This is a genomic window from Streptomyces noursei ATCC 11455 (assembly GCF_001704275.1).
Lineage (GTDB): Bacteria > Actinomycetota > Actinomycetes > Streptomycetales > Streptomycetaceae > Streptomyces > Streptomyces noursei.
Genome location: NZ_CP011533.1, coordinates 114,946 through 228,565, shown reverse-complemented (window position 1 = coordinate 228,565; position 113,620 = coordinate 114,946). Strand labels below are relative to the sequence as shown.

Annotated in this window: 97 protein-coding genes and 27 pseudogenes (1 of these 124 cut by a window edge); 65 read left to right on the top strand and 59 right to left on the bottom strand. The window is 66.1% G+C overall.

All coding sequences use genetic code 11. The features are described from left to right. The 5 genes and pseudogenes from SNOUR_RS01010 to SNOUR_RS01000 all read left to right on the top strand — a co-directional run. Positions 1-216, top strand: a pseudogene (locus SNOUR_RS01010) (transposase); it begins 707 nt to the left of the window's first position. 920 nt (positions 217-1,136) lie between these two features. Continuing rightward, positions 1,137-1,817 (top strand): hypothetical protein, encoded by a 681-nt coding sequence (locus SNOUR_RS45860; protein WP_159425742.1) that lies wholly within the window; start codon positions 1,137-1,139, stop codon positions 1,815-1,817. Between the two features lie 55 nt (positions 1,818-1,872). After that, positions 1,873-2,283: a hypothetical protein gene (locus SNOUR_RS45855; RefSeq protein WP_159425741.1), complete on the top strand. Its 411-nt coding sequence runs from the start codon at positions 1,873-1,875 to the stop codon at positions 2,281-2,283. Between the two features lie 484 nt (positions 2,284-2,767). After that, positions 2,768-3,337, top strand: a complete 570-nt coding sequence (locus SNOUR_RS01005; RefSeq protein WP_079141968.1) for a hypothetical protein — start codon at positions 2,768-2,770, stop codon at positions 3,335-3,337. Positions 3,338-3,596: 259 nt separating this feature from the next. Further along, positions 3,597-3,995: a helix-turn-helix domain-containing protein gene (locus tag SNOUR_RS01000; RefSeq protein WP_067343064.1), complete on the top strand. Its 399-nt coding sequence runs from the start codon at positions 3,597-3,599 to the stop codon at positions 3,993-3,995. 84 nt (positions 3,996-4,079) lie between these two features. Here the strand turns inward: SNOUR_RS01000 and SNOUR_RS00995 are convergent, their stop codons facing one another. The 6 genes and pseudogenes from SNOUR_RS00995 to SNOUR_RS00975 form a co-directional block, all read right to left on the bottom strand. Then, a complete protein-coding gene (locus SNOUR_RS00995; protein WP_312631474.1) occupies positions 4,080-5,663 on the bottom strand; it encodes an ISL3 family transposase in 1,584 nt (527 codons plus the stop codon). A gap of 56 nt (positions 5,664-5,719) precedes the next feature. Continuing rightward, positions 5,720-7,042: pseudogene (locus tag SNOUR_RS00990) on the bottom strand (ISL3 family transposase); the annotation flags it as partial. 78 nt (positions 7,043-7,120) lie between these two features. After that, a pseudogene (locus SNOUR_RS00985) lies at positions 7,121-8,043 on the bottom strand (transposase). A gap of 31 nt (positions 8,044-8,074) precedes the next feature. Beyond that, positions 8,075-8,479, bottom strand: coding sequence for an MFS transporter (locus SNOUR_RS00980; protein ID WP_067343060.1), 405 nt, complete (start codon positions 8,477-8,479; stop codon positions 8,075-8,077). A gap of 15 nt (positions 8,480-8,494) precedes the next feature. Next, positions 8,495-8,626 carry a hypothetical protein gene (locus tag SNOUR_RS47720; RefSeq protein WP_312631527.1) on the bottom strand — a complete coding sequence of 44 codons (132 nt, stop codon included), beginning with the start codon at positions 8,624-8,626 and terminating at the stop codon, positions 8,495-8,497. A 151-nt stretch (positions 8,627-8,777) separates the two neighbouring features. Further along, positions 8,778-9,401 (bottom strand): helix-turn-helix domain-containing protein, encoded by a 624-nt coding sequence (locus SNOUR_RS00975; protein WP_067343058.1) that lies wholly within the window; start codon positions 9,399-9,401, stop codon positions 8,778-8,780. Positions 9,402-9,492: 91 nt separating this feature from the next. Here SNOUR_RS00975 and SNOUR_RS00970 point away from each other — a divergent pair, with 91 nt between their 5' ends. From SNOUR_RS00970 to SNOUR_RS00960, 3 genes are all read left to right on the top strand, one after another. Next, positions 9,493-10,506, top strand: coding sequence for an NAD(P)/FAD-dependent oxidoreductase (locus SNOUR_RS00970; protein ID WP_067357493.1), 1,014 nt, complete (start codon positions 9,493-9,495; stop codon positions 10,504-10,506). Between the two features lie 27 nt (positions 10,507-10,533). Beyond that, positions 10,534-11,985 (top strand): MFS transporter, encoded by a 1,452-nt coding sequence (locus tag SNOUR_RS00965; RefSeq protein ID WP_067343055.1) that lies wholly within the window; start codon positions 10,534-10,536, stop codon positions 11,983-11,985. A gap of 87 nt (positions 11,986-12,072) precedes the next feature. Further along, the gene (locus SNOUR_RS00960; RefSeq protein WP_312631522.1) at positions 12,073-12,663 is read left to right on the top strand and encodes a helix-turn-helix domain-containing protein; all 591 of its coding nucleotides are present in this window, start codon (positions 12,073-12,075) and stop codon (positions 12,661-12,663) included. Here SNOUR_RS00960 and SNOUR_RS00955 read toward each other — a convergent pair. Next, on the bottom strand, positions 12,650-14,149 hold the full coding sequence (locus tag SNOUR_RS00955; RefSeq protein WP_159425740.1) for an ISL3 family transposase: 1,500 nt from the start codon (positions 14,147-14,149) through the stop codon (positions 12,650-12,652). The genes SNOUR_RS00960 and SNOUR_RS00955 overlap by 14 nt on opposite strands. A gap of 145 nt (positions 14,150-14,294) precedes the next feature. Here SNOUR_RS00955 and SNOUR_RS00950 point away from each other — a divergent pair, with 145 nt between their 5' ends. Then, positions 14,295-14,903: an IS630 family transposase gene (locus tag SNOUR_RS00950; protein ID WP_376738485.1), complete on the top strand. Its 609-nt coding sequence runs from the start codon at positions 14,295-14,297 to the stop codon at positions 14,901-14,903. 146 nt (positions 14,904-15,049) lie between these two features. Here SNOUR_RS00950 and SNOUR_RS00945 read toward each other — a convergent pair whose 3' ends face one another. The 3 genes and pseudogenes from SNOUR_RS00945 to SNOUR_RS00935 form a co-directional block, all read right to left on the bottom strand. After that, a complete protein-coding gene (locus SNOUR_RS00945; RefSeq protein WP_067343054.1) occupies positions 15,050-16,285 on the bottom strand; it encodes an IS701 family transposase in 1,236 nt (411 codons plus the stop codon). Between the two features lie 198 nt (positions 16,286-16,483). Next, entirely contained in the window at positions 16,484-17,725 is a 1,242-nt protein-coding gene (locus SNOUR_RS00940) for an IS701 family transposase (protein ID WP_067357486.1), read from the bottom strand. 61 nt (positions 17,726-17,786) lie between these two features. Further along, positions 17,787-18,605 (bottom strand): annotated as a pseudogene (locus SNOUR_RS00935) (IS1380 family transposase); the annotation flags it as partial. 211 nt (positions 18,606-18,816) lie between these two features. Here SNOUR_RS00935 and SNOUR_RS00930 point away from each other — a divergent pair. Further along, positions 18,817-19,621: pseudogene (locus tag SNOUR_RS00930) on the top strand (transposase family protein). Here SNOUR_RS00930 and SNOUR_RS00925 read toward each other — a convergent pair. From SNOUR_RS00925 to SNOUR_RS47710, 4 genes and pseudogenes are all read right to left on the bottom strand, one after another. Beyond that, positions 19,609-20,133: a transposase domain-containing protein gene (locus SNOUR_RS00925; protein ID WP_312631517.1), complete on the bottom strand. Its 525-nt coding sequence runs from the start codon at positions 20,131-20,133 to the stop codon at positions 19,609-19,611. The pseudogene SNOUR_RS00930 and the gene SNOUR_RS00925 overlap by 13 nt on opposite strands. A 338-nt stretch (positions 20,134-20,471) precedes the next feature. Continuing rightward, a pseudogene (locus SNOUR_RS47715) lies at positions 20,472-20,668 on the bottom strand (IS5/IS1182 family transposase); the annotation flags it as partial. 149 nt (positions 20,669-20,817) lie between these two features. Beyond that, positions 20,818-22,095 (bottom strand): MFS transporter, encoded by a 1,278-nt coding sequence (locus SNOUR_RS00920; RefSeq protein ID WP_067343049.1) that lies wholly within the window; start codon positions 22,093-22,095, stop codon positions 20,818-20,820. 266 nt (positions 22,096-22,361) lie between these two features. Continuing rightward, positions 22,362-22,502 (bottom strand): annotated as a pseudogene (locus SNOUR_RS47710) (FAD-dependent oxidoreductase); the annotation flags it as partial. A gap of 160 nt (positions 22,503-22,662) precedes the next feature. Here SNOUR_RS47710 and SNOUR_RS00915 point away from each other — a divergent pair. Then, positions 22,663-23,259: a helix-turn-helix domain-containing protein gene (locus SNOUR_RS00915; protein WP_067343047.1), complete on the top strand. Its 597-nt coding sequence runs from the start codon at positions 22,663-22,665 to the stop codon at positions 23,257-23,259. A gap of 85 nt (positions 23,260-23,344) precedes the next feature. On the opposite strand, the pseudogene SNOUR_RS46940 reads toward SNOUR_RS00915, so the two are convergent. The 3 genes and pseudogenes from SNOUR_RS46940 to SNOUR_RS00905 form a co-directional block, all read right to left on the bottom strand. Continuing rightward, a pseudogene (locus SNOUR_RS46940) lies at positions 23,345-23,601 on the bottom strand (helix-turn-helix domain-containing protein); the annotation flags it as partial. Positions 23,602-23,676: 75 nt separating this feature from the next. Continuing rightward, positions 23,677-24,597 carry a hypothetical protein gene (locus SNOUR_RS00910; protein ID WP_067343045.1) on the bottom strand — a complete coding sequence of 307 codons (921 nt, stop codon included), beginning with the start codon at positions 24,595-24,597 and terminating at the stop codon, positions 23,677-23,679. Between the two features lie 166 nt (positions 24,598-24,763). Next, positions 24,764-25,654: pseudogene (locus SNOUR_RS00905) on the bottom strand (IS701 family transposase); the annotation flags it as partial. A 55-nt stretch (positions 25,655-25,709) separates the two neighbouring features. Here SNOUR_RS00905 and SNOUR_RS00900 point away from each other — a divergent pair. Together SNOUR_RS00900 and SNOUR_RS00890 are read left to right on the top strand one after the other, a co-directional pair. Continuing rightward, positions 25,710-27,395 carry an ISAzo13 family transposase gene (locus SNOUR_RS00900; protein WP_376738484.1) on the top strand — a complete coding sequence of 562 codons (1,686 nt, stop codon included), beginning with the start codon at positions 25,710-25,712 and terminating at the stop codon, positions 27,393-27,395. Next, positions 27,379-28,547, top strand: a protein-coding gene (locus SNOUR_RS00890; protein ID WP_099055619.1) for an IS3 family transposase whose coding sequence is annotated in 2 segments (ribosomal slippage) — positions 27,379-27,631 and positions 27,631-28,547 — 1,170 coding nt in all. Because the reading frame shifts where the segments join, the coding sequence is not laid out codon by codon here. The genes SNOUR_RS00900 and SNOUR_RS00890 overlap by 17 nt, the downstream gene beginning before the upstream one ends. A 160-nt stretch (positions 28,548-28,707) precedes the next feature. Here SNOUR_RS00890 and SNOUR_RS00885 read toward each other — a convergent pair. Continuing rightward, positions 28,708-30,417 (bottom strand): ISAzo13 family transposase, encoded by a 1,710-nt coding sequence (locus SNOUR_RS00885; RefSeq protein ID WP_067343010.1) that lies wholly within the window; start codon positions 30,415-30,417, stop codon positions 28,708-28,710. Positions 30,418-30,538: 121 nt separating this feature from the next. On the opposite strand from SNOUR_RS00885, the gene SNOUR_RS49545 reads away from it, so the two are divergent. Next, positions 30,539-31,623 (top strand): IS630 family transposase gene (locus tag SNOUR_RS49545; RefSeq protein ID WP_446677937.1). Its coding sequence is split into 2 segments (ribosomal slippage): positions 30,539-31,000 and positions 31,003-31,623, totalling 1,083 coding nucleotides; the frame shifts between segments, so codons are not numbered across the junction. On the opposite strand, the pseudogene SNOUR_RS00870 reads toward SNOUR_RS49545, so the two are convergent. The 4 genes and pseudogenes from SNOUR_RS00870 to SNOUR_RS47705 form a co-directional block, all read right to left on the bottom strand. Beyond that, positions 31,604-31,996, bottom strand: a pseudogene (locus SNOUR_RS00870) (transposase); the annotation flags it as partial. The gene SNOUR_RS49545 and the pseudogene SNOUR_RS00870 sit on opposite strands and share 20 nt — an antisense overlap. A gap of 62 nt (positions 31,997-32,058) precedes the next feature. Continuing rightward, the gene (locus tag SNOUR_RS00865; protein ID WP_159425738.1) at positions 32,059-32,436 is read right to left on the bottom strand and encodes a transposase; all 378 of its coding nucleotides are present in this window, start codon (positions 32,434-32,436) and stop codon (positions 32,059-32,061) included. 57 nt (positions 32,437-32,493) lie between these two features. Continuing rightward, positions 32,494-32,880 (bottom strand): transposase domain-containing protein, encoded by a 387-nt coding sequence (locus SNOUR_RS00860; RefSeq protein ID WP_067343034.1) that lies wholly within the window; start codon positions 32,878-32,880, stop codon positions 32,494-32,496. 136 nt (positions 32,881-33,016) lie between these two features. Continuing rightward, positions 33,017-33,232 (bottom strand): annotated as a pseudogene (locus tag SNOUR_RS47705) (helix-turn-helix domain-containing protein); the annotation flags it as partial. 404 nt (positions 33,233-33,636) lie between these two features. On the opposite strand from SNOUR_RS47705, the gene SNOUR_RS00855 reads away from it, so the two are divergent. The 6 genes and pseudogenes from SNOUR_RS00855 to SNOUR_RS00830 all read left to right on the top strand — a co-directional run bounded on the left by SNOUR_RS00855 (position 33,637) and on the right by SNOUR_RS00830 (position 39,944). Beyond that, a complete protein-coding gene (locus tag SNOUR_RS00855; RefSeq protein ID WP_067357482.1) occupies positions 33,637-34,971 on the top strand; it encodes an MFS transporter in 1,335 nt (444 codons plus the stop codon). Between the two features lie 259 nt (positions 34,972-35,230). Continuing rightward, positions 35,231-36,154 (top strand): arylamine N-acetyltransferase family protein, encoded by a 924-nt coding sequence (locus SNOUR_RS00850; protein ID WP_312631507.1) that lies wholly within the window; start codon positions 35,231-35,233, stop codon positions 36,152-36,154. After that, a pseudogene (locus tag SNOUR_RS42085) lies at positions 36,135-36,630 on the top strand (transposase family protein); the annotation flags it as partial. The gene SNOUR_RS00850 and the pseudogene SNOUR_RS42085, both read left to right, overlap by 20 nt. 533 nt (positions 36,631-37,163) lie before the next feature. Next, positions 37,164-37,694, top strand: a complete 531-nt coding sequence (locus tag SNOUR_RS00840; RefSeq protein ID WP_079141959.1) for a transposase family protein — start codon at positions 37,164-37,166, stop codon at positions 37,692-37,694. Positions 37,695-37,927: 233 nt separating this feature from the next. Continuing rightward, complete coding sequence (locus SNOUR_RS00835; protein ID WP_079141957.1) at positions 37,928-39,028, top strand: lipase family alpha/beta hydrolase; 1,101 nt, start codon at positions 37,928-37,930, stop codon at positions 39,026-39,028. 111 nt (positions 39,029-39,139) lie between these two features. After that, positions 39,140-39,944: pseudogene (locus SNOUR_RS00830) on the top strand (transposase family protein). 83 nt (positions 39,945-40,027) lie between these two features. On the opposite strand, the gene SNOUR_RS00825 reads toward SNOUR_RS00830, so the two are convergent. The 3 genes from SNOUR_RS00825 to SNOUR_RS47695 all read right to left on the bottom strand — a co-directional run bounded on the left by SNOUR_RS00825 (position 40,028) and on the right by SNOUR_RS47695 (position 42,545). After that, positions 40,028-41,229, bottom strand: a protein-coding gene (locus SNOUR_RS00825) for an IS3 family transposase (protein ID WP_376738483.1) whose coding sequence is annotated in 2 segments (ribosomal slippage) — positions 40,028-40,944 and positions 40,944-41,229 — 1,203 coding nt in all. Because the reading frame shifts where the segments join, the coding sequence is not laid out codon by codon here. Positions 41,230-41,517: 288 nt separating this feature from the next. Then, positions 41,518-42,213, bottom strand: coding sequence for an ISAs1 family transposase (locus tag SNOUR_RS47700; protein ID WP_312631501.1), 696 nt, complete (start codon positions 42,211-42,213; stop codon positions 41,518-41,520). Further along, positions 42,144-42,545: a transposase family protein gene (locus SNOUR_RS47695; protein WP_312635772.1), complete on the bottom strand. Its 402-nt coding sequence runs from the start codon at positions 42,543-42,545 to the stop codon at positions 42,144-42,146. The genes SNOUR_RS47700 and SNOUR_RS47695 overlap by 70 nt, the downstream gene beginning before the upstream one ends. A gap of 852 nt (positions 42,546-43,397) precedes the next feature. On the opposite strand from SNOUR_RS47695, the gene SNOUR_RS00810 reads away from it, so the two are divergent. The 3 genes from SNOUR_RS00810 to SNOUR_RS00800 all read left to right on the top strand — a co-directional run bounded on the left by SNOUR_RS00810 (position 43,398) and on the right by SNOUR_RS00800 (position 46,366). Next, positions 43,398-44,588 carry an extracellular solute-binding protein gene (locus SNOUR_RS00810; RefSeq protein ID WP_067343022.1) on the top strand — a complete coding sequence of 397 codons (1,191 nt, stop codon included), beginning with the start codon at positions 43,398-43,400 and terminating at the stop codon, positions 44,586-44,588. Positions 44,589-44,666: 78 nt separating this feature from the next. Next, on the top strand, positions 44,667-45,497 hold the full coding sequence (locus SNOUR_RS00805) for a carbohydrate ABC transporter permease (protein WP_312631498.1): 831 nt from the start codon (positions 44,667-44,669) through the stop codon (positions 45,495-45,497). Next, positions 45,494-46,366, top strand: coding sequence for a carbohydrate ABC transporter permease (locus SNOUR_RS00800; protein ID WP_067343018.1), 873 nt, complete (start codon positions 45,494-45,496; stop codon positions 46,364-46,366). The genes SNOUR_RS00805 and SNOUR_RS00800 overlap by 4 nt, the downstream gene beginning before the upstream one ends. Before the next feature lie 7 nt (positions 46,367-46,373). Here SNOUR_RS00800 and SNOUR_RS00795 read toward each other — a convergent pair whose 3' ends face one another. The 4 genes from SNOUR_RS00795 to SNOUR_RS45850 all read right to left on the bottom strand — a co-directional run bounded on the left by SNOUR_RS00795 (position 46,374) and on the right by SNOUR_RS45850 (position 49,655). Beyond that, complete coding sequence (locus SNOUR_RS00795) at positions 46,374-46,772, bottom strand: hypothetical protein (RefSeq protein ID WP_174717826.1); 399 nt, start codon at positions 46,770-46,772, stop codon at positions 46,374-46,376. Next, positions 46,769-47,623 carry an IS5 family transposase gene (locus SNOUR_RS00790; protein ID WP_312631495.1) on the bottom strand — a complete coding sequence of 285 codons (855 nt, stop codon included), beginning with the start codon at positions 47,621-47,623 and terminating at the stop codon, positions 46,769-46,771. The genes SNOUR_RS00795 and SNOUR_RS00790 overlap by 4 nt, the downstream gene beginning before the upstream one ends. A gap of 101 nt (positions 47,624-47,724) precedes the next feature. Continuing rightward, positions 47,725-48,288, bottom strand: a complete 564-nt coding sequence (locus SNOUR_RS00785; RefSeq protein WP_312635770.1) for a transposase family protein — start codon at positions 48,286-48,288, stop codon at positions 47,725-47,727. A 194-nt stretch (positions 48,289-48,482) separates the two neighbouring features. Next, on the bottom strand, positions 48,483-49,655 hold the full coding sequence (locus SNOUR_RS45850; protein WP_159425737.1) for a glycosyltransferase family protein: 1,173 nt from the start codon (positions 49,653-49,655) through the stop codon (positions 48,483-48,485). A gap of 862 nt (positions 49,656-50,517) precedes the next feature. Here SNOUR_RS45850 and SNOUR_RS47690 point away from each other — a divergent pair. Together SNOUR_RS47690 and SNOUR_RS49085 are read left to right on the top strand one after the other, a co-directional pair. Beyond that, positions 50,518-50,643, top strand: a complete 126-nt coding sequence (locus SNOUR_RS47690) for a hypothetical protein (RefSeq protein ID WP_312631493.1) — start codon at positions 50,518-50,520, stop codon at positions 50,641-50,643. Between the two features lie 313 nt (positions 50,644-50,956). Beyond that, positions 50,957-51,193: pseudogene (locus tag SNOUR_RS49085) on the top strand (transposase family protein); the annotation flags it as partial. On the opposite strand, the gene SNOUR_RS49080 reads toward SNOUR_RS49085, so the two are convergent. Together SNOUR_RS49080 and SNOUR_RS00765 are read right to left on the bottom strand one after the other, a co-directional pair. After that, on the bottom strand, positions 51,108-52,082 hold the full coding sequence (locus SNOUR_RS49080; protein ID WP_376738575.1) for an IS630 family transposase: 975 nt from the start codon (positions 52,080-52,082) through the stop codon (positions 51,108-51,110). The pseudogene SNOUR_RS49085 and the gene SNOUR_RS49080 overlap by 86 nt on opposite strands. A 47-nt stretch (positions 52,083-52,129) precedes the next feature. Then, positions 52,130-52,351: a helix-turn-helix domain-containing protein gene (locus SNOUR_RS00765; RefSeq protein WP_067343013.1), complete on the bottom strand. Its 222-nt coding sequence runs from the start codon at positions 52,349-52,351 to the stop codon at positions 52,130-52,132. A 512-nt stretch (positions 52,352-52,863) separates the two neighbouring features. On the opposite strand from SNOUR_RS00765, the gene SNOUR_RS00760 reads away from it, so the two are divergent. Both SNOUR_RS00760 and SNOUR_RS42070 read left to right on the top strand, forming a co-directional pair. After that, positions 52,864-53,403, top strand: coding sequence for an EF-hand domain-containing protein (locus SNOUR_RS00760; protein WP_067343012.1), 540 nt, complete (start codon positions 52,864-52,866; stop codon positions 53,401-53,403). Positions 53,404-53,610: 207 nt separating this feature from the next. Continuing rightward, on the top strand, positions 53,611-53,940 hold the full coding sequence (locus tag SNOUR_RS42070) for a transposase family protein (RefSeq protein ID WP_079141947.1): 330 nt from the start codon (positions 53,611-53,613) through the stop codon (positions 53,938-53,940). Here the strand turns inward: SNOUR_RS42070 and SNOUR_RS00755 are convergent. Beyond that, positions 53,880-54,802, bottom strand: a pseudogene (locus tag SNOUR_RS00755) (transposase). The gene SNOUR_RS42070 and the pseudogene SNOUR_RS00755 overlap by 61 nt on opposite strands. A 128-nt stretch (positions 54,803-54,930) precedes the next feature. On the opposite strand from SNOUR_RS00755, the gene SNOUR_RS00750 reads away from it, so the two are divergent. Next, entirely contained in the window at positions 54,931-56,640 is a 1,710-nt protein-coding gene (locus SNOUR_RS00750) for an ISAzo13 family transposase (RefSeq protein WP_067343010.1), read from the top strand. Positions 56,641-56,886: 246 nt separating this feature from the next. Here SNOUR_RS00750 and SNOUR_RS00745 read toward each other — a convergent pair whose 3' ends face one another. Continuing rightward, positions 56,887-57,696 carry a transposase family protein gene (locus SNOUR_RS00745; protein ID WP_067343008.1) on the bottom strand — a complete coding sequence of 270 codons (810 nt, stop codon included), beginning with the start codon at positions 57,694-57,696 and terminating at the stop codon, positions 56,887-56,889. Positions 57,697-58,623: 927 nt separating this feature from the next. Here SNOUR_RS00745 and SNOUR_RS42065 point away from each other — a divergent pair. The 8 genes and pseudogenes from SNOUR_RS42065 to SNOUR_RS00715 all read left to right on the top strand — a co-directional run bounded on the left by SNOUR_RS42065 (position 58,624) and on the right by SNOUR_RS00715 (position 63,962). Further along, on the top strand, positions 58,624-58,968 hold the full coding sequence (locus tag SNOUR_RS42065; protein WP_099055777.1) for a transglycosylase family protein: 345 nt from the start codon (positions 58,624-58,626) through the stop codon (positions 58,966-58,968). A gap of 38 nt (positions 58,969-59,006) precedes the next feature. After that, the gene (locus SNOUR_RS00740; protein WP_312631485.1) at positions 59,007-59,447 is read left to right on the top strand and encodes a transposase; all 441 of its coding nucleotides are present in this window, start codon (positions 59,007-59,009) and stop codon (positions 59,445-59,447) included. Between the two features lie 198 nt (positions 59,448-59,645). Beyond that, positions 59,646-60,611, top strand: a complete 966-nt coding sequence (locus SNOUR_RS00735; RefSeq protein WP_067343004.1) for an isopenicillin N synthase family dioxygenase — start codon at positions 59,646-59,648, stop codon at positions 60,609-60,611. A gap of 89 nt (positions 60,612-60,700) precedes the next feature. Next, entirely contained in the window at positions 60,701-61,027 is a 327-nt protein-coding gene (locus SNOUR_RS00730) for a transposase (RefSeq protein ID WP_067343002.1), read from the top strand. Positions 61,028-61,164: 137 nt separating this feature from the next. Then, positions 61,165-61,497: an IS3 family transposase gene (locus SNOUR_RS00725; protein WP_079141943.1), complete on the top strand. Its 333-nt coding sequence runs from the start codon at positions 61,165-61,167 to the stop codon at positions 61,495-61,497. A 69-nt stretch (positions 61,498-61,566) separates the two neighbouring features. Further along, entirely contained in the window at positions 61,567-62,346 is a 780-nt protein-coding gene (locus tag SNOUR_RS00720) for a transposase family protein (protein WP_159425735.1), read from the top strand. A 39-nt stretch (positions 62,347-62,385) separates the two neighbouring features. Beyond that, positions 62,386-62,550: pseudogene (locus SNOUR_RS47680) on the top strand (IS3-like element ISPfr13 family transposase); the annotation flags it as partial. A gap of 59 nt (positions 62,551-62,609) precedes the next feature. After that, positions 62,610-63,962 carry an IS30 family transposase gene (locus SNOUR_RS00715; protein ID WP_067342999.1) on the top strand — a complete coding sequence of 451 codons (1,353 nt, stop codon included), beginning with the start codon at positions 62,610-62,612 and terminating at the stop codon, positions 63,960-63,962. Positions 63,963-64,050: 88 nt separating this feature from the next. Here SNOUR_RS00715 and SNOUR_RS00710 read toward each other — a convergent pair. Next, positions 64,051-64,855: pseudogene (locus tag SNOUR_RS00710) on the bottom strand (transposase family protein). A gap of 90 nt (positions 64,856-64,945) precedes the next feature. On the opposite strand from SNOUR_RS00710, the pseudogene SNOUR_RS00705 reads away from it, so the two are divergent. Continuing rightward, positions 64,946-65,176: pseudogene (locus SNOUR_RS00705) on the top strand (integrase core domain-containing protein); the annotation flags it as partial. A gap of 35 nt (positions 65,177-65,211) precedes the next feature. Here SNOUR_RS00705 and SNOUR_RS00700 read toward each other — a convergent pair. The 3 genes and pseudogenes from SNOUR_RS00700 to SNOUR_RS00695 form a co-directional block, all read right to left on the bottom strand. Continuing rightward, positions 65,212-65,592: a transposase gene (locus SNOUR_RS00700; protein ID WP_312631479.1), complete on the bottom strand. Its 381-nt coding sequence runs from the start codon at positions 65,590-65,592 to the stop codon at positions 65,212-65,214. Positions 65,593-65,663: 71 nt separating this feature from the next. Beyond that, positions 65,664-65,834: pseudogene (locus SNOUR_RS44355) on the bottom strand (IS30 family transposase); the annotation flags it as partial. A gap of 52 nt (positions 65,835-65,886) precedes the next feature. Further along, a pseudogene (locus SNOUR_RS00695) lies at positions 65,887-66,426 on the bottom strand (transposase); the annotation flags it as partial. 437 nt (positions 66,427-66,863) lie between these two features. Here SNOUR_RS00695 and SNOUR_RS00690 point away from each other — a divergent pair. The 4 genes from SNOUR_RS00690 to SNOUR_RS00675 all read left to right on the top strand — a co-directional run bounded on the left by SNOUR_RS00690 (position 66,864) and on the right by SNOUR_RS00675 (position 71,952). Next, positions 66,864-67,427 (top strand): DUF4142 domain-containing protein, encoded by a 564-nt coding sequence (locus tag SNOUR_RS00690; RefSeq protein WP_159425733.1) that lies wholly within the window; start codon positions 66,864-66,866, stop codon positions 67,425-67,427. Positions 67,428-67,684: 257 nt separating this feature from the next. Beyond that, positions 67,685-69,373: an ISAzo13 family transposase gene (locus tag SNOUR_RS00685; RefSeq protein ID WP_067342866.1), complete on the top strand. Its 1,689-nt coding sequence runs from the start codon at positions 67,685-67,687 to the stop codon at positions 69,371-69,373. Between the two features lie 38 nt (positions 69,374-69,411). Then, a complete protein-coding gene (locus SNOUR_RS00680) occupies positions 69,412-70,674 on the top strand; it encodes an IS701 family transposase (protein ID WP_376738482.1) in 1,263 nt (420 codons plus the stop codon). Positions 70,675-70,935: 261 nt separating this feature from the next. Then, positions 70,936-71,952, top strand: a complete 1,017-nt coding sequence (locus SNOUR_RS00675; RefSeq protein WP_067342990.1) for a DNA-directed RNA polymerase subunit alpha — start codon at positions 70,936-70,938, stop codon at positions 71,950-71,952. A gap of 402 nt (positions 71,953-72,354) precedes the next feature. On the opposite strand, the gene SNOUR_RS00670 is transcribed toward SNOUR_RS00675, so the two are convergent. From SNOUR_RS00670 to SNOUR_RS49530, 7 genes and pseudogenes are all read right to left on the bottom strand, one after another. Beyond that, the gene (locus SNOUR_RS00670; protein ID WP_067357475.1) at positions 72,355-72,558 is read right to left on the bottom strand and encodes a helix-turn-helix domain-containing protein; all 204 of its coding nucleotides are present in this window, start codon (positions 72,556-72,558) and stop codon (positions 72,355-72,357) included. 213 nt (positions 72,559-72,771) lie between these two features. Beyond that, positions 72,772-72,984, bottom strand: a pseudogene (locus tag SNOUR_RS45840) (hypothetical protein); the annotation flags it as partial. Positions 72,985-73,619: 635 nt separating this feature from the next. Further along, a pseudogene (locus tag SNOUR_RS49540) lies at positions 73,620-73,922 on the bottom strand (transposase); the annotation flags it as partial. Positions 73,923-74,298: 376 nt separating this feature from the next. Further along, a pseudogene (locus SNOUR_RS00660) lies at positions 74,299-74,745 on the bottom strand (helix-turn-helix domain-containing protein); the annotation flags it as partial. Positions 74,746-75,019: 274 nt separating this feature from the next. After that, complete coding sequence (locus SNOUR_RS00655) at positions 75,020-75,358, bottom strand: hypothetical protein (protein WP_376738480.1); 339 nt, start codon at positions 75,356-75,358, stop codon at positions 75,020-75,022. Positions 75,359-75,644: 286 nt separating this feature from the next. Further along, positions 75,645-76,184, bottom strand: coding sequence for a transposase (locus SNOUR_RS49535; RefSeq protein WP_446677946.1), 540 nt, complete (start codon positions 76,182-76,184; stop codon positions 75,645-75,647). 279 nt (positions 76,185-76,463) lie between these two features. Beyond that, positions 76,464-77,228, bottom strand: a pseudogene (locus SNOUR_RS49530) (ISL3 family transposase); the annotation flags it as partial. A gap of 182 nt (positions 77,229-77,410) precedes the next feature. Between SNOUR_RS49530 and istA (SNOUR_RS00645) the strand changes: the two are divergent. The 5 genes from istA (SNOUR_RS00645) (at position 77,411) to istB (SNOUR_RS00630) (ending at position 82,771) form a co-directional block, all read left to right on the top strand. Continuing rightward, positions 77,411-78,949, top strand: a complete 1,539-nt coding sequence (gene istA, locus SNOUR_RS00645; protein ID WP_067342988.1) for an IS21 family transposase — start codon at positions 77,411-77,413, stop codon at positions 78,947-78,949. Further along, positions 78,949-79,740, top strand: a complete 792-nt coding sequence (istB, locus tag SNOUR_RS00640) for an IS21-like element helper ATPase IstB (protein WP_067342987.1) — start codon at positions 78,949-78,951, stop codon at positions 79,738-79,740. Before istA (SNOUR_RS00645) ends, istB (SNOUR_RS00640) begins: the two co-directional genes overlap by 1 nt. Positions 79,741-79,854: 114 nt before the next feature. Continuing rightward, positions 79,855-80,265, top strand: a complete 411-nt coding sequence (locus tag SNOUR_RS45835; RefSeq protein WP_159425732.1) for a hypothetical protein — start codon at positions 79,855-79,857, stop codon at positions 80,263-80,265. 431 nt (positions 80,266-80,696) lie between these two features. Further along, the gene (gene istA, locus SNOUR_RS00635; protein WP_067342985.1) at positions 80,697-81,944 is read left to right on the top strand and encodes an IS21 family transposase; all 1,248 of its coding nucleotides are present in this window, start codon (positions 80,697-80,699) and stop codon (positions 81,942-81,944) included. Further along, on the top strand, positions 81,944-82,771 hold the full coding sequence (gene istB, locus SNOUR_RS00630; protein ID WP_067342984.1) for an IS21-like element helper ATPase IstB: 828 nt from the start codon (positions 81,944-81,946) through the stop codon (positions 82,769-82,771). Before istA (SNOUR_RS00635) ends, istB (SNOUR_RS00630) begins: the two co-directional genes overlap by 1 nt. A 455-nt stretch (positions 82,772-83,226) precedes the next feature. On the opposite strand, the gene SNOUR_RS45830 is transcribed toward istB (SNOUR_RS00630), so the two are convergent. From SNOUR_RS45830 to SNOUR_RS00610, 3 genes are read right to left on the bottom strand one after another with little or no spacing between them, the layout of a single operon-like run. Further along, complete coding sequence (locus tag SNOUR_RS45830) at positions 83,227-84,411, bottom strand: type I-G CRISPR-associated protein, Cas3-extension family (protein ID WP_159425731.1); 1,185 nt, start codon at positions 84,409-84,411, stop codon at positions 83,227-83,229. A 1-nt stretch (position 84,412) separates the two neighbouring features. Next, positions 84,413-84,763: a hypothetical protein gene (locus SNOUR_RS00615; protein WP_067342978.1), complete on the bottom strand. Its 351-nt coding sequence runs from the start codon at positions 84,761-84,763 to the stop codon at positions 84,413-84,415. Next, positions 84,753-85,637, bottom strand: coding sequence for an IS982 family transposase (locus SNOUR_RS00610; RefSeq protein WP_067342910.1), 885 nt, complete (start codon positions 85,635-85,637; stop codon positions 84,753-84,755). Before SNOUR_RS00610 ends, SNOUR_RS00615 begins: the two co-directional genes overlap by 11 nt. Before the next feature lie 139 nt (positions 85,638-85,776). On the opposite strand from SNOUR_RS00610, the pseudogene SNOUR_RS42045 reads away from it, so the two are divergent. Further along, positions 85,777-86,771: pseudogene (locus SNOUR_RS42045) on the top strand (IS5 family transposase). Here the strand turns inward: SNOUR_RS42045 and SNOUR_RS00595 are convergent. The 3 genes from SNOUR_RS00595 to SNOUR_RS00590 all read right to left on the bottom strand — a co-directional run bounded on the left by SNOUR_RS00595 (position 86,705) and on the right by SNOUR_RS00590 (position 89,375). Beyond that, the gene (locus SNOUR_RS00595) at positions 86,705-88,135 is read right to left on the bottom strand and encodes a hypothetical protein (RefSeq protein WP_159425730.1); all 1,431 of its coding nucleotides are present in this window, start codon (positions 88,133-88,135) and stop codon (positions 86,705-86,707) included. The pseudogene SNOUR_RS42045 and the gene SNOUR_RS00595 sit on opposite strands and share 67 nt — an antisense overlap. A gap of 188 nt (positions 88,136-88,323) precedes the next feature. Further along, positions 88,324-88,533, bottom strand: coding sequence for a DUF397 domain-containing protein (locus SNOUR_RS42040; protein ID WP_079141931.1), 210 nt, complete (start codon positions 88,531-88,533; stop codon positions 88,324-88,326). Next, entirely contained in the window at positions 88,530-89,375 is an 846-nt protein-coding gene (locus tag SNOUR_RS00590) for a helix-turn-helix domain-containing protein (RefSeq protein ID WP_079141929.1), read from the bottom strand. Before SNOUR_RS00590 ends, SNOUR_RS42040 begins: the two co-directional genes overlap by 4 nt. A gap of 123 nt (positions 89,376-89,498) precedes the next feature. Between SNOUR_RS00590 and SNOUR_RS00585 the strand changes: the two genes are divergently transcribed. The 8 genes and pseudogenes from SNOUR_RS00585 (at position 89,499) to SNOUR_RS00560 (ending at position 94,520) form a co-directional block, all read left to right on the top strand. Beyond that, the gene (locus SNOUR_RS00585; RefSeq protein ID WP_159425729.1) at positions 89,499-89,975 is read left to right on the top strand and encodes a hypothetical protein; all 477 of its coding nucleotides are present in this window, start codon (positions 89,499-89,501) and stop codon (positions 89,973-89,975) included. A gap of 719 nt (positions 89,976-90,694) precedes the next feature. Then, entirely contained in the window at positions 90,695-90,823 is a 129-nt protein-coding gene (locus SNOUR_RS47675; protein ID WP_312631471.1) for a hypothetical protein, read from the top strand. An 87-nt stretch (positions 90,824-90,910) separates the two neighbouring features. Beyond that, positions 90,911-91,438, top strand: a complete 528-nt coding sequence (locus SNOUR_RS00580) for a class I SAM-dependent methyltransferase (RefSeq protein WP_067342974.1) — start codon at positions 90,911-90,913, stop codon at positions 91,436-91,438. Positions 91,439-91,956: 518 nt separating this feature from the next. Next, positions 91,957-92,145 (top strand): DUF5999 family protein, encoded by a 189-nt coding sequence (locus tag SNOUR_RS00575; RefSeq protein WP_067357464.1) that lies wholly within the window; start codon positions 91,957-91,959, stop codon positions 92,143-92,145. Further along, positions 92,127-92,885: pseudogene (locus SNOUR_RS00570) on the top strand (endonuclease/exonuclease/phosphatase family protein); the annotation flags it as partial. The gene SNOUR_RS00575 and the pseudogene SNOUR_RS00570, both read left to right, overlap by 19 nt. Further along, positions 92,855-93,112, top strand: coding sequence for a DUF5999 family protein (locus SNOUR_RS49070; RefSeq protein ID WP_376738574.1), 258 nt, complete (start codon positions 92,855-92,857; stop codon positions 93,110-93,112). The pseudogene SNOUR_RS00570 and the gene SNOUR_RS49070, both read left to right, overlap by 31 nt. A gap of 94 nt (positions 93,113-93,206) precedes the next feature. Then, positions 93,207-94,130, top strand: a complete 924-nt coding sequence (locus SNOUR_RS00565; RefSeq protein WP_067342970.1) for an endonuclease/exonuclease/phosphatase family protein — start codon at positions 93,207-93,209, stop codon at positions 94,128-94,130. A gap of 144 nt (positions 94,131-94,274) precedes the next feature. Next, on the top strand, positions 94,275-94,520 hold the full coding sequence (locus SNOUR_RS00560) for a hypothetical protein (RefSeq protein ID WP_067342968.1): 246 nt from the start codon (positions 94,275-94,277) through the stop codon (positions 94,518-94,520). Between the two features lie 5 nt (positions 94,521-94,525). Here SNOUR_RS00560 and SNOUR_RS42035 read toward each other — a convergent pair. Then, positions 94,526-95,343, bottom strand: a protein-coding gene (locus SNOUR_RS42035; RefSeq protein ID WP_162494992.1) for an IS5 family transposase whose coding sequence is annotated in 2 segments (ribosomal slippage) — positions 94,526-94,992 and positions 94,992-95,343 — 819 coding nt in all. Because the reading frame shifts where the segments join, the coding sequence is not laid out codon by codon here. A 237-nt stretch (positions 95,344-95,580) separates the two neighbouring features. Between SNOUR_RS42035 and SNOUR_RS00545 the strand changes: the two genes are divergently transcribed. Next, positions 95,581-96,009 (top strand): JmjC domain-containing protein, encoded by a 429-nt coding sequence (locus SNOUR_RS00545; protein WP_067342967.1) that lies wholly within the window; start codon positions 95,581-95,583, stop codon positions 96,007-96,009. Positions 96,010-96,095: 86 nt separating this feature from the next. Here SNOUR_RS00545 and SNOUR_RS42030 read toward each other — a convergent pair whose 3' ends face one another. Next, the gene (locus SNOUR_RS42030; RefSeq protein ID WP_079141923.1) at positions 96,096-96,680 is read right to left on the bottom strand and encodes an ATP-binding cassette domain-containing protein; all 585 of its coding nucleotides are present in this window, start codon (positions 96,678-96,680) and stop codon (positions 96,096-96,098) included. Here SNOUR_RS42030 and SNOUR_RS42025 point away from each other — a divergent pair. Further along, positions 96,679-97,673: pseudogene (locus tag SNOUR_RS42025) on the top strand (IS5 family transposase). The gene SNOUR_RS42030 and the pseudogene SNOUR_RS42025 overlap by 2 nt on opposite strands. On the opposite strand, the gene SNOUR_RS00525 reads toward SNOUR_RS42025, so the two are convergent. The 5 genes from SNOUR_RS00525 to SNOUR_RS45825 form a co-directional block, all read right to left on the bottom strand. Continuing rightward, a complete protein-coding gene (locus tag SNOUR_RS00525) occupies positions 97,607-99,061 on the bottom strand; it encodes an ATP-binding cassette domain-containing protein (protein ID WP_067342961.1) in 1,455 nt (484 codons plus the stop codon). The pseudogene SNOUR_RS42025 and the gene SNOUR_RS00525 overlap by 67 nt on opposite strands. Before the next feature lie 220 nt (positions 99,062-99,281). Next, on the bottom strand, positions 99,282-99,701 hold the full coding sequence (locus SNOUR_RS42020; RefSeq protein WP_079143291.1) for a lasso peptide biosynthesis B2 protein: 420 nt from the start codon (positions 99,699-99,701) through the stop codon (positions 99,282-99,284). Positions 99,702-99,706: 5 nt separating this feature from the next. Further along, positions 99,707-100,003: a hypothetical protein gene (locus tag SNOUR_RS00520; RefSeq protein WP_159425728.1), complete on the bottom strand. Its 297-nt coding sequence runs from the start codon at positions 100,001-100,003 to the stop codon at positions 99,707-99,709. Next, positions 99,997-101,517, bottom strand: coding sequence for an asparagine synthase-related protein (locus SNOUR_RS00515; RefSeq protein WP_312631464.1), 1,521 nt, complete (start codon positions 101,515-101,517; stop codon positions 99,997-99,999). Before SNOUR_RS00515 ends, SNOUR_RS00520 begins: the two co-directional genes overlap by 7 nt. A 327-nt stretch (positions 101,518-101,844) precedes the next feature. After that, a complete protein-coding gene (locus tag SNOUR_RS45825; RefSeq protein ID WP_159425727.1) occupies positions 101,845-102,000 on the bottom strand; it encodes a hypothetical protein in 156 nt (51 codons plus the stop codon). A 238-nt stretch (positions 102,001-102,238) separates the two neighbouring features. On the opposite strand from SNOUR_RS45825, the gene SNOUR_RS00510 reads away from it, so the two are divergent. The 5 genes from SNOUR_RS00510 to SNOUR_RS00490 all read left to right on the top strand — a co-directional run bounded on the left by SNOUR_RS00510 (position 102,239) and on the right by SNOUR_RS00490 (position 109,920). Continuing rightward, positions 102,239-103,690 carry an NsdA family TPR-like regulatory protein gene (locus SNOUR_RS00510; protein WP_067342956.1) on the top strand — a complete coding sequence of 484 codons (1,452 nt, stop codon included), beginning with the start codon at positions 102,239-102,241 and terminating at the stop codon, positions 103,688-103,690. 361 nt (positions 103,691-104,051) lie between these two features. Continuing rightward, positions 104,052-104,708, top strand: coding sequence for a hypothetical protein (locus SNOUR_RS47665; RefSeq protein ID WP_067342954.1), 657 nt, complete (start codon positions 104,052-104,054; stop codon positions 104,706-104,708). Further along, complete coding sequence (locus SNOUR_RS00500) at positions 104,708-106,942, top strand: hypothetical protein (RefSeq protein WP_312631462.1); 2,235 nt, start codon at positions 104,708-104,710, stop codon at positions 106,940-106,942. The genes SNOUR_RS47665 and SNOUR_RS00500 overlap by 1 nt, the downstream gene beginning before the upstream one ends. Then, complete coding sequence (locus tag SNOUR_RS00495) at positions 106,939-107,628, top strand: hypothetical protein (RefSeq protein ID WP_067342952.1); 690 nt, start codon at positions 106,939-106,941, stop codon at positions 107,626-107,628. The genes SNOUR_RS00500 and SNOUR_RS00495 overlap by 4 nt, the downstream gene beginning before the upstream one ends. Before the next feature lie 9 nt (positions 107,629-107,637). Continuing rightward, complete coding sequence (locus SNOUR_RS00490; RefSeq protein ID WP_079141919.1) at positions 107,638-109,920, top strand: DEAD/DEAH box helicase; 2,283 nt, start codon at positions 107,638-107,640, stop codon at positions 109,918-109,920. 207 nt (positions 109,921-110,127) lie between these two features. On the opposite strand, the gene SNOUR_RS49525 is transcribed toward SNOUR_RS00490, so the two are convergent. Further along, positions 110,128-111,206, bottom strand: a protein-coding gene (locus SNOUR_RS49525; RefSeq protein WP_446677936.1) for an IS630 family transposase whose coding sequence is annotated in 2 segments (ribosomal slippage) — positions 110,128-110,705 and positions 110,705-111,206 — 1,080 coding nt in all. Because the reading frame shifts where the segments join, the coding sequence is not laid out codon by codon here. Positions 111,207-111,291: 85 nt separating this feature from the next. Between SNOUR_RS49525 and SNOUR_RS00475 the strand changes: the two genes are divergently transcribed. The 3 genes from SNOUR_RS00475 to SNOUR_RS49065 all read left to right on the top strand — a co-directional run bounded on the left by SNOUR_RS00475 (position 111,292) and on the right by SNOUR_RS49065 (position 113,303). Then, positions 111,292-111,933 carry a hypothetical protein gene (locus SNOUR_RS00475; RefSeq protein ID WP_067342944.1) on the top strand — a complete coding sequence of 214 codons (642 nt, stop codon included), beginning with the start codon at positions 111,292-111,294 and terminating at the stop codon, positions 111,931-111,933. Between the two features lie 505 nt (positions 111,934-112,438). Beyond that, a complete protein-coding gene (locus tag SNOUR_RS45820) occupies positions 112,439-113,002 on the top strand; it encodes a GNAT family N-acetyltransferase (protein WP_159425726.1) in 564 nt (187 codons plus the stop codon). A 79-nt stretch (positions 113,003-113,081) separates the two neighbouring features. Beyond that, the gene (locus tag SNOUR_RS49065; RefSeq protein WP_067342938.1) at positions 113,082-113,303 is read left to right on the top strand and encodes a hypothetical protein; all 222 of its coding nucleotides are present in this window, start codon (positions 113,082-113,084) and stop codon (positions 113,301-113,303) included. Positions 113,304-113,433: 130 nt separating this feature from the next. Here SNOUR_RS49065 and SNOUR_RS45815 read toward each other — a convergent pair whose 3' ends face one another. Further along, complete coding sequence (locus SNOUR_RS45815) at positions 113,434-113,589, bottom strand: hypothetical protein (protein ID WP_159425725.1); 156 nt, start codon at positions 113,587-113,589, stop codon at positions 113,434-113,436. Positions 113,590-113,620 lie beyond the last annotated feature (31 nt).

Sequence of the window (113,620 nt, the reverse complement as noted above, 5' to 3'; positions counted from 1 at the left end):
CCGAAGAGGCCCGGAAAGAGTGCCGATGCCGTGGATATCGCTGCCTGGGAACAGGCACGCAAGACCCAGTCCTCAGCCAGGATCCCCGTCGAGCACGTCAATGCCGAACACAAGGCATGGCGCCCTCTCCAACGCTGGATCGGACGCCGCGAGTACTACGACCAAACCCACCTCGCCATCGCCAGTCTGGTCTCCGACCGCACCGCCATCCGGTAAACACCACCCACCACCCCACCAGACCGGCACCCCCAAACCCCAGTCGCGCACCACGCCGTCAGCTCGGGTGGTTGCCCTTGACCACTGCGATGCAGTAGCGGGCCCCCTCTCCTCCACGAGGAACCGGGAGCGATCAGTCCGAGGCCGCAGCGCATCGAACACAACAACGGTGCCCACGAGTTCCAGCGAAGCACGCGGGGCCGGAACGCGGTGATCTCATCGAGCTTCTTCAGCTCAGCCACCAAATGCGTGATAGCAGAGGGAAGGGGCTGGCTGGTTGAGGACCAAAATCCCGAGATCAGCGCTGAGTCAACTCCCGAGACCCCGCCACCCCTGCGTGACCAAACTGAAGAAGCTCACTGCTCTTGGAGTCAACCAGGCGTTGGGCTATCACCGCCTTCTCACCGTGCAGGACCGCGGCGAGCAGATGGGCCGTGGTTCAAGCGGCAGCGAGCGAGCCGCGCAGGGACTTGCCGCCCACAGCCAGGGCCCGCAGCCCGTCGACAGGTTCGAGCTGACCAGCGAGCCAGTCACCGATAGCCGGGTCCAGGCATCGGCGTCGATCCAGGCCAACGGACGCCCCCTGGACGATCAACGGCTTCAGACACCTCGATCATCCGAAGTCGCGCTTCGTGCATCCACCGGGCCGAACACCCGCGATCTGTGCCACCCTCCTCTCGACAGGCGAGAACGCTTCAACCCTGCCCCTCACCCCAACAAGACCGTTTCGCCTTTTCATGTGATGACACGACTGCCTCATTCCCCATTAACTAGTGGGCATCCCCTTCTCACCCCTTCCCGATGGGGTGTGCAGGGTGAAGGCGCGTTCAAGGACGCGCTCCTCACCAGGCAGTTTTCTATCGGCAGCGCTCATTTTCCAAGCGTTCACATACGTCGCAAGAGTTCATTAGGAGTGGGACGTGTCAATTTCTGGGTTGCCGGTGCGACGCCTCGTACCCGTTGGTGCAACGCTCGCGCTCGCGCTGGCCGGAGCTGTGACAAATGCTCCGGGCGCACAGGCCCTGACAAAAGATCAGATCCTCGCCCAATGTGGATCTGGTATAGCGAAGTGCACATACGAAGACGTCACCAAAGATGGCAAGCAGTACAAAACTAAGCCTCAGCGCGTCTCGGCAATCTATCAAAATTGCCAAAAGTCGGGAGACCTCACATATCAGCTGAAGGCTGATTACACCAACAGTGTCACCACAGGGTTCACCATCGGCGGTAGCGGAGACCTGTCCCTTGGCACCCCCGCAGGCACCCCAGTCGCCCTCGCCGTAAAGGGCGCCATTCAGGGGTCCTACAACAAGACATGGACAGACTCGAAGACCGTGTCGGCACAGCAGACGGTTACAGTCAGCCCCGGGAAGTCTTCCTGGATCGAGGTTTCGGCGATCAAGGACGTTATCACCGGGACTCTAAAGACGAACTACGATGCTGCGGTTGCCGGACACTACCACCACCTGCTCCCAAATCAGAAAATGGCGGTCCCCCCTATCAACGGCGCACCGCAAGACGTCATCACCGTCAAGTCAGGAAAGGCCGACTGCAGCAAGGGAACCGGCACTGCCGATGCGGCACCGGCCGTCGTCTTCTAGAAAAGGGATGGTAGTGACAAAAGAACTCCGCAGGACTCGGCCTTGGCGGCGAGCCATGGCGCTAGGCGCATTGGCTACACTCGCGGCAGCCACCGCCACGCTCAGCACTGGGCCGACCGCCACAGCCGCAGGAAAGTGCGGTAATCCTGGAGTCGGATTCAACAAGGTCAGCTTCTACAATGAAGCTGGCTACGTCGCCCAATACTACCTTGATGGGAACAAGAGCGGGGAGGTGTGGAGAAACGGAAGCAACACCCCTCTTGCCCAGAGCGCCTCCACCGACCTTACCACCCTCGGCCTCAAGGATAACGACAAGATCACAGCACGCGCCAACTGGATTGACCCCTTCGGAAACAAGAAGTGGGTCAAAGGAGGGGCTGAAATAACGTACTGTCAAGGCAGTAACCGGACAGCAAATATAAAAACATGGGGTACCATCTTCGACCCTCAAATCGGCTGGAACTGAGGCTCCCGACTTCCACAACTTGCAGCAGAACGCGTTCGCATTAAACCTCTTTCAGCCCGCCCCTGGCAGGGGTAAAAGGGCTCATCAGGTGGGGTGCAAGGTAACGCGGCAGGGCCCCTCGTCGTTGCCATGGTGACTTCACTCACCACGGCAATGCCCGAGGGGCCCTGTTGATTCCGTACTCTTCCATGCTCGACGTCCCGCACGAGCTGTTCGAGCTCCTGCCGGTGTTGCGACGACTGATTAAGACCAAGGGATGCACCCCCGACCAACTCGTCGCCGATCCTGCGTTCCTTCTGGTCGCGGGGGATCGAGTGCGGGGTGATGAACACCCGCTCGGTGTCGCCTTCGGCGTGGGGCGTCAGGTGATCATAATCCCCTCGCAGTGCACGGACCTGCGTCATACATGCATTTATGTCACTATAATAGGCATGAGATCTTCCATGGCTAGTACGCAGCGCCTCTCAATGGCTAGGAAACCTCCATGAGCGATCCGAATCTCCCCTTCTCCAGTACCGGGGATGCCCCGTTCCCAGGCCCGGGCTCCATGGGCACGATTGCTGATGGCGTCTTCGGCAACATCAGTGTGGATCTGGACACCGAGCACGGGACGCTGGTGGTCGAAGGAGAGCGTATTCCCCGCGTCGAACTCAGCCGACTGCCCGGTGGGACAAACAACGAGTGCGTCCCGATCGGCACGCGCGACGGGTCCGGGCTGTCCATGACCGTCGCCGGCACCCAGGTACGCGTCTCTCCGACCAGAGGGCATCTCACACGGCGTTCCTACCGCGTAGATACGACTTACGGCGGTACCACCTACCGCTTGGTTCCCTGCGGCGATGCCGACAGCAAGCTTCTCAAGAACAGGCGGCACATCGGAGTTTTTACCTCACGCGGCGATGGTTCGGTGGAGGCCAAATGGCAGCCTTCTATGAAGGTGCAACCGCCGGACGCTGCGGTCGGCTACACGTTGGCGGCGGCATTCGGCACAGGGGCCAGATCGTCATTCGAGCTGATCCTCGATGTGCTCGACGCTTTTACACCCGCCAAGTGACAGACGGCTTGGCGCCAGCTGGGCGCAGCTATCTTGCCGGATATGTTCAGCGTCGATGACGCGTCCACGCAGAGTCCGGGATGCCTGTTCACGGAAGTAAAAAGGCTCCGCAAGCAGCTCAAGTCCCTGCCCTGGAGCCTTTTCCATCCGTAGCTCTGGTGGGTGGGGCGGTGCTGCGGTGTTGACATAGGGGAACGGGCGGGGCATCTGCGTGGTTGGGCAGATCACCACAACGAGCCTGACCAGCGGAGATGCCCCGGTGTTCACCTATCCTGCCGCGTGTGACGTGGAGTGGGAACTCCTCGAAATGGTGATGCTGACCCTGGTCGTGTTGGAAGGGGAGCGGCCCTGCAAGCTCGGCTCGTACGACCGCGCTCGGTGCACGCTGGTGTACCTGCGAAAGCACGACACGTTCGAACAGATCGCGGCCGGGTTCGGCATCGGCGTGGCCACCGCCTGGCGCTACGTGCACGACACGATCGAGCGGCTCGCCGTGTTCGCGCCCTCGTTGCTTGAGGCGCTCACCAGCCACCACGCGGACGGCTACGTGCTATGGGACGGTACCGTCGCCGAGACCGACCGGGTGGCTGCCGCAGGCCACTTCTCGGGCAAGGTCCGCCACGAGGGCGTGAACCTCCAGGTCATCACCGCGGAATAACAGCGTGCGCGGATAGGCGGTGTGTGACGGCGGCCTCCGTAAGCGGCTCTGATCAACATTTCGGGATGACCGTGCGTGATCGGCTCACGGTGTGAGCAAAATACGGCGCCGCAGGAGATCGAAGTTGGCCCGTCCATACCCTTGACGTTTGAGGTATTTCACCCGGTTCACGTGGCCCTCGACCATGCCGCTGGAGTAGGGCTGGGTGAGGCCGGCGGTGACGGCGTCGAGGTCCTTGCTGAGGTTGCGGGCGAAACCGCGCAGGGGTGGCAGCTCGCTGCCCTGGGCCGCCTTCATCCAGCGGGGCAGCAGACGGCCGTCGAGGTTCTTCATCATCGCGGCGAACGCCGCGATGTGCCGTCGTAGATCGGCGAGTTCAGGGCAATCGGCCAGGATGCGCTTGAGGCGGAGCTGCTGACCGGAGCTGAGGTTGTCGGGGTGACAGGTGAGCCAGCCGGTGACCTGCCGGACCGTGGGCGCCTCCGACCTCTTCGGGGTCGGCGACTCGGCGGAGCGCAACGGCTCGAGCCAGCGCCGGACACTGCGGCTGCTGCCGCGGTAGCCGCGTTCCTGAATCTCGCGGAACAGGCGCCCGCTGTCAGTGCACCCCTCCTGCCAGCGCATATTGAGGTACTCGGCCCAGGGCTGCAGCATCCGTCGGCTCTGCCGCGGCGGCGAGAGCAGGTCCTCGACGACTGTCGCGTGGGCGTACTTGCGGACTGTCTTGCGGTCCATCCGCAGGGACTTGGCGATCACCTCGATGGCGACGCCCTTGTCGTACATCTCGTGCACCGCCGCGAAGTTGCGGCGTGTGTTCGCGGCCCGCTTGCCCTCGATCGCCGGCGGCTCGGCAGGCCGTTCCACCAGGGCGTCCTGGTTCGCCTCCTCGGCCGGAGTGAGGCAGGAGCGGTGGGCGACGACGCACTTCTCAACCGCCTTGCACAGGTTCTGCCAGAGGTGAAAGCGATCTGCGATCTGGACCGCATCCGGCGCGGCCGTGCGGATCGCCTCCGCGTACGCGCTCGCGCGGTCACGGCACACGATCTCGGCGCCGGGATGTTCTTCGAGCCAGGCGGTGAAGGTCTCGGCGGTGCGGTCGGGCAGGACGTCGACGACGCGGCCGGTCTCGATGTCGATGAGGACGGTGCCGTAGACGTGACCGCGCTTGAGTGCGAAGTCGTCGACGCCCAGTACCCGCGGGCTCCGCTCCGGCGGCTCGGCAGGCAGCCTCCGCACACGGTTGAGTAGGGTGTTCGGGCTGATCGCGCAGTGCAGCAGGGCGGCGAGCCGGGCACCGGCCCGACCGGCCAGGCAGCGTGCGATCGATATCAGCATCGCCTGCTGCAGTTGGCTGCGGCGGCCGTGGCGGAAGGTGAGCCCGTCGACCTGCTCGACGAAGGTTCTGCGCGGGCACGACGACTGCTCGCACCGGAACCGGCGAACCGTCAGATGTATCGTCGTCGCCCGTCCACCGATCGCGACGTCAGCGAGCCGCCGACGATATCGGTCGTGGACTCGCTGTGAGTGCGTCCCGCAGCCTGGGCACTGGGCTGAGCGAGCAGCCGCCGAGGCAGTGATACAGATACATCCACCATCAGCTCGTATGTCCTCGATCGCGACGCTGGCCAGGTGCGGCAGCAGCGTCTTGGCTATGTGATCTCCTAACACACCTGGTCAACAAGGGGGTTGGAGATCAGTTACGCACGGTCATCCCGAAATGTTGATCAGAGCCCCGTAAGGCTCTGAGCAACATTTCGGGATGACCGAGCGTGACCGCTACGGGGTGAGCAACACACGCCGCCGGAGGAGGTCGAAGTTGGCTCGCCCATACCCTGGCGTTTGAGGAATTTGACCCGATTTACATGCCCTTCAACCATGCCGCTGGAGTAGGGCAGGGTCAGGCCGGCGGTCACGGCGTCGAAGTCCTTGTTGAGGTTGCTGGCGAAGCTGTGCAGGGGTGGCAGTTCGCTGCCCTTGGCTGCCTTGATCCAGCGTGACAGGAGGTGGCCGTCGAGGTTCTTCATCATCCTGGCGAAGTCCCCGATATGCCTGCGGAGATCGGCGAGTTCGGGGCAAACAGTCAGGACGCACTTGAGGCGGAGTTGCTGGCCGGAGGCGAAGTTGTCGGGGTGGCGGGTGAGCCAGCTGACGACCTGCCGGACGGTGGGTGCCGCGGACCTCTTGGGTGTAGGGGCCTCGGAGGATCGCAGGGGTTCGAGCCAGCGGCGGACGCTGCGGCTGCTGCCCCGATAGCCGCGTTGCTGGATCTCGCGGAACAGCCGTCCGCTGTCGGTGCAGCCTTCCTGCCAGCGCATGTTGAGGTACTCGGCCCAGGGCTGCAGCATGTTCCGCTTCTGCCGTGGTGGGCGCAACAGGTCCTCGACAGCGGCCGCATGGGCATACTTGCGTACCGTCTTGCGGTCCATTCGCAGCGCCTTCGAGATCACCTCGATGGCGACACCCTTGTCGTACATCTCGTGCACCGCGGCGAAGTTTCGCCGGGTGTTCGCCGCCCGCTTGCCCTCGATGACCGGTGGCCCGGCAGGTGGCTCCGTCACCTCGTCCTGGGCCTCTTCCTCAGGTGGGGTGAGACAGCGGCGATGGGCGACGACGCACTTCTCTACCGTCTTGCAGAGGTTCAGCCAGAGGTGGAAGCGGTCTGCGATCTGGACCGCTTCCGGTGCGGCGGTGCGGACTGCCTCCGCGTAGGCGCTGGCCCGGTCCCGGCAGACGATCTCGGCCCTGGGGTGTTGTTGCAGCCAGGCGGTGAAGGTCTCTGCGGTGCGATCTGGCAGTACGTCCACGGCGCGGCCTGCCTCGATGTCGATGAGGACGGTGCCGTAGACATGACCGCGTTTGAGAGCAAAGTCATCCGCCCCAAGCACCCGCGGACTTCTGTTCGGTGGGTTGGCCGGCAAGGCCCGGACGCGTCTGAGCAGGGTGTTCGGGCTGACCGGGCAGTGCAGCATGCCGGCGAGACGGGAGCCCGCCCGCCCAGCCAGGAGGCGGCCAATCGCCACCAGCATCGCCTGCTGGAGCTGGCTTCGCCGGCCATACCGGAAGCTGACGGCGTGGTGCGCGACTGGGGTTTGGGGGTGCCGGTCTGGTGGGGTGGTGGGTGGTGTTTACCGGATGGCGGTGCGGTCGGAGACCAGACTGGCGATGGCGAGGTGGGTTTGGTCGTAGTACTCGCGGCGTCCGATCCAGCGTTGGAGAGGGCGCCATGCCTTGTGTTCGGCATTGACGTGCTCGACGGGGATCCTGGCTGAGGACTGGGTCTTGCGTGCCTGTTCCCAGGCAGCGATATCCACGGCATCGGCACTCTTTCCGGGCCTCTTCGGTGGTGCGGTCACCTGGTCGGGAAAGTCCTTGGCCAGACCCCGGTACCCGGCGTCGACCTGGGCTTTGACTTGCGGATACCGGGGGAACAGGTCGCCGATCCTTCGGTTTTGAGCGCAGTTTGGTCATGCATGCGGCCTGGGCGAACTGCTCCAGTCCACAGGGTGCGGCCCGCCCCGTCGCTGATCACAGTGGTCTTCTTCGTGTTCTGCTTACGCTTGCCGGAGACGAAGGCCCGGCGTCCGGGCCGGCCGGCCCGGGGACGGCGAACCTGCACTTCGGTCCCGTCGATCCGCAACTCGACACCTGCCGCCGCCGCGTAGGCGAAGACATCGGCCAGGGTCCGCAGCCGCAACCCAGGCTTGCCGGGCACAGCGAATCCGCGGGCGGCGAGCAGCGGCCGGATCTCATGGACGGCACGGGTGACGGTGGAGCGATCGACACCGTAGAAGACGGCAAGGGCTGCGTGCGGGAGCTGGAAGCGCAAGATGACCAGGGTGGTGATCACCCGATCGGTGAAAACCAGCTGATGGTCCGGGCCTCCGCCCTCGGCCCGCACACGCTCGTGACCTCGACGTTCACACAGCCGAGACTCCTCCCGCGCCAGCCACGGTCCCACCAACTCGGTGATGATCTTGCCGAGTTGCCTCCGCGAGATGCCGGTACAGATAGGATGCGAAAAGGCCGTACGGGACAAGGATTGCGTCACAACCTCCCTAACCCGTACGGCCCTCTTCACGTCACGGCCCCAAACTACGATCACTGTCGCGCACCACGCCGCAAGGTGGTGGGGGCGGGACCGTATTCCACGAGCAGCCCCGCTCCCAGCGCCCCGAGCCATTTCCGATAGGTGGGGCGGTGCTGGCCACCAGCTCCCCCAGGCCCTGGCGGCGGGCTGGTCGCAGGTCGACCAGGGCAGCGCTGAGGGGACCTATCGCCGCACCGGTGGCCAGTCCCTGTACGGCACGCGCGGCCAGCAGCCAGCCCACACCATCGGCAGCGATGAACACCACCATGCTCATCGCCTCGACCAACAGGGCCACAATCACCACAGGGCGTCGGCCGACATAGTCCGACACCTTTCCGACGATGAGCAGGGCAAGCAGCAGGGTGAAGACGAAGACGGCGAAGACCACCGTCACCATGCCGGCCGAGAAGCCCTACTGCGCCTGGTAAACCACGTACAGCGGGGAGGGCGCACCGGCTGCGGCCATCACCGCCACCAGCGTCGCCGTGAGGAACCAGAACGATGCCGCGCGGCTAAGTCGGGCACCCATCATCATCGCCACCATCCTCACAGCGGTCGGGATACCGCCAGGAACACGGTGCGCCCCGTGGCGAAACACACGCAAATAGCGTTGCCGATATCGCAACATCCCTGCATGCCGGCGCTTGCATTGCCCGGTGGGGCGAGGGAAGGGCCTGGTCGACTGGCGCTGACGGTCAGATCTCCGCTTGACCTGGGCGGTCAGGAGCGGGCCGCTTGCGAGCGCTTGGCCTGGCACGGACGTGCATGCGTTCGCCTTGGCGCCCAAAGAGGCTGAGGATTTCCACGGGGCCGTCGCCGGTGCTGCCGAACCAATGTGGCAGGCGGGTGTCGAACTCGGCGACTTCGCCCGGGCCTAGAACCAAGTCGTGGTCGGCCAACACCAGGCGCAGGCGTCCGGCCAGCACGTAGAGCCACTCGTAGCCCTCGTGGGTGCACGGATCGGGTGTGTCCCGGTGCGCCGGAATGACGGTCTTGTATGGCTGTAGCGGGCCCGGGTGCTGGGTCAGAGGAAGGACCGTGTTGCCATCCACCTTCTTGGGGGTCAGGCGGATGCGGGGATCGCCCACCTCAGGGGCGCCGACCAGTTCATCCAGGGGAACCTGGTGGGCTTGAGCGATAGGCAGGAGGAGTTCCAGGCTGGGGCGGCGTTGGCCGGATTCCAGCCGGGACAGGGTGCTCTTGGAAATGCCGGTGGCTTCAGACAACGCGGCCAGGGTCACGCTGCGCTCAGTGCGCAACCGCTTGAGGCGAGGGCCGACATCGGCGAGAGCTTGGGCGACGACAGGGGAGTGCTCCATACCTCCATTGCACCGCGCCTGTCCCCGAAACGGCAACAAAAGTTGTCGCTCGTGGGTTCTGGCCGCAGCCTTCGTACCGGAGGTGATCGCCGTGAGCGAGCCAAGGAACGACGCACAACAGGGTGCGAAGAACGACGGGCCAGACGAGTCGGTCTACGACGTGGTGGTGGTCGGCGCCGGGGCGGGTGGTTTGAACGCTGCGCTCGTGCTGGGCCGAGCCCGCCGCCGAGTGGCGGTGGTAGATGCCGGCCAACCCCGCAACGCCCCGGCCAGTCATATGCAGGGTTTCTTGTCCAGGGATGGTATGTCGCCAGCGTCGCTGCTGGCGGTGGGTCGGGACGAGGTGGCCCGGTATGGGGTGAAGCTAATCGAGGGCCGGGTGGACCATATTGCCCAAGGCTTCTTCGTCCACCTGGAGGGCGGACCTGTCCTCAAGGCCCGCCGGGTTCTCGTGGCCACCGGGCTGCGTGACGAATTGCCCAAGATCCCCGGCGTACATGAACGCTGGGGAAAGGACCTGCTGTTCTGCCCGTACTGCCACGGCTACGAAGTACGCGACCAGCCCCTCGGAGTGCTCGGAACCCACCCGAACGCCGTGGAGCACGCACTGCTGCTACGGCAGTGGTCCGACGACGTCGTCTTCTTTCCCCACACCCTGGAAGTGACCGGCCAGGCACGCGAGCAACTGAGGGCCTATGGCGTACGCATCGCCGAGGGCCTGATCAAGCAGCTTGTGGTGGACGAGGACCGGCTACGCGGGGTCGAACTGGCCGAGGGCCACATCGTGCCCCGCAGCGTGGTCTTCCTCTTCCCCCGCATGGTGCCAAACGATGCCCTGCTCACTGACCTCGGATGCGAGAAGAACGAAGGGGGCTGGGTGGTCACCGACACTACCGGCCGTACCAACGTCTTTGGGGTTTGGGCGGTAGGCAACGTTACTGATCCCCGGGCCCAGGTGGTCACCGCAGCCGGGATGGGATCGGCGGCCGCCATTGCCATCAACCACGACCTCCTCCAGGAGGACGTCGAACGGGCCGTCGAGGACCACGACACAGCAGTCGAGAAGTCCCCGGCCTCTACCAGGGCGATCCCCCAACTGCCCTGACCTTGAAGGCCAAGGAGAAACCTCACCATGCCCATAGCGCCCCAAGACAGCATCACCGAACAGCCCCTCTCCACAAGCAATCAGAATGTAGCCACTGGCGTCAGAACCGGGCGCCCGCGCCCGGCCACCGGCCTCGCATTCGCAGTGCTTGCCATCGTCCAAGCGACTCTGATCTTCACCATCACCCTGATCTCGATCCCCCTGCCCGACATCGCACGAGAACTCGACCTCAGCTCAGCGGATCTGGTGCTGATTCAGACGGCGTACGGGCTGCCCTACAGCGGGCTGCTGCTATTCGGCGGGCGACTCGCAGACCGGTACGGTGGGCGGCGGCTGTTCATGGTTGGGCTGTCCCTCTTCGGGCTCGCCTCCGCGACAGCCGCCTTTGCACCCACCTTCGAGGCACTGGTGGCCGTACGCTTCGGACAGGGAGTCGGGGCGGCACTGACTGCGCCCGCGGCGCTGGCGGCCCTGCGCGCGGTCTTCCCTGAGCCGGCCCGCTTCAGCCGGGCGATGGCCACCTGGGGTGGCGTGTCCGTGCTCGGCGCGGCGGTGGGCACCCTCACCTCGGGCGCGGTCACCACCTGGATCTCGTGGCGCTGGATGTTCGCTGTGCCTGTCCTCGTCGCCGCCCTGGCCTTGGCTGTGACCCGGCACCTGCTGCCGGACGGGCCCGCCACAGAGTCCCAGGCCCGCCCTGGTCTGGATCCCGCTGGCGCCGTGCTCGCCACGCTCGGCATCTCCCTCGCCAGCTACGGGCTGATCGTCAGCGAAGACCGCCCCTGGGGCTCGGCTACCGTGCTTGTCCCGCTCGCCATCGGCGCTGTGCTGCTCGGCGCGTTCCTCGCCCTGGAACGTCGCGTCCGCCACCCACTGCTGCCGCCTGGGTTCATCCGCACGCCACACCGCATCGTGGGGCTGGCCGGGGTCATGCTTGCGGCGGCCGGCATTGGCCTGGTAACCGTCCTGCTCGCGCTCTACCTTCAGCAGATTCGCAGTTGGTCGCCGCTGGCGACAGCGGGCGCGTTCCTGCCGTTCACCGTCGCATTGATCGCGACGAATCGTGCGGCGGCAGCGCTGGTTGGCCGGTTCGGGGCGGGCAGGGTAACTGTCGCGGGTCTGGTTATAGGCGCTGTGGGGCTGGCCCTGCTTGCTGGCCTCGACCACGACACCTCCTTTGCCCTTGGCCTGCTGCCTGGTCTGATCCTGTTGCCGGCTGGCACCTCGCTCGTCTTCTCCGGATCGGCCGTCCTTACCACCGCGGACGTACCCGGTCACCAAGCTGGCCTAGCGGGCGGCGTCATGAACACCGCGATGGAGCTGGGCCCCACGGTTGGGCTGGCTGCACTGATGGCGGTAGCGGCCACACAGACCGACGTGGTGGCCGGCTACGCATGGGCCTTCGGCGCGGGTGGTGCCGTCTACCTCGCCGCGGCACTTGTAGCGGTCGCACTGCTCCGCCGAACTCCCTCTAGCTAGTGGCTCGTCACACAGCCTTGGTCGGGTAATCGATGTGCTGGTCGTCGGCGAGCAGACTGTCTCCAAGTCCTGGTCTTGGAGGTGGTTGTGGGACGTCGACCGAGTGTGTTCGTCCGGCCGGTCGCAGTGGACGAGGGCCGGAAGCTGCAGCGGATCAGCCGGAGCGCGAGGGACCCGGTGAAACTCCGCCGGGCGATCGTGGTCCTCATGTCCGCCCAGGGCCAGACGGTCAAGGACATCACGACATTGATGCAGGTCGGAGAGGACTACGTTCGCGAGGTCATCCACGCCTTCAACGAGCGGGGGTTTGACGCGCTGGACCCAAAATGGAGCGGGGGACGTCCCAAGACGATCAGCGATGAGGTGCGTGAGCACATCTGCCTGATCGCCCGGACGTCCCCCACCGACTGGAAGATCACCGCGTTCTCCACCTGGAGCCTTGCCAAGCTCGCCGAGCATCTGGTCAGGCAGAACGTCACCACGTCCATCAGCCGAGAGACCCTGCGTCGGATCCTGCGCGAGGGCAAGGTCTCCTGGAAGACCACCACGACCTGGAAGGCGTCCACCGACCCGGAGTTCATCGCCAAGATGCACCGCGTCCTGGCGTTGTACGACACCCTGATGAGGATCTCTGATTTCGGCTCTGACCGCGCTTGCGTGTTCGTCATGGCTGGGTGAGGACCCGGGTGCGGAGGAGTTTGAAAGAGGCTCGACCGTACATCGTTCGTTTGAGGGTTTTGATCCGGTTCACGTGGCCTTCGACGACGCCGGAACTCCAGGGCAGGGTGAGTCCGGCGGTGACCGCGTCGAGGTCTTGGCGGAGGGAGCCAGCAAAGCTCTGCAAGGGCTTCGGGGCGTCCTGTTCGGCTTGGCGGATCCATTGCATCAGCAAGAATCCGCGCTGGTGGCGGACGAGTTCGGCGAAGGCCCGGGCCAGGTCGCAGGCTCGGGTGATGTCAGGGCAGGCCAGCCGGACGCCGAGCAGTCGTTCTTCCTGGCTGTCGGTGAGTTTGTCGCGCGGCAGCATGATCCATGACGTGATCTTGCGTGGGCTGGGGATGTCGGCGCGGACGGGTTCGGCGGTGCCTGCCCGGAGGGCGGTGAGATGTCTGCGCACGACCTGGCGGCTCCCGCGGTAGCCGCGTTCGCGGATCTCGTGGAACAGGCGGACGCCGCTGACTTGGCCCTGGGTCTCGGTGAAGCGGGCGTTGAGGTATGCCTTGAACGGTTCGAGTACTCCGTTGGGGCGTCGGTCGCGGGCCGAGGCCAGCAGCTGGTCGAGGTCGGTGTCGCGGAAGCGGCGGACGGTCTGGCGGTCGAGGTTCAGGCGGCGGGCGATGGCGCTGATGGTCCAGCCTTTGTCGAGGAGTTGATGGATGTCTTGGTAGCGGTGGCGGGTGCGCTCGATGATCTGGGTGCGGGGCAGCTCGGGCGGTGGCAGCTCCAGTGTCGGCGGTTCGGATGGCTTGTCCCCGGCCTCCTCTTCGGCGTGTTTGCGCAGGCAGGTCCGGTGCTGGTGGCAGGTCTTCTCCACTGCAGCAGAGAGGTTCTGCAACAAGTGCCAACGATCCGCAATTTCCCGGGCGTTGGGGGCGGCTTCCTTGATCGCACGGGTGTAGGCCGTGGCGCGGTCGCGGCAGATGATCTCCGCTCCCGGGTGGTCCTTCAGCCAGGCTGCGAGCGTCTCGGCGGTTCGGTCGGGCAGCACGTCCACGACGCGGCCGGCTTCGGCATCCACCAGGACGGTGCCGTAGGTGCGGCCCTTGCGGAAGGCAAAATCATCGACGCCGAGCACACGCGGCGCCCGTGTCGGCACCGGTGGCGCCTCCAGCAGGCCCAGCAGCCTGGTTCGCCCTGCGGTCAGGCGCAACTGGCGGCATAGCCGCTCACCGGCACGTCCGCCCAGTTCCGTGGCGATCGATTGCAGCCACGTCTTCAGCCCCACGCTCGACCTGCGTCGCCGCTCGGTGAGACCGTCGACCTGTTCGGCGAACGTCTTGCGGGCACAGGACATGCGGTCGCAGAAGTAGCGCCGTACCCGGAGCCGGACCAGCACGCGGCGGGCGCCCAACGGACGCTCTGCGAGGTGTCGTTGATACGAACTGTGCACGCGCCTCGCACGCTGTCGGCAGTCTGGGCAACGGCCCGGCCCACTGGTGGACATCGCTTCAACCACGAGCTCGCCTAAGGATTCGCTGACGCGCTCGACTCGCACATCGGCCCCAGGGAACAGCACATCCTCGATCGCCTTGATCACCACGCAGCGGAACACCAAGCCGAAACGTTCGTGCGTTCCCACCCCTCACCTGGTGATTCACGCAAGCGCGGTCAGAGCCGTTTTCAGGGAGCGTCATCAACCCGACGGGCGGGTGATATGCGTCGACGAGTTCGGGCCGCTGAACCTGATGCCCCGCAAGGGCAAGGCATGGGGGCCGGCCAGACGCCCGCGTCGGCTGCGGGCCACCTACCGCCGCACAAGCGGAGTGCGGCACATGCTGGCCGCCCTCGATCTGGCCACCGGCAAGCTGTACTACCGCATCCGCCCGCGCAAGCGGTGGCGAGAGTTCCTCGGCCTCCTCAAGGCCCTGCGCGCCCGCTGGCCCGGTCAGAAGTTATACGTGGTGCTGGACAACTTCTCCCCGCACAAACACACCGAGGTCCGCACCTGGGCGGCCGACAACGGCATCGAGCTGGTCTTCCTGCCGACCTACGGCTCCTGGCTGAACTGGATCGAGGCCGAGTTCGCAGCCCTGCGCTACTTCGCGCTCAACGGCACCGACCACCGCAGCCACGACGAGCAGAACGCCGCCATCGGAGCCTACGTCCGCTGGCGCAACACTCACACGAAACCGAAGACACACTTCGCCCCAGACTCAACGATCCGAACATGGACTCATTACCCCGCCAAGACAGCGTGACGAGCCACTAGTAGTACTTCGTTAGGTTGGGCTTCGAGAGGGCTGTTTGCTTCTGGTTGGGGTTGGTAACTGGCGGTGGCAGGTGGGGCATGCACCGGTCCAGCACAGCAGCAGGTCCTGCATGGTGTGGAGGACTTGGTAGAAGGTCAGGCCGGCGCTGTTGCTTTTGGGTCCAGGCGGTGGAGGGTGAGGAAGGCGTGTGCGGCGGTTACCAGGGTGGTGTGGTGGTGCCAGCCGCGCCAGGTGCGGCCTTCGAAGTGGTCCAGGCCCAGGCCGTGTTTGAGTTCGCGGTAGTCGTGCTCGATGCGCCAGCGCATCTTGGCCAGGCGGGCCAGTTTCCGTAGCGGGGTGTCGGCGGGCAGGCTGGTCAGCCAGTAGTCGGTCGGCGCCTTCTCGCCGGTGGGCCACTCGGCCAGCAGGGTCGCGGTAGGCAGAACACCGTCCCAGGCAGCGGAGCCGCCCGCCTTGGCCATGGCGAATCTGCGGGTGGCCACGCCGGCTGGCCGCACCGTGTGGACGGCGAACCGGGAGCGCATCGGGCCGCGCGAGCCCTTTCGCCAGGTCGCCTGCCGGTAGGCCCTGCGTCCCGCCTCGGCGGCCAGTGCCTTCAGCGGCAGTGCCGGGGTGCGGTAGCGGACGGCGGGCTTGCGGCCCGTTCCGCTCCAGGCGGGCGCGGTGGGGACCGCATCGTGCGGGTGAGCGGACTCGTCCGCCCGCACCGCGACGATGAAGTCCAGGCCACGGTCGGCCAGCGCCTGCCGGAATGCTGTGTTCTGGCCGTATCCCGCGTCGGCCACGATCACCTGCGGGGCCAGTCCCCAGGCGATCGCCTCGTCGATCAGGTCCAGCGCCAGGCGCCACTTCTCCCGGTGCCTGATCTCCTCGGGGATTCCCGTCCTTCTGCGACGCTCAAGGTCCTCATCCCACTCCTCGGGCACGAACAACCGCCACGAGATCGGCACGGAAGCGGCGTCGGAGGCGGCGTGCAGGCTGACGGCGACCTGACAGTTGGACTGCTTGCCCAGCGCCCCGCACCATTGCCGGGCCACCCCCACCGACATCTTCCCGTCCTTGGGGAACGACACGTCGTCGATCACCCACACCATGGGATCAACGACCGGAACGGTCTTCAGGGCAACCGCACGCAACACCGCGGTGTGATCCCAGGGCGACTGATTCACGAACTGCTGAAGAGCCTGCATCTCACCATCCGGCAGTCGCTCCGCCATCGGCTGAATCGACTTCCTACGGCCGTCCAGCATCAACCCCCGCAGGTAGCAGTCCCCCCACCCACGCGTGTCCTTGCGTCGCACCGACGCGAACACCTCGGCCACGAACGCGGCCAACTCACCACGCAGTTCCTCGATTTCCCCAAAGTCCACCGAAACAACATGCCCTACCCAGCCCGACACGATCAAATCGAGTTAACGAAGTACTACTAGTAGTGCTTCGTTAAGTTGGTTTTGATCGTGTGGTGCGTTGTCTTCGCGTGCGGGGCGATAAGTGGCGGTGGCAGGTGGGGCATGCGCCGGTCCAGCACAGCAGCAGGTCCTGCATGGCCTGGAGGACTTGGTAGAAGGTCAGGCCGGCGCTTGGGCTTTTGGGTCCAGGCGGCGGAGGGTCAGGAAAGCGTGGGCGGCGGTGACGAGGGTGATGTGGTGGTGCCAGCCGCGCCAGGTGCGGCCCTCGAAGTGGTCCAGGCCCAGGCCGTGTTTCATCTCGCGGTAGTCGTGCTCGATCCTCCAGCGGATCTTCGCCATCCGCACCAGGTGCCGCAGCGCGGTGTCGGCGGGCAGGCTGGTCAGCCAATAGTCCGTGGGTTCATCCTCGTGGGGCGGCCATTGGGCGATCAGGGTCTCAGCCGGCAGGACGCCGTCCCACAGTGCGCGTCCGCCCGCCTGTTCCAGGGCGGTCTTCTTCGCCGCGACGCCGGCCGGACGGACCTGCATCACCATGAACCGGCCTGTCATTGCCCCCTTGCTGCCCTGCCGCCAGGTGCAGCGCCGCAGCCGAGGCCGCCCGGCCGCCATGACCAGATCTTTCAGCGATCGGGCCGGCTCACGGTAACGGGGAAGCCGCGGGGCACCCATCCGCCCCACCCGCTCCGGCGTGGTCGGCGCCGCGTCGCCGGGGTGGGCACTGGTGTCCGAGCGGACGGCGACCACATAGTCCAGGCCCCGCTCGACCAGCCCGGCCCGGAAGGCATGCATCTGGCCGTATCCGGCATCAGCCACCACAACCCGGCCAGCCAGTCCCCACCCCAGCACCTCGTCGACCGCATCCAAAGCCAAACGCCACTTCTCCCGGTGCCCCACACCCACAGGCACCCCGGCCCTCACGCGCCGTTCATCAGTCAGATCCGCCCACTCCTGCGGAAGGAACAACCGCCACGACAACGGAACCGAGGCACTGTCGGTGACCGCGTGGAGACTCACTCCCACCTGGCACAACGACTTCTTGCCCAACGCGCCGCACCACTGCGGAGCCGCCCCGGCCGACTGATTACCTGCCTTGGGGAAGGAGGTGTCATCGACCACCCATGCCTCAGGAACGATCGCCTCACACACCTTGGACGCCACGGCCCGCAGCACCGGAACGTGGTCCCAAGGCGACTGACTGACGAACTGCTGCAACGCCTGCATATTGCCGTCCGGCAGCCGCTCGGCCATCGGCTGGATCGACTTGCGCCGCCCATCGAGCATCAGCCCACGCAGGTAGCAATCACCCCACCCACGCTGGTCCTTGCGTCTGATCGAGGAGAACACCTCGGCCACGAACTCACCAAGATCCTCGCGCAGTTGCTCAACCTCCCCGAGATCCACAACCCGCAGCATGCACCACAACACACCACACGATCAAAACCAACTTAACGAAGCACTACTAGGCCGAGGCCGGGACCTTCACGACGGCCTGGTGGATGGCGTCGGTGATGGTCATCCCGACCGAGTACGACAGCCACCGCCCCCGCCGGGTGAGCCAGGCGACGAACTCGTGGGTACCGCCGCCAGAATCGGTGCGGATCAGGGTCTGGCGCCCCTGCCGGAGCCGTTTCGGCAACTGGGCCAGGGCCAGTTTCGCGGCCTCGATGTGGTCGGCGGCGGTGTTGGAGCCCGCGTTGCCGGGCCGCAGCAGGCCCACGACCGGCTCACCGGACCCGCCCCGGCCGTGGTCGACGAACCCCATCAGCGGGTGGTGCCCGAACGTCTTCTTCCAGGTCGCGGCGGCGTCCTGCTTCTCGGAGTGGGCGATGACGAGGACGCCGTCGATGTCCACGATCACCTGCCCGCCCGCGTTTGGCGCCGACTGGCCGGCCAACTTCCAGACGTGTTCGCGTACTTCGGCGCGGGCCGTGCGCAGTGCGGTCAGGGCCCGCTTCCCACCCCGGGCGAGCGTGTCGATGAGTCGGGAGACGGTCGGGTCGGAGGCCACCGGCCCGAACACAGCGGGCTCCGCCCGCAGCATGCCCACGTCGGCCAGACAGTCCCCGCCCAGCGCGACCGTGAGGGCGACGTCCAGGAGGACCTTCCCCGGGTCATGGACGGCCCGCTGCTTGCGCCACGGGGCGAGTGCCGCCGATATCGCCGCATCCAGGCCGGTCTTGCGGACCGTCTCGACCAGCAGCACCGCACCGGCCTGCGAAACCACTGCGCGACCGCCGCCCTCAACGCGGACACGCGGGTAGGACCCGATACGCTTCTTCACCTGGAAAGTGCCTCCGACGGTGGCGGGAACAAGGACCTCAGCAATCCTCATTCTCGCTGGTCAGAGGCACTTTCTGCTTTCTTGATCACCAGCCGGACAGCCCACCTCGTGAAAGCGCGAGGTCAGTGAACCTCTTTCATCCTGCCTCTGCGAGGGTGAAATGCCTGGTCAGAGGGGAGTTGGTGACAAGACAGGGCCCCTGGTCGTTGCTGTGGTGACATCACTCATCACGCAGCGTCCGAGGAGCCCTGTTGGTTCCGTATTCTTCCATGCGCGACGTCCCGCACGAACTCGTTGAGCACGTTTCCTGGCTGATCCATGCCCGCCGGCAGGAGCTGAACTCGCCCTGGCGACGGCTCGGTTGCTTCAAGCAGGCCCTACTGGTGTTGGCGCACCTTCGGAAGAACGAGACGTTCGCGCAGGTCGGAGCCGGTTTCGGGGTATCGGAGGCGACGGCTTGGCGGTACGTGGACGAGACCTTGATGATCCTCGCCTCGTGGGCACCCGGCCTGCGCGAGGCCCTGGTGGGCCTGGGTGAGGGCGACTTCGTCGTCGTTGACGGGACACTGATCCCCACCGACCGCATCGCCGCAGACGAGCCGTACTACAGCCAAAAACACAAGCGGCACGGAATGAACGTGCAGGTCATCGCGTCCCCAGACGGCACTCCACTGTGGTTCTCCCGCGCGTTGCCCGGACGCACCCACGACCTGACCGCGGCACGGGCTCACGGCATCGTCCAGGCCTGCCTCACCAGGCAGATCCTCGTCCTGGCCGACCGCGCCTACCAAGGCGCCGGCGCAACCGTCCGCACCCCCTACAAAAACCACCGCGAACAACCCGACCACTACCAACTGTTCAACCGCGACCACGCCCGCCTCCGAGCACCAGGCGAACGCGCCTTCGCCCAACTCAAGCAATGGCGGACCCTCCGCCAGGCACGATGCTCAACCAACCGCATCAGCCGCATCGTCCAGGCCGTTCACACGCTCCTGACCTGCGACTACTCAGGATGAAAGAGGTTCAGTGGCATAAGGAAAACCTTCAATACCGCTGTCCGAGAAGCGCAGGGCCCCTCATCCTTCGGCCCGCCGAAGGTCTGTCTGTTGGCCTGGTTGTCCGGCACGTCCAACAGGAACCCGTCCACCGCAGCGATACACATCCCCCAGCAGAAGGATCCCGTCAGCCCCGTCAGAGCCAGCGGGCCGGCCAGGCGGTGGAAGAGCCGCTCCACAACCTCTGGCCCCAGACGCTCCCGGGCCCGGGTGAATGACGCCTTGTGCGGGATGCACCCGCTCAACTCCGGGACACCACCGACCAGGTGCTCGGCCACGTCGTCGTAGGAGTTCTGATGGAAGAGCGCCAGCCCGAGCGTGAAGTAGACCATGAACCCGGCTGGCAGAGCGCCCGGCCGGCGATCCCGCTTACGGCACTCCGCCAACACCTCGTCCACCAGCTCGGGTGTCGCCCACTGCGTGACTGAGGGGCCCGACTGGCAGCGAGTGGGTCGACCGCCTCTCGTTCGCACACCACCAGGTACTCGGCCAGCCCGCGGGCGTAGGCATCGATCGTCCGAGGCGCACGGCCAAGATCGCACCACACTTGCAGCCAGCCCGCTGCCCTCTCGTGGCCCCAGCACCGGCCACTTCTCCGTCACTCCCACAGCGGCGCCCAAGCCGTCTCCCAAGTTTGTGGCTACACCAGGGAGGCATGATCACCCCGGCAGATTCCATGTAACTTTTAAGATGATGAAGCGCCAGATGTTCGGCCGGGCCGGGCCAATCCCGAGACCTTGCGGAACTGGGTCCGGGCAACCGGCGCGAGCCGGCCGCGGGACGCCGGGCGGAGGTGTCTGTCGAGCCGCCGATTCTTCCGTAGGTGTGCCAGGATCAGGAGAGCCTGCTTGAAGCAACCCAGCCTCCGCCAGAGTGAGTTGACCTCATGCCGGCGGTCGTAGATCAGCCAGGAGACGTGCTCAACGAGCTTGTGTGAGACATCGAGCATGGCAGAATACGGAACCAACGAAGCCCTCGGCGACCGGTTGTGATGAGTGGAATCACCACGCCAACGACGGGGGCTTCGCCATGCCACGCACACCCACCCTGAACTGCTCTTTCCCCCTCAAGCGCCAGGATGAAAAAGGCTCATGGATCGACACCTGGAACGAGAACCCCAGACCGCTTCAAGCGGACCAAAACTGCCGACGAGATCTTCAAATCCCTAGCCGACTACCTCGGCTCCGGGCGCGTAGCAAGGTGATCGTCATCGGGGTCACGATGACCGCGGTCGCGGCTGCCAGGGTGCTGTATGACGCGGTGGCGACGATTGTGCCTGCGATGATTCCGCCGAGTCCGGCGCCTGCGTTCATGAGCAGGTCTGATATGCCTTGGACGGCGGGCCGATGTTCTGCCTGGACTGACGCCGTGAGGAGGGCTGATCCTGCTACTAGTCCGAAGGACCATCCGGTGCCGAGGAGGACGAGTCCGGCGGAGAGTTGCACGAGGTCGTGGGGGGATGCGGATCCGGCCAGCACTGCGGCGGCCAGGAACTGCACCATGCTCGCCACCAACACGGGGACTGTTCCTATGCGGTCGGAGAGCCATCCGACTAGCGGTGATAGTGCGTACATTCCGCCAATGTGCAGGCTGATGACCACGCCGACCATGGTGACTGTGGCGTTGCCATGGTGCAGGTGCACCGGAGTCATCGTCATCAGCGCGACCATGGTGACGTGACTGATCACGATGGCAGTCACGGCCATGCGGGACTTCGGCGAGGAGCACAGCACCTTCCATGCGGATCCCAGTGCGCCGCGCGTCGCCGGGGCGGCCGGGACCCTGGCGGCTGTGTGGAGCGGGTCGGGGCGCAGGCCGGCGAGGATGCTCAGCGCTGCGAGTCCGAAGGCCAGTGCGGCGAGGAGGAAGGGGCCTGTGCCGGCGGGCATGCCGATGTGGCGTCCGACTTGGTCGGCGGGGCCGCCGAGGTTTGGCCCAGCTACCGAGCCGATGGTGGTGGCCCACACCACGGCCGACAGGTCGCGGCCGGCGCGGGCGGGTGTGGACAGGTCAGTGGCCGCGAAGCGGGCGGCGAGGCCGGCTGTGGTGCCACCGCCGAAGAGCAGTAGGCCGGCGATCAGCAGAGGCCACATCTGTGCGGCCGTACCGAGCACCGCGATCAGTCCTCCCAGGGCACCGAGCCCGTAGGTGAGCACCAGCGCCGGGCGTCTACCGTGGCTCGCGGCCAGGCGAGCAGCGGGTACCGACAGCACAGCGGCGCCCAACACCCAACTGGTCTGGGCGAGCCCGCCGACCGTATCCGACCCTGACAGGGATGCGGCAGTCACCGAGCTGACCGCGACACCGGTTCCCACGCCGATGCCACCGAGCACCTGAGCGCCGGCCAGAACGGCGAGGATCCGACGCTGAAGCCTCTGGTACCCCGCCACGTTGCGCACCGAGTCGTTGGCTAGCGCACTGTTCGTATCACTCATGCAGGCACCATGCGCCCCGCCAACAGCTCTGCGAACATTCGTTGCCGTTTCTGGGACACCCTTCGTGCATGGGAGATGGGATCTTGTCCCGATTCCCCATCGGGTGGGGGTAAGTAGCCCCACCTGCGTGCCTGGAGCGCACGGCGTCCCTGGCATCGACTGATACTGGCGACGAGACGAATCCCTGCGTGTGCGGGGAGCACGAAGGGAGCGTCGCATAGCCCTGGAGGTCAGGTAGTTCCGGCCACCTTTTGCCGTCCCGGGACAAGAAAAACCTGCATATGACTGGCCGGGGCGTTGCGCGGCTGCCCAGCGTCCACCACCGCCACCTTGCGGCGGGCCCGGCCCAACACCAGCGCGGCATTCAGCCCGGCCGCGCCCGCGCCGATCACCACCACGTCATGCACTGCCCCGCTTACACCATGCCGTACGTCGTTCTTCGCAGCACGCTGTGTGTCGTTCCTTGCCCCGCTCACGGCGATCGTTTCCGGTGCGGAGGCTGCGACCAGAGCCCGCGGAGGACAACTCTTGTTGCCGTTTTGGGGACGGGCGCGGTGCAATGGAGGCATGCAACCCCCTGCCATCGCCCAAGCTCTCGCCGACGTCGGCCCCCGCCTCAAGCGGCTGCGCACCGAGCGCGGCGTGACCCTGGCCGCGCTCGCCGAGGCCACCGGCATCTCCAAGAGCACTCTGTCCCGCCTGGAATCCAGCCAACGCCGCCCCAGCCTGGAACTCCTGCTCCCCATCGCCCAGGCCCACCAGGTCCCGTTGGACGAGTTGGTCGGCGCCCCCGAAGTCGGCGACCCCCGCATCCACCTCACCCCCAAGAAGGTGAACGGCAACATCGTGCTTCCGCTGACCCAGCATCCGGGCCCGCTGCAGCCGTTTAAGACCGTCATCCCGGCCGGCCGCAGCACACCCGAACCCTGCACCCACGAGGGCTACGAGTGGCTCTACGTCCTCGCCGGACGCCTGCGACTGGTACTCGCCGACCACGACCTCGTCTTGGGCCCAGGCGAAGTCGCCGAGTTCGACACCCGCCTACCGCACTGGTTCGGCAGCACCGGCGACGGCCCCGTGGAGGTCCTCAGCCTCTTCGGCCGCCAGGGCGAACGCATGCACGTCCGCGCCAAACCCCACCCCCGCAACAAGCCCACCTCCTGACCGCCAAGCCCAGGGACGACGGTACGGTCGTCCCTGATCCTCGACCGTCGGGCGGGGAAAGAGCCACGCCAGGCCTGTTCAGTGAGCGGCTCTGGACGTACTCGAGGAGCCGATCGTTCGCGACGATTTTCGCTGTCTTCGGATGCCGGGCCCGGTACTCCAAGCGGCATGTCCGGGTGGATGCGTTGCGCCGTACTTCCCGTGAGATCGTCGACAGCGAGCGTCCAGACGTCGTGCGATCTCGCGCGCACCAACATGCTGAGCGCGCAACAGCGCGGTCTCTTCTCGTTCCGCGAATGACAGGTAGCCGCCCGACACCGTCGAGGCAAGGCACGGTCCCACCCTCTTGACGACGGCCGAACCCTGGTTCTGGATCACTTTCAGTGCCGGGGTCACGGAGGGGCACCGAAACCGCGATCATGAACGGCCGTGGATGATGTCCTCTTCCAGGACCTGTGGTTCCACCAGGCCGAAGGTGTCGTAATCGAAAACGGGCGTTTCCCCAAGGCCGGGTAGTTGGCGTATTTCCGCTGGTGGCAAGGGGGTTGAGCGAGTTCTCGGGCTGCTGTAGGTGGCGGGGCCGGTCTTGGTGATGAGTCCGTTTACGGCCCATCTGTCGAGCTGTCGGTACATCGTGCTGAGCGTGATGTCGCCGAGGTGGCGGGCGAGGTCGCGGGTGTGCCACTGGCGGTCGGGTTCTGCGTGAAGGAGGTCTAGGACGCGCTGTCTGCGCCGGTCGGCGGCCGGTGTGTGCCGATCGTCGTGCGAGACGGTGGGCAGGTCGGGATCGGGTTCGAGGATGGTGACGTCGAGGTCGGTGACCATGCGGCTTGTGTCGGGGCGGCCGTCGTCTTGGCGTTCGGCGTACCGGGAGACCGATGACCTGACTTTTCGGGTGCTGATGCGGGGGCGCCGGTGCGGGAGGAGCCCGGCCAGGACCCGGTTGCCGATGACGCCGGTGGTGCGGGTGCCCAGGGCGCCGGGCTTGATGACGTCGGCAGCCTGGACCACGAGGTCGCGGGCGGTCTGGATGGCTATGGTGAAGCCGCAGCGGTCCGGGTCGGTGCCCGGCCGGGACTCGGCGGCCTCCACCATCACGGTCCGAAGTGCCTGGTAGAGGGCGAGCAGGGCCCACATCTCCTGCTCGACTCCGACCGGGTCGCCTGAACGCAGGACCCGACCATCTGTGATCGTGTGACGCAGAGCAAAATACGCCGACTCGTGCTCCCACCGCTGGTGGTAAAGGGCAACGAGGGTCGGGGCGGGGTAACGACGAGCATCGGTCAGCGTCGTGACCAACCGGTAGGAGTTGGTGAACGAGCAGTCGTCATAGGTCACGGTGATCTGCGCTTCCCCGACGCGTACCGGGACGGTACCGATGACCGAGAGGTAGTAGTGCTTGGTCAGGTTGATATCGGTTCTGGCATGTCGCGGTGACAGGTGGGGCAGGCGCCGGTCCAGAGTGCGAGGAGTAACTGCAGTTCGCGGGCGACCCGGTAGAGGCTCAGGCCGGCGCCGTCTCTTTTGGGGATCGGGTGATGCGCTGGAGGGTGCAGAAGGCGTGCGCGACGGAGACGAGGGTGACGTGATGGTGCCAGCCTCTCCAGGTGCGGCCTTCGAAGTGGGCCAGGCCCAGGGCCTGTTTCATCTCGCGGTAGTCGTGCTCGATGCGCCGGCGCAGTTTCGCAGTGCGCACGAGGGTGGCCAGCGGGGTGTCGGCGGGCAGATTGGACAGCCAGAACTGGACGGGTTCGGGCTCGGTGGCGGGCCATTCGGCCAGCAGCCAGCGCACCGGCAGCTCCAGGCCGTCGGCGGCCTTGCGGATCGCGCGTCCAGCGGGCCGGACCCGCAGGGCCACGAAGCGTGAGTACATGCGCTTCACCCCGCTGCGGCCGCTGCCCGGACGGGAACCTTCCCGCCACTGCACCGGACGGGCCGCTTGCTTACCGGCAGCGATGACCAGCTTCTTCACCGTCTGGGCCGGCTCGGGATAGACGGGCTGGGGCCAGGGGCCGCGGCCTCCGTAGGGCGGGGTATACGGCTGTGCCGCCTCCGGCTGGGCGGTGGTCGTGGTGGAGATGCCGACCGCGTAGCTGAGGCCGCGTTCTTCCAGGCCGAGGCGGAAGGCCGCCGCATCGCCGTACCCGCCGTCGGCTACGACGAGCGGCACATCGATGCCCCACGACCTGGTCTCGTCGATCATGTCCAGGGCCAGCTGCCACTTCTCCACATGTCCGACCTCTTCGGGGATGCCGCACTTGGTGCGGCGGGCCACCTTGGCCGCATCGGCCTTCGGCGAGCCGGGATCCCAGCTCTCAGGCACGAACAACCGCCAGTCGACCGCTGCTGAGGCGCCGTCGGAGGCCAGGTGCAGCGAGACGCCGGCCTGGCAGTTAGGGCTTGCCGGGAAACAAGCCGTCGCTTCCGGCTCCGAGGCTCGTTGCCATGGTATGGGGAGTCCGGAGGGGATCGAGGCGGCCCTGGCCGCGAAGTTCGCGACGCTGTTCCCGCATCTCGACGAGCGGCAGCGGCGGCTGGCCATAGGAGCAGAAGCACGGTCGCTGGGCCATGGAGGCATCAGGCTCGTCGCTCGTGCGGCCGGAGTCCGGGAGGGCACCGTGTCGTGCGGGGTGACGGAACTGGAGTCCGGCGAGGCGCCGTTGGGGCGGGTGCGCCGGTCCGGTGGGGGCCGCAAGCGTGCCGTGGACCTGGATCCGGGCCTTCGGCCCGCGCTGCTGGCCTTGGTGGAATCGGATGTACGCGGGGACCCGATGTCGCCGCTGCGCTGGACGACGAAGTCGACCCGGCAACTGGCTGCCGAGCTGACCCGGCAGGGGCACCGGGTCTCGGCGGACACCGTGGCGGCCGTGCTGCGCGAGGAGGGCTTCAGCCTCCAGGGCAACGCCAAGACCATCGAAGGTGCCCAACACCCGGACCGCGATGCGCAGTTCCGCTACATCAACGACCAGGCCAAGGACTTCCAGGCCGCCGGAGACCCGGTGATCAGCGTGGACACCAAGAAGAAGGAGTTGGTCGGCAACTACAAGAACGCCGGCCACGAGTGGCGTCGCGAGGGTGATCCGGTCCGGGTTCGCACCCACGACTTTCCCGATGCCGATCTGGGCAAGGCGATCCCATATGGGATCTACGACCTGACCGCGGACACGGGCTGGGTCAACGTCGGCACTGACCACGACACCGCAGCCTTCGCAGTCGCCTCCGTCCGCCGCTGGTGGCACGCGGTCGGCCATGCCTCCTACCCGCGCTCGCACCGTCTGCTGATCACTGCGGACGCGGGCGGTTCCAACGGCTACCGCACCCGGGCCTGGAAGTTCGAGCTTGCCGCGCTGGCTGTCGAGACCGGCCTGGAGATCACCGTGTGTCACTTTCCTCCGGGCACATCTAAGTGGAACCGAATCGAGCACCGACTGTTCTCCCACATCACGATGAACTGGCGGGGCAGGCCGCTGACCAGCCATGAAGTCATCGTGAACAGCATCGCAGCGACCACCACCCGCGCGGGACTGACAGTCCGCGCCGAACTCGACACCGCCAGCTACGAGACCGGCGTCCGCATCAGTGACGGGCAGCTGAACGCCCTGCCACTGAGCCGCCATGACTGGCACGGCGACTGGAACTACACCCTCCGCCCCCAGGAACACCGCCGGGACGGCGTCCTTCCGATCCCGCCCCAGAACGAAGCCGGCCCCGGCCGTGACTGGCTTACCCATCCCGCCCTCACCGGCATCCCGCACGAGCAGTGGGACTCGCTGGTCACCGAGTTGGCAGCGGCCCGCGCGGCTCAGCGGGAAGCAGACCTCCATCAGCGACGCGGCGGCGACCGGCAGAAGACCCCTGCCGCTGGCCTCTACACCGGTCGACGCCCCGGCCTCACCCTCGTCGACCGGCTCCTGGCCACCATCCTCTACCAGAGGTTCAAGCTCCCCCAGGTCGTCATCGCCCCGCTGTTCACCGTGACACCCGTGACCCTCAACCGGGCAATCAGCCAAACCCGCCGGCTCCTCCACGACATCGGACACGCCATCGAACCTGAGGAGCCCCGAAGTTCTCGGACAGCGGTCCCCATAGGATCGAAGTCCAGAACGACGGAGAGAGCACGTGGCACAGAAGCGTAGGAAGTTCAGTCCCGAATTTCGGGACGAGGCGGTCAAGATGGTGGTTGTGGAGTCCCGCCTGATCGCTGAGGTCGCCCGAGAGATACAGGTGAACGAGGGAACGCTGGGCACCTGGGTCAGCCGGTACCGGCAAGAGCACGCCGGTGAGGAGCCCCCGTTGAACATCAGCGAACGTGCCCGCCTTCGCGAATTGGAACGTGAGAACCGGGAACTCCGTATGAAGACCGAGTTCCTGGGAAAAGCTGCGGCCTTCTTCGCCCAGGAATACCGGTGACGGAGAAGTACGAGTTCATCGACGGCGAGTCTGACAACTTTCCCGTGCAGCAGATGTGCGCCTGGGCGGGAGTGTCCACGTCGGGCTTTTACCATTGGAGATCGAGGCCATTGTCGGCCACGGCGAAGCGCCGTGCAGAACTGAAGACCGTCATCCTCCAGGTCTTCTCTGACTCGCAGGAGACCTACGGCTACCGGCGTGTCCACGCCGCGCTCCAGCGAATGAACGTGCAGGCCGGAGCGGAACTGGTCCGCGCGCTGATGCGCGAGCTCGGTCTGGTGCCGTGCCAGCCGCGGCCCTGGCGGGCGACCACGGTCGCCGATGATGCGGCGCCGGCCACGCCAGACCTTCTGGCCCGTGACTTCACCGCTGACGCTCCCGGGCGCAAACTGGTCAGCGATATCAGCTACGTTCACACCTGGGCGGGGTTCCTTTATCTCGCAACCGTCATCGACTGCCACACCAAAGCTGTGGTCGGCTGGGCGATGGCCGACCACATGAAGGCCTCTCTCATATCGGATGCACTCGATATGGCGGCCCGGAACATCGACCTCGCCGAAGGCTGCATATTTCATTCCGATCGCGGCAGTCAATACACGTCTCGGGAACTTCGTCGTAAGCTCGGCTCGTTGGGCCTGCGAGCTTCGGTCGGCCGCACCGGTGTCTGTTGGGACAATGCGATGGCTGAATCCTTCTTCGGCGCCCTCAAAAACGAACTCGTGCACCGAACTACGTTCCCAACACTCGCACATGCCCACCGGGCGATCGTTCGCTACATCGAGATGTTCTACAATCGAAAACGCCTCCACTCCGGACTCGGCTACAAGACCCCCGCAGAAGTCCACGCCGAGTACGAGGAGTTGCAGGCAGTGACATAAGGAAAACCTTCAATACCGCTATCCGAGAAGCGCAGGGCCCCTCAACCCGCCGAGACGCAACTGGCCACCCTCGACGATCTCACCGCACACCTCGGCATCCTCAAACCGGAGATCAAGACGGCGAGTTATTGATCGGCAAGCCCTTAGGGCTCGCAGAGAATCAACATGCGGATTTGATCTTCCCTGGGGGCTGGTTGCCGTACTTGTTGAGGTGGGCGGCGACGTCCGTGGGAGTGCGGAATCGGGCGGTTGAGGCCGGGATGGCTGTGTCGGTCAGGAGGGGCCGGACTTCCTGGACGGCCCGGGTGAGGGTGCTCGTGGCGACGCCGAAGAGCCTGGCAAGCAGTTCGTGAGTGCCGATCCTGCGCAGGCACAGCACCGTGGCCAGGATCCGGTCGCTGTCGGAAAGCTTGTCCTTGGAGCCTGCGCCTGGTGCGCGAAGTCGCTCACCGCCCCGGCGTTCGTGGCGAAGCCGTTCGCGCTGGTCCGCCAGAGCCGGGCTCAAGGAGTGGGTCAGAGCGTCCAGTTGCTCGGTGGTCATGCCGGTCAGCTCCGGGTCCCGCAGTGGAGAGGTGCTGAACCCAGTCAAGTGAACGGGCCGTTCTACGTCGATCGCGGAGGAGGCCCTGGGGTCTGTCTCGCAGTCGGGAGGTGCCTGGGGGCGGTGGTGGAGCGTGTAGTTCCAGTCGCCGTGGAAGCGGTGCCGGCTCAGCGGCAGCGCGTCGATCTCGCCGTCGGTGATCTTCACACCGGTGTCGTAAGTGCCTGTGTCGAGTTCGGCGTGGACTTTCAACCCGGTGCAGGTGGTGGTCGCAGCGATGCTGTTGACGACGACGTCGTGGCTGGTCAGCGGTCTGCCGCGCCAGTTCATGGAGATGTGGGAGAACAGCCGGTGTTCCACTTTGTTCCACTTCGAAGTCCCAGGGGGCATGTGGCAGACCGTGATGTCCAGGCCCGTCTCACCGGCGAACGCGGCGAGTTCGGTCTTCCAGGCACGGGTGCGGTAGCCATTGGAACCGCCCGCGTCCGCAGTGATCAGCAACCGGGTCGCACGTGGGTAGTCGTGCCGGCCCCGGGCCTGCCACCAGCGGCGGATGGATTCCACGGCGAAAGCGGCTGTGTCGTGATCGCATCCGACATTCACCCAGCCGGTATTCGCGGCCAAGTCGTAGATGCCATAGGGGATCGCCTTGCCCGGGCCCTGCCGGTCCAGGAAGTCATGTGTCTTGACCAGCACCGGCTCGCCGGCCGGACGCCACTGACATCCGGCGTTCTTGTAATCGCCCACCAGCTCCTTCTTCTTCGTGTCCACGCTGATCACCGGCTGCCCGGCGGCCATGTGCCCCTTGGCCCGGTCGTTGATATAGCGGAACTGGGCATCCCGATCCGGGTGCTGCCTGCCCTCCACGGTCTTGGCGTTGGCCTGCAGACTGAAGCCCTCCTCCCGCAGCAGATCCCCGACCGTGTCCGCACTCACCTTGTGCCCCTGACGAGTCAGCTCGGCCGCGAGGTTCCTGGTCGACTTCACCGTCCAGCGCAGCGGCGACATCGGATCGCCCCGCTCGTCCGGCTCCACCAGCGCCAACAACGCGCGCCTCAACCCCGGGTCAAGGACGGCAGACTTCTTCCTTCCACCACCGGGCCGCCGCACCCGGCCCAGCGGTTCCTCGCCTGCCTCCAGCTCATCGACGCCCTTACGGACCGTGGTCTCGCTGACCTGGGCCGCCTGGGCAACCGCCCGGATCCCGCCGTGCCCCAGGATCCGGGCCTCGGCCCCCATCAGGAGACGCCGCTGTCGCTCATCCAGATGTGGAAACAACACCTCAAACTTCACAGCGAGTTGGTCACGGATCGACTTGGGGACGCGCATACCACATCAACGAGCCACAGGGCCGGAAGCAACACGTTGATTCTCTGCGAGCCCTTACTGACCTTGAAGGTGGGTTGTCGTAGGGGCTGACGGTCGGTGATCGTCGCGGTATGCCGGGTGTATGAGGTATCCGCAGGGTGGGGGTCTGACCGCGGAGCGGCAAGCGTTCCGTGAGCGGGTCCGGATGGAAGCGGTCGCGCTGTTCGCCGCAGGGCGGGGCAGCACGGACATCGCGAAGGAGTTACGGGTCAGCGTCCGGTCGGTTCAGCGGTGGCGGCAGGCGTGGAGGGCGGCCGGTCAGGACGGGGTTCGTTCCCGTGGCCCGGCGTCCCGGCCGAAGCTGAGCGAGTCGTTGTTCGCCGTCCTGGAGGAGGAACTGGCCAAGGGGCCGGTCGCTCACGGCTGGCCGGACCAGCGATGGACGCTGGCCAGGATCAAGACCCTGATCGGCCGCCGGTTCCACAAGTCGATGACGCTGTCAGGGATTTCGCAGATGCTGCGGAGGCATGGCTGGAGTCATCAGGTTCCGGCCCGCCGTGCGGTCGAGCGGGACGAGACGGTGGTGGCCGGCTGGGTGAAGGATGTGTGGCCACACGTGGAAACACCGCGGCGGCGCTCGGGGCCTGGATCGTCTTCGAGGACGAAGCCGGATTCTCGATGACGCCGCCGACCTCACGCACCTGGAGCAAACGCGGCAGCACACCGGTCATCCGGGTCCGCGGACGCTCCCAGCGACGCTTCTCCATCGCAGCCCTGTGCTGCTACAAACCCGGCGAACGCTCCCGCCTGATCTACCGGCCCAAACGACACACCGATCACAAGGCAGGGGGCCGCAAGAGCTTCGCCTGGACCGAGTACCGCGACCTCCTCATCGCCGCCCACCAGCAACTCGGCGGACCCATCCTCCTCATCTGGGACAACTTGAACGTCCACAAAGACCGCCGGATGCGCGCCTTCATCGACGCACAGGACTGGATCACGGCCCATCACCTGCCGTCCTATGCACCCGACCTCAACCCGGTGGAAGGCATCTGGTCAATCCTCCGACGAACCACCCAGGCCAACACTGCCTTCACCGACCCCGACCACCTCAACCGCCGGCTTCGCCTCGGCCTCCGGCAGATCCAATACCGCAGCCACCTCATCGACGGATGCCTCACCGAAACCGGACTCACACTGACGACACCACAGCTACAAGTTCAGTAGTGACCTTGCCCGCAGTGCCGGTGTACTGCCTGGCCACGCAGGCCGAAGCGTCCCCGTCCTTGAGGAAGCCGGTGTCATCGACGATCAGCGCGGTCGGTTCGATCACCTGCTGCATCCGCCAGGCCAGACGGGCACGCACATGCGCCGCCTCCCACGGACTGGAGGTGATGAAGTGCGCCAGAGCCTGCCGGTCGCCATCCTTACCCAGCCGGGCGGCCATCGGTTCCACCGACTTGCGCCGCCCGTCCAGCAGCAGGCCCCGCAGATAGACCTCGCCCCACCGGCGCTGATCCGCCCGCGCGAACGGCTCGAACATCTCCGCCGCGAAGTCCTCCAGATCACACCGGACCGCGGCCAACTCCCCACCCAGCACACCCGGTCAACGACACACCCGATCAAACGGACACGCCACCGGCGAGTGAACCTGACCAAGCACTAGTAGGAGCCATCGGCGAGTCGGCTCAGGACCGGGGTGCGTCGGTTGGCGCGCAGCCGGCCCAGGAACGTGGCTCCGGTGTCGTGCACGGCGGCGAGGAAGGCGTTGGCGTCGAAACCCTTGTCCCACATGACCAGCATGCCGGGGCCCAGGTGGTGCAGGAGCCTGCGAGCGTAGGAGGTCTCCCCGTCGCTGGGAGTGCCGAACACGGCGCCGATCAGGGCACGGGTGCCGGTCTCCACCAGGGTCATCAGTTCCAGCATCGGATACCCGCCACGGCTGCCGGGTCCGAACCACTCCACGTTGCGCTCGGTATCGGGGAGCTTGATCGAGCTGCAGCCGTCGAAGGAGACCATCCGGAATGGCCCGAACCGCACTCCGGGAGTCACCGGCTGGGCGAGCGGGCCGGCCAGGGTGGGCCTGTCAATTTCTATTTACAGTCCCTCCAGGGTCTCGAACACGCGCTTCATCGGTTCTGCACCGAGCCGTCTGCGCAGGTCACGTAAGGCTTTCGAAGTTGGCTCCGCGACCTCGATCCCGACGCCCGTAAGGGCTGCGGTCAGCTTGTGCCAGACCAGCCGGTAGCCGACCTCCGGGAACAGGCACATCGCGAGAAGGAAGTAGACCCCGACCCGCGAGGGCAGATCCCGTAACCGGCGCTGCACGCAGCGGGTTTCATCCAGAACGGCATCGACGAGGTCGAACGGTATGACCTGCGTCAACTCGCCCAGATGACCGGGCGCGAACCGGCCCTCGGCAACGGTGAACTCACGGGTGACCCTCGCCAGACCGGGTGGCAGGGCACAATGACGCGTGGGCAACGGGGCTCCTCAACGGTCGGAAGTCTTGACGGACTACCTGCCCAACGCGGCCCCGTTACCCGCGTTCCTACCCGACACCGAACCCCCTTGCCACCAGCGGAAATACGCCAACTACCCGGCCTTGGGGAAAGGCCCCCCGGCTCCCGCTCGGACCGCGGGAGGCCAGAGCCTGAACACCACCGTCCCGCCACAACTGATGCCACTGATAAGCCGACTTCACGCTCACCCGAAGCCGCCGTGCGACTTCCGACGGCTTGACCATCTGCTGGAACAGTTCAGCTGCCTGCATCCGTACCGTCTCCCGGCGCTGACGCCCCCCAGGAGACAGCCTGCTCCCATCCACATATCTCACAGACCACGAATACAGCCACCCGCCCACGCCCATCAGCGACTTCGCAAGGATTCACCCCAACGAGCTGAAGTCAGTACCTGCCGCGAGGGGGGGTACGTGGATTCTTGCAGTGCGCATGTCCCGGAAACAGCAACAAAGGTTGGCGATAGCTCGACGGACCCGCAGTCTATGGGGGAGACGTTCGCGGTCACTACCGAGGCGACCTCCCCCGAGGGATGGCATGCCTTCTGACCAGCCTCGTTCCCGCCACCTGCCCGGGCACGCGCCCCGGCCCTGCCCTGACACAAGGCCGTAAGGAGATTCCCGAGATGCCCTCAGCCCCCCAAAGCTGCTGCGTCGAGCAGACCCGTCTTGCCTCCCCTGAGGGCATAGGCGCGCGGCCTCGGACCGGCCTTGCATTCGCGATGCTCGCCGTCGTCCAGGCAACGTTGATCTTCACCATCACCTTGATCGCGATCCCGCTGCCGGACATCGCAAGGGAGCTCGGCCTGGGGCCCTCGGAGTTGCTACTGGTTCAGACCGCGTACGGGCTGCCGTACAGCGGGCTGTTGCTGTTCGGCGGGCGGCTCGCAGACCGGTATCGCGGGCGGCGGATATTCGTGGCAGGACTGCTGGTCTTCGCATTCGCCTCTGCCGCTGCTGTATTCGCGCCTACCTTCGAGACGCTGGTAGCGGTGCGCTTCGCACAAGGTGTGGGGGCGGCGCTTACCGCGCCGGCGGCTATGGCGGTGCTGCGCGCGTTGATGCCCGATCCTGCCAAGTTCGGCCGGGCGATGGCCACGTGGGGTGGGGTATCCGTGCTCGGGGCGGCTGTAGGCACGCTCACTTCGGGCGCGGTCATCACTTGGGGGTCGTGGCGGTGGATGTTTGCCGTCCCGGTGCTTGTCTCGGTGCTCGCCCTGGCCGCGGCCCGGCGCCTCTTCCCTGCAGGAGTCGCTAGACCGTCTGGGGAGCGTGCTGGTCTTGATCCCACAGGCGCAGTACTCGCCACGCTCGGTATCTCGATCGCCAGCTATGGACTGATCGTCAGCGAAGACCGCCCCTGGGGCTCAGCTGCTGTGCTTGTCCCGCTTGTGGTCGGCTCCGTGCTGATCGTCGCGTTCCTTGCAGTTGAACGGAGGGTTTGCGACCCGCTGTTGCCACCTGGGTTTATTCGCACGCCGCGCCGCTTGGTCGGGCTGGCCGGGGTCCTGCTCGCGGCGGCTGGTATCGGCTTGGTGACTGTTGTGTATTCCCTTTACCTGCAACAGATGCGGAACTGGTCGCCACTCGCGACGGCAGGTGCGTTCGTCCCGTTCACGGTTGCGCTAATTGTGACCAACCGTGCGGCGGCGCCGCTGGTCGGTAGGTTCGGAGCGGCCCGGGTCACCATCGCAGGGATGGTTATCGGCGCTGTCGGGCTGGGCCTGCTTGCCGGCATCACTGCTGAAAGCTCTTACGTGCTGGGCATGCTGCCTGGTCTGGTTCTGCTGCCAGCCGGCACCTCGCTCATCTTCGCAGGATCGGCAGTGCTGACCACCGCCGATGTTCCACCGCACCAGGCTGGCCTGGCGGGTGGCGTCATGAACACTGCGATGGAACTTGGGCCGACAGTCGGCATGGCCGCATTGATGGCCGTTGCAGCGACGCAGGCTGATGTTGTTATCGGATATGCGTGGGCTTTCGGTACCGCCGGAGTGGTCTACCTCGTTGGCGCCCTCACGGCAATGGCGCTGACGCGCTACGCCTCCTCTGACTGAGGTGGCATCACTCCGCGAGTGTCATCGCTACCTTCGCGTCAGAGTCATCATTAACCCGCAAAACCCTACATCCCGGCATATCTCGACCCTTTCATTCGCCTGCCAAATGCGGTGGGGACTGTACCTGTGATGACGGTCGGTGTGGGCAGGGGAAACGTGTGCGCAATACCGCCGCGACAAGGCATGTCAGTACGGCATACCGCGCGAGAAGCCTTTGAAGAAGCACGAGTGACGAAAAGGATTTTGGACCATGACATGTGTGGATCCTGCATACGGATGGCACGGCGACATGCTGGATCTGGACGCCTATCTTGCCCGCATCGGGTACCACGACGACCGGGTTGCGACCTACGAGGTGCTGCAGGCTCTGCATTACGGGCACGTGACCTCAATCCCGTTTGAGAACCTGGATGCCCTCTTGGGAGTGCCAGTTCGGCTGGACTTGGAGAGCGTGCAGCACAAACTCGTGGCCAGTCGCCGCGGCGGTTACTGTTACGAGCACGTTGTGCTGTTCGCTGCGGCCCTGGAACGGCTTGGCTTCAGCGTCACCGGACTGCATGGACGTGTCAGCAGGGGCTCCACCACGTTGCGACCAACCACGCACGCCCTCCTGGCGGTGAGGGCCTCTGACGACGAGCGTGTATGGCTGTGCGACGTGGGGTTCGGCAGCGGTCCGCTGGAACCAATCGAGCTTGCCGACGGGCACGAGGTATCTCAGGAAGGCTGGACGTTCCGACTTGAGTCGCACCCAGCGGCCCTAGGCACAGCCCAATGGAAGCTGTACCAGCTGGGCCAGGACGACTGGGACGATCGTCTCACCTTCACGCTAACCCCTCACTACATGACCGATTACGCCGTGGGTAACCATTTCGTCTCCACACACCCCAAGTCCCCATTCGCCGCACGCATCTACGCCCAGTCGTTCAGCGCAGAGGAGCATCATGTCCTTGAAGGCACCGTCTTGAGCACCTACACCCCGCACGGCTCCTGCAGCCACACCACGATCGAGCCCGAAGAACTGCGCTCACTGCTAGAGAAATGCTTCGCCATAGACATCGACGCCGACGACGCGGCCGCCCTGACGGCGATCGGGCAACGGCAGCAGACCGCACCCTGGCAGCCACAGAGCAGTGGTTCCACCGCAGCGGAGGGACTGCAAATAGGCTCTGGTGGGTCTGGGTGAAGGGGACTTCATCATCGTTGACGGCACCCTCATCCCCACCGACCGGATCGCCGCGGACGAGCCCTACTACAGTCAGAAGCACAGGTGGCACGGGATGAACGTGCAGGTCATCGCCATACCGGACGGCACACCTCTATGGTTCTCACGGGCCACACCCGGCCGCACCCACGACCTGACCGCGGCTCGCGCACGGGATCGTTCACGCCTGCCTGACTCGGCAGATCCTCGTCCTGGCCGACCGCGCCTACCAAGGCGCCAGCTCAGCCGTTCGCACCCCCTACAAGAATCATCGCGAACAACCCGAGCACTACCAACAGTTCAACCGTGACCATGCCCGGCTGAGAGCTCCGGGCGAACGCACCTTCGCACAGTTGAAGTCCTGGCGACTGCTACGACGAGCCAGATGCTTCGCACGCCGTACCGGCACCATCATCCAAGCTGTCCACACGCTCTTGACCTACGACTATTCAGGATGAAAGAGACTCACTGAGCCTTTTCATCCTTTGTTTTCGCAGGTCAGCAGTGTATGGATGGCGGTGACGATGGCGCTGTTCCTGCTGCGGCAGACCCTGGTCCAGGATGAGGTCGCCGAGTTGTTCGGGATCTCCCAGGCCACCGTCTCCAGGCGGATCGTCCTGGTCGACGGCGCCCTGGAGGCCTATTCACGGGGGTTTCAACCATCGTTCTTGATCACGAGGACGGCCCTGCTCGGTAGCGTGACGTTTGAGAGAGCGTCAGTTAACCACCATGGCAGGGCCGTTGAGCTGGAACATTGCGACAGGACTGGACACCGAGCAACTTGACGGGCTGGTCGCACGAGTTCACCAAGAGCTCGTGCAGGATCCGGACCCACCGGTGATGCCGGGGCGGATGTGGGCGCTGGGCCTGTACAAGTCGGTGGTGTTGGTGCTGTTCCTGCTGCGGCAGAACCCAGTCCAGGAGGTGGCCGCCGAGTTGTTCGGGATCTCCCAGGCCACCGTCTCCAGGCGATCGGACGGCCCTGCTGCCGATGGTGGAGAAGGTCCTGGCCACGCACGTTCCCGATCCCACCGAGGCCTCTGCCGGCCGGATCGTACTCGTGGATGGCACCTTGGTCACGACGTGGGACTGGTCCAGCGAGGGCACCACGATGTTCTCCGGCAAGCACCGCGACACCGGCTTCAACCTGCAGATCGCCGCCACTCTCGCCGGCGACCTGCTCGCGGTCTCCGCGCCGGTGCCCGGCAGCCGGCACGACATGCACGCCTGGCGCCAGTCCCACTTCCCCGAGGCCTTCGCCGAACGCGAGGGCATAGGCGACCTGGGCTACGCCGGCTCCCGACTGTTCACCCCCAGGCGCAAGCCGCCCGGCCAGGAACGATCCGCCGGAGACAAGAGAGCCAACCGCTCCGTCAACACGCTCCGAGCCGCAGTCGAACGGGCCATCGCGCACCTGAAGAACTGGAAGATTCTCGCCACCCGCTACCGCGGCCCCCTCACCCGCTTCCCCGACATCGTCAAGACCGTCACCGCCCTCACCTTCTACACAAGAGGCTGGTGAGGCCTACGTGAATAACCCTCCTGGTCACGAAGAATCGCGGGAAGCTCGATTTCAGTAGGCGAATCTCACCATAAAAGGTGATGACGCGACAAGCCTCAATGGGGTCCCCTGGATAGGTAGTAGGTTATCTCTGGTGAACACCCTGGGGAGCTGTGCGTACGTCCCTAAGCTGGTCGACGCTAACATGATTCCCGCTGAAAAGAGTATTCCGACATTCCGAAGAAGGGAGTGACATGTCCTCTTCTGGCGCTGATACCAAAACGCCAACTGTCACTCAAGATGGTGCGGCAACTGCCCGAAGAAGGTTTGGTCCACTCCAGGCCCTCCGTCGTCTGGAGACCGACTTCGGATTCCATGACATCGGACGAGCGCTCAGGAAGCGCGTGGTGGGCGTAAAGGCGTTCGGAGTCGCCACCCTTACGCTCGGAGTTCTGGCAGGGCCGCTAGCATCAACGGGATCAGCTGCATCCGTCCCGCAGGCTGAGAAGATGGCCCGGCCTGTGATTATCGCGTCCGGTGCGGGACCGACACAGAATGTTGCAGATGTCTTCTACGAGTCCCTGAAGAAGCGGCTTGAGGGTGACGGCTATAAGGTCTACATCTGGGGAATACCCGGCATGGGGCTCAAGGATATAGCCGGCGCCGCCACGTCGTTCAGTGACAAGGTCGAGGATGTCCGCAAAGAGACGGGTGCCGAGAAGGTAGACATTGTCAGCCATTCGCAGGGGCAAGCTGTTGCCCGGCAATACATTCGATTCGGTGGCGGCAGTGGCAAGGTCAATCACCTGGTGGGTCTGGCGCCGGTGAACTACGGCTCGGACTGGGCGAAAATCGCCAACAAGTGGCTCTTTGGTTGCATTGGAATCCAGGGATGCTCTCAGGTGGGTACCGGGTCGGACTTCCTCAATGAGCTCAACGAGGGCGACGACACCTGGGGGGATGTCAAGTATGCTAACTTCATTGGCAACGCGGATGAGGCAGTCATCCCGCATAGGAATGCCTTTCTCGAAGATAAGAAGGGTAAGAAAAACAATACGAACGTAGAGATCGCGGGCCAGTGTGGCTCACTTCCTATTGTCGATCACGTGGGGATCGCATGGAGTAAAACGGCGTACAGCGGGATCCAGCAAGCACTAGCCGACAAGCCAATCAAGTTGGCATGTACGAAGATTGGTGATAATTTCGCTGATCCTGGAAACGTGCTGAAGTCCGCGAAAACGGTGATGCAAAAGGCCCTCGACACGGGTGTGGGCGTTTTCAACGGGTTGTTGAATCTGCCCCGCAATCTGTGGGACGGGACCGTCGGCGCGGTGATTCCGGGATGGAAGATCTAACCGTGTTGACCGAGGGCCGGTAACACTGAACCTCTTTCATCCTGCCTCTGCGAGGGTGAAATGCCTGGTCAGAGGGGAGTTGGTGACAAGACAGGGCCCCTGGTCGTTGCTGTGGTGACATCACTCATCACGCAGCGTCCGAGGAGCCCTGTTGGTTCCGTATTCTTCCATGCTCGACGTCCCGCACGAACTCGTTGAGCACGTTTCCTGGCTGATCCATGCCCGCCGGCAGGAGCTGAACTCGCCCTGGCGACGGCTCGGTTGCTTCAAGCAGGCCCTACTGGTGTTGGCGCACCTTCGGAAGAACGAGACGTTCGCGCAGGTCGGAGCCGGTTTCGGGGTATCGGAGGCGACGGCTTGGCGGTACGTGGACGAGACCTTGATGATCCTCGCCTCGTGGGCACCCGGCCTGCGCGAGGCCCTGGTGGGCCTGGGTGAGGGCGACTTCGTCGTCGTTGACGGGACACTGATCCCCACCGACCGCATCGCCGCAGACGAGCCGTACTACAGCCAAAAACACAAGCGGCACGGAATGAACGTGCAGGTCATCGCGTCCCCAGACGGCACTCCACTGTGGTTCTCCCGCGCGTTGCCCGGACGCACCCACGACCTGACCGCGGCACGGGCTCACGGCATCGTCCAGGCCTGCCTCACCAGGCAGATCCTCGTCCTGGCCGACCGCGCCTACCAAGGCGCCGGCGCAACCGTCCGCACCCCCTACAAAAACCACCGCGAACAACCCGACCACTACCAACTGTTCAACCGCGACCACGCCCGCCTCCGAGCACCAGGCGAACGCGCCTTCGCCCAACTCAAGCAATGGCGGACCCTCCGCCAGGCACGATGCTCAACCAACCGCATCAGCCGCATCGTCCAGGCCGTTCACACGCTCCTGACCTGCGACTACTCAGGATGAAAGAGGTTCAGTGACATAAGGAAAACCTTCAATACCGCTATCCGAGAAGCGCAGGGGCCTTGACCCTGAATCCTGGACACGGGTTATGCGGCTGGTGTCGGCGTAGTTGATGTTGTTTCGGAGGCTGTCTCGTAGGCGATCGGGCTGCGTTGTCCGAGGCGGGAGTGACGGCGTCGGGTGTTGTAGCGGTTGAGCCAGCGGAACGCGTCGAGGCGGGCTTCGCGTTCACTGGACCAGGTCCTGCGGCCCTGGAGTGTCTCGCGTTTGAACGTTGCGTTGAAGGACTCGGCGAGCGCGTTGTCCGCGCTGGAGCCGATGGCGCTCATGGACTGACGGACGCCGGCTTGGCGGCAGGCGTCGGCGAAGGCTCGGCTGGTGTACTGGGCGCCGTGGTCGGTGTGCATGACCGCTCCGGCGAGGCTGCCGCGGGTATGTTCGGCGGCGGCCAGGGCGTCGGTGACGAGGTCGGTGCGCATGCGGTCCGCGATCGCCCAGCCGACCAGGCGGCGTAAGGCGAGGTCGATGACAGTGGCCAAATACAGGAACTTCCCACCGTCCAGCGGGAGATAGGTAATGTCGCCGACGTACTTCGTGTTCGGCTCGCTTGCCGTGAAGTCGCGGCCGATGAGGTCCGGGGCCTTCGCCGCGGCCGGGTCCGCGACAGTGGTGCGATGCCTGCGACGCAGCCGCACGCCTGCCAGGCCGATGCTGCGCATCACCCGCGCGATCCGCTTGTGGTTGACGCGCTCACCCGCCTCGCGGAGCTCGGCGGTGATCCTGGGGACGCCATAGGTGCCGTCCGACTCACGGTGCACGGCCCGTATCCCGACGGCGAGGCGAGCGTCGGCCGCCGCCCGGGCGGCCCGATCCGCGGCCGTCCGACGCCAGTAGTAGAAACTGGAACGGGCGATGCCGAGGATGGTGCACAGCCGCTTCACGCCGTAGCGGCGCTGGTGGTCGGCAACGAACTGGAAGCGGTTCACCAGCGCGTCTCCCCGGCGAAATACTTCGCCGCCTTGCGCAGGATCTCGCGTTCCTCCTCCAGCTCGCGGACCTTCTTCCGCAGAGCGGCGTTCTCCGCCTCCAACGGTGTCGGCGGCTCGGTCGGCACCTCCGCCCGCCGCCCCCTCGGCCGGCTCGCGCCAGCTGCCCGGACCCAGTTCCGCAAGGTCTCGGGATTGATCCCCAGATCGGCAGCGACCTGCCGGATCGTCGCCCCGGGCCGCGACTGGTACAACGCGACCGCGTCCGCCTTGAACTGCGGCGGATAGTTCTTCATGACCACGAGATGCCCGTTCTCAGATCCTCAGGATCCAGTGTCTCGCGTGTCCAGGATCAAGGGTCAAGGCTCCAGGGCCCCTCACTCCACTCTGCGGGGATGGCGGTCAACGCACTTGAAAGTCGCCCGGCAGTCACTCGCCACGAGCCGCAGCGCTATGCGATGACCGCGGAAGGCCCCATGACCAGGGTGGCGTCGTTCAGGGGTTGTGTCGGGTTTGATCACGTGATGCCGAGGGTGGTCAGCGGCCGTGTGGCGTCTCGGCTGTGCGTGCGCAGGCTGGCGGCGATGTTGTCACATCCGGTGAGGCGGAGTGCGCCGATGGCCAGGTTGCGTAGGGCTGCCATGGCCCGGGGGGGCGGTGCCGGTCCGTACGCGCGAGGCGTCCTCGGCGAAGGCGGTGTCGCGGAGGTGATGGATCTTGTTCTCGATGCCCCAGTGTTCGCGCACGCGGTGTGCGATCTCGGGAGCGCCAGCCTGCTCGGCGGTGAGGTCGGTGACTGCGTAGACGCGCTCCAGGGTGACCTTGCCGGTGGTGACTGTCCGGCGGCGACGTACGATCTGCACGGCTTGGGCGGAGTGGGGGAAGGCGAGGCCGCGGGTGACGGTGGCGGTCTTGACGCGGCGGATCTCGTCCCGGCCGTGTGCGGTGGCGCGGGTCTTGCCCAGCAGCGGGACGTCTCGCCAGGGCAGTTGCTTCATCTGCTGGTGCAGCAGCGGCTGGTTCCCCTTGATCACGGCGATGTAGTGGGCGTTCTTCTCCTCCACCAGGAAGCGGGCGTGGGCCTGCTGGGAGTGCAGGGCGTCGAAGGTGACCACGGTGTCGGTCAGGTCGAGCTCGGTGAGCATCGGCTGGAAGACGGTGATCTCGTTGGTCTTGGAGCCGACCTCGCGCTGGGCGGTGACCAGGCCGGTTCCGGTCATCGCGGCGAGCAGGTGGACCTGGGTGCCGTTGGTGCAGCGGGCGCCGCGGACTGTCTTGCCGTCCACGGCCAGTGAGCGGCGGGGCCGATGGGCCGCGTTCTGGCCGGCGGATGGGGGCCTGGGTCGCGGGCGGCGAGCCAGGCGCCGACTGCCGCATCGAGGGCGTCGCCGTCAACGCGCTGCAGGACTCGGCGCACGGTGGCCTCGGCAGGGGCGGCAGGGCCGGTGGGTTCGCGGGTTGGGCCGCCGAGCACGGTGAGCACGGCGGCCGGTGCGTCGGCCGCCCATTCAGCGATCGCCGTCAGCGATTTCGCGCCGGCCAGCACCGCACACGCGGCGAGCGCAAGGACGAAGCAGAGGGGATGACGGCGGCCCTTGGCCCGGCGCGGATCGGGCACCGTCACGAGGCAGCCCAGCAGATGCGGGTGTTCCCCAGGGTCGGAGGGGCGAGCGCCGGCGAGTTGGCCCAGGCCGACTGGGATGAGCGATGATGAGCGGACAGGCACGGTCTTCCGTTGCGGTGATCAGGGACTCAACACCTCATGATCACCCGGAGGCCGTGCCTGCCTGCGCCCCGCCCCAGCCCCGAACTCCATCACCGCGCCAGCCACCTGAACCGTCATCAAGCGGGACAGACCCGCTGAACGACGAAGCCCTGGCCCCATGACGTCTTCGGGGAGGGCGTCCATGAGCAGCTCGTCGGCGGGTTTTCCGAGCCAGTACCCGGTCTTTCGCAGGCGGCCTGAGTTGCCCCGAGTTTCGTGGAGTCCGGGATCGTGTGGTCAAGCGGTCTGCGGGACTTGCTCCAGTCTCGTCCAGTACACCTGTTCGTACTCGTCGGGCGGCAGGTAGCCGTCGTTCACCGTTGTACCACGTGACCCAAGAGTGTGCTGGAGTCCGCTTGCCTGCCACCGTGTGTCTTAGGGAAAGGAGCGAGCCGCGCTGGTAGAAAGAGCCGGGGACCATCCGCCCTAAGGGGTGTCCCGTGATCCCTGGCGGGCGCTGATCCACCAGGGATCACGGGACAACCCATAGATAGAGACGAAACCACGTAACCGATCGCCTCAGGTGGATTGAACGTCGATGATGAACGACACCGCTGCCTTCGCTATGCGGAGCTCGGCCGTAGGACGGACCGGGTGAGACGGCGCCGGGTGCTGGCCGGGCTCGTGGGTGTCACGGCCGGAGGGATCGCGGCGTCGTGGTCTGGGTGCGGGCCATTGTCGGGTGGGGGAGGCACCCGTGGCCCAGTGACGCTGAAGCTGCTGTCACACTACGGGGAAGGGGCCCTCAAGGACGAGTTGCAGCGCGCCGTCGATGACTGGAACGCCGGGCAGTCGCGCAGCAGGGTGGAGACCGTGCCGGTCCGGTTCGAGGACCTGCTCACCACGGTCGTGGTGCGCCAGGCGGCAGGGCAGGGAGCCGACATCCTCCATCTCTACGCGCTCTGGACGGGGCAGCTGGTGCGCGCCGGAGTGCTGCGCCCGATACCAGCACACGATGTCAGGCTCGTGCGGAGCGGGTTTCCCAACGCGGCCACCCAGGCGGTCAGCGTGGAAGGCACCGTATTCGGTTACCCGACCGAGGGCCAGACATATGGCCTCTACTGCAACCGCCGACTTCTCGCCGCGGCGGGTGCCGCAGGGCCTCCACGCACCTGGCGGGAACTGGAGGCCGTCGCCCGAGCCGCGACGCGCAGGGACCACCACGGCAACACAGTGGTCCAGGGGCTGGCCCTGTCTCGCGGGGACGATTCCGACTCCGTTAACCAAGTGCTGGCTCTGGTCGCCGCCCGGGGTGGTGCCTTCCTCACCCCCGACGGGCGGCGCTGCGCCCTTGGCTCCCCGTCCGGCGAAGCGGTCTTTAGCCTCCAGCGGCGGCTGGTTCGCTCCGGCGTCACCGATCCGGCGATCGACATGTACACGGCCTTCTCCGCGGGCCGGGCGGCTATGGCAGTTAACGGCCGCTGGTGGTGCGGAAGTCTCCTCGCCTCGATGGGGGAGCGCTACCACGACGTCCTCACCACCGCGCTGCCTGGCGGTCGGGGAACTTTGGCCACGGCCTACCTGATGGGCGTCAACACCCAGTGCCGGCACCCGGAACCGGCGTGGGAGTTCGTCCGCTGGCTCAACGCGGATAGCACGCGCATTGCAGGGGCCCTGGTCACTCGTATGAGCGCCCTGCAGTGGGTGGCCGGCTCGATGACCGCCCGCATCGCCGACATACAGGCCCTGTTCGGCGAGCACGGCGACCCCAATGCCCGCCCCTTCCTTGACGCGCTCGCTTACGCCACCCCCGAGCCAAACGGGCCGAAGGCGCAACAGGCCAAGGCGCTGCTCCGGAAGAATATCGAGGAGATGTGGAGCGGCCGACTGTCCGCCGCGGAAGCCATCGGCATCACCTGTCGGCAGGTCGACAGGGAACTCTGCCACCCCGGCTGACCGATGAGGCCGCGAGAAGCCCTGTCACGCAGACTCGGGCGTCAGACCGGCGTCGCCCTTCTCTTCCTCCTGCCGACATTGTTGTTTTACGCCGTCTTCGTCATCCTGCCAGTCCTGTTCACCGGTGCGCTGGCCTTGTCCAGTGGGGTCCGGCCAGGGCTCTCCGACATGACGTTCGCCGGCGCAGACAACTTTGCTTCCCTGTTCTCGGATGGCTCGTCCTTCCTGTTCCCCGTCCTCACCAACACCTTGCTCTACGCGGTCGGGACCACCGTCCTCACCACCGTCGGCGGCCTTGTCGCAGCCCTGTGTCTCGCCCGGCTTCCAGGCCAAGGACTGTGGCGCACCCTCTACTTCCTGCCCGTGGTAACCAACCTCGTCGCCACCGGCAACGCTTGGAAGCACCTCTACCAGCCGGACGGGCCTCTCAACGCCCTCCTCAACACCCTAGGCATGGACTCCGTGGGATTTCTCCAGAACCCCGCGACCGCACTGCCCTCCGTGATGATCGTCCAGTCGTGGGCATCTCTGGGCAGCGCGGTCCTCATCCTGTCCGCCGGACTTACCACCGTACCGCGCGACTGCTTGGAGGCCGCCGAACTCGATGGTGCAGGACCGTTGACCATCCTCATTCGCATCACAATCCCGTTGCTCCGGCCCGCTCTGCTGTTCGTTTCCATCACCCAACTACTCGCTGGCCTACAGTCCTTCGCCCTGATCACGGTCATGACCGAGAACGGGGGGCCAGGGGACACCACCAACGTCGCTGCGCTGGAGATGTACCGTCGCGCCTTCACCTACGGGGACTGGGGCACAGCCAGTGCCGCGGCCTTCGTGCTCCTTCTCATCACCCTGACACTTGCTCTGGCTCAACTGCGACTCTTCGAGCGTGAGGGAAAGGACACATGACCCATCACCGGCGAGCCCCCCTGCTTCCCTGGCTGATCACGACTATCGGTGCCCTGGTCATGACGCTGCCGTTCACCGACATGTTTCTCACCTCTTTGAAGGACCCCGGCGACTACGCGCATCTGCCCTACCGCTTCCTGCCCTCAGCCTTCGCCTTCGCCAACTATCGTGATGCTGCCGACGAACTCGACCTGGCCACCCTCGCCCGCACCAGCATCCTCACGGCCCTCACCGTTACCGTATCCGTGCTGTGCACCTCGTCCCTGGCTGGATATGCTCTGGCCAAACTACGGTTCCCCGGCCGCGCACTGCTCTTCCGCTTCGTCCTCGCCACAATGATGCTGCCACCGTTCCTGCTCCTGATCCCCCACTTCCTGATCCTGGCGCACTGGCCCCTCGCAGGTGGCAACGACCTCTACGGGAACGGCGGCGCCGGCCTGACCACCGGCATCACTGCTCTCGTGCTTCCCTTCACGGTCTCCGCTTTTGGCATCTTCCTGATGCGCCAGTTCATCACCACCATCCCCGACGAGATCCTCGAGGCAGCCCGCCTCGACGGCGCCGGAGAGCTCACCCTGTGGTGGCGCATCGTCCTGCCCCAGACCACTCCAGCTCTCATCACCCTCGCCCTGCTCACCTTCACCATCGCCTGGAACGAGTACATCTGGCCTCTGTTGATCTCCACCGCCAATCCCTGCCTGATGACACTGCCTGTCGGCATGCAACTCCTCCAGGGCCACCTCGATCCACAACGGACCACCCCGCTGCTCATGGCTGCCCTCGTCATCAGCGCCCTGCCCGTCCTGGCCCTTTTCCTCCTCCTACAGCGCCACTACGTCCGCGGAATTACCGAGATTGTGGAGCTGTAAGTGGACGTTAAGTCCGTTTCTGGTAGCGGCCTCGTCCGGGCTGGGTGAGGAAGCCTTGGCGGGTAAGGCGTCCGAGGCGGCTGCGAGTGAAGTTGACAGCCGCCTCATGGGTGGGCATACCGAGGAGTTCGTGCAGCTCACGGGCTCTGAATGCCCGGCCGGGATGCTCGTTGAAAGCGTTCACGATGGCCTGATAGGCGGTGGCAACCTCGGGCGGTTCAGGTTCGTCTCCAGCCGATGCGAGTTCGGCGATGACCTTCTGGGTGGTGGTCAGGTCCGCGAGTCGAGCTTCGGTCTCGGCCAAGGCGGCGGTCAAGTGCTCGATCTGGTCGCGTAGTTCACCGGACCGGGCCGTGGTCTCGTCGTGCTGGACCTGGAGGTTGGCCAGCAGCTCGATGACGTTCACGCGGCCAGCTCAAGGGCGTCGCGCCAGGTGGGACTCGGTGTGGTGAGACGACGGGTCATGTTCGCGATGGAGACCCAGTAGACGCGCGAGGCGGAGGTGTCGGGGCGGTGGTCGTACTCACGAGCCAGGCGCCGGTGCAGCATCAACGTGCCGTTGACCTGCTCCACGATCCACCGCTTGGGCTGCGGGACGAAGCCTTTGCTCTGATCTTCGGGGTTGCGGCGGACGACCTCGACGTCGATGTCCATCAACGCGCCGTGGATGACGACTTGGTCCTTGAAGCCCTGGTCCACCAGGGCCTTCTCCAGCCGGTTCCCGCACCGTTCGGCGGCCTGGTCGAGCAGGGCTATGCCGGCCGTGTTGTCGTGGGCGGACGCGGCCAGCACCACGACGCCGACAACCAGCCCCAGCACGTCCACAGCCAGCCCCCGCTTGCGGCCCGACACCTTCTTGTTGGCATCCAGCCCCGTCGTGCTCTTCGGGACACCCGCGGCCGCACGCACGGACTGGGTGTCAAGGATCACGAGGGACGGGTCCTCTAATCGCCGGGCTCTCTCCCGCACCTGGCAGCGCAGGAGTTCCTGAACCCGCTGATCGAGCCCGTCCTCGCGCCACAGGCCGAAGTAGTACAACACCGCTGACCAGGCCGGGAAATCATGCGGAAGGAGGCGCCACTGGCAGCCCGTCCGGTTCTGGTAGAAGATCGCGTTCACGACCTCCCGCAGGTCGCAGGACCCGGGATCCCCGGTCGCCGACCGGGCCACCCGGTCCTGCTTCCAGGCCGTGATCATCGGCTCGATCAACGCCCACTGCTCGTCCGATAAGTCGCTGAGGTACGGCTCTCTCTTCACGCCCACATCTCAACATGGACATGCCCAGCAGGCCCCCTGGACGGCGATCAGTACCACGATCGAGCGATCACGAACCGAGGAAGATCGGACTTAACGTCCACTCAGTGCCGCGTGGACCTTGTTCGACTTCTTGTGCTTGTTGGGGGCTCGGTGCCTGGGCGGCGCTTGATCACGGTGCCGCCGGCGCCCTGGTCGCCCTTGTCCGCGAGGACTTCGAGGTCCAACTGCTCGCAGGCCTTGATGATGTCGTGCTCGCGTGCGGCCTTCACGTCATGGGTACCACCGGGCAGAGCGGGTGAGAGCCACAGCAACTGCCCTTCGTCCGCAGTGATGACCTGCAGGTTCACGCCCTCGCGGCGAACCTTGCCGGAGAAGTGCTCCTCGGCGGCGACACGGTCGGTCTCGGCAATGGTGCCGTCCAGCAGCACATATCCCTCGGCGTGATGGCTGGTGAGCGCTTCCGTCAACGACGGGGCGAACCGGGCGAGTTGCCCGATCGTGTGGTTCACGTAGCGCCAGGCGGTCGCCGTTCCGATGGCGAAGCCCGCGGCGAGCTGTTCGAGGGTGTCGTGCTTACGCAGGTAGACCAGGGTGCACCGGGCTCGGTCGACCGGCCGGAGCCTGCAGGAGCGGTCGCCTTCCACCGCGACGAGGACCATCGTCACCAGCTCCAAGAGGTCCTCATCAAGGTCACATGCGGCAGGATAGAAGAACACGGGGCATCGCCGCAGGTCAGGTTATGTTTGGCGACTCCCCAAACCGACGAGATGCCCCGCTCGTCACGCCACCGTCAACGCCACACCACAGCTCACCCGCAAGCCGTACACATGAAAAACGCTACAGGATGAAAAAGGCTCAATCACAGCCCCTTCCATAGCCCCGTGCTCCAACTACTCTGGAACAGCTCCCCAAAGGTGATCTTCCGTCTGCGGACAGTTTTCGCGGTATCCCTCGCTTGGTGAGCCAGCAGGCTGTCGATGCGCTGAGCATCCAGACTTTCGATCTCATACCAGAACGTCGCAGTCCGACAGGCCAGCAGGACCGCTAAGTGATCACGGGAACGGAGGAACTCCCCTGCCGCCAGGCCCTCTACAGCGTCCGCGAGCAGATCTGGCCATGCTTCAACAGGTATACGCACTCCCCACGGTGCATGTTGAAGGGACCTGATCGAGGGAAACAGCGCACACAGGTCTTCTCGATGCCGGGTGACATAGCCAGTCAGGCGGTCGCACAGAGCAGGAGGCAATTGCGGCGGGCTACGGCGAGCTGCCGTCTGGCTGACCACCTCACGGTATGCGGCTGCGGTCCGCGGGGCCGGATGCGGCTTGTCGAGCCAAGTCATCACATAGAACAGCGCATCCACAACCTGTTGACATCTGGGAAGCGTCTTAACAGGTGCCAGGCGGTGCACCGTACCCCCCAGCGGCACTTCGGTAACCTTCAGGCTCTGCCGCAACGCATTCGCCGTAAGCCAGGCATCAATACCGTACAGGCGCGCACTGTCCGGGGCCTCCCAGGAACTCATCTCTTGCAGAAAAGCGTAGTTCATGGCGACCTCACCGCCGATTGGCTGTGCCAGGTGTGCTCCGAAGGTAGCGGCGATCAGCGGACGCACCAGGTGGTTGGCAATGCTCGCGTCATACCTATCGCGGGCATGGGTGGCCAAGGCAATGGCTGGTTTGCCACCGGCCACTGCCGACGCCAAGAGCCTGACCCATTCAGGGTCGGGTGTACGAAGATTTCCTCCCAGTATCACCACCTGGCGGGCGCCAAGTTGGAGGGCCCTGCCGGAGATAGCCAAGACATTGGTCCCCTTCCCGCTGTCAGCCCCGTTGGAGCACACCATCACTTTCTCGGCTTGTAAACGCGTCGTTGCGAAGCACTGAACGGTACCGTCCACGCTTCCGCTGTCCGCCAGCATGACCACGTTCCTGCACGAGGGGAAAGCCAGATGCAGACCCTTGTCCGCAGCCTCAGCGACCCCGGCGATCGTTGAAGCCTCGTTGCGCGCCAGGATTCCCACCATGTTCACTGCGGAAGACCTCGAGGGCCCTCTCCTGGCAAGCGAGTGCCAACCAGAGAATTCCATAAAAGCCCTTTCATATTGCATCTCGCAGCAGACTTCGGTATCCCTGGCATGGCCGCTAGCTCCGGACACCGTAGGCCTTCTTCATTGCCCAAAAAGCCCTGGCACCATCGAGACCACCACGCCTTCTGCCAGATCAAGCACTAGTCAGCCCTTACAGCTGACGGCAACTACGCACTCCCTTCTCGCTATTTCGTCCAACCCCCACCATTCGCCCGGAGGACGAGACGAGCAGTGTCCCACACGTGCTCTCGACGGCCCGGGGAATCCCCTGTACTCGCCCTACTGGGGCCGTCGCCCGGTGCACAGAGAGTGCGTACCGAGCACCGGACAGCAGGCAAAGTTTGATAACTATGCCTAGCCGACCGCAGCGAGCAAGTTGACAGCTGACGCCCCAGCCTCACGCGCGCTACAGGCCGCGAAACCCTGCACTGCGGCATCCTCCCTCCAGGGAGAACAAACAGGCAGACATGCCGGGCGCCGCGCTGCCCGTCGTTCCACAGCGCCCGGCAGACACTGATAGAACTCCACACGCTGCAAACCGTCCATCATCTGTCAGCCATTCACGTGACATCGCAGGTCAGGCTTGCCATCGGACGCACGCCACAGCGCGATGGCGTCGTTACGGAACTCCTCCGGGTACGGAGACTGACGTCCCACCTGAACATCCCTCCCTGGACCATCAAGATCCAATTGTCAGGGTGCCCACTCCAAAGGATCAGCCTCAATCGAGGCCCTGCACCACGTCCGCGACACCACCTTCGCCGAGGACGCCTCCCAGCGGCGGACCGGCAACGCGCCCCACTCGATGGACACCTGGCGCAACCTGGCCGCCGGCGCCATGAAGCTCGCCGGCGTCACCAACATCGTGGCGGGCCTGAGACGCAACGCCCGCGACCCCCGACGCCCCCTCGCACTCCTCGGCCTCGGATGATCACACACCGGACGCCATCCAACTACGCCGATGCCCTGGGCCCTGCCCAGGGCATCGGCGCGAAGGTGGCTTGAGTGTGTTCACCCCAACTTTCCTTGCTGAGTGGGTTGGTGGAGATATGCGGCAGGCGCGGTCGCCAGCGATCGTGTGAGTGTCTACGTCCCACGATCCTGCTGGAAGACCGTGCCTGCTGTTGCCGAATCATCCCCCATGCCCGCCTCGCTTGACCAACTCGCTGCCGCGTCGTCTCTCTCGATTGAGGAGTGTCCTGGCCTGTTGACCTGCCTCGCGATGGTGACGGGACCTCCGTGATCCACGGGGCCGGCTGCATCCCCTGGTCGGTGTACTCGCCATCTGCGCCGCTGCGGTCCTGACCGGCGCGACCTCGCTTCTGGCGATCAGCGAGTGGGCGGCTGACGCCTCGCAGCCGGTCCTGGCCCGGCTCGGCGCCCGCCGCGACCCCTTCACCGGCCAACACCACGCCCCTGGCGAGGCCACCATCCGCAGGGTGCTCGCCCAGGTCGACGGTGACGTACTCGACCAAGCCGTCGGCAGTTGGCTTGCCGTCCGATGCCCGCAGGCCAGCGGGCGGTTGCTGCGGGCGATCGCGGTGGACGGCAAGTCCCTGCGCGGCGAGTCCCGGGCCCACGGCCGGAAGATCCATCTGCTGTCCGCTTCCAGCCCCTGCTGGACGGCATCGATGTGACAGGAGCCGTCTTATTGAGGCGGAACTGTTGAGTTGCCTTATTGGAGGTGTAGCGGACGTGGTGGGCGTGGATGTAGCTGCGGACGATGGTCGGTTGGCGCTGGTGGTGGGAGCGGCGGGTTTCGTGGGCGAGGTCGTCGGCCGAGTGGGCGCGGGCGGCGTGGATGTGGCGTTTGATGTCCGCATTGAGGGGCTCGTCCGGGTTGGGTTCGGGGCTGTAGTCGGGCATCAGGTGCAGCTCGATCCGCTCGGTGTTTGCCTTGAGCCAGGCGGTCACGGCCTTGCTGCGGTGGACCGGGTGCCGGTCGGCAATCACGTGGACCTTCCGGCCGGCCTGACGGGCAAGCCGGTCCAGGAATCCGGTGAAGGTCTTCGCGGTGAACCTCTCGGTGAACACGGTGAAGTAGAGCGTGCCGCGTGAGGTGATTGCGGACATGGTGTTGACCTTGAAGCGGCGGCTGGACACCCGCGCGATGGGAGTTTGGCTCTTCGGGGCCCAGGACGTGCCGGGCGGGGCCGTATCGGAGCGCAGCCCGCACTGGTCGGCCCAGGCCACCACCGCGTTCTCCGTCTTCGCCCGGGCGGCGATCGCCGGGTACTCGTCCCTCAGCCAGGCATCCACTTTCGCCTGGTCCTGGCGGTAGGAGCGGCGGTCGGGCCGCTGCGGGGAGAAACCGTACCGCCGCAGCCACTTGCCCACACCGCGCTCCGTCATCACCACCCCGGTGACCATCCGCACCAGCTCGGCGACCAGGAGCCTCGTCCACAAGGGCCCGCCGATCAGCAGCTCCTCACGATCAGCAGCTCCTCGGGCGTGTAGTCGGCCATCGCCTGAAACAGGACCGCACGGTCCTCCGGGCCGATCTTCTCGTGCGGGCCCGGCCGGCTCGTCCGTCTCACCACCAAAGCCTCCCAGCCACCCGCCTGGTAGGCACGCCACCAGGAGCCGACCGACCGCTCCGCCACCTGGAACACCTCAGCCGCCTGCCGATACCCCTTCACCTGCCCGACTCCAGCGCAGCCACCACACGCAACCGCACCACTTCCCACCCCGCCCGCACCACCCGCCGCAGACCCCCAGAACCAGCCACACCCCATCAACGAGACAGGCAACTCAACAGTTCCGCCTCAATATCTTCCATGGAAGAGTTAGATGACGGTGTTGATGCTTTTACTATCACCGTCTATGACGGGCACACTGCCGATGACACACGAAACGAGTAACGCGATTCACCTGTTGGCTCAGTGCGGTCCCATTGTTCGTCGAAGCGATTCATCCGAGCACCGAAGCTCGCGTGCCGGGCAAGAAAGTCGTCTAAGGGGCCCGGTGCAGGGTATCCGCCAAGGACATATTTCTTCGTCGTGTGGAGAACTTGTCATGAGAGACAGGGCGACCGAGCCTCTAGTCGAGTGACGGCGACGTATTCCCGGGTGCGTGCCCCGAACGCTTGATGCAGCATGGCACATGCCTCATGGGACAAGTTCCCTATGTGAGTACCCGAAAGGACAATGGGATGACTGACCCCATCACGTTAAAGCTCGGTTGGCTCTTCGAAGCCGTCGACGCGAACCGCGACGGCAACATCGACTGGGCGGACTACCAGCGCCTCCTCGACCGCCTGGCCGTCGGCTACAAGCCCGACAAGCGTGACCGTCGATTCCAGGCACTGCGTGCCACTTACCAGATGTACTGGTACGAACTGCTGCGTCACGCTGGCAGCACCTCCTCGCTCCTTGCTAAGGAGGAGTTCGTTGCCGCCAATCGCATGGCCAGCATGGACACCAGTCGGTTCAACCTGGTCGAAGGAATTCCGCAGGCAGTATTCGACGTCATGGACGCCAACGACTGCAAAATCCTTGGCAGGGAGGAACTCGTGCGTCTCCTGAAGCTCCTGGAAGTTACCACCTCTCCTGAAACGGTCGACCAGTTCACGGGGATCGGCAACGACGGAAACGGCTACATTACGCGCGAGGACTGTGTCCGCTCAGCCCGCCAGTTCTTCTACACGCCCAGCATCAGCGCCCCTGGAGGGATCTTCTTCGGAATGGCGTAGCCCCAGATCCCAGGGCTGATTCATAGTCCTGGAGGTCAGGTGGCCGCGCTGGTCAGGGGCGTGTGAGGCCGTTTCTGTGGGCCGTGACGGATGCAGCGAAGCTCCGGTTGACGGGGTGACCTCTCAAGTCGCCCTGAACAGCCGGAGCTTCGATGTGCCGTCAGTCTGTCACCGTCTGCCTGGTGAAGCCATCCACCCGTCAACACCGTGGGATCGTGGGGTCTGGACGGGCGGCTGAGGACGCTGCCGGACCCGCGTCGACGCCGTGGGCGTCGTCACTCTCTGGTGTCGGTACTGCTGGTCGCGGCCTGCGCGGTCCTGGCTGGCGCCCGTTCCTACGCCGCGGTCGGCCAGTGGGCCCGCCACGCACCCCGGGATGCCCTGGCCCGTCCGCCTCGGTGCGGTTCAGATCGCTTACGGCGTGGTGCGCGACTGGGGTTGGGGTGTGCCGGTCTGGTTGGGGTGGTGGGTGGTGTTTACCGGATGGCGGTGCGGTCGGAGACCAGACTGGCGATGGCGAGGTGGGTTTGGTCGTAGTACTCGCGGCGTCCGATCCAGCGTTGGAGAGGGCGCCATGCCTTGTGTTCGGCATTGACGTGCTCGACGGGGATCCTGGCTGAGGACTGGGTCTTGCGTGCCTGTTCCCAGGCAGCGATATCCACGGCATCGGCACTCTTTCCGGGCCTCTTCGGTGGTGCGGTCACCTGGTCGGGAAAGTCCTTGGCCAGACCCCGGTACCCGGCGTCGACCTGGGCTTTGACTTGCGGATACCGGGGGAACAGGTCGCCGATGCCTTCGGTTTTGAGCGCAGTTTGGTTATGCATGCGGCCTGGGCGAACTGCTCCAGTCCACAGGGTGCGGCCCGCCTCGTCGCTGATCACAGTGGTCTTCTTCGTGTTCTGCTTACGCTTGCCGGAGACGAAGGCCCGGCGTCCGGGCGGCCGGCCCGGGGACGGCGAACCTGCACTTCGGTCCCGTCGATCCGCAACTCGACACCTGCCGCCGCCGCGTAGGCGAAGACATCAGCCAGGGTCCCCAGCCGCAACCCAGGCATGCCGGGCACAGCGAATCCGCGGGCGGCGAGCAGCGGCCGGATCTCATGGACGGCACGGGTGACGGCGGAGCGATCGACACCGTAGAAGACGGCAAGGGCTGCGTGCGGGAGCTGGAAGCGCAAGATGACCAGGGTGGTGATCACCCGATCGGTGAAAACCAGCTGATGGTCCGGGCCTCCGCCCTCGGCCCGCACACGCTCGTGACCTCGACGTTCACACAGCCGAGACTCCTCCCGCGCCAGCCACGGTCCCACCAACTCGGTGATGATCTTGCCGAGTTGCCTCCGCGAGATGCCGGTACAGATAGGATGCGAAAAGGCCGTACGGGCCAAGGATTGCGTCACAACCTCCCTAACCCGTACGGCCCTCTTCACGCCACGGCCCCAAACTACGATCACTGTCGCGCACCACGCCGTAAGGGCTCGCAGAGAATCAACGTGTTGCTTCCGGCCCTGTGGCTCGTTGATGTGGTATGCGCGTCCCCAAGTCGATCCGTGACCAACTCGCTGTGAAGTTTGAGGTGTTGTTTCCACATCTGGATGAGCGACAGCGGCGTCTCCTGATGGGGGCCGAGGCCCGGATCCTGGGGCACGGCGGGATCCGGGCGGTTGCCCAGGCGGCCCAGGTCAGCGAGACCACGGTCCGTAAGGGCGTCGATGAGCTGGAGGCAGGCGAGGAACCGCTGGGCCGGGTGCGGCGGCCCGGTGGTGGAAGGAAGAAGTCTGCCGTCCTTGACCCGGGGTTGAGGCGCGCGTTGTTGGCGCTGGTGGAGCCGGACGAGCGGGGCGATCCGATGTCGCCGCTGCGCTGGACGGTGAAGTCGACCAGGAACCTCGCGGCCGAGCTGACTCGTCAGGGGCACAAGGTGAGTGCGGACACGGTCGGGGATCTGCTGCGGGAGGAGGGCTTCAGTCTGCAGGCCAACGCCAAGACCGTGGAGGGCAGGCAGCACCCGGATCGGGATGCCCAGTTCCGCTATATCAACGACCGGGCCAAGGGGCACATGGCCGCCGGGCAGCCGGTGATCAGCGTGGACACGAAGAAGAAGGAGCTGGTGGGCGATTACAAGAACGCCGGATGTCAGTGGCGTCCGGCCGGCGAGCCGGTGCTGGTCAAGACACATGACTTCCTGGACCGGCAGGGCCCGGGCAAGGCGATCCCCTATGGCATCTACGACTTGGCCGCGAATACCGGCTGGGTGAATGTCGGATGCGATCACGACACAGCCGCTTTCGCCGTGGAATCCATCCGCCGCTGGTGGCAGGCCCGGGGCCGGCACGACTACCCACGTGCGACCCGGTTGCTGATCACTGCGGACGCGGGCGGTTCCAATGGCTACCGCACCCGTGCCTGGAAGACCGAACTCGCCGCGTTCGCCGGTGAGACGGGCCTGGACATCACGGTCTGCCACATGCCCCCTGGGACTTCGAAGTGGAACAAAGTGGAACACCGGCTGTTCTCCCACATCTCCATGAACTGGCGCGGCAGACCGCTGACCAGCCACGACGTCGTCGTCAACAGCATCGCTGCGACCACCACCTGCACCGGGTTGAAAGTCCACGCCGAACTCGACACAGGCACTTACGACACCGGTGTGAAGATCACCGACGGCGAGATCGACGCGCTGCCGCTGAGCCGGCACCGCTTCCACGGCGACTGGAACTACACGCTCCACCACCGCCCCCAGGCACCTCCCGACTGCGAGACAGACCCCAGGGCCTCCTCCGCGATCGACGTAGAACGGCCCGTTCACTTGACTGGGTTCAGCACCTCTCCACTGCGGGACCCGGAGCTGACCGGCATGACCACCGAGCAACTGGACGCTCTGACCCACTCCTTGAGCCCGGCTCTGGCGGACCAGCGCGAACGGCTTCGCCACGAACGCCGGGGCGGTGAGCGACTTCGCGCACCAGGCGCAGGCTCCAAGGACAAGCTTTCCGACAGCGACCGGATCCTGGCCACGGTGCTGTGCCTGCGCAGGATCGGCACTCACGAACTGCTTGCCAGGCTCTTCGGCGTCGCCACGAGCACCCTCACCCGGGCCGTCCAGGAAGTCCGGCCCCTCCTGACCGACACAGCCATCCCGGCCTCAACCGCCCGATTCCGCACTCCCACGGACGTCGCCGCCCACCTCAACAAGTACGGCAACCAGCCCCCAGGGAAGATCAAATCCGCATGTTGATTCTCTGCGAGCCCTAAGGTTCCGATCGTGGTGGTGTGGGACTGGCTCAACCCAGGCGATCACTGGTGGCGGCGTTCACCCGTGACAGGGAGGGAAAGTATAGCCGGGAGACGGTGCGGTCACAGCCAGCCGGTGCGTTGGGCCAGCCATGTGCGGCACAGTCTGCCTTGCCGTGCCTCGTGAGCACGAAGATGCGGTGACCAGCGCGGCGAAGGCTGGCGTCCATTGAGGTTTTCTCAACGGGGGTTATTTCCATTGGTTGTTGAGGGTGAGGGCGGCTTGGGCGATGGCGCCGATGCGGCTGGGGCTGAGGGTAACGTGCTGTAGGGCCCGCCAGCGTTGCTTGAGTTCAGCGGCGGTGCGTTCGCCCAGTGCTCGGATGCCGCGGAGGAGTTGGTTGTAGGTGCGGTTGTTGACATGCAGAGCTTTCTCGGAGCGGCCGCAGGGCCGCTTGATGGGGGTGTGCACTCCGATGCCGGCGCCTTGGTAGCCCTTGTCGGCCAGGGTCGGCAGGCCTTCGGCGGCCGCCTTGTAGAGCGCGGGTAGCACGTGGTGTCGAGTGGCGGTGATGTCTGGAACGGAGCCGGGCTCGACGTCGGAAACCCACAGCGGGGTACCGTCGGGGGCAGAGAGGAACTGGATATTCCCACCGAAGGCCTTGTGCTTGGCTGAGTACCACCAGTCCGTCCCCGTCTCCCGCGCCCCGGCGAGCCGGTCACACTCGATCAGTGTGCCGTCCAGGACCACATGGCTCGTCCCCTCGCGCCGGCACTGCTGGAGGACTTCGTGCAGGTCAGGGGCCTGCCCCGCGAGAACGTCGATGCCTTCATGAAGGTAGCGGTAGCCGGTGGCTTGCGAGATCCCAGCATCCACCGCGGCGCAGTGCACACACCTCTTCTCCCGGAACCAGCGCAGTATCAACACCGCCTGGCGGAACGGGCCCAGTGCCCGCGATCCCTTCGGCGTGCCGATCGCACGGCGGTGCGCGGCCAACAGCCGGGACAAGTACTCCACCACCGGGCGTGGCACGTCGAGCATGGCAGAATAGCGAACCATCGTGAAGCCTCTGGGATTCAGGAACGTGATCTTGGCAGACCCGTTCCTACCAGGGGCTTCACGTCTTCACCAGCCCGGACCGCACCCCTTTCGCTGAGAACACCTCAATGAGGTTTTCTCAGCGTTCATGATCGTCAGGCGTTGTTGAGGACGAGGGCTGCTTGGGTCAGGGCTGAAGCGTTCTCGCTTGTCGAGATGGGTGGTTACTGAGGTTGAACTCGTGGTGTCGTAGAGGGTGACGGCTGGTCTTCCGGTGCGATCTCACCAGCGGCATGCGGTGTCTGCAAGGGGGCGGGCTGACCCAAGGCGCGACGTTCTCAGTTGGCGGGCACTCTCAGGTCGAGTGCGTGGTCGGGGTGTGACCGGTGGTGGTCTGTGGATTCCGCTTGTCCTTTCGGGTACTCGCATACGGATCTTGCCCCGTGAGGCATGTGCCATGTTGCATCGAATGTCCGGGGCGCGCATCCGGAGACATGTAGCCGTCTCTCGACTGGCGAAGCTCGGCTGTCTTGTCTCTCATGGCAAGTTCTCCGCCCTAAAAAGAAAGACACGCTTGACGGAGGCCCTGCGCTGGGAATCCTTAGCCAACCTTCTCACCCAGCACACGAGGTCCGGCGCTCGGGTGAATCGCTAGGCATCGCTTCGACGGACACGGGATCGCACTGAGCCAACTGGTGAATCGTGTTACTCGTTTCGTGTGCCATGGGCTGCGTCGTGCGACGCAGCGGGAACAGTGAAAGCACCAACACCGTCATCTGCCCGTTTCGATGCAAAATGGCGGTACGGGTAGAGCTCTCAAAACGACGAGCTATGAGAGCCGCATGAGTGGTCTCTTGGACTCCCGAGCACCTCCTGGAGCAGGAGCTACTGTTTCCCACGACCAGCCAGTCTGGCAACTTCCCCTGTCCCCAAACATTGGATCCATTCATGTTTCATGTGGCGACTCTCTCCGCGCTCCGCACATTCTCCTGTTTGTTGCTAGCAGTTGGCATCACCTGCTTTCAGGCGACAAGCACCGCTACAGCACGAACCGCCAGCGTCAGGTGGGATGCCGTGGCAGCTTGCGAGAGCGATGGTCGTTGGAACATCGCGACAGGAAACGGCTACTACGGCGGATTGCAGTTCTCTGCAGAAACCTGGAGAAAATTTGGAGGCCAACAGTACGCTCCCTTTGCACATCAAGCTTCCCGGGCAGCGCAGATGGCGATCGCCGAAAGGGTCCTCAAAGCACAGGGCTGGCGCGCTTGGCCCGTATGTTCTCGACGAAGCTGAGTTGAGCCTTTCAGCGGTACCTCTCCAGGGTGATGTGATTGCCGACCGCGAGGTCATACCCGAGGACGGCGAACCCGAAGTCGTCTTATGTCTCGACGGAGCCCTGTGGTCACCGTCTTCCCGGCACGTTCACCGCGGAGGTGATGCGCACGTTCCTCGACCGCCTCGCGGAGCAGGCCGGTCGCAAGGGCCACATGATCGCTGACCGGCACCCGGTCCACCGCAGCAAGGCCGTCCGGGCCTGGCTCGAGAAGAACGCCCAGCGCGTCGAGCTGCATCTGATGCCCGGGTACAGCCCCGAACTCAACCCCGGCGAACTGCTGAACGCCGACCTGAAACACCACGTCCACGCCGCCCGCGCCACCACCGTCGACGACCTCGCCCGCGAAACCCTGCGCTTTCTGCGCCGCAGACAACACCAACCCCACATCGTCTGCGGCTACTCCAGAGCCCACCATGTCCGCTACACGATCGAGTAGGAAAGCCACCAGTTTCGACTCAAGATGGAGCTGCAGGGGGATAATTCGGTATGTAAGTCGTTGATTGGAGAACTGAATTTTCTCCAGAATTGGAGGAGTCAAGAAGTGTGCGGGAGTGCAGATAGCGCGAAGGGTAAGGCCGTAGGCGGGCTTACGTCGGAAGGATCCAGGCTCCAGGAATCCTCGGCTGTCGGCGGTATGATCCCCGTCGTCGACATCTCCGGCTGGGATACTGGAGGCGATGCAGGCCGTGCAGCTATCGCCGTCGTAGTTGACGACGCGGCGAGCGCTCTCGGCATTATGCAGATCATGGGGCATGGAATTCCGATGTCCGCAGTGCAAGCATTCACCGAAGCGCTCGATGCACTCTTCGCGCTGCCACTGGAGGAGAAGAGGAAGCTGCGCGCGTCACTCCCCGGCACCGGTCGCGGCTACATCCCGCAGCGTGCCGAGAAGCTCAGCCCCACAGCTGCGGCAGATCTTTTCGAGGCATTCGAGATCGGCTCGCAGGGGTCCGACTTCCCAGGGTTAGATCTTCCTCCAGCACACTACCCTCCTAACAACTGGCCACCGCTGTTGGGTTTCCGTGAGGTGGTCGAGAAATTGTATGCCCAATTAGGTGAGTTCACCCGACGGCTGACGGGGATCTTCTCGTATGCGCTGGGCGTAGAGGAAAGTTACTTCGTGCCGTTTACAGACCATCCGATCGCCACGCTGCGCATGAACCACTACCCTCATCCCGGCACGGACTCCGCCCTCGACCGGAACCAGATCGGGATGGGTGCACACACCGACTACGGAATCCTCACCGTACTGTGGGTCGACAACGTGCAAGGGTTGCAGGTCCTTACCTCCAGGGGCAGCTGGCTCGACGTACGGCCGGAACCCGGATGCCTGCTGGTCAACCTAGGCGACCTATTGGCTCGCTGGACCAATGACCGGTGGCGGTCCGCGCTGCATCGTGTTCTGCCGCCGACCGACGATGAAGGGAATGCCGTCCGCCGCCGCTCAGCCGCATATTTTCACGACGGCAACTGGGACGCAGAGATCCGCTGCCTGCCTAACTGCATCCCACCCGGCGCCACACCACGCTACCAGCCCATCACAATTGGCCAGTACATCACCGAGAGGCGCTCCGGTCGCATGTACTCGACGAGCTACTGATTCCCAATGGGGTTGTCAACCTGTTTCGGCGACTCTCCGTGAACCGCCCCGATTCGAATAGAGACTCGATTCCGTGAAAGGATTGAGTCATGGCACGACCCTCCCGTTACCCGCTTGAGCTGCGCCATCGTGCGGTTCGTATGGTCGCCGAAGTGTGCGACGACTACCCGAACGAGACGGCCGCCTTGCAGGTGGTCGCGGACAAGCTCGGCATCGGCTCCCGCGAGACTCTGCGGAACTGGGTGAAGCAGCAAGAGATCGACGCTGGGCAGCGTCCGGGGACGACGAAGGAGGAGTCCGCCCAGCTCAAGGCGTTGAAGAAGGAGAACGCCGAGTTGAAGCGGGCGAATGAGATCCTGAAGGCTGCGGCGAGTTTCTTCGCGGCCGAGCTCGACCGGCCACACACGCGCTCGTAGCGTTCATCGACGAGCACCGGGACCGCTTCGGCGGGGTCGAGCCGATCTGCAGGACGCTCACCGCACACGACTGCAAGATCGCCCCTTCCACGTACTACGCCCACAAGAAACACCTCGAAACTCCCTCCGCCCGTTCCATGCGCGACGAGGAGCTCAAGGAAAGGATCCAGGACGTCTACACGTCCAACTACTGTGTCTACGGCGCCCGGAAGATCTGGCGCGAACTGAACCGCCAGGGACATGCGGTGGCCCGCTGCACCGTCGAGCGCCTGATGCGCGAACTCGGCATCCAGGGCGCCGTGTGCGGCAGACGCGTCATCACCACGATCCCCGGCGGACAGGTCCAGCACGCCCCCGATCTGGTCGACCGCGACTTCGTAGCCGCCGCTCCGAACCGGTGCTGGGTGGCGGACTTCACCCACGTGAAGACCTGGAGGCCTATTCACGGGGGTTTCAACCATCGTTCTTGATCACGAGGACGGCCCTGCTCGGTAGCGTGACGTTTGAGAGAGCGTCAGTTAACTACCGTGGCAGGGCCGTTGAGCTGGAACATTACGACAGGACTGGACACCGAGCAACTTGACGGGCTGGTCGCACGAGTTCACCAAGAGCTCGTGCAGGATCCGGATCCGCCGGTGATGCCGGGGCGGATGTGGGCGCTGGGCCTGTACAAGTCGGTGGTGTTGGTGCTGTTCCTGCTGCGGCAGAACCCGGTGCAGGAGGTGGCCGCCGAGTTGTTCGGGATCTCCCAGGCCACCGTCTCCAGGAGGTGGACGGCCCTGCTGCCGATGGTGGAGAAGGTCCTGGCCACGCACGTTCCCGATCCCACCGAGGCCTCTGCCGGCCGGATCGTACTCGTGGATGGCACCTTGGTCACGACGTGGGACTGGTCCAGCGAGGGCACCACGATGTTCTCCGGCAAGCACCGCGACACCGGCTTCAACCTGCAGATCGCCGCCACTCTCGCCGGCGACCTGCTCGCGGTCTCCGCGCCGGTGCCCGGCAGCCGGCACGACATGCACGCCTGGCGCCAGTCCCACTTCCCCGAGGCATTCGCCGAACGCGAGGGCATAGGCGACCTGGGCTACGCCGGCTCCCGACTGTTCACCCCCAGGCGCAAGCCGCCCGGCCAGGAACGATCCGCCGGAGACAAGAGAGCCAACCGCTCCGTCAACACGCTCCGAGCCGCAGTCGAACGGGCCATCGCGCACCTGAAGAACTGGAAGATTCTCGCCACCCGCTACCGCGGCCCCCTCACCCGCTTCCCCGACATCGTCAAGACCGTCACCGCCCTCACCTTCTACACAAGAGGCTGGTGAGGCCTACGTGAATAACCCTCCTGGTCCGCGACCGTCTATGTCGCGTTCGTCGCGGACACCTTCTCCCGCCGGATCGTCGGCTGGTCCGCGGCCACCGTGAAGGAGACCGTCTTTGTCCTGGACGCCCTGGAGATGGCCATCTGGCAACGCGACCGCGACCAACAGGCCGTTCAGCCAGGAGAGTTGATCCATCACTCCGACGCCGGGTCGCAGGGCGGATTCAACTGGTCGTCGCAACACCTCTGTGAGCTGGAGGTTTGCGGATGGGTGTGGGGAATCGGCAGTGGGCGGCGCGGGAGTATCGCGGGCAGATGCCCTCGCCGGGCCGGCCGGGGGTCGCGTGGCGTGAGGACCGTGTTGGGTTCTGGCGGGCGATTGTGCGGGGGCTGAGCTCGGTGGACGCGGCGGTCGCGATCGGGGTCTCCCCGGCGGTGGGGCCGCGGTGGTTTCGTCATGCTGGCGGGGTGAATCCGTGCCTTGCCCTGACCGTGTCGGGCCGATACCTGTCGTTCGCCGAACGGGAGGAGGCCGCTGTGCTGCGTGCTCAGGACTTCGGCGTCCGTGCGATCGCGCGGCGTCTGGGGCGTTTGCCCTCGACGGTCTCGAGGGAGCTGCGGCGCAACGCCTCGACCCGGACCTACCACCTGGAGTACCGGGTCTCGCTGGCGCAGTGGCACGCCGAGCGGCGTGCGAAGCGGCCGAAGACGGCGAAGCTGGTGGCCAACGAGCGTCTGCGCGACTACGTGCAGGAACGACTGGCCGAGGCCGTCGCCCATGCCGTGGACGGTCAGATCGTCGAGGGACCGCAGGTGCCGCCGTGGAAGGGCCGGAACAAGCCGAGGCGGCAGGACCGCCTCTGGGCGACGGCGTGGAGCCCGGAGCAGATATCGCAGCGGCTCAAGGTGGACTTCCCCGATGATGAGTCCATGCGCATCTCCCCGGAAGCGATCTACCAGGCCCTCTACGTGCAAGGACGCGGTGCGCTCAAGCGCGAGTTGGTCGCCTGTCTGCGCACTGGGCGATCGCTGCGGGTCCCGCGGGAACGCTCCAGGCAGAGCGTCCGTGGGCACGTCACCGCCGATGCGCTGATCAGCGAGCGGCCCGCCGAGGCCGAGGACCGTGCGGTCCCAGGTCACTGGGAGGGCGACCTCATTATCGGCACCGGCCGGTCCGCGATCGGCACGCTGGTGGAGCGCAGCACCAGGTTCACGATGCTGCTGCACCTGCCCCGGATGGAGGGCTCCGGCACCGAACCACGTACCAAGAACGGGCCTGCGCTGGCCGGCCGCGGCGCCGAGGCCGTGAAGGACGCGATCACCGCCACCATCACCACGCTGCCCGAGCAACTGCGCAGGTCGCTGACCTGGGACCGCGGCACGGAACTGGCCCAGCACGCCCAACTACGCGTCGAATCCGGGCTCCAGGTATACTTCGCCGACCCGCACAGCCCCTGGCAGCGGGGCACCAACGAGAACACGAACGGTCTGCTGCGGCAGTACCTTCCCAAAGGTACGGACCTGTCGCGGTGGAACGCCGACGAGCTCCAGGCCGTCGCCTTCACCCTCAACGAGCATCTACCATCTCTCCAGGTAGCCGGTGTTGCGACGACCGATTGAGACCAAGCAGTACACATCGTTCAAGCTCGCCGAGCACCTGGACGCTGCCGGCATCGCGGCGAGTATTGGATCCGTCAGTGAACCTCTTTCATCCTGAGTAGTCGCAGGTCAGGAGCGTGTGAACGGCCTGGACGATGCGGCTGATGCGGTTGGTTGAGCATCGTGCCTGGCGGAGGGTCCGCCATTGCTTGAGTTGGGCGAAGGCGCGTTCGCCCGGTGCTCGGAGGCGGGCGTGGTCGCGGTTGAACAGTTGGTAGTGGTCGGGTTGTTCGCGGTGGTTCTTGTAGGGGGTGCGGACGGTTGCGCCGGCGCCTTGGTAGGCGCGGTCGGCCAGGACGAGGATCTGCCTGGTGAGGCAGGCCTGGACGATGCCGTGAGCCCGTGCCGCGGTCAGGTCGTGGGTGCGTCCGGGCAACGCGCGGGAGAACCACAGTGGAGTGCCGTCTGGGGACGCGATGACCTGCACGTTCATTCCGTGCCGCTTGTGTTTTTGGCTGTAGTACGGCTCGTCTGCGGCGATGCGGTCGGTGGGGATCAGTGTCCCGTCAACGACGACGAAGTCGCCCTCACCCAGGCCCACCAGGGCCTCGCGCAGGCCGGGTGCCCACGAGGCGAGGATCATCAAGGTCTCGTCCACGTACCGCCAAGCCGTCGCCTCCGATACCCCGAAACCGGCTCCGACCTGCGCGAACGTCTCGTTCTTCCGAAGGTGCGCCAACACCAGTAGGGCCTGCTTGAAGCAACCGAGCCGTCGCCAGGGCGAGTTCAGCTCCTGCCGGCGGGCATGGATCAGCCAGGAAACGTGCTCAACGAGTTCGTGCGGGACGTCGCGCATGGAAGAATACGGAACCAACAGGGCTCCTCGGACGCTGCGTGATGAGTGATGTCACCACAGCAACGACCAGGGGCCCTGTCTTGTCACTAACTCCCCTCTGACCAGGCATTTCACCCTCGCAGAGGCAGGATGAAAGAGGTTCAGTGACGCGTACGACAACGCCCTGATGGAGTCCACGATCGGCCTGTGCAAAACCGAATTGATCAAGCCCCAGCGGCCCTGGAGGACGCTCTCTCAGGTCGAGTTGGCCACCGCCGAGTGGGCCGACTGGTACAACCACCGAAGACTCCACGGTGAGGTAGGCCACGTCCCGCCCGTCGAATACGAAGCCAACTACTACACCGAACTCACGAAACCCCAGTTCACAACCACAGTCTGAGATCTCTATGGAACCCGGGGTGCCTCTGTGTCTTGTCAAGCCGCCTGGCCAGGGATGGACTTGGCTTCTCGTTCGTCGGCGATCATGACGCGCCACACGTGGTCGGCCAAGCGGCGTTTCAGGCAGCGCTTCGCTTCCTTCGGCGTCTTGCCCTCGGAGAGTTTGCGCTGGTAGTAGGCGTGTCCGGGTGATTTCGGCATCCGTATCTGCACGACTGCGATGGTGTGGAGGACAGAATTGAGCTGGCGGTCGCCGGAGCGGGAGAGCCGGTGGCGGGCCTTGTCCGCGCTGGCGATCTCCACTGGGGCGGCACCGGCGTAGTTCGCGAACGCCGCCGAGGTGGGGAATCGGTGTGCCCGTCGGGTGCGGCCGATCAGCCGGGCGGCTATGACTGGCCCGATGCCTGGGGTGTCCATCAGCGCGCTGCCCGGATGCCTCCACAAGGCTCTGCATCCGGGCAGCATTGTCCGTGAGCTGCTTGTCCAGTTCCGGTGTCGGGGAGGATCATGCTTCCAGCTTCGATGAACCAGTTCGAACCGCAGCTGGTCGAGACTCCGACCACCCTGGCGGCAGCCGCACCCTTGTAGCCCTCCCTCAGCAGTTCGAAGTACCGCTTCTTCACTGCCGACGGCATCTTGTTCGGGGCGTACTTCGGCATCCGAACGCTCTCCTTCCGGAGCGTTCGCAACCACCGATAGAACTCAAGCGCGGTCCAGGGGGCGGTTGGGCCATTCCGCCATGCCTTCCATCACCTTGTCGGTGATCGTGGAGATGGTCGCCTTGGACACGCTCGCGCCGTAGACCTCGGCCAGATGCGCGGAGATTTCCCCGTGCGTCAGGCCCTTCGCGGACAGCGACAACACCATTTCGTCCACCCCGGACAGGCGCCGCTACCGCTTCTTGACGATCTGCGGCTCGAACGAACCCGCCACGTCCCGGGGGACCTTGACCTCGACCGGGCCCACATCGGTGAGCACCGACTTCGCCCGGGTCCCGTTGCGGCTGTTGCCGCTGCCACGGCCCTCGGCGTCATGCTTCTCGTATCCGAGGTGATCGGCGATCTCGCCCTCCAGGGCGGACTCCAGCACCCGCTGGGTCAACTGCTGGAGCAGCCCACCCTCCCCGGTCAGCTGCAGGCCCTCCGACCGGGCCCGCTCCACGAGCACCGCGACCAACTGCTCGTCACTCGCCGCCGCGGCTTCCGCTGCCGGCTCGCTGCCCGGTATCTGCTCGATGGTCGTGTCGCTCATCTGGCGTCTCCTTGATCATCGGATCCGCCAATCATTGAACACTCCCACACTCGGGTCGGTGACGACATGGGCCACGGATCGATCAGGGCCGTGTGGGCGAGGCGATCTGTTGGATCGGGAGTGGGCTCGTCTTGAGCCGTGCTTGCCGCAGAACACGGAGCGTGGCGGGCGGCGCCGGCAGCAGCGCGGGGCAGCGCTCTGAGGGTGGTGGTGCCCCCTCTTCACCGGCTCAGGCGAACCTGGTCGTGCGACCGCGCATGGCCACATTGCCCAGGCCAGGCCCGGATTTTTCGGAGGATGTGACACTTCCGTCGGGTGGCTCGACAAGCGAGCGGCGGCGAAAGCAGTCAGCCTGGCCCAGGAGACGGCGAGGCCGGCGCGTCCGCTACACGAGCGCCCAGCACATCGGCCGGCTCCTCGGACACGCGGAGGACACCATGCGAATGAACCGCCCGTGCGGCGCAGCCGTCGCAACCATGGCGCTCGCCGTGGCCGGAGTCACCGTTCCGGCTACGGCGGCAGCCCCGGTCACCGGACCCGACGTCACCTTCCTCAAGACGATCCACCAGGGCAATCTTGCCGAGATCGCCACCGCCAAGGATGCCCAGGAGCACACCACCAGCGCATGTGTGAAACAAGCAGCGAACATGTTCGTACGCGACCACACCGAGTTCGATGCGCAGGTCATGGCGCTAGCCCGCAGTGAGAGCATCACCCTGCCCTCCACCGCGGCAGCTGCTCAGCAGAAACAGCTCACCAAGCTAAAGTCCCTGCACGGTAAACGAGTCTACAACCGGGTGTGGCTGCGGGACCAAGACACGAGCCACCGGCAGGCCCTTGCACTGATCGACAAGGAAGTGTCCTCCGGCAAGGACACCGAGATCCGCGCGATCGCCCAGGCCGCCCGGCCCACAGTGGCTAAGCACCTCCAGGCAGTCAGCGGCGGGATCTGCCCCCTGAACTTCCCCCGAGATGCGGAAGGAGTTGACGGAGGGGCATAGGGTCTCATGAGAGGCCCGACTTGTGACCATGGCTGCTCCCAGAAAATACCCGTTGGAGTTGCGTGAGCGTGCGGTGCGGATGTACCGCGACTCCGAACCGAAGCCCACCTGGTGGGCCGCGACTTCACCGCCGAGGCGCCCAACCGGTTGTGGGCCACCGGCCTATTAGGGCTTTGTTAGGTGTGTCAACTGGCCTGCACTGAGGGCTTGCCGGGAAACAAGCCGTCGCTTCCGGCTTCGAGGCTCGTTGTTGTGGTATGGGGAGACCGGAGGGGATCGAAGCCGCACTGACCGCGAAGTTCGAGACGCTGTTCCCGCATCTCGACGAGCGTCAACGGCGGCTGGCTATAGGAGCAGAAGCACGGTCACTGGGACACGGCGGGATCAAGCTCGTCGCCCGCGCGGCCGGGGTCCGGGAGGGCACCGTTTCGCGCGGCGTGAGAGAACTTGAGTCCGGCCAGGCACCGTTGGGACGTGTCCGTCGGGAGGGCGGCGGGCGCAAGCGCGCGGTCGATCTCGATCAGGGGCTGCGGCCCGCGCTGCTGGCCCTGGTCGAGCCGGACATGCGTGGGGATCCGATGTCGCCGCTGCGCTGGACGGTGAAGTCGACCCGGCACCTGGCGGCCGAGCTGACGCGGCAGGGCCATCGGGTCTCGGCGGACACGGTTGCCGTGCTGCTGCGGGAGGAGGGCTTCAGCCTCCAGGGCAACGCCAAGACCATCGAGGGCGCCCAGCACCCGGACCGGGACGCACAGTTCCGCTACATCAACGAGCAGGCCAAACAGTTCCAGGCAGCCGGAGATCCGGTGGTCAGCGTGGACACGAAGAAGAAAGAGTTGGTGGGCAACTACAAGAACGCCGGCCGCCAGTGGTGTCGTGAAGGCGATCCGGTCCGGGTCCGTACCCATGACTTTCCCGACGCCGACCTGGGCAAGGCGATCCCATACGGGATCTACGACCTGGCCGCGGATGCTGGCTGGGTCAGCGTCGGCACCGACCACGACACCGCCGCCTTCGCCGTCCAGACGTTGCGCCGCTGGTGGCACGCGGTGGGCCGCGCCGCGTACCCGCGCTCAGGCCGCCTGCTGATCACTGCGGACGCGGGCGGCTCCAACGGCTATCGCACCCGTGCCTGGAAGGCCGAACTCGCCGCGCTGGCCCTGGAGACGGGCCTGGAGATCGCCGTGTGTCACTATCCTCCAGGCACATCAAAATGGAACAAAGTGGAACACCGGCTGTTCTCCCACATCACCATGAACTGGCGAGGCAAGCCCCTGACCAGCCACGAAGTCATCGTGAACAGCATCGCGGCGACCACCACCCGCACCGGCCTGACCATCCGCTCCGAACTCGACACCGCCACCTATGAAACCGGTGTCCGCATCGGCGACCGGCAGATGGCAGCCTTGCCGCTGGACCGTCATGCCTGGCACGGCGACTGGAACTACAGTCTCCGACCCGAGCCGTATGCCCAGGTCAGTGATGTCCCGGACCCGTTCGATCAGCCCAGTCCCGACCTTGCCTGGCTGTGCCACCCGGCCCTGACCGGACTGCCGCCCGCCGAGTGGGATGCGCTGATCTCCACACTCACCGCCCTCCATGAGGAGCAGCGGGAAACGCACCTGGACAAGCGGCGTGGCCACCGACCCCGCATCAAGGGTGGCCCCCTGACAGGCCGTCGTCCCATCCTCACCCTCGCCGACCGCCTACTGGCCGCCCTCCTCCACTACCGGCACGGGCTCCCGCAGGTCACCGTCGCCCGCCTCTTCACCGTCACACCCGAAACCATCAACCGGCGCATCCGCGACATCCGCCAGCTCCTCGACACCGCCGGATACACCGTTCATCCCGCCGACACCCGTCTCGCCGCCCTCGAAGACCTCCAGGCTTTCGCAGCGGCGGCAGGCATCACCTGCCCATCAGAGATCAAGACGGCGAGTTATTGATCGGCAAGCCCTGAGGGCTCTGTGATGTCCTGTCAGGTGTGACTCCTGAGGAGATGGAAGAGGTCCGTCCGCGCCTGGAGGCGTTTGCGGCGGAGATGCTCGGCTCGCTGCCGCGTTGTGATCAGCGGGCCAAGGGCGAGTTGTACCTGCGTGGGCTGATGCTGGACGGCAAACGCAAGTCGATGCAGCCGATGGCCGAGCGTCTGGGAGTGGACCATCAGCAACTCCAGCAGTTCGTCTCCTCCTCCACCTGGGACTGGACCGTGGTCCGTCAGCGGCTGGCGCAGTGGGCGGCTGCGCATGTCGCACCACAGGCGTACGCCATCGACGATGTGGGCTTTCCCAAGGACGGCTACGACTCTCCGGGGGTGGCGCGGATGTACTGCGGCGCGCTGGGCAAGCAAGGCAACTGCCAGATTGCCGTCAGCGTCAACCTGGTGTCCGACCACGCCTCCTCGGCCGTCGACTGGCGCCTGTTCGTGCCCGAGAGCTGGGACGACACCACGACCGAGGACGACAGGCTGCTGGCCGAGGCCATCCGACGCCGACGCGCCAAGGCAGGGATCCCGGACTGTGAGCGGCACCGGGAGAAGTGGCGCCTGGCCTTGGAGATGCTGGATGAGGTGCGAGGGGACTGGGAACTTCCCGACTTGCCGGTGGTAGCCGATGCCGGGTATGGGGACGCCACCGGCTTTCGCGAGGGCCTGACCGAGCGCGGCCTGACCTACGCGGTGGCGGTCAAGGGCACCACCACCGCCTATCCGGGCCAGGCGGTCCCCGTCCGCCCTCCCTACAGCGGCCGGGGCCGACCACCCGTGCCGGCCTACCCGATCCCGCACACCACCTTGCGGCAACTCGCCCTGGATACGGGCAGGTCCGCGGCGCGGACTGTCACCTGGCGCCAGGGCAGCAAGACCACAAAACGCAACCCCAAAGTCGCGATGCGCTCCCGGTTCCTGGCCCTGCGGGTCCGTCCGGCCAACCGCACCATCCGCCGCGCCACCGACGGCTCCCTACCCGAATGCTGGCTGCTGGCCGAATGGCCATCCGGCTCTGCCGAACCCACCAACTACTGGCTGTCCACCCTGCCCGCCGACACCCCACTACGCGAACTGGTCCGCACCGCCAAGATCCGCTGGCGCATCGAGCACGACTACCGCGAACTCAAGGACGGCCTGGGACTGGACCACTTCGAAGGCCGCAACTACCCCGGATGGCACCGCCACGTCACCCTCACCGCCCTCGCCCAGGCATTCTGCACCCTGCTCAGGCTCGACCCAAAAGCCCCTGCGCCGGCCTGACCCTCTACGCCGCCCTCCGCGCGTTACAGACACTCCTGGCCACCTGGACCGGCGCCTGCCGCATATGCGGCCAACCAGCCCCCACACCCGAACCCCACCACAGAACCTAACAAAGCCCTAATAGCCCCTCACCCGCTGGTTCCTCCGCGAGGCATACGGCCAGTGATCCGCATCGCCCGTACCCTGGCCGCACCGGCATCAAGCTGCCGCCCGGTGGGTCGGCAGCATATGGCGGGTGCTGAAGACTGGAGGCCACATCTCATGCAGATCGCTCAGCGTCCCACTCTCACCGAAGAGATCGTAGACGCATACCGCTCCCGGTTCGTCATCGAGCCGCTGGAGCCAGGCTTCGGCTACACCCTCGGCAACTCCCTGCGCCGCACCCTCCTCTCCTCGATCCCCGGCGCCGCCGTCACCAGCATCCGGATCGACGGCGTGCTGCACGAGTTCACCACCGTGCCCGGCATGAAACAGGACGTCCCTGACCTCATCCTCAACATCAAGCAGCTTGTCGTCTCCTGCGAGCACGACGAGCCGGTCGTGATGTACCTGCGCAAGCATGGCCCCGGCCTGGTCACCGCCGCCGACATCGCTCCGCCAACTGGCGTCGAGGTGCACAACCTCGATCTCGTCCTGGCCACCCTGAACGCCAAGGGCAAGCTGGAGATGGAGCTGACCGTCGAGCGTGGCCGTGGCTACGTCTCCGCCGTCCAGAACAAGCAGCAGGGCCAGGAGATTGGCCGGATCCCGGTCGACTCAATCTACTCGCCGGTGCTCAAGGCCACGTACAAGGTTGAGGCGACCCGTGTCGAGCAGCGCACCGACTTCGACAAGCTGATCGTCGACGTCGAGACCAAGCAGGCGATGCGTCCGCGCGACACCATGGCCTCGGCGGGCAGCACGCTGGTCGAGCTGTTCGACTTGGCCCACGAGCTGAACGTCGACGCCGAAGGCATCGAGGTGGGCCTGTCGCCGACGGACGTCGCGCTGGCGGCCGACCTGGCGGCCCCGATCGAGGAGTTGGAGCTCACCGTCCGGTCCTACAACTGCCTCAAGCGCGAGGGCATCCACTCCGTGGGTCAGCTGGTGGCGCGCAGTGAGGCGGACCTGCTCGACGTCCGCAACTTCGGTGCGAAGTCGATCGACGAGGTCAAGGCGAAGCTGGCCGATATGGGTCTAGCGTTCAAGGACAGCCCGCCCGGATTCGATCCGACTGCCGCGGCTGCAGCCTTCGGCGCAGGCGACGACACGGGCTTCGCCGAGATCGAGCAGTACTGAACCGCACCGACGGCATCGTCACACGGCTCCTTCTCGCAACAGCCGTGATCAGCGTCTACACGCCGCGGGACGACGGCTGCCTGAACGACCGCGACGCCATCCGCCGCCTCGCCACGTGAGCCCGGGGGAGAACTGGGAATCCTTTCTGCCCATCGCTGAGCAGATCGGCGGTGCCACGTTCCAGCCGCCGGCCGACGCCGCACGCTCAGGGCAAACAGCGGGCTACGTGCGGTGCGGTCGCACGATGCTGGCATCTCGCCTCGGTGGTCTCCCCCTCCGGGGCGGTCTCGTCTCGTCGGGCCGGGCCGGTGTTCCGGCCGAAGTTCCGCCTTCGGGCGTGGATGTCCGTACTGGCTGGGGTGATCGCCATACCTCTCGTACGTGTCGAGGTCGGCACTGCCCTCACATTCCGGACTGCGGACGCGAAGTACCCCCTCGGCCGCGTAGGGTGACGCCGCCTTCGGTGAGGATGCGGTGGACGAAGCCGTAGGAACGCCCCCGGGATTCGGCGAGGGCGCGGATGGAGGCGCCGCCCTCGTATTCCTTCTTGAGTTCGGTGGCGAGCTTGTCGCGGGCCGTGCCGGTGATCCGCTTTCCCTTGTTCATGAGTTCGTCCCCTTCAGCTTCGATGTACGGAAGGTGATCATTGCAGGGGGCCGGGGCCTGCTGGCGGATTGGGGCGAGTAGCAACGGCCCAGAGAACGCACAGTTGTACCGTCCACCGGATCGGTCGGCCCTGGGGCGCGAACCGTTCGTGGATGCATTCCGCTGTTGGATGCCCAGACCGTGCACCCGGCGGCTCTCGGAGATCTCCATCTCGGCGAGGAGCTTTTGGGCCTTCACTTTGCCGATGTCGGGGAGAGATTCGAGCAGGGCGCGGGCCGGCATCTTGCGGATGGCTTTGGAGTCGCTGGCCAGTACCGTGTACAGGGACAGCTTGCCGTGCTTGAGGGCGTCTTTGGCCTCGGCTAGCTCCTTGCGGGCGGCGGCGTGTCGAGCGTGGCCCGGCGCAGTTCGAGACTGGGCGCCCACGAGGATGGTCCTCTTGTCGCGTGAAACGGAACGGGTCCATCATGTTCGGACCATCAGGGCTTTGACCAGCAGGTTTACGGATTCGGCGCGGTGGTCTCGTCGTACGTGCGCAGCATCCGCATCACTGCCGCGGGTGAGGGGTGCTGGCTCTTTTTCTTACCGGTGGCGATGACGAGTCGCGCCGCGATGTCGTGCAGGCTCATCTCCTGCTCCTGTAGATGGAGGGTCATGGACAGCATGTGGTCGCCGGCGACGCTGGCCCCGCTGATGGTATTGCCGTGCTTGCGGGCGGACTCATGACCTTCCAGGGTGCGGTCGCGGATGCACTCGCGTTCCAGGCCAGACACAGCGCGGCCAGCCTGGTGAATGCGGGAGCGGGCAAGGTGCGGATCGTGACGACCTTGGTCGGTGCGGCATGTGAGGACGCTCGACGCTTGCCGTCGAACTGGAGCGCGGTCGCCTTGGCTGGCGATCTGCTCACCCCCGGCTCGACGAGATGAGGCCCTGGGCGGTGCCGGTGTCCGGCTGCTGCTGGTCGGCATCTCAGTCGTAGGCGGCGCAGGTGGCGAGGTGGGCGGGGGAGCGGCGGGGCCACCTCCTCCCGCTCGATTCTCAGCGCCTCGTGGCGCACAGTCGGTGTTATCGATAATCAGCGCGGTCGGCTTGATGACCGGCAGCATCGTCCGCGCCAAGCGAGCCCGCACATGAACAGGATCCCACGGGCTGGCCGTGATGAAGTGGGCCAGCGCCTGCCGGATCCCATCCTCACCCAGCCGCGCCGCCATCGGCTCCACCGACTTGCGTTGCCCGTCTGTCAGCAGCCCCCGCAGGTAGACCCGACCCCACCGACGTTGATCGCTGCGTCCGAACGAATCGAAGACATCTCCCGCGAAATCCTCCAACTCGCCACGAACAACGATGATTTCCTCTGGGGCCACGCCCCTCTCAACGACACACACCACGCAGGGGACACGCTCCATCGAAATTTAACCCGACCAAGCCCTGTCCTCGGTACGCATTCCGAATGCCGCGGTGCATTCTTGCGTCTCTGGGTCCCCGCCGGAGATCCGTGCAGGAAAGGCGAGTCAGGGCAGTGCGCACTGGTGAGGGGCGATTCCTTACCCGCGATGCAGGCGACACACCTGGAGAGGCGCGCCTGGCGTATTGCATGGGGCAGCATTGTCGTGGAACATCGCGCTGCCACAGACCCTGCACACCCACAGACCGAGATCGAGGACCATGACAAAGCTCTGGTGAATAAGAGCGTGGGCGGAATGGTGGTGTTCAGGGGCGTTTGTGGGGGTGTGTGTCCCAGCGGTAGGACACGCCCTCCTCGCGGAGCAGGGCCCGAAGGCCCTCGTGGCTGATGTCGTCGACCACCCCCTCAGCGACCAGGAAGTCGGCCAGCTTGACCAGGCTCCAGGTCGAAAACGGCAGACCGTGCTCGGCCGGCTTGGACTTGGCGATCTTCTTGATCTCACGCCGCTCGGGCAAGGTGAACGTCCTTGGCCGACCTCCGGAGTACTTCGGATACAGGGAATCGAATCCGTCCGCATTGAAGTTGTGCATCACGTCCCGGACCCGGTCCGCGCTGGTGAACGTCACCTCGGCGATCTTCATCACCGGCATGCCCTGGGCGGACAGCAACACCATCTGTGCCCGCCGCCAGGTCACCACCGACCCGCTGCCCCTGCGGACAATCCGCAGCAACCGCCTGCCTTCGTCGTCATCGATCTCACGGACGCGTACTCGTTCTGCCACCCGGACATCCTGGCGGCACCGAACCCCACGGGCCAACGTCCACCGACATGTCACATCACAACGTGGCAAAGGTTCATTGATGCGGCACTAGGTTGTCCTGCGGCCCGAATAAAGTAGTAGCCCACCTCCCAGAGATAGCAGGACCCTTGTCAGGTCGTCCTTGATCTCGTACGCGTCCGGACGTGAGTCCGGGGGCCAGCACACTCCTTCTTGTTCGTGTATGGCACAAACCTTGCCGTGCAGGGTCCGTTGCATGATCGTCTTCTGTCCGGGTTCATCCGGTGAGGCCGAGGGCAGTCAGGGGTCGGTGGCAGTCGCTGGCGGTGTGGCGGAGGGCGGCGGCGATGTTGGTGTGGCCGTCCTGGCGGTGGACGCCAATAGCGAGGTTGCGCAGGGTGGCCATGACGCGGGGAAGGCGCCGGGTGCGGATCTTGGAGTCGTCCTCGCGGAAGGTGCGGTCGCGGACGTGGTGCAGAAGATTTTCGATCTTCCAGTGGCCGCGGATCCCTGCGGCGAGCTGGGCGCCGCTGGCCGTGCCGGGCGGCAGGCTGGTGATCAGGTAGACGCGTTCGATGTTGAGCTTGCCGGTGGTGAAGTCCTTCCTCCAGCGCACGACTTGGAGGGCCTGCTTCGCATCGGGGTAGTCGAGGTGGGCGAAGGTGGCAGTCTTCAGTCGTCGGATCTCGTGGCGGTGGTGGGCGCGGGTGCGCTCGTAGTGGTCGAGGGTGATCTCCTGCCAGGGGCGGGACGGACACCGCGCCGGTCAGCGGGTCGAGCGGGAACCCCAGCACTCGGCAGACCCACAGGGGAGCGTCGTTGATCCACTCTGTGACGGCGGTTGACGGCGGCCAGTAGATACGGCTCTGATCAACATTTCGGGATGACCGTGCGTGATCGGCTCACGGTGTGAGCAAAATACGGCGCCGCAGGAGATCGAAGTTGGCCCGTCCATACCCTTGACGTTTGAGGTATTTCACCCGGTTCACGTGGCCCTCGACCATGCCGCTGGAGTAGGGCTGGGTGAGGCCGGCGGTGACGGCGTCGAGGTCCTTGCTGAGGTTGCGGGCGAAACCGCGCAGGGGTGGCAGCTCGCTGCCCTGGGCCGCCTTCATCCAGCGGGGCAGCAGACGGCCGTCGAGGTTCTTCATCATCGCGGCGAACGCCGCGATGTGCCGTCGTAGATCGGCGAGTTCAGGGCAATCGGCCAGGATGCGCTTGAGGCGGAGCTGCTGACCGGAGCTGAGGTTGTCGGGGTGACAGGTGAGCCAGCCGGTGACCTGCCGGACCGTGGGCGCCTCCGACCTCTTCGGGGTCGGCGACTCGGCGGAGCGCAACGGCTCGAGCCAGCGCCGGACACTGCGGCTGCTGCCGCGGTAGCCGCGTTCCTGAATCTCGCGGAACAGGCGCCCGCTGTCAGTGCACCCCTCCTGCCAGCGCATATTGAGGTACTCGGCCCAGGGCTGCAGCATCCGTCGGCTCTGCCGCGGCGGCGAGAGCAGGTCCTCGACGACTGTCGCGTGGGCGTACTTGCGGACTGTCTTGCGGTCCATCCGCAGGGACTTGGCGATCACCTCGATGGCGACGCCCTTGTCGTACATCTCGTGCACCGCCGCGAAGTTGCGGCGTGTGTTCGCGGCCCGCTTGCCCTCGATCGCCGGCGGCTCGGCAGGCCGTTCCACCAGGGCGTCCTGGTTCGCCTCCTCGGCCGGAGTGAGGCAGGAGCGGTGGGCGACGACGCACTTCTCAACCGCCTTGCACAGGTTCTGCCAGAGGTGAAAGCGATCTGCGATCTGGACCGCATCCGGCGCGGCCGTGCGGATCGCCTCCGCGTACGCGCTCGCGCGGTCACGGCACACGATCTCGGCGCCGGGATGTTCTTCGAGCCAGGCGGTGAAGGTCTCGGCGGTGCGGTCGGGCAGGACGTCGACGACGCGGCCGGTCTCGATGTCGATGAGGACGGTGCCGTAGACGTGACCGCGCTTGAGTGCGAAGTCGTCGACGCCCAGTACCCGCGGGCTCCGCTCCGGCGGCTCGGCAGGCAGCCTCCGCACACGGTTGAGTAGGGTGTTCGGGCTGATCGCGCAGTGCAGCAGGGCGGCGAGCCGGGCACCGGCCCGACCGGCCAGGCAGCGTGCGATCGATATCAGCATCGCCTGCTGCAGTTGGCTGCGGCGGCCGTGGCGGAAGGTGAGCCCGTCGACCTGCTCGACGAAGGTTCTGCGCGGGCACGACGACTGCTCGCACCGGAACCGGCGAACCGTCAGATGTATCGTTGTCGCCCGTCCACCGATCGCGACGTCAGCGAGCCGCCGACGATATCGGTCGTGGACTCGCTGTGAGTGCGTCCCGCAGCCTGGGCACTGGGCTGAGCGAGCAGCCGCCGAGGCAGTGATACAGATACATCCACCATCAGCTCGTATGTCCTCGATCGCGACGCTGGCCAGGTGCGGCAGCAGCGTCTTGGCTATGTGATCTCCTAACACACCTGGTCAACAAGGGGGTTGGAGATCAGTTACGCACGGTCATCCCGAAATGTTGATCAGAGCCCCGTAAGCTCCCCGGTGGCGGCCATATACGGCGCAATTTGTGGCCACGGGTTTCCCCGAGTACGGCCAGATTTCTCCCCGCTCGCCCCGAGTAGTCCCGCTCGGCGACGCTGGAGCGGGTGAAGAACAGCAGGGAGATCATGGAGATCCTTGAGGCATACGACCTCACAGGCAGTTACCGTGCCGCGGCCGAGCTGGCCGGGTGCGACCACCACACGGTGGCCCGTTATGTGAAGATGCGGGCGGCCGGCCAGCAGCCCGACAAGCGCCGGCAGCGGGCCCGGCAGATCGACGACTATCTGCCGAAGATCGAGGAACTGGTGGTCCGCTCGCAGGGCAAGATCCGCGCGGACGTGGTCCACAAGAGGATCGCCGCGATGGGCTTCACCGGCGGGGAACGCACCACCCGCCGCACCGTTGCCGAGGCAAAAGCCCAGTTCAGGGCAGGTCGACGCCGTGTCTACCGGCCATGGGTGACCGAGCCCGGGCTCTGGCTTCAGTACGACTTCGGCGACGGCCCGGTGATCAAGGGCCGCAAGACCACGCTGTTCTGCGCATGGCTGGCCTGGTCGCGTTTCCGCGTCGTCATTCCGATCTGGGACAAGACGCTGCCAACGATCACCGCGTGTCTGGACACCACTTTCCGCAGGATCGGCGGCATCCCGGCCTACGTCCTGACGGACAACGAGAAGACGGTCACCACCGACCACGTCGCCGGGATCGCGGTCCGCAACTCAGAAGTCGTCGAGGTCGCCCGGCACTACGGCACAACGATCCGTACTTGCCTGCCGGCGGACCCGGAAACGAAGGGCGGCTCGGAGTCCACAGTGAAGATCGCGAATGCCGATCTGGTGCCCAGGGACGTCAATCTGCGCGAGCAGTACAAGACCTTCGGCGAGCTTGAGGCCGCCTGCCGACAGTTCTGCGAAGAGGTCAACTCCCGCACACACAAGGTGACTCGGCGCAAGCCGGTCGAGCGGCTCGCAGAAGAGCAGCATCGACTGCACCCGCTGCCGCGGCGGCCGTTCACCGCGGCGTTCGGCACCACCCGGCGGGTCTCCTGGGAGTCGACGATCTCGGTCGACGCGGTCCGCTACTCGGTCCCGCACGAGCTGATCGACACCCGGGTCTGGGCCCGTTTCCACGGGGACGAGCTGATCGTCACCGCCGTCGACGAGACGGGCTCGGCCCTTGAGGTCGCCCGCCATCCGCGCGGCGAGCCTGGCTCGCCGGTCCTGGAGGATGCCCACTATCCGCCGCGCGAGGACAAGGAAGCCGACCGCACTCCGAGGGCGACCTCCGCCGAGGAGGCTGCGTTTCTCCAGCTCGGCCCGGGTGCTGCGAGCTGGCTGATCGAGGCCGGGGCGGCCGGGGTTCGCCGGATCAAGGCGAAGATGGCCGAGGCCGTTGCCCTCTCGAAGCTCTACTCGATAGCGGAAGTTGACCGCGCGCTCGGCACCGCCGCGGTCACCGCCCGCTTCGCGGACAAGGACCTCATGTCGATCCTCGACTACCAGGCCGTCCACGGCCTGGCCGAGCCGGTCCGTCGCAGCGAGGCCCACTCGCTGCAGCCCGGCACCTCCGCCTGGTCCGCCCTCGGCGCCGCCGCCCCGAGCACTGCTGATCTTTCCGAGTACGACGAAAGCGACCACTTCTGATGGCCACCCCTCTTCGCACCGTTCCCGGCACGAACGGCGACCCGCTCGCCGAGGCCATCGAGCTGACCAAGCGACTCAAACTCCCGCACATCCGGCGGTCGTTGACCGACATCATCCCCACCGCGAAGGCCCAACGCTGGGATCCCGCCGAGGTCGTCCGCGTCCTGCTGGCGGAGGAAGCGGCCGGACGTGACCGGGCCAATCTCCACACCCGGCGCAAGCGGGCCGGGTTCCCCACCGGGAAGACCTTCGGGGACTGGCACGAGTCCAAGTCCTCCATACCCAGGACCACGCAGGACGCCCTGAAGAGCCTGGAATGGGTCGGCCGCCGGGAGAATTTTTGTATCTGTGGACCGTCGGGGACGGGAAAGTCACACTTCACTGAGGCGCTCGGGCAGACCGCGGTCGAGGCCGGCCTGACCGTCGCCTGGTTCACCATCGAGGACCTGGGCGCCCTGGTCCGCCGGCACCGCGCGGACGACTCCATCGCCCGGGCGCTGGCGAAGATTGTCCGCTCGGACCTGATCATCGTCGATGACATCGGGCTGCTGCCCGTCTCCGAGGACGCCGCCGAGGGCTTCTACCGCCTGGTGGATGCCGCATATGAACGGCGCTCGATCGCAGTTTCGAGCAATCTCCACCCGTCTGGATTCGACGAGATCATGCCCAAGACCTTGGCCACCGCGACCGTCGACCGGCTCCTCCATCACGCTCACGTCACAGTCACTCAGGGTGATTCGTTCAGGTTCACCGAGGCCACCACCGGAAAGGGAGTGAAGCCCTTCAGCTGATCCACACCGACCCAGGGCGGGGAGAACATCTGGCCGCGAGTGGGGCGACAATGCCTTCCACCAGCAGGGATGCCTCAAGGCCGCCAGCGGGGACGACCAAGAGGCCGTTGACAGGTGTCTGTGCTCATCCCCTTCCAAGAAGACAACGAGATCGTCCCGCCTGTCCTCGTAACAAGCAAGGAAGAAACCGACCTCAAGGCAACGTTCGAGGAGCTTGCAGAGATGCGAAAGCAGCAGAACTCACGCTCTCGCCGACGCAAGACCGCCCCGACCATCAAGCACATCGTGATGTGCGGTACCCCGACACCTGGACGCCCCGATGTCGAAGGCGATACGACCGTCGCATCAATGACGAAGACGTATGGCGAGCACTTCCAACTGCACAAGGTTCGCTGGAGCAGCTACATCCGTCGGCAACATCGACTCCAGGCCCCAGTCCCCGCCTTCGGCCCGCGCAACGCCGCACCGATCGAGGACTACAACAAGTTGGCCACTGCCCTCGGGTTCGTAGATCTGAACCCCTAACGCCTGTTCCCCTGGGGAACACCAAAGGCCCGTACCGGCCGCGGAAGCTGAGATCCTCCGCGCCCGGTACGGGCCTTGTCGTTGTGCACCACCAGGTTACGCTGTCCTTTGAAGCCAAGTTAGTCCGGTGCGATGTCCTGACCTGGAGCGACTAGGTTGGATGTCAAAGGACATTCCTCTCAACTGCCGCGGGTGTTCCCCAGGGGAACACCTCGCGCCACTGTCCCTGGACGAATCAGGCAGGCAGCGGGTCAAACGGGAACACCCTCAAGACCACCACGATCAGCGACCATTAAAGCCGTGCTGTGGTGCCGCGGCCGTGGACTCTCGGCGTCGCTCGAATCCTGACCCTCTGACGGCGTATCAAATCTGACCCACTTGGTGATCTTCATCTGACCCTGGCCTTGGTGATCAAGGTCAGGAGGGAAGAGGTGATCCACGTGGAGGACTGGGCAGAGATCCGCCGACTGCACCGGGCCGAGCAGATGCCGATCCGGGCGATCGCCCGGCACCTGGGCATCTCGAAGAACACGGTGAAACGCGCGCTGGCGCACGACCGGCCGCCGAAGTACGAGCGTCCGGCGAAGGGCTCGGCGGTGGACGCGGTCGAGGTGCAGATCCGTGAGCTTTTGCGGGAGACGCCGACGATGCCTGCCACCGTGATCGCGGAGCGGATCGGTTGGCAGCGCGGGATGACCATCCTCAGGGAACGGGTGCGCGAGCTGCGGCCGGCGTATCTGCCGGTGGACCCGGTCTCGCGGACTACGTATCGGCCGGGCGAGCTGGCCCAGTGTGACCTGTGGTTTCCCGAGGCCGACATCCCGCTGGGCTATGGGCAGACAGGACGGCCGCCGGTTTTGGTGATGGTGTCCGGCTACTCGCGGATCATCGCCGCGAGGATGCTGCCCTCGCGCCGGAGTGGGGACCTGATCGACGGGCACTGGCGGCTGCTGACCGCCTGGGGAGCCGTCCCCAGGATGCTCGTCTGGGACAACGAGGCCGGCGTCGGCAAGGGCCGGGTCACCTCCGAGTTCGCCGCGTTCGCGGGCCTGCTGGCCACCAAGATCTACCTGTGTCGGCCCCGGGATCCAGAAGCGAAAGGGCTGGTCGAGCGGGCCAACGGCTATCTGGAGACCTCCTTCCTGCCGGGCCGTCACTTCACCGGCCCCGACGACTTCAACACACAGCTGGACGCCTGGCTGAAGGTCGCCAACCGGCGCGTCCACCGCACTTTGCAGGCCCGCCCGAGCGACCGGTGGGAGGCGGACCGGGCCGGGATGCTCGCACTGCCACCCGTTGACCCGCCGTCCTGGTGGCGGTTCCAGATCCGCCTGGGACGCGATCATTACGTCCGCGTCGACACCTGCGACTACTCCGTCGACCCCGCGGCGATCGGCCGGATGGTGACCGTGCTCTGCGACAACGACGAGGTCATCGTCCTGGCCCAGGGCGGCGAGATCGTGGCCCGGCATCCCCGCTGCTGGGCCCGCCACCAGACCCTCACCGACCCGCATCACGCCGCCGCCGGCGACGTGATGCGCCGCGAAGTACATCGACGGCACGGTGCTGCCTGCGCGGCAGCGGCCCCGGACGTGGTCGAGGTCGAACAGCGCGAGCTGGGCACCTATGACCGGCTCTTCACCGTCATCGACGGCGGCAACAACCAGGAGGCCGGCTGATGCCCGCCCGCGCCGCCACCGACGACGCCGCCCCCGCCACAAGTCGCCGAACCGGTCAGCAGACCGCGGCTGACCTGGCCTTCCTGGCCAGGGCGATGAAGGCCCCGGCACTGCTGGACGCCGCCGAACGGCTCGCCGAGCGGGCCCGCAAGGAGTCCTGGACGCATGCCGAATACCTCGTCGCCTGCCTCCAGCGGGAGGTCAGTGCCCGCGAGTCCCACGGCGGCGAGGCCCGCGTCCGCGCGGCCCGCTTCCCGGCGATCAAGACGGTCGAGGAGCTGGACGTCACCCATCTGCGCGGCATGACGCGCCAACAGCTCGCGCATCTGGGCACGTTGGACTTCATCACCGGAAAGGAGAACGCCGTTTTCCTGGGCCCGCCGGGCACCGGGAAGACACACCTGGCCATCGGTCTGGGAGTGCGGGCCTGCCAGGCCGGCCACCGGGTCGCCTTCGCCACCGCGTCCGAATGGGTCGACCGCCTGGCCGCCGCCCACCAGGCCGGACGCCTCCAGGTCGAGCTCACCAAGCTCGGCCGCTACCCACTGATCGTGATCGATGAAGTGGGCTACATCCCCTTCGAAGCCGAGGCGGCGAACCTGTTCTTCCAGCTGATCTCGAACAGATACGAACGCGCCTCGGTGATCGTGACCAGCAACAAGCCCTTCGGGCGCTGGGGAGAGGTCTTCGGCGACGAGACCGTCGCGGCCGCGATGATCGACCGCCTCGTCCACCACGCCGAGGTCCACTCATTCAAGGGCGACTCGTATCGCATGAAGGGACGCGAACTCGGACGCATCCCGCACGACACCACCGACAACGACTGAGCAACCGCAGCAGACACCACCTGGGTCAGGATTCAACCGACCAAAGTGGGTCAGAGTTCAGCCGCCGCCGACATGGACCGCGGAGATGCCCCTGCGGACGCGCTGCTCGCCGCCGGGTTCACCTTGCTGCTGTGGTGCCGTGGTCGTGGATCGCGGAGATGCCCTGCGCGTGGCAGGAACAGTCGAGGACAAGATCGAGCTGCTGTGGTGCCGCGGCTGTGGACCGCGGAGATGTACGGGGATGGAGGCGAGGTACGCCTCCGGAACGTGGCTGCTGTGGTGCCGCGGCCTGTGGCCGTGGAGATGCCTCGATGGAGGTGGTCAGCCGGTCCCGGATGGCGAGGCTGCTGTGGTGCCGCGGTCGTGCACCGCGGAGATGCCTGCTCGGTTGTCAGGTCGAGCGTGACACGGTGCGGCTGCTGTGGTGCCGCGGCTGTGGACCGCGGAGATGCCCGTCACCGGCCGCGCCGACGTGGCCGCCCTCGTCGCGCTGCTGTGGTGCCGCGGCTGTGGACCGCGGAGATGCCCCTGCATGAGCTGCACAAATTCGTTCCGGCGACGGTTTCTTGTGCTGTTCTGGTTCGGGCATGTGCGCGCTTAGCGGACATTTTTATTAGGTGTGGTTGGCGTGTTGCGTGTGTGCTTGGGGTTCCGAGGCTCTGGGAGGGGTGTGAGGGCTGCGGGTTGGAGGGGGCCGTCGGAGTTGGAGAGGCGGTTTCGGGTGGCGGTGTAGCGGGCTGTGACGCGAGGCTATCGAGTTTTGAGGGGTCGGGGTTGTGGGCGCGGAGAAGTGGGTGTTCGAGGAGGGTGGTGAGGGCGGTTGGGGTGAGTGGGGGGTGCCAGGTGGGCCAGGTGAGGGTGGGGCCGTCGGGGGTGGTTTCCCAGCTGGTGGTGTGGCCGCGGCGGGCGGTGCCGGTGAGGCGGAAGGTGGCGAAGGAGTGGAGGGCGAGCCAGGTGGCGCCGGGGACGCCTTGTTGGGCGGGTTTGCCGTGGCTGGTGGTGTGTGCGTCGCCGGCGGAGGCGTGGTCGAGGTTGGCGCCGGTATAGCCCTCAACCCGCCGCCACGCGGTGAGGGCTGCCAGCAGGTGGCTGGGGTCCTTGCGGCAGAGCTCAGCTGCCTTGGTCCAGTTGTTCGCCAGTGTCATTCCCCCACTGGGGGCGAACAGCGGTGTGGTCTTGGTGTAGAGGCTCTCGATGGGACCGGGTTTGGCGCCGCTGGTGGGGGGTGCCAGGTGGAGTTGGTTGACCAGCGCGGTGAACCAGTGGGCGACGGGGGAGTGGTCGAGGCGCTCGGCGGTGGTGTGTTCGCGTAGGCGCCTCAGGGCCATGGCGATTGGCATTCTGAGCGGCTCATTGGGCGTCTTCTCAGCGGCCTCGTGTCGCGGGAGGGAGAGGATTCCGGGCGCGATGGGCAGCGGCTCGGTTTCGGGTGTGGTGGGCAGATGAGTGCGGAGGAGTCCGGCGACCGCTTCGTGGGTGAAGGGCTGGTGGGTGTGGAGGACGGCGGGCCCGGTGGGACTGCGCCAGGACAGGCGGGGGGTGTGGTCGAGGCTGAGGGCGGTCAGTTCGAGGACGCCGAGAGCAGCGAGGAACCCGAGGGCCGAGTTTCCACGAAGGGCGGGTAGTTCCAGCTCGTGCATTTCAGGTGCCTTCTTCCGAGCAGGCCATGTCGGCCAGGCGGACGGTCGCTTCGAGCAGGGCCAGGCCCCAGGGCCCGTAGCGGCGGTTGAGAGCGGCGAACCGATCGGGGCCGTCCCAGTCCACACCCATCGCTGCGCTGCTGATCGTGACCTGCTGCTGGTCCGGCATTGTGCAGGTCACCTCGACCGGATCTGGGTCGGGGACCGGGGGCAGGAGGGGGCGGGCGTGGCCGTGGTGGGAGGCAACGAGATGCACCAGCAGTTCTTCGTCCTGGCCGTCGGTGTGCGGGGGATTGGTGGTCAGCCAGGCGGCGACGGCTAGATGAATGAGTCCGATGTCTTCAGTGGTCATACGCGATCAGTGATCGTTTGGCTGGGGCGTTGGTGGTCCAGTTGTGCCAGATCACCGTGGCCAGGGCGAGGAGTCGTTGACCGGTGCGGGCGAAGACACCGGCGAGTGTTCGGCCTCCGTGTTGTTCCAGGCTGAGCTGGCCTTTGAGGGTGTCGAATACCGCCTCGATCCACTGGCGGACGTGGGCCAGGCGTCCATGTCGGACAGGCTCGTTCTTCATGTCCGGCCGCACCAGATGGACGCCCAGGCACTCTTCGAGGAACGCCTCGAACTCCCGCCCGGCGAAGCCCTTGTCCGCGAGGATCACTTGACCGGAGCGGATGAGGTGGTGGTCGCGTTCCAGCAGCGCGGTCATCACCTGACGTTCACCGAGTTTGGGGTTGGCCAGGCACCAGGACACCGGCATGCCCTCGGCGGTGGTCAGCAGGTAGAGCCGGAATCCCCAGAAGAAGCGGGAATGGCTTGGGCAGTAGCCGTATCCGGCGTGCCCGGCCAGGTCGGAGCGTTTGACTGTCTCGCGGGAGGCCGCGCAGGGCACAGGTGTGGAATCGATCAACCGCAGGTTGTCGTTCCACGTGGGAACCTGCCTGGCCAAGGTCTCGATCACGCGGCTGATCAGCGGGCCGGCTGCGTTGAGGCGCTTGTTGTAGGCGGACTGTTGGGGTAGATAGCGAAAGAGGTGTCCCAGGCGGGCGTGTACGAAGCGGATCCAGTGCCTGGCTGAGGGAAAGCCCAGCAGGACCTGGGCGACGGCCAGGCACAGCAGTTCGGCGTCTGTCAGTTTCGGGGGTCGCCCGATCCGGCGACGCGGGGCCACATGGTCGTCGATGAACACGTACAGTGCCGCCAGAAGGGCGTCCAGGTTTGTCGTCACACACGAGCCAACGGGCGCCCTTCGCCATGGTCGCGGCCAGCACAAACATCGGACTCATTCATCTAGGGCCTGTATCGGGTCGTGATCAATCTGCGGAATCGGCCTGCGTCGCGTGGCACGTCCTGGTAGATCGTCTTTCATGACGCGGGTGCAACTGACTGATGAAGAGTGGGAGTTCATCGGGCCGTACCTACCGATAGGCAGGTACGGCCCGTATCCCGAACGGCTGCGGCAGCAGTTCGAGGGCGTGATCTGGAAGTTCAGGTCGGGCGGGCAATGGAGGGAGATGCCGCAGAAGTTCGGAGCCTGGTCCACCGTCCACAACCGTTTTCGCCAGTGGCGGGACGCCGGCGTCTTCGAGACCCTGCTGGAGGGCCTGATCGCCGAGGCTGCCAAGCGGGACGAGGTGGACTTGTCCCTGGTCAGCGTGGACTCCACCACCACTCGCGCCCACCACGACGCCGCCGGGATGCACCTGGATGACGAAGTCCTGACCGCCCTGGAGAAAGCCGCCGCCGAGGAGGAGAAGGCCCGGCAAAAGGGGGCAGCCCGGAAGGACAAGGCGGACAGGACGGCGATCCCGTCCGCGAGGAGCGAAGACGCCTTCGACGCCGGCACCGAGTCCGGCTGAAGGCCGCCCTGCTGGGGCGCTCGCGGGGCGGACAGACCAGCAAGGTCCACCTCGCCGCCGACCGCCAGTGCCGCCCACTCGCGATCATCCTGACCGCCGGACAGGCCGCCGACAGCCCTCAGTTCATCCCCGTGCTGAAGAAGATCCGGGTCCGCGGCCCCATCGGGCGTCCCCGCACCCGCCCCGACGCGGTCGCCGGCGACAAGGCGTACTCCTCCCGTGGCAACCGCGCCTACCTGCGCAAACGCCAGATCAAGGCGGTCATACCAGAGAAGAAGGACCAGGCTGCCAACCGGAAGAAGAAGGGCCGCCGAGGCGGCCGGCCCCTCAGCCACGACGCCGAGCTCTACAAGGTGAGGAACACGGTTGAGCGCCTGATCAACAAGCTGAAAGCCTGGCGTGGCATCGCCACCCGCTACGACAAGACCCCTGAGAGCTACCAAGCCGGACTCCACCTTCGCGCCTCCATGATCTGGATCAAGGACCTCATCCGAACCACATGATCACGACTCAATACAGTCCCTAGCGCGCTGAGGGCCTCGTGCCGCAGTTCGGTGGGCCAGGAGGCCAGGCGGGCGGCTTTGCGTCGGCCGGCGCGGTCGGCGGGGTCCATCCCCGATTTGGCCAGCGGTTCGGGCAGAGTCTCCGCCATGAGGCGATCGCCCGCACACAGCATGCACTGGAACCGCGGATGCTCCTTGCCGCAGTCGTGGGCATGTGCGGCGGTTTCGATCGCGGCGGCCAGTTCATGGGGCAGGCGGAGACGGTGGGCGAGGTCGGCGGCGCGGTCTGCGACGGCCTTGCCGTGTTGGGGCAGGGGCACGGGCCGGGTCAGAGAGCTGGCGTCGGCGCTGTCGTCCCCGACGCCAGCGGTCCGCTCCAGTTGGCCCGGATCCCGGCGGGCGGGGATCAGCAGCAGACGGGCCGTGTCATCGGGGTCGCAGATGACGTGGCCGGCGGTGGTGGAACGGCCGGCCGCTGCCAGGTCCCACCGGGGTACGGCGCGCAGCTGAGCCAGCCGCTGCCGTAGCAGATCGGAACCCGAGCAGGGGAGGGCTTCTGAGGCAGCCGCACCAACCGCTGACGCTGCGGGGGAGAGGAACGTGGTGGTGAGGGTGTCCAGGAGTTCGCGGACGACCACGCTGGGCGGATCGTCGCCATCGCCGGCCCGTAGCCGTGCCGTGGCGCCGGCCAGGACTTGCTCCAGCGCCGCGCTGTCCGCCCCGGTGTCGGTAAGCAGGGCGAGGGTGGCGGCGTCGAGCCGGGTGGGTGCGGTTTCGGTTCCGGGTGGGAAGTCCCAGAGGTCGGGGACGGGCTGGCCGGGTGCGCCGGTGAAGCCGAAACGGTCGTGTCCGCTGTAGGTGCTGGGCAGCACCCCGGTGTCGCCGGGCCGGATGTCTCCCGGCGCCAGGGCGGGTTGCCAGGTGCTGTCGGCCTCGTCGAAGCGCAGCACCGGCGCCATCACGTGGGCCTTGGTCCGCGCACGCTTGCCACCGCCGGTGGTGGCCGGTGGGGTGGGGTGGGTGGCTTCGAGGTCGCTGAGCTCGTCGTCGTCGATGGGACGCGTGAGGAACCGGCGCAGGTGCGCTGCCGGGAGAGCGACGGTCTCGCCTGGGTGCGGCGGTACCTGGTCCATGCGGGCCGCCCACTGCGCGAAGTCCGGTTGCCCATCGGCGAAGGGGAGGTCGGCGCGCCAGGCGACGTGGACGTCTTCGGGGGAGGTGTCCAGGCCGTGGAGGAAGGGGGCGGGGCTCTGGTCGGGTACGGGAGTGGGGCGTACGCGGTGATCGTCTGTCCGCCCTCGAAGACCAGGGTGGCGGGCTCGGTCGGAGTGGTCCGGGGGAGCTTGCCGCGGGCGCGCAGCCACCGCTCGGCGGTCGCGCGGGGGAAGGTAGGGCTCTCCTCAGTGCCGCCGGTGGCGTCGAGACCGCTGTGACGGCGGCGCCAGTTGACGACCGCCGCACGGCCGAGTCGGCATCGTCTGAACCATCGCAGCAGATACTCTGAAAGCGTGGGCCCCCAGCCAATTCGTCTGGCTGGGGGGCCACAGCTGCGTCACACTGAGCGGCTTGCGGCGTATTCGAGGAAGTTGGCCCAACTCGGGCCCGAAGTCGTAATTCGAGGGCCGTTAGGGGATTTCGAGTCGCGGACGTGGATCACGCTGCAGGCCGTGGCGACCTCGACGCACTGGCCGCCTGCATTGCCGCTGTAGCTGGACTTGTGCCACACCAGGGCCCTTCCGGGTGTGGCGGTATCGGTTGTCATAGTGCTCCTACCAGTTCCTTGATGAAGCCGAGGGACCTCTCAGGACTCAGTGCCTGCGATCGGATGATCCCATACCGTTGTTCCAGGTCGCCGACCCACACAGGTGCAGCGATGATCTGACTCACGCCTTGTACCTCAACGTACCCAAGTGTCTGGCCCTCTGGTGTCTCCAGGAGTGTCATCGGCCCGTCGAGGCCGACGTGCGTGACCATGTTGGTCTCAAGTACCTGTATTGAGACGTTGCGCATCTCTGCGCATCGGATGAGGTGCTCAAGTTGGCGTTGATGCACGTCGCGCCCCCCGATGGGACGTTCGAGGACTACCTGTTCCAGTACAAACCCGAGCGTCGGTTGTGGCTTCCTGGTCAGCAGTGCTTGTCGTTCGAGTCGAGCGACTACCAGTTCTTCCACCCGGTCGTCGTCAAGCGTTGGCACGTAGGCGCTCGTCACCGCGTGGGCGTGCTCTTTGGTCTGCAAGAGCCCATCGATGGCGTGGGCGGAGTAGCTGTAGAGCCGACGGGCGGCCCTCTCTGTCTGGGCGAACTCCTCAAACCATTCTGGGAATTTGGACTTGTCGATCAGGTCCTGCGCTGTGGCGATAAGCAGCCCCTCTGCGTTGAGTGCCGCGTCGATGGCTTCGATATAGCTGCGGGTGGCCTTGCGCCTTCCCCTTTCGACGCCTCGGACCTGGGTGACGGAATACTTCGCTAGATCCGCCAGTTCTTCCTGCGTCAGGCCCCTCAGTTTCCTCAGCCTAAGTTGCTGAAGTGCGAGGATCTTCCTGGTGAGGGGAACGTCGTCGTCCAGCGCCTCGTCATCGCTGGGATTGGTGTCTTCTCGCATGGATCCATGCCTACCTTCCTTGACTGTCCATGGCCGTCCATCGGAACAACTCGCCTTGTCAGTCGCAGGTTTGGACGGTCGTGGACGGTGCCAACGCTACCGCGGTCAGGCGAGGCTTCATCCATGTCCAGCGAATCGTCGTTCCCTGAAGAGCTGGCGTCAGCAGCCGAGTTGACGTCGGCGAGCAAGTTCCCCTACCGGCCTACGTGGGTGCCGCAGGCCGGGCATCGATCGCATGGAACCGGCATTGCGATCGATGTCGTGCGCATCCCAGGTGACAGGGGCGCGCAGGTCTCTGAGGAGCTGATAGCGGCTGCCAAGGGGAACGCGGGCCCGATCCTCGTGCGGGTCGCGTCGTCGGGGCAGGACGTGCTCTTCATCGTTCCGCCGGGCACGGCCGAGTCGTTTCATTGGCCGCCGGGCGTGTTTGCCCACGGGGTGCAGTGGCGCGAGTACGTGGCGGTGCCCGCTCTTCGGGGGTGGGCGACGGTGCCCGTGCGTTGGGAGTCGCACCCGACGGCGGTTCAGCAGTACGTCGATCCCGATGCCCTGTTCAAGCTGGTGTGTCGCCTGACGGATTGGCCTGGAGGGCCGCCGTGAGTTCGCTGTCGAGATACCGGTGCTACAGGGCCTGTCTCCGCCCTGACAGCGACTGCATGGCGGTAGGCGAGAGCTGTCTTGTCTCGTACCCCGGCCGTGCCGTCACCTGGATCCGTCAGGACCTGCGGAGTCTTGCCGTCGGCATGGCCGAAGGGGATCGGGTCAGAGCAACAGGGTGGCTCGACGAACTGATCGCGGCTGGGAATGCCGTGCGAAGACTAAGGGTCGGGAGGATCCTCGCCCTTCGCATGAACGCGTCGTCGAATCGCCGATGGTGGTGGAGACCGCGTCGTGCGGGGGCGGTACCGCCCAGGCAACGCTTGAACGAACTGTTCTTTGCTGAAAGCTTCTTGGAGAAGTCATGTTGCTCAACGATGCGCAATTTCCGCGTCTGCGAAGGGCGTTCCGACACCCCCTCCAGGTCCTTGATCGCGAGGGTATTCCTCCTTGGCAGGCCGTTGGTGCCCTCCTGGTGGTCGGAGCCGTGGCCGCCTGGCTGATTGACGTATACCTCTCGATCCGCCGCTAGCGGCGCCTTGAGACCGGTCACCCTGCGCGGCAGCAGGCTGACCGCTGGGGCTCGCGGGCCGAGCGGAGGCTCTCCACCCGGTGAGCTATCGCGCGAGCGAACCTTCCGCCCTGGTCTAGCGGAGGGTTCCCGGCCGCCGCTGTTGAGGATGCGGTGGCCGGCCCCCTCTCCAGCCCCTCCCGATCGCTCGGTGATCAGACACCGGTCACCGGGAGGCACCAGACCGGGCACCACCATCCCCGGTGCCCAGCCCCGCCAGCTCGGCCTGCCGCAACCCCAGCAGGTCGAGCTGGCGGCGGCGTACGGGTTCTCGCAGTAACACGACGAAAGGTCAGCGGTGCACAGGGACGAGCCGTCAGCAGGCACACTTCAGGGACGTCCGGTCTCACCGGTCCTCTGGGACGCCATGGCGCGCCTAGGGTATGTCCCCTACGAGATCGGCGCGGACGAGATGCGCTTCCTTGTAGCGGCCACCTCGGGCCACTACGGTCGGGTCGCCGTCGATGCCGGCTGTGGGCTCGGCCACTTCAGCCGGCGCCTTCGCCGCCTTGGATACAACGTCACGGCGATCGACCACTCCTCGTGTTCCCTGGACGTGGCCCGCGCCGAAGGGTACGGACCCCAGCTGAGGTATCTGGACGCTGACCTGGAGGCCGGTGTGCCTCCTGGGCTGCCCCGTCATGGCGTTGATCTAGTCGTTGCTCGCACGCTGGTCCCCTTCCTCTCGAAACCCGTCCACTGGCTGCGCCAGGTGCGTGACCTATGGCTCGCTCCCGGCGGTCATGTCTACCTGGTTGTCCCCATCAGCGAACACCCTCTTCAAACCGGCCAAATGACTCCCCACGAGATCGACGTGCTCTGCGAGGGATGGCAGGTCAGGCGCCAGGACCACAGCGGTGTGGCCTGGATCATCCTGCGCCCCGTCGCTCACTGATCTCCCTGCAAGCGAGACCCCTCGGGCCAGCCCCAGACGTCGTCCTCGGCGTTGCCTCATCGTTGGCCGCCGCCGAGCTGGCTGGCGCCATCGAGAAAGCACACCCCGCATTGCAGGCATGAGGGGCAACGTCCTACCCGCGGCCGGAAGGCCGCCCACAGCCCCCGGCGGACCTACCTCGCGCCGGGTTCTACTCGCCACCGAGGGGGTCCTTGCCGATCAACCTCGGAAAACCCAAGGGAAGTGAATGATGGACGTTTGTCAGGCATGCGGTGCACAGCTTGAGCGCACCGGAGGTACCGCCTATTGCCCAAATTGCGGCCGTACCTACTCCTGAACACTGTGCCGTTGTGTTCCTTCCTATAGGGCCGGGCCCTGCACAACGGTCCACGGGAGGAAGGGCAGGTGCGGCGCCCTCAGGGTCGGCGCCGCACCTCCGGCCGACACCCCCGTTGACGAAGGCGGCGGCCCCGGCAGTGGCCCTCATCATTCTCGGCATCTACCCCGTAGGGGATCCCATGTGTACGCACCAACCGCCATGCCCGTCAGCTGACTCCACCGACCGGGAAGCCGCCCAACTGGCGGCGTACCACCCGGAGCAGGGCTGGTGCCTGTTGTGCAACGGCGTCGTGCTCTTCGACGACACCGGTGAGCTGCTGCCCAATGGGCAGACCATCGAACCGCGCCGATGGGCGGAGGCGGCGTGAACCTGCGGGCAGTGACGTGGAACCTGTTTCTCGGCGGACTGGACGGCGCCGACGAGACGCGCCTCGGTCGTCAGGCGGAAATCCTCTCCGAGATCGATGCCGACATCGTGTGCCTGCCGGAGTGCAACCGGTGGGACGAGGACAACGAGGGACGCCTGTGGTGGATGGCGCACACCTTGGGCCTCCAGCCCGTGGCCATGGTCCGTTCCCGGCTGGGCACGCCCCCCGTCCAGAATCACACCGCTTTGTTGTACCGGCCGTCCAAGCTGCGGCTCATGGGCAGGGCGATCTTGGGGAGGGACGTATTCCATCACGCTCTGATCCGAGCCCGGCTTCGCCCCGTCGAAGAGCACGACGACCAGCGCGACTTTCTCGTCCTCGCCACCCACCTCAGCTACACGGACGGCGATACACGCCTGCGCGAGGCACGCTGGATGACCGACTACGGCGGGAAGTTCCCCGGTGCACCACCCCGCGCGATGCTGCTGGGGGACTTGAACGTGCCCGATCGTGAGCCAGCGAGCTGGTCTCTCATCCCCGCGAACATGCACTCGCGGTACCGCCTCGTCTTGGGAAACGGGGAGTTCGGCGGTGCGGACCGCCGGGCCCTCCAGGTACTTCTCAGATCCGGCTGGGAGGACCCGCAGGCGCTTACCGGCGAGCACAGGACAGCAACCGTCGGCTACTACTACGAAACCGAGCCCGTGCCCTGGAGCTTGGACTACGCCCTCGTAAACGACTTGTCGGTGAAGTCGTATTACACCCACGACACACCCCAGGCTCGCAAAGTCTCGGATCACCTGCCCGCGGTGATCGACGTGGAGATGGGACGGTGATGAAGGTGCAGAGAAGGGCTCTGCTGTGCAACGGCGTCCTGCTCCTCGTCGAGGACGCCGGTGAACTACTGCCGGACGGGCAGGTCATTGCTCCACACCGCCCCGGCTCGCTGGTATCCGCCGCGGCGTGAACGCGGCAGCCGGGCCTCACTGTTCCCCGACCGCAGGCGGGCCATTCCGCCTGCCCCAGGTATCACCCGACCGCACAACCCCAAGGGGGCACTGTTGAGTACAACCAACAATGATGAGATACGTGTTGTTTCGTGGAACGTGGAGCACAACGGCATAAACAGCGACGGCTCTGACCATCGGTGGCACTTGGCGATGGATGTTCTGGCCGACCTACGCCCACATATCTTGTTGCGCCAGGAGCTGACCCGAGCCTCCATGTACGGGGGACACGCTGTCTGGTCAGAGGCGGCACGCCTTGGCGGGCACTTCCCGTTCCTCGCCGCCGCGACCCCTGAGTCCGCCAACCCCACCGGGGTCTACGTCGACCCGAACCTGTTCGAGCCGACCGCGTACTTCGAGCACAGGACGGCGATGTGGCACCCGATCTGCAACCCCGTCGTGCGGCTCAAGGGCGCACCGAAGAAGTTGAGCCTCGCTTCTTTCCACATGTGCAGCTTCGATCCCGACCAGCGGCTGAAAGAGGCACGTCGGCTGACCACTCTGGGTAAGCCGGGCATGGCGGCGATCATCGGGGGCGACTGCAACTCCTACCCCCACAACCAGGAGGAGGCCGCGTCCCTACCGAACTGGGACCAGGTCGCTGACCGGACGCACTACGAGCACCGCACCGTGGACTGGCTCGGCGAGCGGGTCTCCGACACGCAGCCGGACCGTGTCCTCGCCGGCGGGAAGACGGGCCACCCAATCTTCGCTGAACTGGGGCACTACGCCGCTACTGGCCTGGGGCAATCCAGTGCCCTCACACCGACCTCCTCGCTCTGGCGAACCGACCAGGGGAGCATGCAACGCATTGATCGGATCTACGCCACCCCGCAGGTGGCCGCAGCCCTGGTCAGTCTGGAAGTCGTCGTCGACGACGATATCCGTGAGGCGTCCAACCACCGTCCGGTCGTGGCGACGTTCAGCCTCAGCGGCCTTCGACGTGCGCTAAGCCACAGCGAACCCGTGGCCGCCTGACGGTCGCCTACCGCGATATCGCGGACCAAGAACTGGGCGTGGAGCCAGCAATGGGCAGAAGCCCACGCCCGCCGGCCGCCGCCTGCACAGGGATGTCAGCAGCGGCCAAACTCTCTCCCTCTCTCAACCACCATGGAGATCATTGTGGAACAGACCATGACCAAGCCGACCGAGCAGGAACCGGAGTTGCTCCTTCAGGCCACTCAGCTGCTGCAGCAGCACCCGGTCAAGCAGGTCCTCGGGAACTGGCTCTCCCCGCACGAGCTGCGTCTGGCCGAAGAGTTGGCGCTCGACGCCGCTCTTCAAGCAACACCAGGTGACCCACAGCTCAGCAAGTACTACCCTCTTCCGGACAAGGACGACCGTCTTCGGCACCTCATGGGCTCTTAGAGGTCCTAACAAAGGCGTCGGACATGTCTGTAGGTGATGAGACATGTGGCGAGCCCGAGGAAGGCTTCATGGATGTCGTCCCGTCGCTCCCACCGGATGCGCAGGCGACGGAAGCCGTGCAGCCAGGCGATCGTTCGTTCGACGACATACCGGAAGATGCCCAGGCCGGAGCCGTGTGGCTCGCCTCGTCTCGCGATCACGGGACGGATTCCGCGCTGCCACAGCAGGCGCCGGTACTTGTCGTGGTCGTAGCCGCGGTCGGCGAACAGCGCGTCGGGCCGGTGCCGGGGCCGGCCGACAACCCCGGCGACGGCGGGGATCTTGTCGAGCAGGGGCAGGAGCTGGGTGACGTCGTTGCGGTTGCCGCCAGTCAGCGACACCGCGAGCGGGATGCCCTGGGCATCGGTGACGACGTGGTGCTTACTGCCCGGCCGTGCGCGATCGACCGGGCTGGGACCGCTTTTGGGCCCCTGCGGGCCGCCCGCACATGGGAGGAGTCGATCACCGCCCGCGACCAGTCCAGCTTCTTCGCCGACCGCAGCTTCTTCAACAGCAGCACATGCAGCTGATCCCACACCCCGGCCTCGTTCCACGCGGCCAGCCGCCGCCAGCAGGTCATACCCGAACCGAAGCCCAGCTCCTGCGGCAGGAACTCCCACTGGATGCCGGTGTGCAGCACGAAAAGGATCCCGCACAACGCCTGCCGGTCCGGCACCCTCGGCCGCCCCTCGACCAGCTTCGGCCCCGGCTTGGGCAGCAACGGCTCGATCAGGGCCCACAGTTCATCCGACACGATCCACGGCCGCGACTGACGTTTCCCCACGACCAGACCAACGACCGGATAGACCAACAGTCACATGATCAACCACTTCTGTTAGGACCTCTTAAGGCCGAAACGATGACAGTAACTGCCTTGTCCGCAGCAGCCTTCGCCTTCAGGATACGGCTCAACACGGTCGCTGTGCCGCTGGTGTGTTCGCAACCGTCCACGTGTCATGTGCGTGATGCGTTCAGTGCATCGTGGCTCTCTTCCTTGGAACTGCCCGTCGGAAGGGTCCCGGTGACCCTGATCGACGGCGCGGTCTTTCAGCGCGTCTCGGCAGACGACGCTGCTGTGGCTCTCCCTCGGACCCGGTCCTACGAGAACCTGCACGTTCATGTCGACTGGATCCGTCTCGCCTCGCGGTCCATCGAGTTGGCGTTGGGGCGGCGCGTTACCTGTGCTGCGTATGCCTCGCAGGCCGGGTACAGCTCCCTGGGCCGTCACTACGACGACTGGGACGGGGTCATCGTGCAGTTGGAGGGGGCGAAGAGGTGGCGCGTGTGGACGGCCTCGGAAGACGGTCCGACGGAGATGGTCACCCGGGTCGGTGACGTGCTAGTCCTACCCCGAGGCGTCCCCCATGACGTCGATACGCCAGAGCGTTCGCTGCACCTGGCGTTCGCGGTCACGAATCAGCCAGTGGAACCGCCGGCTGCCCGCAGGTGAGGTGGGAGTTCGGCGGGATGTGGGGAGAGGGCTTCGCCTTCTCCCCACGCTGCATTTGACGAAGCGGGCCGCAGGTCTATCTCCGTTCACGTGCCCGCGGGCGCTGCGACGCTGTGAGCAGATGGCCTGTCCGGAGCCTCTTGCAGTCGGTGGAGCTCCTCGAAAAGGCCGCCACCCGTGAGCAGTTGCTCGTACGAGCCACTCTCGACAACGTGTCCGTCTTTCAGGACCAGGATGCGGTCGGCGAGGCGTGTGTTGGCGAGCCGGTGGGTCACGAAGAGCACGGTGCGCCCCGCGGCCAGTCGAGTAAGCCGGCTGAAGACCTTGTGCTCGGCACGAGCGTCCAGCGCGGCGGTGGGTTCGTCCAGGACGAGGACCGGAGCATCGCGATGAAAAGCGCGCGCGATGGCGATGCGCTGCCACTGGCCGCCGGAGAGGTCGTGTCCACCCCACCAGGAGCGGGCCAAGGAGGTGTCGAGGCCCTGAGGGAGGCCGTCGATGACAGAGTCTGCTCCGGCCAGTTCAGCGGCACGCCTCACGGTCTGGTCACCGCCGACCTGGGGTTGTCCGAGAGTGATGTTCTCCCGGGCGGCTAGGGCCTGTATCGGGTCGTGATCAATCTGCGGAATCGGCCTGCGTCGCGTGGCACGTCCTGGTAGATCGTCTTTCATGACGCGGGTGCAACTGACTGATGAAGAGTGGGAGTTCATCGGGCCGTACCTACCGATAGGCAGGTACGGCCCGTATCCCGAACGGCTGCGGCAGCAGTTCGAGGGCGTGATCTGGAAGTTCAGGTCGGGCGGGCAATGGAGGGAGATGCCGCAGAAGTTCGGAGCCTGGTCCACCGTCCACAACCGTTTTCGCCAGTGGCGGGACGCCGGCGTCTTCGAGACCCTGCTGGAGGGCCTGATCGCCGAGGCTGCCAAGCGGGACGAGGTGGACTTGTCCCTGGTCAGCGTGGACTCCACCACCACTCGCGCCCACCACGACGCCGCCGGGATGCACCTGGATGACGAAGTCCTGACCGCCCTGGAGAAAGCCGCCGCCGAGGAGGAGAAGGCCCGGCAAAAGGGGGCAGCCCGGAAGGACAAGGCGGACAGGACGGCGATCCCGTCCGCGAGGAGCGAAGACGCCTTCGACGCCGGCACCGAGTCCGGCTGAAGGCCGCCCTGCTGGGGCGCTCGCGGGGCGGACAGACCAGCAAGGTCCACCTCGCCGCCGACCGCCAGTGCCGCCCACTCGCGATCATCCTGACCGCCGGACAGGCCGCCGACAGCCCTCAGTTCATCCCCGTGCTGAAGAAGATCCGGGTCCGCGGCCCCATCGGGCGTCCCCGCACCCGCCCCGACGCGGTCGCCGGCGACAAGGCGTACTCCTCCCGTGGCAACCGCGCCTACCTGCGCAAACGCCAGATCAAGGCGGTCATACCAGAGAAGAAGGACCAGGCTGCCAACCGGAAGAAGAAGGGCCGCCGAGGCGGCCGGCCCCTCAGCCACGACGCCGAGCTCTACAAGGTGAGGAACACGGTTGAGCGCCTGATCAACAAGCTGAAAGCCTGGCGTGGCATCGCCACCCGCTACGACAAGACCCCCGAGAGCTACCAAGCCGGACTCCACCTTCGCGCCTCCATGATCTGGATCAAGGACCTCATCCGAACCACATGATCACGACTCAATACAGTCCCTAGAGGCCAACGTGTGTAGTCCTGCGGGACCACCCCTGTCGTGCGCCACAAGGTGTCGGGGCGAAGGTCGGCTACATCGTGACCGTCCCAGGTGACCGTGCCGGCGCGGGGGAGATAGAGCCCGGTCAGCAACTTGGCAAGGGTGGTCTTACCTGAACCGTTCTCTCCGACGAGGGCGATGACCTCGCCACGACGGATATCCAGGTTGACGTCGGTGACAGCAGCCTCGGTCTTCCCGGGATAGGTGAAGGTGAGGCCGCGGGCGCTGATCGTCTCAGGCCCCACGAGCGGGGCAGGCGTGGTGCCGCGGCGCATTGCCCAGGCGTGCGCGCCGTCGAGGAACCTAGCCCAGTCTGCGATGTAGAGGCTGGTGGCGAACAGGCGGGCCGCTGCGCGGACGGTGCTGGTCAGGGCTCCACTGGCCGTGCGAATCACCAGGACGGTGGTGCCTGCGGCGGCCACGGCCATGTGACCGGTAAGCATGAGGAAGACGATGCCGGACCATACGACAGCCAGCGCGACGGTGGACAGCAAATCTCCCATGCCCTGCGTGAGCGCGGCCTGTCGGGCCGCCGTCATCTGTTCGCTCTCCAGGCGGCCGGAGATGATGCGGTACTGCGTAAGGAGGAAGGTTCCCATGGTGCCTGAGCGGATCTCCGCCGCAGTCCCACGGTCGGTGGTGTACTGCGCCAAGACCCGGCGCAGGCGGCTGTCGGCCAGACTGCGATGAGCGGCGTCGTGGTCGAGCCGGGCGGCGCGAACGGCCCCCCAAACTCGGGGGACGACTGCCAGGAGCAGCAACATGAGCAGCAGGACGTTGAGGGTGCTGACGACGATCACTGCGGCGATGAGCTGGGCGCAGGCGGAGATGAGGTTCTGGGCGCCGCTGATCAGTTCGGGGGTCTTCTCCGCGCCCTGGGTGGCGGCGAACCGTGCGTCGTCGAATTCGGGGTTTTCGTAGGCACCGAGTTCGGCGTCGGTGCAGGCGGTGATGACGGCGAGGTCGGCGTCCCGGTTGACCTGCGGGGCCAGGCGGCGGGCCGACAGACGGGCGCCGCCATCCGCCAGATAGCTCGCGCAGGCTGTGCCAGCGACGAGCGCGATAGCAGGTAGGGCATGGCGGAGCCGATCAGCGGCTTCTCCCGGAGCGAGCAGGGCCTCCAACAAGGCGGCCGTGGATCGCAGCGCAACGGCGGTGAGGACGGCGTAGGCGAGGGTGCAGGCGACGAGCACCAGCACGGTGCGTCGATCGGCCTGCCAACTCAGGTGCCAGGCGCGGCGCAGCGTCGCCGGGAGCCGAGCGGCAATGGCCCGGGTGCTGACGCACGTCTTCGCGGCTGCGTGCGTGTCGTCTTGGAGCTGCATCATGGGGGGCGGACCCGGTGTTGCAGGCGGATCCGCCGTGGGCGGTGAAGTCACGCGTCCCATTGGCGCGTAGCTGCGGCAGACGTTCAACGCCATTCCTCGACCTGGAGCGTGTTCGTGCTGGTCACGCCCAGAGAGGGTCAATCGCGCAACCATCGGATCACTCGATCGGGTGATCCGGTGGCGGGGGTGGGATGACTCAAGTCCGCCCCCGCCCCGGCAGTCAGGGGGAGGTGTAGACCGGTTCCCACGGATGATCGGAGCCGCCGCCCTCTTCGACGCCGATCTGCGTGCCGTCAGCAGCTGCAACCCAGGCGTGGAAGGCATCTGGCAGACAACGGGCCCCCATCACCAGGTGGCATCGTCGGCCCGTCAGGGCTGTTGCCAGCACAGTGGCCAGCGCCCGCTCCTTGCAGTCGATCTGCCCAGGCCACCATGCTGGCTGGCAGGCAACGACGGCGTCGTAAAGGCCGCGGACATGCTGGGGGGAGGCAGCCGGCAGCCAGCTGCAGCAGCGCGCGAGGTGGATCCGGGCGCGGCCTCTCCAACGCGAAGGCAGGATCTTGACCGACAGCGCGGCGAGCACGGCGAGGGTCGCCGGAATCCGTCGCCGCCACGGCGGGGCGGCCGGCGCGTGGACCATCTCGGTCACCGAAACCACCACCACCGGCGCCGACGAGGCACCGCAGGATCAACCAGCAGGCCCATGGCGCACAGGCTTTCCGTGTACGCGTCGATCGACTCGCGCACGCTGGCGACATCCGCTCCGGCGGGGATGGCGATCTCCTCGGCGAGGCCGGAGAGATCTCCCCGCAAAGTGATCGCGTCCCACACACGGGCGCCGTTCCCGTGGAACATGTGGCACTGCCAGGAACCCAGGTCGAGCACGGCAGTCCCTCCACCGGCACAGCGGCGCCAATAGACCTGAGGGGCGGGGATCAGCATGCGGCCTCCAAGAGCTGGCCGTCGTGACGGCCGTTCGCAGCGAGCCACTGACAGACCATCGCCAGGCGCTGAAGGTCGTACAGGGCGTCGGAGCGCACGCCTTCCACACCAGCCAGCGCGGTGATCGCGGGCTCCGGATCGAGCAGACCGCTCGTCGTCAGGACACTGTCGCGGAACAGGTGTGCCAGCCGTGCTCGGTGATGGACCATCCCGGCGATCAGCTGGCGACTGAACGAGCCCTTGCTCGTCCGGCTGGTTAGCCACGACGGCAGCTGCGGCAACGCCACACCCAGCAGGGGCTTGAAGGCCGTGACACCGTGCCGTTCCGCAGGTGCGATCGCGAACGCCGCGCGCACCACCTCGTTGTCCAGGTACGGATAAACCGGCCGCACCCCCCACGCCGCCGCCAGCGGCGCCGTATTGCGGACGTCCGCGCCGACCAAACGGAGGGACGACTGCTGCTCCGTGAGGTCCGCTCTCAACGACGTGGCAACTTTCGCCGCCTCGCGGAGCAACGCAGCGACCTGATCGCGCCCGGCCGCAGTCAACCACCCGCTGGACTGCCCCACGTGGCACCACGACCACACGCCCGGTCGTTTGCCCTCGACGCCACCCGTCTCCATCTGACGAGCCGCCTCCTCCAGCGCACCGCCGTACCCGGAGCCGGCGGCTCGGGTAACAGCCCGCCACAGATCTCGGGGAGAACGGTTACGGGCGCGAGCCCAGTTGGTCACTTCCCGATGCGCGGCCCTTCGCTCGCCGGACTGCACCATCCCGACCCAGACAGCCGAGCACGAGTCGAGGACCACGTCACCGCCATCACCCGTGAAATGGATGCCTCCGAGGTTCGCCGCCGGCTCCAGGTAGAGATGCCTCTGCGCCATGGTCAGGCTGGCCGCGGCGGGCTGGTCGGGGATGGGTTGGGACGATGTCCACGCGAACGGCAGTTGCTCCACACCACCTCGCCCCACGTGGAGCTTGACCCCCATGTGCACAGCCGCCCGCCGAGCGAAGAAGAGATCCTCGGCGCTGGTGTAGGCATCGGCATAGGTGACGGCGCGGACCTCTCCGACCGCGGAGGCCGTGATTGCCAGGGCGGTGGAGTCCAAGCCGCCGGAGACGTCGGCGCTGGCGAGTCCATCGGCGCTGCTCATCCGCCGATGCACAGCTGTCTGCAGAGCCTGGCCGAATGCGCTGGCCCCTTCGGAGAGCGTGAGGTCCGGCGCTATGCCTGTCACGTCGATCAGCTGTGGGCGCTCTCCCCCCAACAGCAGACCGAAGCCACCCGGAACGGCGAACACCCCGTCATACAGTGTGCGGTCCAGCCAATGTTCCGCGCCCACCGTGAAGTGCGCCGCAGTCAACGCCAGGTTCAGCGGGGCGCGGCGGCGCTCGGCCAGCCCGCGGGCACTGGTCGACCAGAGGGTGTGTCCGCCCTGCTCGGTGTAGAAGATGGACCGGAGCCCGGAAAGATCACCACAGACGAACCGGTTTCTGCTGTTCTCCGCGATCACCCAATACGACCCCGGGCACCGCGTGAGGTCGCTCCACCGGCCCGCAGAGGCAGCCTCGACCAGGACCGGCCTGTCGTCGTCGGACAGACAGACGTCCCCGACCAGAGCCACACGAGCCCCCCATCCTGCCAGCACCTCAACTCGGCACCCCCGGGCTACTGCGACCCCGGGCATACCGTCAATCTGCCGCTCGCCGGCCCACGCATGCTCCCTATGCCCGCAGCCAGTCATCCATTCCCCGTGCATGCCTCTCCTCCCCTTCTCAAGACCCTGGGGGCCGGTGTACCCGGCCCCCAGGTTCAACCAGCAGCGGTCAGGTGCTGGTGATCACTCGAAGAACATGGCGCCGGAGTTGTCGCCGTCGTTGTTCGGCTGGCGCCCGAGGATCGCGGCCTCGCCCGACTGGGTCGTGGGAAGGTCGAAAGTCAGGGCCAGCGCCGGGGTCTCCTCGACAGTGGTGGGGACGTCAGTGGTCACGCTCATGGCTACCTCCGAGAAGGTTCGACGGGTGGTGCTCCACGGCGGCCTGTCCGCTGTGGCATGACCAGATCACCACAGGGGGAACGGGCCAGGAACTCGGCGGACACCGGCGTCGGGCGGCGCTTGCCTCGGCGCCGTATCGGCGTGTGCCTCGGCGAATTACGGCGAAAAACTCCAGACCGTTCCGCAGCTGAACGCCTCTGCCTACGCTGGGAGTCCAGCTCTTTGGAGGCGCCACCTCATGGGACGTCCCGCCCTCAACCGGCAGCCCAACGCGCTGCTGGCTCACTGGCTCGTCAGGTCTGGCTTGTCCAACGTCGGGCTCGCCCGTGCCGTTGCACAGCTCGCCCGCGCTCGCGGCCACCGGCAGGTAAGCCCGGACGAGAGCCGCGTACGCCGCTGGTTAGCTGGCGAGACGCCGCGCGAGCCCCTGCCCGAGCTGATCGCCAGCGTCCTCGCCGAGCGCGTTGGCCATCCTCTCACCGGCCCTGACCTTGGTTTTCCCAGCATCAGAGTGATCCGAGTTGACCGCCCGGACCTCCCCTGGAACGCGGCTGGAACGGTCGAGGCCATCGCACACCTGACCCGGAGCGAACTCATGCTGCCGCACACCCGCAACGGCGAGGACGCCGCGCGCATTCACCACGGCGAAGACCTGCTCACCCCCCTCGCCCTCTGGACCTCCGCGAAGGGCACCGTCACAGGCCAGCCCTACACCGAAACCTCCGGTCGCCATATCGGCATGACGGAGGTCGAGGGCCTCCAAGAGCTCACCCGCATGTTCCGCGACTCCGACAACCGCCTCGGCGGGATGCTGTCCCGAAAAGCGGTCGTCGCCCAGATGGCCGACGCCACCGCCATGCTGGACGCATGCGCCTACACCGAAAGCGTCGGACGCCACCTCTTCGCGGCCGTCGCAGACCTCGGATCGGTTGCTGGTTGGATGGCGTTCGACTCCGGCCTTCACACCAGCGCCCAACAACTGTTCATCACGGCCTTGCATGCCGCCTCCGAGGGCCGGGATTCGGCCCTCGGAGCGCACATCCTCCAGTGCATGGCCCGCCAGATGTCGCACCTAGGCCACATCGAGGACGCCGTGGACCTGGTCCACCTCGCCCAGTACGGCGCCCGACGCCAGGCGAGCCCATCCACCATCTCCATGCTCGCCGCGCTGGAAGCGCGCTTCCACGCCCTGCTCGGCTTCAGCGATGAGAGCGAACGCGCCGCCGGCCGTGCCGAGGAGGCATTCACCCGGATCAACCCAGCAGAGGAACCGCCACACATGGCGTTCTTCGATCGTGCCGAGCTGTGTGCCACCCTCGGTGTTGCCCACCAGATCGCCGCCAAGAGCGACACCACCGCGCGCCGGGCCCAGCGCGCGGAGAAGTCCGTGAGGCTCTTGACCGAAGCCCTTGACCTTCGACCGGACAATCGCGTGCGAAGCATGGCCTTCGACCGGCTGGGGCTGGCGCGCACTCACCTCGTAGTGGGCGAGCTGGCGGGAGCGCGAGAAGAGACCGCCGCAGCCGTAGAGCTTTTCGGTGCTGTCACCTCCACGCGAGTCGCCGATAGGCTGATCGAACTCCATGACGAGGCAGAGCCCTTCGTCGCAACCCATGAGGCGGCCGACCTCCGAGAGCAGATTCAGCACGCGGTCTCATCACCCTCGAAACCCCAGCCTCACCGGGCGTAGCCCCGGCGCCCACCGCCGGGGCCGTAACGATTCCACACAGCTTCAGGTCGCCTTCGACGATGGCGACGAGGCGCATGCCGCCCCTCCCTCTCCTGTCGGGAATTGGCGGCGCCGTCTCAGGCGTGATTCCGCGCGGTCGGTAGCGGGCCGGCGCACCGCACGCGCTGTGATCGGCGACTCCGCCACAGTTACCCGAGGGCGCCGAACCTGGTCACAGATGGTGGGCGTCGGCTTGGACGAGCGGTGGGATGGACGAGACGCCAATGCCTTTTAAGTATGCTTAAAAGGCATTGGCGTCAACCATCTGCGACGTGTATCCTGGATGCGTTTTAAGCATACTTAAAAGGCGTAGGAGGGTTGGATGACTGTCACCACGAGGCAGGTGGGGCAGGCTCTGGGCTTCTCGATTCCCACCGTCAATAAGCTCCTCGCGACGGGGCTGGTGCCGGGTGTGCGGAAGGGGTGGTTCGAGGGGGGAGGGTACGGCCAGGTGATCCCGGATGACGCCCTTCAGGCGCTGCAGCGGCTGCCCGACGCAGACCTCTCAGGGGTTCCAGCGGGCGAGGTGGCCGTCTTGAGGGCTGACGCGGCAACTCCCGTTGAGGAAGACAACAGGAGATGGGTCGGCTTCGGCGTGACGTTGACAGAAGAGGAACTCCTGGCCGCCTTGCAGGGCTGGTGGCGCTGCAATCCTCAACGCGTGGCGGACGCCAAGATTCTGGTGGTCACCGTGGCTACCTACACCGTTGCGGTGCTCACGGGGCTGGAGGATTCCGTCTCGCAGGGCGCTGCCCGCAGCGCGCGCCACTGGTTCCCACATGCGCGTCTGTCCGGCTACCTCACCGACCTGACCGCACCGGTCAACGCCGTGAAGTCGACTCCCGACCACGCCGATGAACAGCGCCTGGCCAGCCTGCTTCTGGGGAAACGCCTGTTCTCTGAGTCCGGTGGCCCGATCGCCTATGTCAAAACCCGACCTGCCACAAGCGTTGCTGACATCGAGGGAGAGTTGTCCTGATGAGCATGGACGGCCCGACCTATACCGCGAAGCTGAAGGAACTGCGCGAGCTGAGGAAGCAGATCGCAGCGAAGGAGAAGGAGGAGGCTGCTGCACAAAAGAGAGTCGATGCCGCTGCGGTGGCGCGTGATGAACTGGCTAGGCAACGCAACCGTATTGTCTGCGACATAGAGGGCTACGGAAAGGCGAACGGGGAGACGGTAGCCAAGGCAGCTGGCATAAGGCCCGCAGAATTGGCGCAGATCGCGCCGCGGCTGGACACCACCCCCACCGATGTGCGGGAAGCACGGGATGGGGTGGAAGCTCCCCAGCCAACGGCTGTCCGCGAGGTGGCCGAGCAGCCTACGGTCAGTGAATCAACATCCGCACTGTCCAAGGCCCCTTCTGCACAGGCCCCTGCTGCTGAGCCAAGTGATGCTTCAGCCGAGCTCTCTTCACATGCCTCCCACGAGGCCATCGACGTCGCCGAGCGGAACGCCCCTGACCCCACCACCGTCGTGTCCGCCCCGGCGCAGCCGTCGAAGCAAGAGGCAGCAGCAAGGGTTCTGCCCTCGATTCCCGAAGGCCCGGAAGGGGCGCGGTTCTTGGAGCTGGCGCCGGGGCTGAAGTCCACCCGGCGCCGGTTCAAGCAAAAGACCCGTGAAATGGTCTTTCTGAACACGAACACGGGTGACCTGGTTGCACGGGTCAACCGGGCCGACAAGCACGTCCGGCTCGACCTGGGGGACCGGTCGCCCGGAGCGATCCTCGACGCGGTCCTGTCTGTTGCGCCCGACACCCAGCGCATCTACGTCACCGCAGGAAATCCCTGGCACCGTGACGAGCACCGCTACAACACCCTTACCGATGCCGTCCTTGCGTGGCTGAGCATCCCCTCGCCTCGCTGGTCCACCGACACCGGGCAGGGGCGTGACCGACTGGCCGGGCATTTCCTGCGCGCCCGCACCCCTGTAGGGCGGTTCATGCGGGCGGACTCGAACGACCACGTCGAGATCCGTTCCCTTCGAGAGTGGCTGGATCAGGAAGAGGACGACCCGGCGCTGGGCCGAGACGCCCTTCGGGCGTTGTGGCGCGCCCTTTCTGAACACTGGCCCGATGAAGTCGTCTTGATGGGATCGCCCGGTCAGACCGGACGTGACCTGTGGACCCGCACCGTTCCCACGACCGGACAATGGGCCGGTGGGTACCCCGTCATGTCGCCGGAACTGCGCGGCCTGATTCATGCCACGGCAGGACAAGGGCGAGTCGAGCTGTTCGCCCCGCCCGGGCTCACCCAGGCCCCTGAACTCGTCGAATACGACCGCACCTTCGCCTATGCCCGCCACACCTGGAAATCGCCGGTCGGGGAACCTCGACGCATGACCGGTGCAGCGTTCGGGGCTCTGTCGGACAGCGACAAGAAGAAGGCGTTGTTTGCCTGCTCCCACTGGCATGTGCGAGCCACCGTCCCCAGAGGGTGGGACCACATCGGGCTGCTCCCAGCCCCTGCGCCAGGGGACCGGGATTGGCACTACCCGGCTGGCGCTGGCGCCGTGTTCGAGACGTGGGCCAGCGGCCCCGAGGTCTATGGCGCGGTGACCAACCACCTCCAGCCGTGGAAGATCGAAATCCTCGACGGCCTTGTGTGGCAGGAAGGCAAGCCGCTCGACGACTGGTCGAAGAAACTACAGGCGGCTTGGGCCGGACTGAAGAGCCGCGCGGACCTTCACGGTGACCCGCGCGAACGCGCTGTCGCCTACCTCGCCTCCCGCGCTGTCCGAGCCATCCTGCTACAAGGCATCGGCAGCTTCGCCTCACGCCCCGGCATGGTCACCGGCACCGCCAGGGTCGGAGAGCACCTGCCCGACGGAGTGGAGATCATCGGCGAACACCGCGGCGTGATCACCTGGCAGCGCCGAACGGAAGCTACCGACGAGCGAAACTCCCACCCTGAGTGGCCGATGTACGTATGGGGCGGAGCACGATACGCCCTGCTCGACACGAACATGAAGGGCGACAAGGTCCATGTCGGGGCCCTGTACGTGCCCCGGGATGCTCTGGTGGCGGCACGTACCGACGCGCTCACCCTCACCATGGACCCACGCTGGCCCTACCACGGAAAGCCCGGCGAATACCGAAAGAAGGGGCACCTCATCGGTCCCGTCCCGTGGCCCACCACGGAAGCCGAGCTCCTCAAACTTCAAGGTGAAGGCCGCGCAGCCCTGCGCACCGCCCAAGCAGGAGGCGCAACATGAGCCCCCGTCAGAACGAGGCCGCACGCCTGACCCAGCAACTGATCGACGCGGGACTGACCCGGAAACAGGTGGCCGACCTCCTCGACCGCGACGCCTCCCTCGTCAGCCAGTTCTTCACCAAAGGCAAAGGGGCCGCGTTCATTCCCGCCCTGCAGCACGTCGTACGGGCAGTAGGCGCGGGGGAGAGGGACCGTGACGCCTTGCGTCGCGTTGCCCAGGAGCATGTGACGCGGCGTCTGACCAGCACGGGCGCGAGGGCCCGGGTGCGGGGCAAGGACATCGTCGGGACGGTAGGGAGATCAGCGGCGGGCCGGGCGGGCCAGCAGGCCATCGCCCACGGAGCGGCCCACCTGGCCAAGGTGGTACACGCAGCAGGACGGGCCGGCGGCCGTCTCGCCTTCACCATCCGCATGGAAGGCGACCAGTACGTATACCATCCCGGCAGTGAGGATGACTCCCCGGGCCTCAAGCGCGGCGTGGTGCCTCGCACGGACGGCACCCAGGAACGCAGCTACGGCTCGGCGAAAACTGGTGGATTCGACGCCGCGGAATGGTCCCGGCGCGTCGCCGATCATTATGGGGATGTGACCGCGGCGGTGCAGGCGTGGTTGGTCGAGACGGGCCGTGCGGTCCCGCAGGCGCGCCTGCAGTTCCTTGAAGTGCGCACCTGGTTGCCCCGCAGATAGCCCTCAGCCGTGTGCTCGATAGCCCGTGGAGACCAGATCGTGGAGCCCGTGACTGAACCCGCCGCCATCCCCACACCCCGCGATGCCACTCGGCCCGCAGCGCCTGAATCTCCCGTCGTCCAGGCCCCTCGGCCTGGAGTCATCCCCTTGCGCCCGCACCAAAAGGACGGCGTGAGCAACCTGTGGCGAGCCCTGAAGGACGGCGGCCGGGCCATTGTGGAGGCGGCCTGCGGCTCCGGTAAGACGCTCATGGCGGCGGCCGCCGCCCGCCGCATGGCGGCCAAGGGTCGCGTCCTGGTCCTGGTCCCCACGATCGAGCTGCTCGACCAGACCGCCACGGCCTGGTCGATCCTGGGACGCCGTCGCGGCCGCGCCATCGGTGCGTGCTCACACGACGAGGCCCTCGAACTGGCCGAGGCCGGCGCTCACAGCGACGTCACGGTCACCACCGACGCCGGCACCCTCGCCCACCTCGTCACCAGCGCCACCGGCCCTGTCACTATCTACGCCACCTACGCCAGCCTGCAACGCATCGTCACTGCCCATGCCGACCACCAACTCCCCACCTGGGACCTGATCGTCATCGACGAGGCCCACCGCACCGCGGGGGCGGCCGACAAACCCTGGGCAGCAGTCCACCAAGATGACAAGGTCCCAGCCCAGCGTCGCGCCAACTTCACCGCGACCCCCCGGATCGTGGACCTCGCCCCGGGGGAGACCGTTGACTCCACGACGGTCTACTCAATGGACAATGATGATGTTTTCGGTAAAACGGTCTATCGGCTTACCGCTGCGCAGGGCATCGCACTGGGCCTCATCGCCGACTACGAGGTCCTCGTCCCCGTAGTGACCGACGAGGATCTGCGCGAGCTACTGATCATGCCCGCCATCGCCGATCTCCGCTCCCAGCGGACCAACGCCGAGCTCCAAGAACTCGCCCTGGGCGTCGGGCTCTTGCGCGCAATGACAGATGAGGACCTCTACCGGATCCTCACGTACCACTCACGCGTCGACGCCGCCCGTTCCTTCGCCGCAGCACTGCCCCGCATCGCCAAACTGCTGCCCGCACAGCAGCGCCCCAAGCTGTGGACCCGCGCAGTTGCCGGCACCGACCGGCTCAAGACCCGCCGCGAGATTTTCGCCGACTTCGGCACCCACACCCCCGGCAGCGACGAGCGCGCCGTCCTGAGCAACTCGCGTCTGCTGTCGGAAGGCGTTGACCTGCCCGGCGTCGACGCCGTGGTGTTCGCCGACCCCAAGAGCAGCGTCATCGACATTGTCCAGGCCATCGGCCGCGCCTTGCGTCAAAAGCCGGGCCAGGGCAAGAAGGCCCGGATCATCATCCCCGTCTACCTGCCGGCCATCGGCGACGACGAGCAGACGCCCACCGATGCGGCCGCCGTCAACGACGCGGCCACCAACGACGAACACCGAGCCACACTCGCCGCGTCCGCGTTCAAGACTGTCTGGCAGGTCCTGCAGGCGCTGGCCGCTCACGACGGCCGCATGATCGGGCGCATCACCGAACTGCGCAGCCACCGAGCCACCCCGCTCGCCCGATCCGACGAATCCAGCGCAACCACCGCCGAGGACGGCGCTGAGGCCGAAGCGCCGTTCGCATGGTTGAAGATCAATGCCAGTGACCACAAAGACGCCATCCTGCGAGCCCTCCGCCTGCGCAGCTTCTCCCCACGTACAGAAGACTGGGAACGCAACTACACCCGCGCGAAAGCCTTCTTTGAGGAACAAGGCCACCTCGATGTCCGCGACGGCCCTCTCGTCAGCTGGCTCAACCAGCAGCGGTACCTCTACGCCAAGGGCCTGCTGCCCCCGGACCGGATCAACAAACTCAACGCCATCGGCATGATCTGGGACCGCCACGAGCACGCCTGGGATCGCGGCTTCGCCCACGCACTGGTCTGGTACCACAAGCACGGCAACCTGGCCATCCCCACCAGCGACGTCCACGATGGCTTCAGCCGTGGACGCTGGATGCAACGCCAGCGCCACAACATCGACGACCTCACCAATGACCAGCGCGCTCGTCTCGATGCCCTGGACCCACGGTGGGCCCTGGACCCACTATGGGTCCGCGGATACCGGCGCTGGAGGGCCTATCTGGCTGCAGGCGGAACCCTCACCGGTTCCAGCAAGCGGCCAGGTCCTGACTCCGACCCTGCCTTCTTGCCAGGACGTTGGCAGCGCCGGCAGATTGCCGCAGCCAAGGCCGGAAAGCTCAATACACAGCAGATCGATCTGCTCGACGCTTCCGGCGATTGGCGCACTATCTGAGGCCATCCGTGATGCCAGGGCTCGACCGGCAGGTTCATGTTCTGGCTTCGGGACGCCCGCCGCGGTACCGCGGCGGGCCCTGTCCGCTGCGCAACCCGGCCGCGGCAGACGACGACAGGACCAGGAGTAAACGGAGTTCCTTCAAAGCCCACCCGTATCCACGGCCGGAAGCGCTACGTTGAGTATCGACTTACTGACTTCGGCTCGTCAAGGTGGTGCTGGGTCGTCGAGGGTCAGGCCGGTGCCGGCTATGAAGCCGTCGAGGGTGTCGGGCCGGTACTGAAGGCGTTTGAGCCGGTTGCGTACGAGGGCTTCGAGTCGGTCGAGGGCGACGACGGCGAGGTTGGCCAGGCTGCGTTTGACGTGTGCCCATACCCACTCGACCGGGTTGAGGTCGGGTGAGTAGGCGGGCAGTAGGAACACCGTCAGCCACTCACGCTGGGCGATCAGCTCGCCCATGGCGCGGGAGACGTGGGTGTTGAGGCGGTCCCACACCAGCACGATGGGCGCCTTGAGGAGCTGGTGGGCGCCGTCGAGCAGCGCGATGAAGTCCCCCTCGCCTATGCTGCGACGCTTGCCTTTGCCCGCCTGGTGGGTGCGCAGGCGGTGGCATAGCCGGGTCCGGGAGCCGGGGCGCACGGCGATCAGCCCGGCCACGGACAGGCGTCCCGATCGGCGGCCGCTCACCGTCACCTGCGGGGTGCGGCCGCGCCGGCCCCAGGTGCGTCCCCTGGGCGGCCGGCGGGTGAAGCCTGCCTCGTCCTCGAAGCAGATGTAGCCCCCGCAGGCCGCCCTCGCTCTTTTACCTCGGCCCAGGTCGCCTCCTTCCACGCGGTGACGGCCTGCTCGTCGCGCTCGGCGACCCGCCGTGTGGGGACCTGCGGGCTGAAGCCGAGCCGGTGCATCAACCGAGTGGCCCCGGAGACGCTGTAGGACACGTGGAACTTCCTGCCGATCAGCGTGGCCACCCGCGCGGCGGTCCACACCTGGTCCTCCACCCAGCCGTGCGCGGCCGGACCCTGCTCCAGATACACGGCCAGTTTCTCCAGGCACCGCGGGGACAGACGGCACCGCGAACCGCTCGGACCCCGGGAAGCCAGAGCCTGCACACCACCGTTCCGCCACAGCTGGTGCCACTGGCAGGCCGACTTCGGGCTCACCCGCAGTTGCCGCGCGACCTCCGCTGGCTTGACCTTCTGCTCGAACAACTCGGCCGCCTGCATCCGCACGGTCTCCCGACGCTTGCGTCCCGCAGCCGTCAGCCCGCCTCCATCCGCGTATCTCACACAGCACGTGATACGGCCACCACACCAGACTCATCAGGGACTTCGCCGAAGTTCACCCTGACGAGCCGAAGTCAGTAATCACTACATGAAGGACGGCCTGCCGATGAGCACGCCTGCGCCGAGCCCCCTCCTGAACTACCGGCTGAACCATTCGCTGCAGCGCCTCCTGGACAACAGCGTCCCCAAGCAGGATGACCTGGAGACGCTCTCACTCGCCATCGGCAAGCACCAGGGCAGCAAGGCTGATGTCAGTGCCTGGCGGTTCATCCTCGCTGTGCCCTACGGCAGCGGCCCCGGCGACCTGCTGGCAGACGACCGGAACTACCGCGTGGCAATCAGCGGCGGATCCGAACCGTCCCAGGGGGGAGGCTGGAGGGTCGACGGCTTCCCGAACGCGACTATGACGCATTGCATCTTCCGCCTTGACGCTCGACAGAAGGCGACCTTCGACGGTTCGTGGAACCTGACATTCACCCTCGCGGACTTCTGGCGCAACCCTGCCGTTGGCAAGATGGAGATCCTCATCCAGGAAGACGCCTATGCCCCTGACGGTCAGCAGAAGCTCCCCCCGGTGCAGTTCGCGATGACACTCCAGCCGGCCTTCGGCCTCCCAGGAGGCTCATCAAAAGCGGATGAACGTCGCAGGGCCGACTCAGAGCGGTATGGCCACCTGGTCACCCAACGCGCTGGAGCACTGCCCGAAGCCCAAGGCCAACCTCACCGATAGCCGCTGTCCCGGTACCGCTCAGGACCGGATCTCCTCCGCGTCGCGGTCGCGCTGTCCTCAGCGGTCGTCGGCCGTGGCCGTACCCGGAAGCGGGGTTGGGCGGCATACCACGCGACCCGCATAACTGGCAGCACACCTTCGAGGAAACCAACGATCGCATTGCCGGGCTCGGGCGGGAGTGTTTCTCCGCGACCGCCCAGGTCCTGCGCCATGCATCCCGGCGGCCAACTCGATAGTGGCTGAGAGGAGTTCGGCGCGGAGAGGACGACGACGGCGCGCCGGTCGAGAAGGGGCCGCCGACACCTTCCGGTTCAACCGGCGAGCCACCTCGCCGGGCAGGGCCTCCTCGTCCAGGACGTCCAGGGTCTCCTTGGCCAGCGCGCCGGCCTTCGCCTTCGCCTTGTGCGCGGGACGATAGCAGTGTCGCCTGGCTGCTGGCGGCCATGGTCGATGAGCGCGATGCCTATAGTCGGTATCCATCGCACATCGAAAACTGGAGCCTCACGTGAAAATTCGACTGGCACGTCCTGGCGACGGCGTAGCCGTAGCTCGTCTCGCCGCCCTCGCAGTTCCCGACCCTGATGCCGATCGCCAGGGCGACGGTGACCTCGCCAAAGGGGTTGATCAACGCGGCGGACGCCACCGCGTCCCCTATGGGCAGGCGCGTATCCTCGTCGCTGTCGACCAGCAGCACACGGTGCTCGGGATGTGCAACATCCACCCGGCTATCAGCCTCGCGCAGCAGCACCCTCACCTCGGGGCACATGTGCAGCAACGCCTCGCCGACCGGATCGGCGAACTCGACGTCCTGGCCGTCGACACCACAGCACAAGGGCGCGGCATTGGATGCAACCTGCTGCGCACTGCTGAAGCGATGCTCGCGACGCGCGGCACCACGCAACTGATCGCGCAGGTTCGCTCTACCAGCGCCCTGCAATGGTTCAGCCGCCGAGGCTTCACCTTCCCGAGTCCCAATAAGGTCTTCGCCTTCAAATTCGAGGGCCACTTTATTGGGATAGACGCGCTGAGCGTGACCGGCTATCGGCAGGGCTACAAGCCTCTGCATTGATCAACACAGCAGACCTCATGGGTGCGGATCCTCTGGAGGGACGTTTCTTACCGGTCACGCTGCCCGCACCGCCGACCAGATGATCGTCGCAGCCGAACGGGCCGCGCTACTGCCCACCCGGCGCGAAGCGGTCGATGCCTATCACCGCTCCCTCACCGGCCACCTCGGCCGGCTCCGCTCAGACACCGCACTCACCGAGGGGTGGCCATTCGCTACGGGAGTCGTCGAGCATGCCTTCCGCCACCTGATCGCCGACCGCCTGGACCCCACCGGCACCAGTTGGGGCCTCAGCGAGCGCTGAAGCCGTCCTCCGACTCCGCACGCTGACCGTCACCGGCGACGGCGACTCTCCTGGCGGTGCCATACTGCCCGCGAGTATCAACGTCTCGACCCCGCTTTCCACCAGACAGGACTACGGCCTCACCGCACAATCACGAACTCGCTGTGGTGGCTGCAATCGCCCGGCACGCGTCACACCACCGCTCACGCGGTTTGTCCATTTCGAGCGGCACATCGCGTTGTGGAGACGGCAGCGCGATGCCGTCCAGATCACTGCACACGATGGCGTGGAAGTCGCAGTCGCCCATGCACTCATCGTCCCCGGCAGGCAGATGCCAG

What these genes read in the sequence shown, in the direction of transcription:
- SNOUR_RS45855 (WP_159425741.1), top strand. Translation starts at nt 1,873, where the DNA reads ATGGCGCTAGGCGCATTGGCTACACTCGCGGCAGCCACCGCCACGCTC.
- SNOUR_RS01005 (WP_079141968.1), top strand. Translation starts at nt 2,768, where the DNA reads ATGAGCGATCCGAATCTCCCCTTCTCCAGTACCGGGGATGCCCCGTTC.
- SNOUR_RS00980 (WP_067343060.1), bottom strand. Translation starts at nt 8,479, where the DNA reads ATGGTGACGGTGGTCTTCGCCGTCTTCGTCTTCACCCTGCTGCTTGCC.
- SNOUR_RS47720 (WP_312631527.1), bottom strand. Translation starts at nt 8,626, where the DNA reads ATGGTGGCGATGATGATGGGTGCCCGACTTAGCCGCGCGGCATCGTTC.
- SNOUR_RS00975 (WP_067343058.1), bottom strand. Translation starts at nt 9,401, where the DNA reads ATGGAGCACTCCCCTGTCGTCGCCCAAGCTCTCGCCGATGTCGGCCCT.
- SNOUR_RS00965 (WP_067343055.1), top strand. Translation starts at nt 10,534, where the DNA reads ATGCCCATAGCGCCCCAAGACAGCATCACCGAACAGCCCCTCTCCACA.
- SNOUR_RS00955 (WP_159425740.1), bottom strand. Translation starts at nt 14,149, where the DNA reads ATGTCCACCAGTGGGCCGGGCCGTTGCCCAGACTGCCGACAGCGTGCG.
- SNOUR_RS00920 (WP_067343049.1), bottom strand. Translation starts at nt 22,095, where the DNA reads ATGAGTGATACGAACAGTGCGCTAGCCAACGACTCGGTGCGCAACGTG.
- SNOUR_RS00915 (WP_067343047.1), top strand. Translation starts at nt 22,663, where the DNA reads ATGCAACCCCCTGCCATCGCCCAAGCTCTCGCCGACGTCGGCCCCCGC.
- SNOUR_RS00900 (WP_376738484.1), top strand. Translation starts at nt 25,710, where the DNA reads ATGGGGAGTCCGGAGGGGATCGAGGCGGCCCTGGCCGCGAAGTTCGCG.
- SNOUR_RS00885 (WP_067343010.1), bottom strand. Translation starts at nt 30,417, where the DNA reads ATGCGCGTCCCCAAGTCGATCCGTGACCAACTCGCTGTGAAGTTTGAG.
- SNOUR_RS00855 (WP_067357482.1), top strand. Translation starts at nt 33,637, where the DNA reads ATGCTCGCCGTCGTCCAGGCAACGTTGATCTTCACCATCACCTTGATC.
- SNOUR_RS00840 (WP_079141959.1), top strand. Translation starts at nt 37,164, where the DNA reads ATGGTGGAGAAGGTCCTGGCCACGCACGTTCCCGATCCCACCGAGGCC.
- SNOUR_RS00835 (WP_079141957.1), top strand. Translation starts at nt 37,928, where the DNA reads ATGTCCTCTTCTGGCGCTGATACCAAAACGCCAACTGTCACTCAAGAT.
- SNOUR_RS00800 (WP_067343018.1), top strand. Translation starts at nt 45,494, where the DNA reads ATGACCCATCACCGGCGAGCCCCCCTGCTTCCCTGGCTGATCACGACT.
- SNOUR_RS47690 (WP_312631493.1), top strand. Translation starts at nt 50,518, where the DNA reads ATGGACACCTGGCGCAACCTGGCCGCCGGCGCCATGAAGCTCGCCGGC.
- SNOUR_RS49080 (WP_376738575.1), bottom strand. Translation starts at nt 52,082, where the DNA reads ATGGTCACCGGGGTGGTGATGACGGAGCGCGGTGTGGGCAAGTGGCTG.
- SNOUR_RS00760 (WP_067343012.1), top strand. Translation starts at nt 52,864, where the DNA reads ATGACTGACCCCATCACGTTAAAGCTCGGTTGGCTCTTCGAAGCCGTC.
- SNOUR_RS00750 (WP_067343010.1), top strand. Translation starts at nt 54,931, where the DNA reads ATGCGCGTCCCCAAGTCGATCCGTGACCAACTCGCTGTGAAGTTTGAG.
- SNOUR_RS00745 (WP_067343008.1), bottom strand. Translation starts at nt 57,696, where the DNA reads ATGGTTCGCTATTCTGCCATGCTCGACGTGCCACGCCCGGTGGTGGAG.
- SNOUR_RS42065 (WP_099055777.1), top strand. Translation starts at nt 58,624, where the DNA reads ATGTTTCATGTGGCGACTCTCTCCGCGCTCCGCACATTCTCCTGTTTG.
- SNOUR_RS00735 (WP_067343004.1), top strand. Translation starts at nt 59,646, where the DNA reads ATGATCCCCGTCGTCGACATCTCCGGCTGGGATACTGGAGGCGATGCA.
- SNOUR_RS00730 (WP_067343002.1), top strand. Translation starts at nt 60,701, where the DNA reads ATGGCACGACCCTCCCGTTACCCGCTTGAGCTGCGCCATCGTGCGGTT.
- SNOUR_RS00725 (WP_079141943.1), top strand. Translation starts at nt 61,165, where the DNA reads ATGCGCGACGAGGAGCTCAAGGAAAGGATCCAGGACGTCTACACGTCC.
- SNOUR_RS00715 (WP_067342999.1), top strand. Translation starts at nt 62,610, where the DNA reads ATGGGTGTGGGGAATCGGCAGTGGGCGGCGCGGGAGTATCGCGGGCAG.
- SNOUR_RS00700 (WP_312631479.1), bottom strand. Translation starts at nt 65,592, where the DNA reads ATGGACACCCCAGGCATCGGGCCAGTCATAGCCGCCCGGCTGATCGGC.
- SNOUR_RS00690 (WP_159425733.1), top strand. Translation starts at nt 66,864, where the DNA reads ATGCGAATGAACCGCCCGTGCGGCGCAGCCGTCGCAACCATGGCGCTC.
- SNOUR_RS00685 (WP_067342866.1), top strand. Translation starts at nt 67,685, where the DNA reads ATGGGGAGACCGGAGGGGATCGAAGCCGCACTGACCGCGAAGTTCGAG.
- SNOUR_RS00675 (WP_067342990.1), top strand. Translation starts at nt 70,936, where the DNA reads ATGCAGATCGCTCAGCGTCCCACTCTCACCGAAGAGATCGTAGACGCA.
- SNOUR_RS00670 (WP_067357475.1), bottom strand. Translation starts at nt 72,558, where the DNA reads ATGAACAAGGGAAAGCGGATCACCGGCACGGCCCGCGACAAGCTCGCC.
- SNOUR_RS49535 (WP_446677946.1), bottom strand. Translation starts at nt 76,184, where the DNA reads ATGCGCTGGCAGGAGGGGTGCACTGACAGCGGGCGCCTGTTCCGCGAG.
- istB (WP_067342987.1), top strand. Translation starts at nt 78,949, where the DNA reads ATGGCCACCCCTCTTCGCACCGTTCCCGGCACGAACGGCGACCCGCTC.
- istB (WP_067342984.1), top strand. Translation starts at nt 81,944, where the DNA reads ATGCCCGCCCGCGCCGCCACCGACGACGCCGCCCCCGCCACAAGTCGC.
- SNOUR_RS45830 (WP_159425731.1), bottom strand. Translation starts at nt 84,411, where the DNA reads ATGCACGAGCTGGAACTACCCGCCCTTCGTGGAAACTCGGCCCTCGGG.
- SNOUR_RS00615 (WP_067342978.1), bottom strand. Translation starts at nt 84,763, where the DNA reads ATGACCACTGAAGACATCGGACTCATTCATCTAGCCGTCGCCGCCTGG.
- SNOUR_RS42040 (WP_079141931.1), bottom strand. Translation starts at nt 88,533, where the DNA reads ATGACAACCGATACCGCCACACCCGGAAGGGCCCTGGTGTGGCACAAG.
- SNOUR_RS00590 (WP_079141929.1), bottom strand. Translation starts at nt 89,375, where the DNA reads ATGCGAGAAGACACCAATCCCAGCGATGACGAGGCGCTGGACGACGAC.
- SNOUR_RS00585 (WP_159425729.1), top strand. Translation starts at nt 89,499, where the DNA reads ATGTCCAGCGAATCGTCGTTCCCTGAAGAGCTGGCGTCAGCAGCCGAG.
- SNOUR_RS00580 (WP_067342974.1), top strand. Translation starts at nt 90,911, where the DNA reads ATGGCGCGCCTAGGGTATGTCCCCTACGAGATCGGCGCGGACGAGATG.
- SNOUR_RS00575 (WP_067357464.1), top strand. Translation starts at nt 91,957, where the DNA reads ATGTGTACGCACCAACCGCCATGCCCGTCAGCTGACTCCACCGACCGG.
- SNOUR_RS42030 (WP_079141923.1), bottom strand. Translation starts at nt 96,680, where the DNA reads ATGAAAGACGATCTACCAGGACGTGCCACGCGACGCAGGCCGATTCCG.
- SNOUR_RS00525 (WP_067342961.1), bottom strand. Translation starts at nt 99,061, where the DNA reads ATGATGCAGCTCCAAGACGACACGCACGCAGCCGCGAAGACGTGCGTC.
- SNOUR_RS42020 (WP_079143291.1), bottom strand. Translation starts at nt 99,701, where the DNA reads ATGGTCCACGCGCCGGCCGCCCCGCCGTGGCGGCGACGGATTCCGGCG.
- SNOUR_RS00520 (WP_159425728.1), bottom strand. Translation starts at nt 100,003, where the DNA reads ATGCTGATCCCCGCCCCTCAGGTCTATTGGCGCCGCTGTGCCGGTGGA.
- SNOUR_RS45825 (WP_159425727.1), bottom strand. Translation starts at nt 102,000, where the DNA reads ATGAGCGTGACCACTGACGTCCCCACCACTGTCGAGGAGACCCCGGCG.
- SNOUR_RS00510 (WP_067342956.1), top strand. Translation starts at nt 102,239, where the DNA reads ATGGGACGTCCCGCCCTCAACCGGCAGCCCAACGCGCTGCTGGCTCAC.
- SNOUR_RS47665 (WP_067342954.1), top strand. Translation starts at nt 104,052, where the DNA reads ATGACTGTCACCACGAGGCAGGTGGGGCAGGCTCTGGGCTTCTCGATT.
- SNOUR_RS00500 (WP_312631462.1), top strand. Translation starts at nt 104,708, where the DNA reads ATGAGCATGGACGGCCCGACCTATACCGCGAAGCTGAAGGAACTGCGC.
- SNOUR_RS00495 (WP_067342952.1), top strand. Translation starts at nt 106,939, where the DNA reads ATGAGCCCCCGTCAGAACGAGGCCGCACGCCTGACCCAGCAACTGATC.
- SNOUR_RS00475 (WP_067342944.1), top strand. Translation starts at nt 111,292, where the DNA reads ATGAAGGACGGCCTGCCGATGAGCACGCCTGCGCCGAGCCCCCTCCTG.
- SNOUR_RS49065 (WP_067342938.1), top strand. Translation starts at nt 113,082, where the DNA reads ATGATCGTCGCAGCCGAACGGGCCGCGCTACTGCCCACCCGGCGCGAA.
- SNOUR_RS45815 (WP_159425725.1), bottom strand. Translation starts at nt 113,589, where the DNA reads ATGGGCGACTGCGACTTCCACGCCATCGTGTGCAGTGATCTGGACGGC.